At 72.4% G+C, this 113,508-nt stretch carries 105 protein-coding genes and 1 riboswitch (2 of these 106 cut by a window edge); of the genes, 28 read left to right on the top strand and 77 right to left on the bottom strand.

Annotated elements, in window-relative coordinates; all coding sequences use genetic code 11:
* The 7 genes from trpC to ACIBQ6_RS18555 form a co-directional block, all read right to left on the bottom strand.
* On the bottom strand, positions 1 to 426 hold the 5' portion of the coding sequence (gene trpC, locus ACIBQ6_RS18585) for an indole-3-glycerol phosphate synthase TrpC (protein WP_125630391.1). The gene continues 414 nt to the left of window position 1, outside the view; 426 of the gene's 840 nt are visible here — the first part of the coding sequence; the start codon lies at positions 424 to 426; its stop codon lies off the left edge, out of view.
* Between the two features lie 119 nt (positions 427 to 545).
* The gene (locus tag ACIBQ6_RS18580; RefSeq protein WP_358293872.1) at positions 546 to 977 is read right to left on the bottom strand and encodes a DUF2752 domain-containing protein; all 432 of its coding nucleotides are present in this window, start codon (positions 975 to 977) and stop codon (positions 546 to 548) included.
* Positions 978 to 997: 20 nt separating this feature from the next.
* Entirely contained in the window at positions 998 to 1,570 is a 573-nt protein-coding gene (locus tag ACIBQ6_RS18575; RefSeq protein ID WP_357968152.1) for a CD225/dispanin family protein, read from the bottom strand.
* Between the two features lie 144 nt (positions 1,571 to 1,714).
* Entirely contained in the window at positions 1,715 to 2,431 is a 717-nt protein-coding gene (locus ACIBQ6_RS18570; protein WP_358293874.1) for a DUF4190 domain-containing protein, read from the bottom strand.
* 107 nt (positions 2,432 to 2,538) lie between these two features.
* Complete coding sequence (locus ACIBQ6_RS18565; RefSeq protein ID WP_397213158.1) at positions 2,539 to 3,189, bottom strand: TIGR02234 family membrane protein; 651 nt, start codon at positions 3,187 to 3,189, stop codon at positions 2,539 to 2,541.
* Between the two features lie 11 nt (positions 3,190 to 3,200).
* The gene (gene hisI, locus ACIBQ6_RS18560; RefSeq protein WP_397213156.1) at positions 3,201 to 3,536 is read right to left on the bottom strand and encodes a phosphoribosyl-AMP cyclohydrolase; all 336 of its coding nucleotides are present in this window, start codon (positions 3,534 to 3,536) and stop codon (positions 3,201 to 3,203) included.
* An 8-nt stretch (positions 3,537 to 3,544) separates the two neighbouring features.
* Positions 3,545 to 3,928 carry an STAS domain-containing protein gene (locus ACIBQ6_RS18555; protein WP_352358357.1) on the bottom strand — a complete coding sequence of 128 codons (384 nt, stop codon included), beginning with the start codon at positions 3,926 to 3,928 and terminating at the stop codon, positions 3,545 to 3,547.
* Positions 3,929 to 4,061: 133 nt separating this feature from the next.
* Here ACIBQ6_RS18555 and ACIBQ6_RS18550 point away from each other — a divergent pair, with 133 nt between their 5' ends.
* Positions 4,062 to 4,898, top strand: coding sequence for an MEDS domain-containing protein (locus tag ACIBQ6_RS18550; protein WP_397213154.1), 837 nt, complete (start codon positions 4,062 to 4,064; stop codon positions 4,896 to 4,898).
* The gene (locus ACIBQ6_RS18545) at positions 4,891 to 5,280 is read left to right on the top strand and encodes an ATP-binding protein (protein ID WP_352358361.1); all 390 of its coding nucleotides are present in this window, start codon (positions 4,891 to 4,893) and stop codon (positions 5,278 to 5,280) included. The genes ACIBQ6_RS18550 and ACIBQ6_RS18545 overlap by 8 nt, the downstream gene beginning before the upstream one ends.
* A gap of 10 nt (positions 5,281 to 5,290) precedes the next feature.
* Here the strand turns inward: ACIBQ6_RS18545 and ACIBQ6_RS18540 are convergent, their stop codons facing one another.
* Together ACIBQ6_RS18540 and ACIBQ6_RS18535 are read right to left on the bottom strand one after the other, a co-directional pair.
* The gene (locus ACIBQ6_RS18540) at positions 5,291 to 7,069 is read right to left on the bottom strand and encodes an ABC transporter ATP-binding protein (protein ID WP_397213152.1); all 1,779 of its coding nucleotides are present in this window, start codon (positions 7,067 to 7,069) and stop codon (positions 5,291 to 5,293) included.
* On the bottom strand, positions 7,066 to 8,868 hold the full coding sequence (locus tag ACIBQ6_RS18535) for an ABC transporter ATP-binding protein (protein ID WP_358294294.1): 1,803 nt from the start codon (positions 8,866 to 8,868) through the stop codon (positions 7,066 to 7,068). The genes ACIBQ6_RS18540 and ACIBQ6_RS18535 overlap by 4 nt, the downstream gene beginning before the upstream one ends.
* A 117-nt stretch (positions 8,869 to 8,985) precedes the next feature.
* Between ACIBQ6_RS18535 and ACIBQ6_RS18530 the strand changes: the two genes are divergently transcribed.
* From ACIBQ6_RS18530 to ACIBQ6_RS18520, 3 genes are all read left to right on the top strand, one after another.
* Entirely contained in the window at positions 8,986 to 9,651 is a 666-nt protein-coding gene (locus ACIBQ6_RS18530) for a TIGR03085 family metal-binding protein (protein WP_397213150.1), read from the top strand.
* Between the two features lie 163 nt (positions 9,652 to 9,814).
* Entirely contained in the window at positions 9,815 to 9,976 is a 162-nt protein-coding gene (locus ACIBQ6_RS18525; RefSeq protein ID WP_185844438.1) for a hypothetical protein, read from the top strand.
* Positions 9,977 to 10,038: 62 nt separating this feature from the next.
* Complete coding sequence (locus ACIBQ6_RS18520; RefSeq protein ID WP_358293885.1) at positions 10,039 to 11,400, top strand: glutamine synthetase family protein; 1,362 nt, start codon at positions 10,039 to 10,041, stop codon at positions 11,398 to 11,400.
* Between the two features lie 108 nt (positions 11,401 to 11,508).
* Here the strand turns inward: ACIBQ6_RS18520 and hisF are convergent, their stop codons facing one another.
* The 9 genes from hisF to hisD are packed head-to-tail and all read right to left on the bottom strand — an operon-like array spanning position 11,509 to position 17,510.
* Positions 11,509 to 12,270 carry an imidazole glycerol phosphate synthase subunit HisF gene (hisF, locus tag ACIBQ6_RS18515; RefSeq protein ID WP_352358369.1) on the bottom strand — a complete coding sequence of 254 codons (762 nt, stop codon included), beginning with the start codon at positions 12,268 to 12,270 and terminating at the stop codon, positions 11,509 to 11,511.
* Positions 12,267 to 12,656: a Rid family hydrolase gene (locus ACIBQ6_RS18510; protein ID WP_352326354.1), complete on the bottom strand. Its 390-nt coding sequence runs from the start codon at positions 12,654 to 12,656 to the stop codon at positions 12,267 to 12,269. Before ACIBQ6_RS18510 ends, hisF begins: the two co-directional genes overlap by 4 nt.
* Positions 12,657 to 12,688: 32 nt before the next feature.
* On the bottom strand, positions 12,689 to 13,411 hold the full coding sequence (gene priA / locus ACIBQ6_RS18505) for a bifunctional 1-(5-phosphoribosyl)-5-((5-phosphoribosylamino)methylideneamino)imidazole-4-carboxamide isomerase/phosphoribosylanthranilate isomerase PriA (protein ID WP_352326353.1): 723 nt from the start codon (positions 13,409 to 13,411) through the stop codon (positions 12,689 to 12,691).
* Complete coding sequence (locus ACIBQ6_RS18500; RefSeq protein ID WP_397213148.1) at positions 13,412 to 13,741, bottom strand: hypothetical protein; 330 nt, start codon at positions 13,739 to 13,741, stop codon at positions 13,412 to 13,414. It lies immediately after the preceding gene.
* A complete protein-coding gene (gene hisH, locus ACIBQ6_RS18495; protein ID WP_358293890.1) occupies positions 13,738 to 14,373 on the bottom strand; it encodes an imidazole glycerol phosphate synthase subunit HisH in 636 nt (211 codons plus the stop codon). The genes ACIBQ6_RS18500 and hisH overlap by 4 nt, the downstream gene beginning before the upstream one ends.
* Positions 14,370 to 14,525 (bottom strand): hypothetical protein, encoded by a 156-nt coding sequence (locus ACIBQ6_RS18490; RefSeq protein ID WP_358293892.1) that lies wholly within the window; start codon positions 14,523 to 14,525, stop codon positions 14,370 to 14,372. The genes hisH and ACIBQ6_RS18490 overlap by 4 nt, the downstream gene beginning before the upstream one ends.
* Positions 14,522 to 15,115 carry an imidazoleglycerol-phosphate dehydratase HisB gene (gene hisB, locus ACIBQ6_RS18485; protein ID WP_397213146.1) on the bottom strand — a complete coding sequence of 198 codons (594 nt, stop codon included), beginning with the start codon at positions 15,113 to 15,115 and terminating at the stop codon, positions 14,522 to 14,524. Before hisB ends, ACIBQ6_RS18490 begins: the two co-directional genes overlap by 4 nt.
* Positions 15,112 to 16,197, bottom strand: a complete 1,086-nt coding sequence (locus ACIBQ6_RS18480; RefSeq protein ID WP_397213144.1) for a histidinol-phosphate transaminase — start codon at positions 16,195 to 16,197, stop codon at positions 15,112 to 15,114. The genes hisB and ACIBQ6_RS18480 overlap by 4 nt, the downstream gene beginning before the upstream one ends.
* Entirely contained in the window at positions 16,194 to 17,510 is a 1,317-nt protein-coding gene (hisD, locus tag ACIBQ6_RS18475; protein ID WP_358293896.1) for a histidinol dehydrogenase, read from the bottom strand. The genes ACIBQ6_RS18480 and hisD overlap by 4 nt, the downstream gene beginning before the upstream one ends.
* 389 nt (positions 17,511 to 17,899) lie before the next feature.
* Here hisD and ACIBQ6_RS18470 point away from each other — a divergent pair, with 389 nt between their 5' ends.
* From ACIBQ6_RS18470 to ACIBQ6_RS18460, 3 genes are all read left to right on the top strand, one after another.
* Positions 17,900 to 18,094: a hypothetical protein gene (locus ACIBQ6_RS18470; protein WP_352358385.1), complete on the top strand. Its 195-nt coding sequence runs from the start codon at positions 17,900 to 17,902 to the stop codon at positions 18,092 to 18,094.
* A gap of 48 nt (positions 18,095 to 18,142) precedes the next feature.
* Positions 18,143 to 19,144: a non-homologous end-joining DNA ligase gene (gene ligD, locus ACIBQ6_RS18465; protein WP_352358387.1), complete on the top strand. Its 1,002-nt coding sequence runs from the start codon at positions 18,143 to 18,145 to the stop codon at positions 19,142 to 19,144.
* 91 nt (positions 19,145 to 19,235) lie between these two features.
* Entirely contained in the window at positions 19,236 to 20,915 is a 1,680-nt protein-coding gene (locus ACIBQ6_RS18460) for a trypsin-like peptidase domain-containing protein (protein ID WP_397213141.1), read from the top strand.
* On the opposite strand, the gene ACIBQ6_RS18455 is transcribed toward ACIBQ6_RS18460, so the two are convergent.
* Positions 20,912 to 22,033: an MFS transporter gene (locus ACIBQ6_RS18455; protein WP_397213139.1), complete on the bottom strand. Its 1,122-nt coding sequence runs from the start codon at positions 22,031 to 22,033 to the stop codon at positions 20,912 to 20,914. The genes ACIBQ6_RS18460 and ACIBQ6_RS18455 overlap by 4 nt on opposite strands.
* Before the next feature lie 55 nt (positions 22,034 to 22,088).
* On the opposite strand from ACIBQ6_RS18455, the gene ACIBQ6_RS18450 reads away from it, so the two are divergent.
* Complete coding sequence (locus ACIBQ6_RS18450) at positions 22,089 to 22,826, top strand: helix-turn-helix transcriptional regulator (RefSeq protein ID WP_357968106.1); 738 nt, start codon at positions 22,089 to 22,091, stop codon at positions 22,824 to 22,826.
* A 62-nt stretch (positions 22,827 to 22,888) separates the two neighbouring features.
* The gene (ybaK, locus tag ACIBQ6_RS18445) at positions 22,889 to 23,344 is read left to right on the top strand and encodes a Cys-tRNA(Pro) deacylase (protein WP_358294295.1); all 456 of its coding nucleotides are present in this window, start codon (positions 22,889 to 22,891) and stop codon (positions 23,342 to 23,344) included.
* Between the two features lie 16 nt (positions 23,345 to 23,360).
* Here ybaK and ACIBQ6_RS18440 read toward each other — a convergent pair whose 3' ends face one another.
* Entirely contained in the window at positions 23,361 to 25,586 is a 2,226-nt protein-coding gene (locus ACIBQ6_RS18440; protein ID WP_397213137.1) for a transglycosylase domain-containing protein, read from the bottom strand.
* 52 nt (positions 25,587 to 25,638) lie between these two features.
* Positions 25,639 to 26,949, bottom strand: a complete 1,311-nt coding sequence (gene murA, locus ACIBQ6_RS18435; protein WP_397213135.1) for a UDP-N-acetylglucosamine 1-carboxyvinyltransferase — start codon at positions 26,947 to 26,949, stop codon at positions 25,639 to 25,641.
* A 63-nt stretch (positions 26,950 to 27,012) separates the two neighbouring features.
* Here murA and ACIBQ6_RS18430 point away from each other — a divergent pair, with 63 nt between their 5' ends.
* Complete coding sequence (locus ACIBQ6_RS18430; protein ID WP_397213133.1) at positions 27,013 to 27,525, top strand: hypothetical protein; 513 nt, start codon at positions 27,013 to 27,015, stop codon at positions 27,523 to 27,525.
* On the opposite strand, the gene ACIBQ6_RS18425 is transcribed toward ACIBQ6_RS18430, so the two are convergent.
* On the bottom strand, positions 27,522 to 28,892 hold the full coding sequence (locus ACIBQ6_RS18425) for an amidase (RefSeq protein WP_397213131.1): 1,371 nt from the start codon (positions 28,890 to 28,892) through the stop codon (positions 27,522 to 27,524). The genes ACIBQ6_RS18430 and ACIBQ6_RS18425 overlap by 4 nt on opposite strands.
* A 140-nt stretch (positions 28,893 to 29,032) precedes the next feature.
* On the bottom strand, positions 29,033 to 32,560 hold the full coding sequence (gene dnaE / locus ACIBQ6_RS18420; protein ID WP_397213129.1) for a DNA polymerase III subunit alpha: 3,528 nt from the start codon (positions 32,558 to 32,560) through the stop codon (positions 29,033 to 29,035).
* Between the two features lie 169 nt (positions 32,561 to 32,729).
* Between dnaE and ACIBQ6_RS18415 the strand changes: the two genes are divergently transcribed.
* Both ACIBQ6_RS18415 and ACIBQ6_RS18410 read left to right on the top strand, forming a co-directional pair.
* Complete coding sequence (locus tag ACIBQ6_RS18415) at positions 32,730 to 34,094, top strand: amino acid permease (protein ID WP_397213127.1); 1,365 nt, start codon at positions 32,730 to 32,732, stop codon at positions 34,092 to 34,094.
* Between the two features lie 153 nt (positions 34,095 to 34,247).
* Positions 34,248 to 35,342 (top strand): SGNH/GDSL hydrolase family protein, encoded by a 1,095-nt coding sequence (locus ACIBQ6_RS18410; protein WP_397213125.1) that lies wholly within the window; start codon positions 34,248 to 34,250, stop codon positions 35,340 to 35,342.
* Positions 35,343 to 35,378: 36 nt separating this feature from the next.
* Here ACIBQ6_RS18410 and ACIBQ6_RS18405 read toward each other — a convergent pair whose 3' ends face one another.
* Positions 35,379 to 36,296: a chorismate mutase gene (locus ACIBQ6_RS18405; protein WP_397213123.1), complete on the bottom strand. Its 918-nt coding sequence runs from the start codon at positions 36,294 to 36,296 to the stop codon at positions 35,379 to 35,381.
* 286 nt (positions 36,297 to 36,582) lie between these two features.
* Between ACIBQ6_RS18405 and ACIBQ6_RS18400 the strand changes: the two genes are divergently transcribed.
* From ACIBQ6_RS18400 to ACIBQ6_RS18375, 6 genes are read left to right on the top strand one after another with little or no spacing between them, the layout of a single operon-like run.
* Positions 36,583 to 38,430 (top strand): serine/threonine-protein kinase, encoded by a 1,848-nt coding sequence (locus tag ACIBQ6_RS18400; protein WP_397213121.1) that lies wholly within the window; start codon positions 36,583 to 36,585, stop codon positions 38,428 to 38,430.
* A gap of 10 nt (positions 38,431 to 38,440) precedes the next feature.
* Positions 38,441 to 40,249, top strand: coding sequence for a protein kinase (locus ACIBQ6_RS18395; RefSeq protein WP_397213119.1), 1,809 nt, complete (start codon positions 38,441 to 38,443; stop codon positions 40,247 to 40,249).
* On the top strand, positions 40,246 to 41,109 hold the full coding sequence (locus ACIBQ6_RS18390) for an AraC family ligand binding domain-containing protein (RefSeq protein WP_397213117.1): 864 nt from the start codon (positions 40,246 to 40,248) through the stop codon (positions 41,107 to 41,109). Before ACIBQ6_RS18395 ends, ACIBQ6_RS18390 begins: the two co-directional genes overlap by 4 nt.
* A 10-nt stretch (positions 41,110 to 41,119) precedes the next feature.
* A complete protein-coding gene (locus ACIBQ6_RS18385) occupies positions 41,120 to 41,782 on the top strand; it encodes an AzlC family ABC transporter permease (protein WP_397213115.1) in 663 nt (220 codons plus the stop codon).
* Positions 41,779 to 42,090 (top strand): AzlD domain-containing protein, encoded by a 312-nt coding sequence (locus tag ACIBQ6_RS18380; protein ID WP_358293921.1) that lies wholly within the window; start codon positions 41,779 to 41,781, stop codon positions 42,088 to 42,090. The genes ACIBQ6_RS18385 and ACIBQ6_RS18380 overlap by 4 nt, the downstream gene beginning before the upstream one ends.
* 9 nt (positions 42,091 to 42,099) lie before the next feature.
* Complete coding sequence (locus tag ACIBQ6_RS18375) at positions 42,100 to 43,404, top strand: protein kinase (RefSeq protein ID WP_397213113.1); 1,305 nt, start codon at positions 42,100 to 42,102, stop codon at positions 43,402 to 43,404.
* Positions 43,405 to 43,412: 8 nt separating this feature from the next.
* Here ACIBQ6_RS18375 and ACIBQ6_RS18370 read toward each other — a convergent pair whose 3' ends face one another.
* From ACIBQ6_RS18370 to ACIBQ6_RS18360, 3 genes are read right to left on the bottom strand one after another with little or no spacing between them, the layout of a single operon-like run.
* The gene (locus ACIBQ6_RS18370) at positions 43,413 to 44,342 is read right to left on the bottom strand and encodes an RluA family pseudouridine synthase (RefSeq protein ID WP_358293923.1); all 930 of its coding nucleotides are present in this window, start codon (positions 44,340 to 44,342) and stop codon (positions 43,413 to 43,415) included.
* A complete protein-coding gene (lspA, locus tag ACIBQ6_RS18365; RefSeq protein WP_358293924.1) occupies positions 44,335 to 44,967 on the bottom strand; it encodes a signal peptidase II in 633 nt (210 codons plus the stop codon). The genes ACIBQ6_RS18370 and lspA overlap by 8 nt, the downstream gene beginning before the upstream one ends.
* Positions 44,931 to 45,320, bottom strand: coding sequence for a TraR/DksA C4-type zinc finger protein (locus ACIBQ6_RS18360; RefSeq protein ID WP_357705396.1), 390 nt, complete (start codon positions 45,318 to 45,320; stop codon positions 44,931 to 44,933). The genes lspA and ACIBQ6_RS18360 overlap by 37 nt, the downstream gene beginning before the upstream one ends.
* A gap of 451 nt (positions 45,321 to 45,771) precedes the next feature.
* Here ACIBQ6_RS18360 and ileS point away from each other — a divergent pair, with 451 nt between their 5' ends.
* The 3 genes from ileS to ACIBQ6_RS18345 all read left to right on the top strand — a co-directional run bounded on the left by ileS (position 45,772) and on the right by ACIBQ6_RS18345 (position 49,974).
* Positions 45,772 to 48,912, top strand: a complete 3,141-nt coding sequence (ileS, locus tag ACIBQ6_RS18355; protein ID WP_397213111.1) for an isoleucine--tRNA ligase — start codon at positions 45,772 to 45,774, stop codon at positions 48,910 to 48,912.
* Between the two features lie 138 nt (positions 48,913 to 49,050).
* Entirely contained in the window at positions 49,051 to 49,518 is a 468-nt protein-coding gene (locus ACIBQ6_RS18350; protein ID WP_397213109.1) for a hypothetical protein, read from the top strand.
* A 63-nt stretch (positions 49,519 to 49,581) separates the two neighbouring features.
* Positions 49,582 to 49,974, top strand: a complete 393-nt coding sequence (locus ACIBQ6_RS18345; protein WP_397213107.1) for a hypothetical protein — start codon at positions 49,582 to 49,584, stop codon at positions 49,972 to 49,974.
* A gap of 95 nt (positions 49,975 to 50,069) precedes the next feature.
* Here ACIBQ6_RS18345 and ACIBQ6_RS18340 read toward each other — a convergent pair whose 3' ends face one another.
* The 18 genes from ACIBQ6_RS18340 to mraZ all read right to left on the bottom strand — a co-directional run bounded on the left by ACIBQ6_RS18340 (position 50,070) and on the right by mraZ (position 71,330).
* Positions 50,070 to 51,896, bottom strand: a complete 1,827-nt coding sequence (locus ACIBQ6_RS18340) for a hypothetical protein (protein WP_397213105.1) — start codon at positions 51,894 to 51,896, stop codon at positions 50,070 to 50,072.
* Between the two features lie 41 nt (positions 51,897 to 51,937).
* Positions 51,938 to 52,813, bottom strand: coding sequence for a DivIVA domain-containing protein (locus ACIBQ6_RS18335; RefSeq protein WP_352325076.1), 876 nt, complete (start codon positions 52,811 to 52,813; stop codon positions 51,938 to 51,940).
* 108 nt (positions 52,814 to 52,921) lie between these two features.
* Entirely contained in the window at positions 52,922 to 53,215 is a 294-nt protein-coding gene (locus tag ACIBQ6_RS18330; RefSeq protein WP_125630468.1) for a YggT family protein, read from the bottom strand.
* Positions 53,216 to 53,295: 80 nt separating this feature from the next.
* On the bottom strand, positions 53,296 to 53,796 hold the full coding sequence (locus ACIBQ6_RS18325; RefSeq protein ID WP_357968056.1) for a cell division protein SepF: 501 nt from the start codon (positions 53,794 to 53,796) through the stop codon (positions 53,296 to 53,298).
* 138 nt (positions 53,797 to 53,934) lie between these two features.
* Positions 53,935 to 54,627, bottom strand: a complete 693-nt coding sequence (locus tag ACIBQ6_RS18320; RefSeq protein ID WP_397213103.1) for a YggS family pyridoxal phosphate-dependent enzyme — start codon at positions 54,625 to 54,627, stop codon at positions 53,935 to 53,937.
* Between the two features lie 151 nt (positions 54,628 to 54,778).
* A complete protein-coding gene (ftsZ, locus tag ACIBQ6_RS18315; protein ID WP_397213101.1) occupies positions 54,779 to 56,284 on the bottom strand; it encodes a cell division protein FtsZ in 1,506 nt (501 codons plus the stop codon).
* Between the two features lie 335 nt (positions 56,285 to 56,619).
* Positions 56,620 to 57,282: an FtsQ-type POTRA domain-containing protein gene (locus ACIBQ6_RS18310; protein WP_358293935.1), complete on the bottom strand. Its 663-nt coding sequence runs from the start codon at positions 57,280 to 57,282 to the stop codon at positions 56,620 to 56,622.
* 73 nt (positions 57,283 to 57,355) lie between these two features.
* Positions 57,356 to 58,753 carry a UDP-N-acetylmuramate--L-alanine ligase gene (murC, locus tag ACIBQ6_RS18305; protein ID WP_358293937.1) on the bottom strand — a complete coding sequence of 466 codons (1,398 nt, stop codon included), beginning with the start codon at positions 58,751 to 58,753 and terminating at the stop codon, positions 57,356 to 57,358.
* A complete protein-coding gene (murG, locus tag ACIBQ6_RS18300) occupies positions 58,750 to 59,826 on the bottom strand; it encodes an undecaprenyldiphospho-muramoylpentapeptide beta-N-acetylglucosaminyltransferase (protein WP_352358438.1) in 1,077 nt (358 codons plus the stop codon). Before murG ends, murC begins: the two co-directional genes overlap by 4 nt.
* Before the next feature lie 12 nt (positions 59,827 to 59,838).
* Positions 59,839 to 61,149, bottom strand: coding sequence for a putative lipid II flippase FtsW (gene ftsW, locus ACIBQ6_RS18295; RefSeq protein ID WP_358293940.1), 1,311 nt, complete (start codon positions 61,147 to 61,149; stop codon positions 59,839 to 59,841).
* Positions 61,139 to 62,509, bottom strand: coding sequence for a UDP-N-acetylmuramoyl-L-alanine--D-glutamate ligase (murD, locus tag ACIBQ6_RS18290; protein ID WP_358293942.1), 1,371 nt, complete (start codon positions 62,507 to 62,509; stop codon positions 61,139 to 61,141). The genes ftsW and murD overlap by 11 nt, the downstream gene beginning before the upstream one ends.
* Positions 62,506 to 63,564 carry a phospho-N-acetylmuramoyl-pentapeptide-transferase gene (gene mraY, locus ACIBQ6_RS18285; RefSeq protein WP_352325068.1) on the bottom strand — a complete coding sequence of 353 codons (1,059 nt, stop codon included), beginning with the start codon at positions 63,562 to 63,564 and terminating at the stop codon, positions 62,506 to 62,508. Before mraY ends, murD begins: the two co-directional genes overlap by 4 nt.
* Positions 63,561 to 64,991 (bottom strand): UDP-N-acetylmuramoyl-tripeptide--D-alanyl-D-alanine ligase, encoded by a 1,431-nt coding sequence (murF, locus tag ACIBQ6_RS18280; RefSeq protein WP_397213098.1) that lies wholly within the window; start codon positions 64,989 to 64,991, stop codon positions 63,561 to 63,563. Before murF ends, mraY begins: the two co-directional genes overlap by 4 nt.
* Positions 64,988 to 66,520, bottom strand: coding sequence for a UDP-N-acetylmuramoyl-L-alanyl-D-glutamate--2,6-diaminopimelate ligase (locus ACIBQ6_RS18275; protein ID WP_397213096.1), 1,533 nt, complete (start codon positions 66,518 to 66,520; stop codon positions 64,988 to 64,990). Before ACIBQ6_RS18275 ends, murF begins: the two co-directional genes overlap by 4 nt.
* A 40-nt stretch (positions 66,521 to 66,560) precedes the next feature.
* The gene (locus tag ACIBQ6_RS18270; protein ID WP_397213094.1) at positions 66,561 to 69,236 is read right to left on the bottom strand and encodes a penicillin-binding transpeptidase domain-containing protein; all 2,676 of its coding nucleotides are present in this window, start codon (positions 69,234 to 69,236) and stop codon (positions 66,561 to 66,563) included.
* Positions 69,233 to 69,724 carry a hypothetical protein gene (locus ACIBQ6_RS18265; protein ID WP_397213092.1) on the bottom strand — a complete coding sequence of 164 codons (492 nt, stop codon included), beginning with the start codon at positions 69,722 to 69,724 and terminating at the stop codon, positions 69,233 to 69,235. The genes ACIBQ6_RS18270 and ACIBQ6_RS18265 overlap by 4 nt, the downstream gene beginning before the upstream one ends.
* Entirely contained in the window at positions 69,714 to 70,679 is a 966-nt protein-coding gene (gene rsmH, locus ACIBQ6_RS18260; RefSeq protein ID WP_358293947.1) for a 16S rRNA (cytosine(1402)-N(4))-methyltransferase RsmH, read from the bottom strand. Before rsmH ends, ACIBQ6_RS18265 begins: the two co-directional genes overlap by 11 nt.
* Positions 70,680 to 70,898: 219 nt before the next feature.
* Positions 70,899 to 71,330, bottom strand: coding sequence for a division/cell wall cluster transcriptional repressor MraZ (mraZ, locus tag ACIBQ6_RS18255; RefSeq protein ID WP_352326976.1), 432 nt, complete (start codon positions 71,328 to 71,330; stop codon positions 70,899 to 70,901).
* Positions 71,331 to 71,796: 466 nt separating this feature from the next.
* On the opposite strand from mraZ, the gene ACIBQ6_RS18250 reads away from it, so the two are divergent.
* Genes ACIBQ6_RS18250 through ACIBQ6_RS18240 form a run of 3 tightly spaced genes read left to right on the top strand, consistent with a single transcriptional unit; the run spans position 71,797 to position 76,456 of the window.
* A complete protein-coding gene (locus ACIBQ6_RS18250; RefSeq protein WP_352326975.1) occupies positions 71,797 to 72,774 on the top strand; it encodes a MoxR family ATPase in 978 nt (325 codons plus the stop codon).
* Positions 72,771 to 74,033: a DUF58 domain-containing protein gene (locus tag ACIBQ6_RS18245; protein WP_358293949.1), complete on the top strand. Its 1,263-nt coding sequence runs from the start codon at positions 72,771 to 72,773 to the stop codon at positions 74,031 to 74,033. The genes ACIBQ6_RS18250 and ACIBQ6_RS18245 overlap by 4 nt, the downstream gene beginning before the upstream one ends.
* Complete coding sequence (locus tag ACIBQ6_RS18240) at positions 74,030 to 76,456, top strand: DUF3488 and transglutaminase-like domain-containing protein (RefSeq protein ID WP_358293950.1); 2,427 nt, start codon at positions 74,030 to 74,032, stop codon at positions 76,454 to 76,456. Before ACIBQ6_RS18245 ends, ACIBQ6_RS18240 begins: the two co-directional genes overlap by 4 nt.
* Before the next feature lie 103 nt (positions 76,457 to 76,559).
* Here the strand turns inward: ACIBQ6_RS18240 and ACIBQ6_RS18235 are convergent, their stop codons facing one another.
* The 8 genes from ACIBQ6_RS18235 to ACIBQ6_RS18200 all read right to left on the bottom strand — a co-directional run bounded on the left by ACIBQ6_RS18235 (position 76,560) and on the right by ACIBQ6_RS18200 (position 83,623).
* Positions 76,560 to 76,955, bottom strand: coding sequence for a DUF3040 domain-containing protein (locus ACIBQ6_RS18235; RefSeq protein ID WP_358293952.1), 396 nt, complete (start codon positions 76,953 to 76,955; stop codon positions 76,560 to 76,562).
* 240 nt (positions 76,956 to 77,195) lie between these two features.
* Positions 77,196 to 78,437: a DNA polymerase IV gene (gene dinB, locus ACIBQ6_RS18230; protein ID WP_358293953.1), complete on the bottom strand. Its 1,242-nt coding sequence runs from the start codon at positions 78,435 to 78,437 to the stop codon at positions 77,196 to 77,198.
* Between the two features lie 32 nt (positions 78,438 to 78,469).
* Complete coding sequence (locus tag ACIBQ6_RS18225) at positions 78,470 to 79,225, bottom strand: methyltransferase domain-containing protein (protein ID WP_397213088.1); 756 nt, start codon at positions 79,223 to 79,225, stop codon at positions 78,470 to 78,472.
* A gap of 94 nt (positions 79,226 to 79,319) precedes the next feature.
* The gene (locus tag ACIBQ6_RS18220; protein WP_358293956.1) at positions 79,320 to 79,658 is read right to left on the bottom strand and encodes an MmcQ/YjbR family DNA-binding protein; all 339 of its coding nucleotides are present in this window, start codon (positions 79,656 to 79,658) and stop codon (positions 79,320 to 79,322) included.
* Between the two features lie 214 nt (positions 79,659 to 79,872).
* Positions 79,873 to 80,283, bottom strand: a complete 411-nt coding sequence (gene nusB, locus ACIBQ6_RS18215; protein WP_358293958.1) for a transcription antitermination factor NusB — start codon at positions 80,281 to 80,283, stop codon at positions 79,873 to 79,875.
* Position 80,284: 1 nt separating this feature from the next.
* Positions 80,285 to 80,845: an elongation factor P gene (gene efp, locus ACIBQ6_RS18210; RefSeq protein WP_352326968.1), complete on the bottom strand. Its 561-nt coding sequence runs from the start codon at positions 80,843 to 80,845 to the stop codon at positions 80,285 to 80,287.
* Between the two features lie 25 nt (positions 80,846 to 80,870).
* Positions 80,871 to 81,944: a M24 family metallopeptidase gene (locus ACIBQ6_RS18205; protein ID WP_397213086.1), complete on the bottom strand. Its 1,074-nt coding sequence runs from the start codon at positions 81,942 to 81,944 to the stop codon at positions 80,871 to 80,873.
* A gap of 83 nt (positions 81,945 to 82,027) precedes the next feature.
* Positions 82,028 to 83,623 carry a protein kinase gene (locus ACIBQ6_RS18200; RefSeq protein WP_397213084.1) on the bottom strand — a complete coding sequence of 532 codons (1,596 nt, stop codon included), beginning with the start codon at positions 83,621 to 83,623 and terminating at the stop codon, positions 82,028 to 82,030.
* 158 nt (positions 83,624 to 83,781) lie between these two features.
* On the opposite strand from ACIBQ6_RS18200, the gene ACIBQ6_RS18195 reads away from it, so the two are divergent.
* Positions 83,782 to 84,381 (top strand): DUF2975 domain-containing protein, encoded by a 600-nt coding sequence (locus ACIBQ6_RS18195; RefSeq protein ID WP_397213082.1) that lies wholly within the window; start codon positions 83,782 to 83,784, stop codon positions 84,379 to 84,381.
* The gene (locus ACIBQ6_RS18190; protein WP_352331315.1) at positions 84,381 to 84,590 is read left to right on the top strand and encodes a helix-turn-helix transcriptional regulator; all 210 of its coding nucleotides are present in this window, start codon (positions 84,381 to 84,383) and stop codon (positions 84,588 to 84,590) included. Before ACIBQ6_RS18195 ends, ACIBQ6_RS18190 begins: the two co-directional genes overlap by 1 nt.
* Before the next feature lie 43 nt (positions 84,591 to 84,633).
* Here the strand turns inward: ACIBQ6_RS18190 and ACIBQ6_RS18185 are convergent, their stop codons facing one another.
* Entirely contained in the window at positions 84,634 to 85,935 is a 1,302-nt protein-coding gene (locus ACIBQ6_RS18185) for a dicarboxylate/amino acid:cation symporter (RefSeq protein ID WP_352353158.1), read from the bottom strand.
* 252 nt (positions 85,936 to 86,187) lie between these two features.
* The gene (locus tag ACIBQ6_RS18180) at positions 86,188 to 87,228 is read right to left on the bottom strand and encodes an LLM class F420-dependent oxidoreductase (protein ID WP_358293966.1); all 1,041 of its coding nucleotides are present in this window, start codon (positions 87,226 to 87,228) and stop codon (positions 86,188 to 86,190) included.
* Positions 87,229 to 87,321: 93 nt separating this feature from the next.
* On the opposite strand from ACIBQ6_RS18180, the gene ACIBQ6_RS18175 reads away from it, so the two are divergent.
* The gene (locus tag ACIBQ6_RS18175; RefSeq protein ID WP_358293968.1) at positions 87,322 to 88,209 is read left to right on the top strand and encodes an endonuclease/exonuclease/phosphatase family protein; all 888 of its coding nucleotides are present in this window, start codon (positions 87,322 to 87,324) and stop codon (positions 88,207 to 88,209) included.
* A 29-nt stretch (positions 88,210 to 88,238) separates the two neighbouring features.
* Here ACIBQ6_RS18175 and ACIBQ6_RS18170 read toward each other — a convergent pair whose 3' ends face one another.
* The 22 genes from ACIBQ6_RS18170 to ACIBQ6_RS18065 all read right to left on the bottom strand — a co-directional run.
* On the bottom strand, positions 88,239 to 88,790 hold the full coding sequence (locus ACIBQ6_RS18170; RefSeq protein WP_352353663.1) for a nucleotidyltransferase family protein: 552 nt from the start codon (positions 88,788 to 88,790) through the stop codon (positions 88,239 to 88,241).
* Complete coding sequence (locus ACIBQ6_RS18165; protein WP_358293969.1) at positions 88,790 to 89,881, bottom strand: XdhC/CoxI family protein; 1,092 nt, start codon at positions 89,879 to 89,881, stop codon at positions 88,790 to 88,792. Before ACIBQ6_RS18165 ends, ACIBQ6_RS18170 begins: the two co-directional genes overlap by 1 nt.
* Positions 89,874 to 90,947: a VWA domain-containing protein gene (locus tag ACIBQ6_RS18160; protein ID WP_358293971.1), complete on the bottom strand. Its 1,074-nt coding sequence runs from the start codon at positions 90,945 to 90,947 to the stop codon at positions 89,874 to 89,876. The genes ACIBQ6_RS18165 and ACIBQ6_RS18160 overlap by 8 nt, the downstream gene beginning before the upstream one ends.
* Positions 90,940 to 91,806: a MoxR family ATPase gene (locus ACIBQ6_RS18155; protein WP_358293973.1), complete on the bottom strand. Its 867-nt coding sequence runs from the start codon at positions 91,804 to 91,806 to the stop codon at positions 90,940 to 90,942. Before ACIBQ6_RS18155 ends, ACIBQ6_RS18160 begins: the two co-directional genes overlap by 8 nt.
* Positions 91,807 to 91,907: 101 nt before the next feature.
* The gene (locus tag ACIBQ6_RS18150; protein ID WP_397213078.1) at positions 91,908 to 92,366 is read right to left on the bottom strand and encodes a PH domain-containing protein; all 459 of its coding nucleotides are present in this window, start codon (positions 92,364 to 92,366) and stop codon (positions 91,908 to 91,910) included.
* Between the two features lie 19 nt (positions 92,367 to 92,385).
* A complete protein-coding gene (ribH, locus tag ACIBQ6_RS18145; protein WP_397213076.1) occupies positions 92,386 to 92,853 on the bottom strand; it encodes a 6,7-dimethyl-8-ribityllumazine synthase in 468 nt (155 codons plus the stop codon).
* Positions 92,850 to 94,091 (bottom strand): bifunctional 3,4-dihydroxy-2-butanone-4-phosphate synthase/GTP cyclohydrolase II, encoded by a 1,242-nt coding sequence (locus tag ACIBQ6_RS18140; protein WP_397213074.1) that lies wholly within the window; start codon positions 94,089 to 94,091, stop codon positions 92,850 to 92,852. The genes ribH and ACIBQ6_RS18140 overlap by 4 nt, the downstream gene beginning before the upstream one ends.
* Complete coding sequence (locus ACIBQ6_RS18135; RefSeq protein WP_358293978.1) at positions 94,088 to 94,735, bottom strand: nicotinamide mononucleotide transporter family protein; 648 nt, start codon at positions 94,733 to 94,735, stop codon at positions 94,088 to 94,090. The genes ACIBQ6_RS18140 and ACIBQ6_RS18135 overlap by 4 nt, the downstream gene beginning before the upstream one ends.
* The gene (locus ACIBQ6_RS18130; protein ID WP_358293980.1) at positions 94,732 to 95,334 is read right to left on the bottom strand and encodes a riboflavin synthase; all 603 of its coding nucleotides are present in this window, start codon (positions 95,332 to 95,334) and stop codon (positions 94,732 to 94,734) included. The genes ACIBQ6_RS18135 and ACIBQ6_RS18130 overlap by 4 nt, the downstream gene beginning before the upstream one ends.
* Positions 95,334 to 96,506: a bifunctional diaminohydroxyphosphoribosylaminopyrimidine deaminase/5-amino-6-(5-phosphoribosylamino)uracil reductase RibD gene (gene ribD, locus ACIBQ6_RS18125; RefSeq protein ID WP_397213072.1), complete on the bottom strand. Its 1,173-nt coding sequence runs from the start codon at positions 96,504 to 96,506 to the stop codon at positions 95,334 to 95,336. The genes ACIBQ6_RS18130 and ribD overlap by 1 nt, the downstream gene beginning before the upstream one ends.
* Positions 96,507 to 96,611: 105 nt before the next feature.
* Positions 96,612 to 96,742: riboswitch (FMN riboswitch) on the bottom strand.
* A gap of 77 nt (positions 96,743 to 96,819) precedes the next feature.
* Complete coding sequence (locus ACIBQ6_RS18120; protein WP_358293983.1) at positions 96,820 to 97,632, bottom strand: oxygenase MpaB family protein; 813 nt, start codon at positions 97,630 to 97,632, stop codon at positions 96,820 to 96,822.
* Positions 97,633 to 97,720: 88 nt separating this feature from the next.
* A complete protein-coding gene (locus ACIBQ6_RS18115; protein ID WP_358293984.1) occupies positions 97,721 to 99,430 on the bottom strand; it encodes an ABC transporter family substrate-binding protein in 1,710 nt (569 codons plus the stop codon).
* On the bottom strand, positions 99,427 to 101,496 hold the full coding sequence (locus tag ACIBQ6_RS18110) for an ABC transporter ATP-binding protein (RefSeq protein ID WP_358293985.1): 2,070 nt from the start codon (positions 101,494 to 101,496) through the stop codon (positions 99,427 to 99,429). The genes ACIBQ6_RS18115 and ACIBQ6_RS18110 overlap by 4 nt, the downstream gene beginning before the upstream one ends.
* Positions 101,493 to 102,332 carry an ABC transporter permease gene (locus ACIBQ6_RS18105; protein WP_358293987.1) on the bottom strand — a complete coding sequence of 280 codons (840 nt, stop codon included), beginning with the start codon at positions 102,330 to 102,332 and terminating at the stop codon, positions 101,493 to 101,495. Before ACIBQ6_RS18105 ends, ACIBQ6_RS18110 begins: the two co-directional genes overlap by 4 nt.
* The gene (locus ACIBQ6_RS18100) at positions 102,333 to 103,310 is read right to left on the bottom strand and encodes an ABC transporter permease (RefSeq protein ID WP_358293989.1); all 978 of its coding nucleotides are present in this window, start codon (positions 103,308 to 103,310) and stop codon (positions 102,333 to 102,335) included.
* 1,092 nt (positions 103,311 to 104,402) lie between these two features.
* The gene (gene rpe / locus ACIBQ6_RS18095; protein WP_352353174.1) at positions 104,403 to 105,056 is read right to left on the bottom strand and encodes a ribulose-phosphate 3-epimerase; all 654 of its coding nucleotides are present in this window, start codon (positions 105,054 to 105,056) and stop codon (positions 104,403 to 104,405) included.
* A 265-nt stretch (positions 105,057 to 105,321) separates the two neighbouring features.
* Positions 105,322 to 106,878, bottom strand: coding sequence for an RsmB/NOP family class I SAM-dependent RNA methyltransferase (locus tag ACIBQ6_RS18090; RefSeq protein ID WP_397213070.1), 1,557 nt, complete (start codon positions 106,876 to 106,878; stop codon positions 105,322 to 105,324).
* Positions 106,865 to 107,794, bottom strand: coding sequence for a methionyl-tRNA formyltransferase (gene fmt, locus ACIBQ6_RS18085; protein WP_397213068.1), 930 nt, complete (start codon positions 107,792 to 107,794; stop codon positions 106,865 to 106,867). The genes ACIBQ6_RS18090 and fmt overlap by 14 nt, the downstream gene beginning before the upstream one ends.
* Positions 107,795 to 107,796: 2 nt before the next feature.
* On the bottom strand, positions 107,797 to 108,345 hold the full coding sequence (def, locus tag ACIBQ6_RS18080) for a peptide deformylase (protein WP_358293995.1): 549 nt from the start codon (positions 108,343 to 108,345) through the stop codon (positions 107,797 to 107,799).
* Positions 108,346 to 108,383: 38 nt separating this feature from the next.
* Complete coding sequence (locus tag ACIBQ6_RS18075; RefSeq protein WP_358293997.1) at positions 108,384 to 109,730, bottom strand: hypothetical protein; 1,347 nt, start codon at positions 109,728 to 109,730, stop codon at positions 108,384 to 108,386.
* A 37-nt stretch (positions 109,731 to 109,767) separates the two neighbouring features.
* Positions 109,768 to 111,237: a hypothetical protein gene (locus tag ACIBQ6_RS18070; RefSeq protein WP_397213066.1), complete on the bottom strand. Its 1,470-nt coding sequence runs from the start codon at positions 111,235 to 111,237 to the stop codon at positions 109,768 to 109,770.
* Between the two features lie 49 nt (positions 111,238 to 111,286).
* On the bottom strand, positions 111,287 to 113,508 hold the 3' portion of the coding sequence (locus tag ACIBQ6_RS18065; protein WP_397213064.1) for a primosomal protein N'. 325 nt of this gene lie beyond the right edge of the window; only the last 2,222 of its 2,547 coding nucleotides appear in the window; its start codon lies off the right edge, out of view; its stop codon occupies positions 111,287 to 111,289.

Below are 113,508 nucleotides of genomic sequence, written 5' to 3'. Positions count from 1 at the left end.
CAGGTCGGCGCCGTGGGCCCGGGCCTCCCAGAGCTGGTAGGAGGTGAGGATGAAATCTTTACGCAGGATGGGGATGTCGACGCGGGCGCGGACGGCCGCCAGGTCCTCCAGGCTGCCGCCGAACTTGCGCCGCTCGGTCAGCACGCTGATCACGTGGGCGCCGCCGGCCTCGTAGTCGGCCGCGAGCGCGGCGGGGTCGGCGATGGCGGCGAGCGCGCCCTTGGACGGGCTCGACCGCTTGACCTCGGCGATCACCGAGATCCTGTCACCCCCGAGGGCGGCCATCGCGTCTCTGGGCCCCTGGGCCCGCTCGGCTCGCCGCTTGAGCTCGTCGATCGACACGGCCTGCTGACGTGCGGCGAGATCGGCGCGCACCCCTTCGAGGATGTCGTCGAGGACACTTGGTCCTTCCGTCCGCTCACTCACGCGCTTGGGGTCCCTCCGGTTGACAGTGGGGGTGGCAGAGAGTTCGCCTCGCGTCCGCTCTCGGCCTTGTCCTGCGATGGTATCGGCCCCACCGGGGTCACCTCGCCACAGGGCCCGTACTACGGCGCGAGGAACGCCCCGAAGGGGAGGTTTCGGACGACCCAGTAGACCATCACGACCCCGAGGAAGGCCCACAGCCACGCCGGATGGGCCAAAGTGGTGCGCCGCGGCCTGCCCTGCCACGCCCGTACGACCCACCGGCCCCACCAGAACAGCAGGAACGGGATCATGGCGACGGCCAGCGGATTGAGCCCGAGGGCGGCCAGCGGGTCGAGGTGGGCCAGCGCGTGGATCGTGCGCAGCGTGCCGCAGCCCGGGCAGTAGAGGCCGGTGACCCACAGGAACGGGCAGGTCGGGTAGTGGCCGGGCTGGTTGGGGTCGACCACGCCGACCACGCCGACCACGGCCCCCGCCGCGGCCGCAACACCGAGCGGCGCGAGCAGGCCCTTCAGCCGCCCCGTCCCCCGCCGCCCGGTTGTTGCGATGTCCATGCCGTCAGTATCCCAGTCCGTCAGTACGAGCCGTAGCTGCTCGTCGAGGCGGCGAGCAGCACGAACACCACCACGTAGAAGATGATGAGCAGGACGATGGCGATGGCGCCGAAGATCAGGCTGCGCTTCCACCAGGTCTTGGCCTCCTCGGCCGCCTGCATGGCGCCCTGGATGTCGCCGACCTGCCACTTGGAGTTGACCTGCGACGACTTCACGATCGCCACGATGCCGAGGGGCAGGCAGCAGAACAGGGTGGTGAGGATCGCCGGGACCAGCTGGTTGTCCGGCGGGGTGCCGCCGCCACCGGGGCCGTAACCGCCACCGGGGTAGCCACCGGGCGGCTGCCCGTAACCGCCGCCAGGGGGCTGGCCGTAGCCGCCACCGCTCGGGGGCTGCTGGCCGTAGCCGCCACCGGGTGGCTGCTCACCATAGCCGCCGCCACTCGGGGGCTGCTGGCCGTAGCCGCCGCCGTAACCGCCGCCGCTGGGCGGCTGCTGGCCGTAGCCGCCACCACCGCTCGGCGGCTGCTGCCCGTAACCGCCGCCGGGCGGCTGGGCGCCGTAACCGCCGTCGCCCTGGTTTCCGTAACTCATGCTCGTGACTCCTCATGTCGTCAGCGTGAAGCGAGTTGCGCGCGGCAGCCTAGCGATAAAGCATTCCCTACGTGGACTAACGCCCACGTTGCGGACAATTCGTAATCACACCGCAAGCGGGGCGTCACGCTGCGCCCCGCCCGTTCACGAGTAGTCGCTGACGGAGGCCGCCGAGCCGATGCCGATCAGGGTCAGCCAGAACCCGCCGAAGAAGATCCAGAACAGCACGAACAGCACGACCATGATGTAGGAGGTCACCAGGCCGCCCATCGCCATGCCCTGCCCCTCCTCCCCCGTGCGCTTGATGCGGTTGAGCGCGATGTGGCCGAGGACGACGCCGACGATGCTGGTCGCGCCGCAGGTGACCAGGCCGACGATGCCCAGGATGAGCGAGGCCACCGCCATGCCGTTGGTGGAGCGGGGCTGCTGCGGGGCGCCGTACTGGCCGTAGCCGGGCTGGCCGTAGCCCTGCTGCCCGTAATTCTGCTGGCCGTAATTCTGCTGGCCGTAGCCCGGCTGGGCGTAGCCGCCGCTCGGGGGCTGCGGCTGCTGGCCGTACCCCAAAGGCTCCTGGGGGTAGCTCGGCGGCTGCTGGTTGTAGCCGTAACCGCCGCCGCTGGGCGGCTGCTGGTTGTAGCCGCCGCCGCTCTGCGGCTGCTGGCCGTAACCGCCGCCGCTCTGCGGCTGCTGGCCGTAACCCCCGCCGTGCTGGGGCTGCTGGCCGTAGCCGCCGCTCTGGGGCTGCTGGCCGTAGGCCGGGCCTTGGCCGTAGCCGCCGCCGGTGGGCGGCTGCTGGCCGTAACCTCCGCCGGGGGGCTGCGCGCCGTGGCCCCCGCTGCCGCCCTGGTCCCCGTAGCTCATGAGCTGGCTCCTCTTGTCTCTTGGCGAGTTGCAACGGCAGCTTATTGAGAAAACGTTTGCCAAGCAGACAGAGGTTCAGAACCGTGGAGATTTCGTAACTACCGACCTCAGCGGGGTTCCGGGGACTCCGTCGGGTCGTCGCCGCGGTCGAGCGCGTCCCACAACTCGCGGTCCTCGTGGCCCCTGCGGGCCGTGGCCGCGACCGCGCCCGGCCTGTCGCCCGCCCGCTCGTCCGTCGCGTCGGCGGCCCTGTCGTATCGCGACGACATGCCCGCCCACCTGCCGCCGCGCACCGCCGCCAGCACGCCGCCGGCCAGGAGCAGCAACGCGCCGAGCCCGGCCACGACCGGCCAGCCCGGCACCGGCTCCCAGGGCAGGCCGGCCACCGCGCGGACCGCGTTGTGCTCGCGCAGCCAGCCGGTCACGGTGGCCGAGGCCAGCCCCGCCCACGTGCCCGCCGCCGCGCCCGCGCCGCAGAGCGCGACCAGCGCGCCGACGACCCGGCGCCCGGCGCCCTTGGTCGCCAGCACGGCCACCACGCCCGCCAGCCCCGCCAGCGCCAGCGGCGAGAGCACGGGGCTCAGGTCGCCGCCGGTCGGCGCGACCGCGTCGGCGGCCTGCGCGCCGAGCACCCGCACCCAGACCTGACCGGCCGCCAGCAGCACCAGGCAGCTGCCCAGGACGGTCGGCGCCAGCCACGCCCACAACTCGCGCCGCCCGTTCCCGGAGCCCTTGCCGGAGACCTCACCAGACGTCATGCCGGGAGCCGCTAACCGAGCAGACCGGCGTCGAAGCAGGTGCGGTCGCCGGTGTGGCACGCGGCGCCGACCTGGTCGACCTTGAGCAGGATGGTGTCGCCGTCGCAGTCGAGGGCCACGCTCTTGACGTGCTGGACGTGCCCGGAGGTGTCGCCCTTGACCCACAGCCGGTCGCGGCTGCGCGACCAGTAGGTGGCCCGGCCGGTGGTGAGCGTGAGGTGCAGCGCCTCGTCGTTCATCCAGGCCATCATCAGCACTTCGCCGGTGTCGTGCTGCTGGGCGATGGCGGGCACGAGGCCGTCCGCGTTGCGCTTCAGCCGTACGGCGATCTCGGGGTCGAGGGACATGGTGCCATTCAACCAGCCCTCCCCCGTGCTCCCGCCTCCGGCTGGGCCAGCGCCTGCGACAAGGTGTCATGGATGGGGAACAGGGCCGCCAGGTTCGTCCTGCGCAGCCGCCGCAGCACCTGGCCGTCGGAGGCCACCAGCGCCATCGTGCCGTCCCTGTCGCGCAACGCGGCGAGCTGGCGCACCAGGACCCCGAGCCCCGTGGTGTCGATGAAGGTCAGCCCGGTCAGGTCGACCACCAGCCGCGTGCCGTCGGCCGCCATCGCCTCGTCGAGACACCTCCTGACCCGGGCGACGTTGTCCACGTCGACCTCGCCCGCGAGGGCGACCACCACGATGTCCCCGTGCCTGCTGTGCGTCGTCTCCAGTACGTCCACGCCCATGCCTTTCATGACCCTTCCTGGGCGGCCCCGCCGAAAACGTACACCGGCGGGAACGGGTGACGGTGTGTTTTGCCGAGAACGCGCTACGTGATCGCGGGCATCACGGTAATTTCTAGGCGACGCGTGCTAGGGAGGACACATCGTGGTGCACGTCGCGGGCTCGGTCCTCGACCCGGATCTGGGGGACCACGTCTGCCTGCCGTTCGAGGGCGAGCGGGAGCGCATGACGACGACCAGGCAGTTCACACTCAACGGGCTGCGCCGCCGGACCAAGGTGGTGATCATCACCCATGCGGAGACCCCTGAGCGCACCCGGGGCTGGCTGGCGCCGCTCGTCCCGGGGCTCGACGACGCCGAGGCGGCCGGGCAGGTGGAGATCCTGTCCTGCGCCGACACGCACTTCACCGACGGCCGCCTCGACCCCGACCGCCTGCTGCACGCCCTGGCCGACGCCCACCACCGGGCGCGCAGGCACGGCCAGCACGGCGTCTACGCGCTGATCGACGCCTCCTGGGGAGCGCGCGACGCGCAGGCCCAGGCGGCGTTCGAGGCCACCGCCAACGAGCTGTTCGGCGAGCGCTGGCTGGCCGCGGTGTGCCAGTACGACCGCGAGCTGTTCCCCCTCGACGCCATCGAGCGGGCCACCGCGGTGCACCCCATCGCGCCCGAGCAGGCCCTGCTGCGCTTCGCCAGCACCTCCTCGCCGCCGGGGCTGCGGGTGTGGGGCGACGTAGACCTGACCAACAGGTCGGCGTTCGGCTCGGTGTTGTCGCCGCTGCAGAAGGAGCCGGGGCAGGTCGTGATCGACGCCTCCCACCTCGACTTCATCGACGCCGGCTCGGCCCGGCTGCTGACCGTCACGGCCGCGGCCAGGCCGTACGGCTCGACCGTGGTCGTCTGCGCCGAACGGGTGGCCCGGGTGCTCCGGCTGGTCAGGGCCGACACGCACGTCGTCGTCCGCCGGGTGGGCGATGGGTAGGCAGGTGCTGCGCGCGACCTTCGCGCGCGGGCGCATCACGTTCCTGCGCAGGGCCGTGGCCGAGCAGGCCGCCTACGAGGGGCTGAGCGGCCGGCGGCTGGAGGACTTCGTGCTGGCGGTCAACGAGATCACCACCAACGCGGTCCTGCACGGCGGCGGCCAGGGACGGCTGCGGTTGTGGTCGGGCGAGGGACGGCTGTGGTGCGAGGTCACCGACCAGGGCCCCGGACTGCCGCCCGGCTGGATGGGCGAGGCGCGCCCGCCCGCGGGGCTGGAGTTCCGCGGGCGGGGGCTGTGGCTGACCCGGATGTTGTGCGACCACATCACGATCGTGTCCGGCCCCGCGGGCACGAGCGTGACGTTCGCCGCCGCCCTCGACTAGGAACGCGCGATCAGGAGTGCGCCGCCGAGACCCAGGAGGCGTGCAGATCGGCGTAGACGCCGGGCTGGGTGACCAGCTCGGCGTGCGGGCCGCGCTGCACCAGGCGGCCGGCGTCGAACACCAGCACCTCGTCGGCGTTCTCCGCCGTCGAGAGCCGGTGGGCGATCGAGACGGCCGTGCGGCCCCTGGTGACGCCCTCCAGCGCGCGGGCCAGGCGCACCTCGGTGGCCGGGTCGACGGCCGAGGTGGCCTCGTCCAGCAGCAGCAGGTCGGGGTCGGCGAGGTAGGCGCGGGCCAGGGCGACGAGCTGGCGCTCGCCCGCCGACAGCGACTCCCCGCGCTGGCCGACGGGCGTGTCCAGGCCCGCGGGCAGGCCCTCGACCCAGTCGGCCAGGCCCAGCTCGGTCATCGCGAGCTGGATCTCCTCGCGGGTGGCCGACGGCCTGCCGTACCGGACGTTGTCCTCCAGGGTGCCGTCGAACAGGAAGCCGTCCTGGGGGACCATGACGATGCGTTCGCGCAGGGAGGAGAAGCGCACGTCGCGCAGGTCGTGGCCGTCCACCGTGACGCGGCCGCCGACCGGGTCCATGAGCCGGGTCAGCAGCTTGGCGAACGTGGTCTTGCCCGACCCGGTCTCGCCGACGACGGCGACGCGCGAGCGCGGCGGGATCTCCAGCGAGACCTCGCGCAGCACGGGCGGGCCGCCCGGGTAGGAGAAGTGCACGTTCTCGAAGGCCACCGAGATCGGGCCCCTGGGCAGCCGCACGCCCTTCTCGCCGGGGTCGGCGACGTCCGGCGGGGTGTCCAGGACGCCCAGGATGCGGCGGTAGCCGGCCACCGCGTTCTGGGCCTCGTTCAGCACCTCGGTGGCGGTCTGCAGCGGCGAGACGAACAGCGTGACCAGGAAGAGGAAGGCCACCAGCTTGCCCGCGGTGATGTCGCCGGACACGCCGAGCCGGACGCCGAGGAGCACGATCCCGGCGATGGCCAGCGCGGCGACGATCTCGGTCAGCGGGAAGACGAAGCCGACGATGGTCTGCGCCTTGATCTGCGCGGTCCTGTTGGCGTCCACGGCCTTGTCGATGCGGTCCGCGGTACGCCGCTCGGAGGCGTAGGCCCTGATGACGGCGGCGCCGACGACGGACTCGCTGACCGCGGCGAGCATGTCGCCGGTCCGCTCGCGCACGGTCGTGTACGCCCGCGACAACAGCCGCTGGAACCGCGGCAGCGCGATCATCAGCGGCACGAAGCACACCCACACCAGCAGCGTGAGCTGCCAGGAGTAGACCAGCATGAGCACGCTGGCCACGAAGAGCTGGCCGAACGCCACGATGATCATCAGCCCGCCCCACTGCATGAACGTGCTGATCTGGTCGATGTCGTTGGTGACCCGCGAGACCAGCGCGCCGCGCCGCTCGCTGTTCTGGGTGAGCACCGACAGGTCGTGCACGTGCCGGAACCCGCGCACGCGCAGGCTGGCCAGCGAGGACTCGGTGGCCTTGTACAGGCGCACGTTCATGATGTAGCCGGCCAGCGCGGTCAGCAGCACGGCCGCGGCGCACACCAGGACGGCCCGGGTGATGTACGGCAGGTCCGGCGTGCCGCTCTTGATGCCGGTGTCGATCGTCTGCTGCACCGCGATCGGCACGATGATCTTGCCGATGGTCGCCACGACGGCCAGCCCGAGCGTGCCGGCCAGCCCCTTGCGGAACTCGGGGGTGAGCGACAGGCCGTGCCAGATGGTGGCCAGCGCCGACCGCTCGACGTTGCCCTGGAGCGCCTCGCTCATGCGCTGACCTCTTCCTCTTCCTCTTCGGCGTCCGGGGCCGGCGACAGGTCGATGGCGGCCCGTTCGGCCTCCTCGCGCTCGTAGGCGGTCACCAGGTTGCGGTATCCGGGGCAGCGCACGAGCAGCTCCTCGTGGGTCCCGCGGTCCTCGACCCGGCCGTGGTCGAGGTAGACCACCTCGTCGGCCAGGGCGATGGTGGCCATCCGGTAGGCGACGACCACGACGGTCGTGGCCTCCGCGGTGTCCCGCAGGCCGTGCAGGATCTTGGCCTCGACCTGGGGGTCCACGCTGGAGGTGGCGTCGTCGAGGATGAGCAGGCGCGGGCGGCGGACCACCGCGCGGGCCAGCGCGATGCGCTGGCGCTGGCCGCCGGACAGCGACGCGCCGCGCTCGCCGACGCGGGTGTCGAGCCCGTCGCCCAGGCGGCCGACGAAGCCGTCGGCCTGGGCCAGGCGCAGCGCCGCCCACACGTCCTCGTCGCCGGCGTCCAGGCCGAGCGCGACGTTGCCGCGTACGGTGTCGTCGAACAGGAACGTCTGCTGCGGCACCAGCGCGGCCGAGCCGGCGATGGCGCCGTAGGGCAGGTCACGCACGTCGACGCCGTCGAGCAGCACCTGCCCGGAGCCGGGGTCGACGAGCCGGACCAGCAGCTGGACCAGCGTCGACTTGCCCGACCCGGTCGGCCCCACCAGGGCCACGGTACGGCCGGGCGGCACGTCGAAGGTGACGTCGTGCAGCACCTCGGCCTGGTCGTAGGCGTAGGACACGCCGGCCACCTTCAGCTCGGCGGGCCCGGACGAGGCCACGGGCGCGTCGCCGTAGTCCATGGAGCCCTCGGCGTCGAGCACGGCCTGCACCCGCTGCCAGCCGACGACGCTGCGCGGCAGCTCGGCCAGCACCCAGCCCAGCGCCCTGATCGGGAAGGCCAGCAGCGTGAACAGGTAGGCGACCTGCACCAGGTCGCCGGAGTCGATCGAGCCGGTGGACAGGCGCAGCGCGCCGACCCCCAGCACGGCGAGCACGCCGATCGTGGGCAGCGCCTCCAGCATGGGGTCGAACAGCCCGCGCACCCGGCCGACGGCGATGTTGGCGTCGCGCAGCTCGTGGGCGCGGCGGCGGAACCGGTCGGTCTCCAGCTCCTCGCGGCCGAGGGTCTTGATGACCAGCGCGCCGTCGAAGCTCTCGTGCGCGATCTCGCTCACCTCGGCGCGCAGCTGCTGGGCGCGGGTGGCCAGGGGGCTGAGCCGGCGCTGGTAGACCAGGTTCAGCACGGCGATGGCCGGGAAGATCAGGAAGCCCACCAGCGCGAGCACGAGGTCGGTGAACAGCATGGCGACGGCCGCGGTGAACAGCATGACCAGCACGCCGACGGCCATCGGCAGCGGCGCGAGCGGCGCCCAGGCGGCCTCGGCGTCGGCGCTGGCGTTGGACAGCAGTTGCCCGGTCGGGTGCCGGTGGTGCCAGGACAGCGGCAGCCGCAGGTACTGCTTGGTCACGTCCCTGCGTGACCTGGCCTGCATGCGGTACTGCACGACGCCGGCCAGGATGCGCCGCCCCGCCACGCCGATCGCCTTGAGCAGCGCGGTGCCGATGATCAGCAGCGCGCCGGTCCACATGGCGCCGGCGGAGGTCCGGCCCTGGTCGAAGGCGGGCAGCACCACGTTCTGCGTCGCCCAGCCCAGTGCCCAGGCCGAGGCGACGGTCATGCCGCCGTAGACCGCGCTGGCCAGCGCGGCCATCGCGAACACGGCTCTCTCCGTGCGAATGGCCACCCCAAGGACCCGCAGTCCTTGACGCATGACGGCCGAGGTGACCTTGCTCGCCACTCGGTATTTTTCCCTTCAAACGTCGATATTTCTATCTATGTCCCTATCACGGCCGATCGTCTCCTTATTCCCACAGGTAGGCTTGACCGGGTGACTCACGCTCGTGGCGAACGCACCGCGCTCTGCGACCTGTTCGACCGGCTCGGCCCCGACGCGCCCACCTTGTGCGAGGGGTGGACCACCTACGACCTGGCCGCCCACCTCGTGCTGCGCGAGCGCCGGCCGGACGCCATGGGCGGCATCGGGATCAGCGCGCTGGCGGGCTACACCGCCTCGGTCCAGAACGGCCTGAAGGCCAGGCACCCCTACCCCGAGCTGGTGGGCATCGCGCGCCGGCCGGGCGGCGTCTACGGGCTGCTGCCCTTCCTGGACAAGGCGGTCAACACGCTGGAGTTCTTCGTCCACCACGAGGACGTGCGCCGCGCGCAGCCCGGATGGGAGCCGCGCGAGCTGCCGGCCGACCTCGACGAGCTCATCTGGAAGCGGGTGTCGGCGGGCGCCCGGATCATGCTGCGCCGCTCGCCGGTGCGCCTGGTGCTGCGCCGCGCGGGAGGCGGGGCGGTCGGCGGGGCGGTCGGCGGGGCGGTCGGCGGGGTGGCGCTCGGCGGGGCTCGGGAGGGCGCCAAGGTTCAGGTCACCGGCACGGCCCAGGAGCTGCTGCTGTTCTGCTTCGGCCGGCAGGAGCACGCCAGGGTGGAGCTGACCGGCGACGACGCGGCGGTGAGCCGGGCAACCGAAGCCCGGCTCGGATTCTGACCGAAACCCTCGGCCCAGAAACCCCTCGTCTTAAACCTCCAGCCCGTACGATGGCACAGGAAAGAAGCCCCCCGGTTAGGATCTTGGACATCTTCACAGAAGATGACCGTGATCGCCCAGATCCGGGTATATACGGCTGGGAATGGACTGCAGGAGGCCCCCCATGCAGGTCAAGAAGGTGGCTACGTACGTTCTGGTGGCGTTCGTGGTCTTCTACCTGTTCACCCGGCCGGCCCAGGCGGCGGCCGCGGTCAACGGCGTGTTTGACGGAATTGTCCAAGGAGCCAACCAATTGGCGGTCTTCTTTACGAATGTTCTGACCTGATGTTCGCGTTCTGTCCGCGCTAGGTGCTTCCACGCGCTGACAGATCGTGTTACGCAGGCAGGATGAGAGATCGCCCCAGCGGCAACAAGATCAATCAGCTCGATCCGCAGGCCCGGCGCGTCCTCGAACGGGCAGAGCTTGAAGGCATCGAGCTGATCCGTTTCCTGTACGCCGACCACGGTGGCGTGGTCCGTGGCAAGGCGGCGTCCCGGTCCCGGTTGGCCGAACGGCTCAACTCGGGCATCGGGCACACGGTGGCCATGATGGCGATGAACATGCTCGACCAGCTTCAGGAGGTCGAGCACCTGGGTCCGGTGGGCGAGGTTCGCATTGTCCCCGACCCGGCCACGTTCGTCCCGTTGCCCCATGCACCGGGCGCCGCCGCGATGCTGTCGGACCTGCGGCGGCCCGACGGCTCACCGTGGGAAGCCTGCGCCCGCACGTTCCTCAAGGACGCCGTGGCGGAACTGGCCGGCGACGGCTACCGGATCGAGGCGGCCTTCGAGCCCGAGTTCACGCTCGGCCGCCGCCTGCCCGACCCCAATGGCGGCCCCGACCGGCTGGTGCCGCTCGACGACTCTCTCTGCTATGCCGGCACGGGCTTCGACACCGCGCACGACTACACGATCAGGCTCATGCGCGCGCTGGAGACCCAGGGCCTGCGCGTCGAGCACTACCACCCCGAGCTCGGCCCCGGCCAGCAGGAGCTGTCGGTGCACCACGCGCCCCCGCTGCGCGCCGCCGACAACCACGTGCTCTACCGGGAGACCGTGCGCGGCGTGGCGATGCGCATGTCGATGTGGGCCTCGCTGGCCCCCAAGCCCCTGGCCGACCAGGCCGGCAACGGCGCCCACCTGCACCTGTCGCTGTGGCGCGACACCCACAACCTGATCGCCGAGGACGGCGCGGAACGCGCGCACTTCATCGGCGGCCTGATCGCCCACCTGCCCGGCCTGACCGCCCTGACCTGCGGCAGCGTCAACAGCTTCCGCCGGCTCTCACCCCGCATGTGGTCCAGCGCGTACGCGGTGTACGGCCCCGACAACCGGGAGGCGGCCGTGCGCGTGTGCTCGCCGCTGGGCGAGAGCGGCGAGCCGAACCTGGAGCTGAAGCCGTCGGACTCCTCGGCCAACCCGTACCTGTCGCTCGGCGCGGTCATCCACGCGGGGCTCGACGGCATCCGCCGCAAGCTCGACCCGGGCGAGGCCGTGGACATCGATCCCGACACCGTGCCCGACCGCTATCCCCGCCTGCCCGGCTCCCTGGAGGAGGCGCTCGACGCGCTGGAGGCCGACGAGGTGCTCATGGAGGCGCTCGGGCCGTTGCGGCGCAGCGCATACCTGGCGGTCAAACGTTCGGAGGCGGCCGCGTTCGCCGCCAAGGACGCCTCCTACGAGCTCTTCCACCACCTGCGGGTGTTCTGACCGCCCACCGGCCCCGCGCCGCCGGCCCCGCGCGGGCGGGGCCGGCAGGCGGCCTCAACGGACCAGGTGGCCTCAGCGGACCAGGTGGCCTCAGCGGACCGGGTGGCCTCAGCGGACCGGGTGGCCCGCCATCCGCAGTGTCTCCTTGACGTCGCCGATCTTCAGCGTGCCGAAATGGAACACGCTGGCGGCCAGCACGGCGTCGGCACCAGCCTCGATCGCCGGCGGGAAGTCCTCCAGCCGGCCGGCCCCGCCGCTGGCGATCACCGGCACCCGCACCGCCGCGCGCACCGCGTGCAGCAGCTCCAGGTCGTAGCCGTCGAGGGTGCCGTCGCCGTCCATGGAGTTGAGCAGGATCTCGCCGACGCCCAGCTCCTCACCGCGCGCCGACCACTCCACCGCGTCGATGCCGGTGCCGCGCCGGCCGCCGTGGGTGGTCACCTCGAACCCGCTGGGCATGCCCGGCGCCCGGCGGGCGTCGACCGACAGCACCACGCACTGCGCGCCGAACCGCCGCGACGCCTCGGTCAGCAGCTCGGGCCTGGCGATGGCCGCGGTGTTCAGGGACACCTTGTCGGCCCCGGCCCGCAGCAGCCGGTTGACGTCGTCGACCGCGCGCACGCCGCCGCCCACGGTGAGCGGGATGAACACCTGCTCGGCGGTCCTGCGCACCACGTCGAGCATGGTCTCCCGCTCGCCCGACGAGGCGGTGATGTCGAGGAAGGTCAGCTCGTCGGCGCCCTCCTCGTCGTAGCGCCTGGCCAGCTCGACCGGATCTCCCGCGTCGCGCATGTTCTCGAAGTTGACGCCCTTGACGACCCGCCCGGCGTCGACGTCGAGACAGGGGATCACTCTTACCGCTACGGTCATGCTCGCAGTGCCTCGATTTCGATCTCGACCAGCATTCGAGGGTCGACCAGCCCGGCGACCCTCACTCCTGTGCAGGCGGGCCGCACGTGCCCGAAGACTTCGTAGATGGCCCGGCCGACGAGGTCGAAGTGGCGCTGCTCCACCACGTAGTAGCGGACCATGACGACGTCCTCGCGGGTCAGGCCGCCGACCTCGACGGCGTCCAGCGCGATGTCGATGGCGGTCAGGCTCTGCCGGTAGGCGTCGCCGACGTGGCGTACCTCGCCGTCGATCGTGGCCGTGCACCCGGAGACGATCACGCGCTCGCCCACGACCACGGCGCGGGCGTACCCGTACTTCTCCTCCCAGATGCCGCCCGAGAACACCCTCGGACCGGTGCTTTCCATGCTGACGCTCATTCCGCCCCCTCCCGGCGAAGCTAAACGCGTACCGCGGCCAGCGCGTCCTCGAGAGTGAACGCGTGAGCGTACAGGGCCCTGCCCACGATGGCTCCCTCCACTCCGTCCGGGACGAGAGAAGCCAGTGCCACCAGGTCGTCAAGACTGGACACGCCGCCACTGGCGATCACGGGCTTGTCGGTGTGTGCGCAGATCCGCCGGTAGAGGTCGAGGTTGGGCCCCTGCAGCATGCCGTCCTTGGTCACGTCGGTGACGACGTAGCGGGGGCAGCCGTCGGCCTCCAGGCGGTCGAGCACCTCCCACAGGTCGCCGCCCTCCTTCGTCCAGCCGCGGGCGGCCAGCGTGGTGCCGCGCACGTCGAGGCCCACCGCGATCCGGTCGCCGTGCTCGGCGATGATCTTCCGGCACCAGTCGGGGTTCTCCAGGGCGGCGGTGCCGATGTTGACCCGGCGGCAGCCGGTGGCCAGGGCGGCGGCCAGCGACTCGTCGTCGCGGATGCCACCGGACAGCTCCACCTTGACGTCGAGCTTGCCGATCACCTCGCTGATCAGCTCCTTGTTGGAGCCCCTGCCGAACGCGGCGTCGAGGTCGACCAGATGGATCCACTCGGCGCCCGCCTCCTGCCAGGCCAGCGCCGCGGCGAGCGGCTCGCCGAAGCCGGTCTCGGTCCCGGCCTCACCCTGGACGAGGCGTACGGCCTGGCCATCGGCGACGTCCACGGCGGGAAGCAATACGAGCGACATTCAGGTCCTCCGGTCGAAAGCGAGGGTCACGACAACAGGTGCGAGCAGCAGGGAGAAGACGAACACGGCGAGGCTCACCGCGGGCGAGCCCCAGACCAGCCACACGATCGCCTGCACGATCAGGAAGCCGAGCGCCACCGCGACGTTCTGGGCGCGATGGCGGCGGGCGATCAGGCCGCCCTGCCGGGCGAACCGGACCGGGCGCGGGACCAGGCGGGCGATCAGGGCGCGGCGCCGGGCGCGGCGCGCCTGCCGCTCCTCGTTGAGCCGGATCGCGCGCGCCCGCTCGGCCTCCCGCTCGGCCCGCCGGCGCGCCCGCTCCTTGCTCATACCGTCTCTAGCCAGTTCCTCAGCAGGGCGGCTCCGGCGTCGCCGGACTTCTCCGGGTGGAACTGGGTGGCCATGAGCGGGCCGTTCTCGGCGGCGGCCACGAACGGCACGCCGTGCTCGGCCCACGTCACCACGGGCGCGGCGAAACCGGGGTCGGCCGGCTGCAGCTCCCACTCGCGCACGCCGTAGGAGTGCACGAAGTAGAAGCGGGTGTCGGCGTCGAGCCCGGCGAACAGCACGCTCTCAGCGGGCGCCTTGACCGTGTTCCACCCCATGTGCGGCAGCACGGGCGCCTCCAGCCGCTCGACCGTGCCGGGCCACTCGCCGCAGCCCTCGGTCTCGACGCCGTGCTCGACGCCCCGCGCGAACAGGATCTGCATGCCGACGCAGATGCCCAGCACCGGACGCCCGCCGGCCAGGCGGCGGCCGATGACCCGGTCGCCGTGCACGCCCTTGAGCCCGGCCATGCAGGCCGCGAACGCGCCGACGCCCGGCACGACCAGCCCGTCGGCGTTGAGCGCCGTGTCGAAGTCGGCGGTCACGGTGACGTCCGCGCCCACCCTGGCCAGGGCCCGCTCGGCCGAGCGCAGGTTGCCCGAGCCGTAGTCGAGCACCACGATGTTCTTGCTCACCACCACAACACCCCCGCCGTGATCGCCATCGCCGCGCCGAGCGCGCAGACCGCGGCGCCCACCTTGAGACCCTGCTTGGCCAGCGAGAACACGCCGCCGCCGAGGAACAGCCCGAGGAACACCATGACGCCCGCGATGAGGTTGTCGGTCACAGCACACCCTTGGTGCTCGGCACGCCCGATGCGCGCGGGTCGAGCTCGGACGCCTCGCGCATCGCCCTGGCCAGCGCCTTGAACTGGGCCTCGACGATGTGATGGGCGTTGCGCCCGTACGGCACGTGCACGTGCAGGCAGATGGCCGCCTGGGCCACCAGCGACTCCAGGATGTGCCGGGTCATCGTCGTGTCGTAGTCGGGGCCGACCATCGGGGCCATGCCCGCGGGCTCGGTGTGCACCAGGTACGGCCGCCCGGACAGGTCGACCGTGACCTGGGCCAGCGACTCGTCCAGCGGGCACGACGCGCTGCCGAACCGCCGGATGCCGGACTTGTCGCCCAGCGCCTGGCGGAAGGCCGCGCCCAGCGCCAGCGCGGTGTCCTCGATCGTGTGGTGGGAGTCGATGTGCAGGTCGCCCTCGGTCTTGACGGTCAGGTCGAACAGACCGTGCTTGCCGAGCTGGGCCAGCATGTGGTCGAAGAAGCCCACCCCGGTCGAGACGTCGACCAGGCCGGTGCCGTCGAGGCCCACCTCGACCAGGACCGAGGTCTCCTTCGTTGCCCGCTCCACGCGCCCTACGCGACTCACAGAACCTCCTCCATCGCGGCGCGGAAGGCCGCCATCTCCTCGCCGGTGCCGATCGACACACGCAGCCATTCTGGCGGGCCCACCTCGCGGATGAGCACACCGCGCGCCAGCAGCCCCTCCCACACCTCGCGCCGGTCGGGGAACCGCCCGAACAGCACGAAGTTGGCGTCGGAGTCGGCCACCGACAGCCCCTTGCCGCGCAGCCAGGCGACCGTGGCGTCGCGCTCGGCGCGCAGCGCGTCGACCGTGCCGAGCAGCTCGGCGCGGTGGCTCAGAGCGACCCGCGCGGCCGTCTGGGTGAGCGTGGACAGGTGGTACGGCAGCCGCACCAGCAGCAGCGCCTGCACCACGGCCGGGTGCGCGGCCAGGTAGCCGAGGCGGGTGCCGGCCATGGCGAACGCCTTGGACATCGTGCGGGTGACGATCAGCCTCGGGTGGCGCGGCAGCAGCGTGAGCGCCGACGGAGTGCCCTGGCGGGCGAACTCGGCGTAGGCCTCGTCGATCACCACCACGCCCGGCGCGGCGGCCAGCACGGCCTCGATCGTCGACAGCGGCTGCGCGGTGCCGGTCGGGTTGTTGGGCGAGGCCAGGAAGACGATGTCGGGCCGGTGCTCCTCGATCGCCGCGACGGCCTTGCCGGGGTCGAGGGAGAAGTCGTCCTCGCGGGCGGCGCTGATCCACTCGGTGCTGGTGCCGGTGGTGAGGATCGGGTGCATCGAGTACGACGGCTCGAACCCGATGGCGGTGCGCCCGTGGCCGCCGAAGGCCTGCAGGATCTGCTGGAGCACCTCGTTGGAGCCGTTGGCCGCCCACACCTGCTCGGGGCTCAGCCCGTGGCCCAGGTAGGCGGCCAGGTCGGCGCGCAGCCCGGTGGCGTCGCGGTCGGGGTAGCGGTTGAGCTCCCCCGCGTTCGCGGCGACGGCCTGCGCCAGGTCGGCGACCAGCGCGGGCGAGGGCGGATAGGGGTTCTCGTTGGTGTTGAGCCGGACCGGCACGTCGATCTGCGGCGCGCCGTAGGGCGAGCGGCCCTTCAGGTCGTCGCGGATCGGCAGGTCGTCGAGGGTCACATCGGCGGGGTTCACTCTGACTCCGTGGGGACTCGCCAGTCGAAGCGGGCGCGGATCGCGGCGCCGTGCGCCGGCAGGTCTTCGGCGTCGGCCAGCACCGACACGTGGGCCGCCGCGCCGGCCAGCGCGTCGCGGGTGTAGTCGACGACGTGGATGCCGCGCAGGAACGACTGCACCGACAGGCCGCTGGAGTGGCAGGCGCAGCCGCCGGTGGGCAGCACGTGGTTGGACCCGGCGAGGTAGTCGCCGAGCGAGACCGGCGCGTAGGGGCCGACGAAGATCGCCCCGGCGTTGCGGATCCGGGCCGCGACCTCGGCCGCGCCGGCGGTGTGGATCTCCAGGTGCTCGGCCGCGTACGCGTCGACGACCTTGATGCCGTCGTCGATCGAGGAGACCAGCACGATGCCCGACTGCCGGCCGCTCAGCGCCTCGGTGATGCGCTCGGAGTGGCGGGTGGCCGAGACCTGGCCCGGCAGCTCCTTCTCGACCGCCTCGGCCAGCTCAAGGCTGGTGGTGACCAGGACGGCGGCGGCGATCGTGTCGTGCTCGGCCTGGCTGATCAGGTCGGCGGCGACGTGCACCGGGTCGGCGGTCTCGTCGGCCAGGATGGCGATCTCGGTGGGGCCGGCCTCGGAGTCGATGCCGATGCGGCCCTTGAGCAGGCGCTTGGCGGCGGCGACCCAGATGTTGCCGGGGCCGGTCACCATGGTCGCGGGCGGGCACTCCTCGGTGCCGTAGGCGAACATGGCCACGGCCTGCGCCCCGCCCACGGAGTAGACCTCGTCGACGCCGAGCAGCGCGCACGCGGCCAGGATGGTGGGGTGGGGCAGCCCGCCGAACTCCTTCTGGGCCGGGCTGGTGACGGCCAGCGAGGCGACGCCCGCCTCCTGGGCCGGGACGACGTTCATGACCACGCTGGAGGGATAGACGGCACGCCCGCCGGGCACGTAGAGGCCCACCCGGTCGACCGGCACCCAGCGCTCGGTCACCGTGCCGCCGGGCACGACCTGCGTGGTGACGTCGGAGCGGCGCTGATCGCGGTGGACCAGCCGGGCCCGCCTGATCGACTCCTCCAGCGCGGCCCTGACCCGGGGGTCGAGCTCGTCGAGCGCCCGCCGGACGACGTCGACGGGGACGCGGGCGGAGGCGATCTCGACACCGTCGAACCTGGCGGTCAGCTCCCGTACGGCTGCCGCCCCGCGATGGCGCACGTCGTCGCAGATGGGCCGCACCTTCTCCAGGGCGGCCTCGACGTCGAGCTCGGCGCGGGGCAGCACGTCGCGCAGGTCCGCAGGAAGGGAACCGCGCATGTCAATACGGGAAATCACCCTGACAGTCTACGGAGTCCGGACCCCGGATCCGCTTCTGTCCAGAATGCGGGACGCAGGCCGGACGCGTTACGGGGGGGGGGGGGGGGGGGGGGGCCCCGCCCCCCCCCCCCCCCCCCCCCCCCCCCCCCCCCCCCGCCGGAGCCCCGGACCGGGCCAAGCCGGGGCCGAGTGGCCGTGGCCGCCACGGGGGCGCGGTCACGGCCGGGGGGAATGGCCTGGCCCCCTTCTGCCCGGCGCGGCAGGCGTCTAACACCCTGCGGCAAAGAAAACTCTCGGTGAGTTAAAAATAATCTTGCGGCTGTTTGCCCCGCTCGGCGCGGCGTAGGCGGTTCGTAACGCCTTTCGCATTACATGTCCATTATGTCCGCTCGCCTACTCTGGGCGGCATGGGACAGTGGCGAGCCCCCGGCGGCATCCTGGTGGAGGCGATCATCCTCGATGATCGTCCACTGCTGCGCGTCTCCCATCGCGTCAACGGCCGGACGTACCTGCGCGGCTACTGCAAGACGGTGTCCGAACTGGACGAACACGGTGTAGACCTCGGCGAACTGGTGGAAGACACCCCGCTTGACCATTTGTAGACCCCGGCCCGCCACTGTCGATCAACCCCCCGGGGTACGGCACGATCCATGGTGGGGCTGCCGGCCTACGCGCCGATGATGGCCCAGCTGGGCACCCTGACCTCCGTCCAGGGCGAGGGCTGGGCCGTGGAGATGAAATGGGACGGCGTACGCGCCCTCGCCTACGTCGAGGGCGGCTCGGTCCGCCTGATGTCCCGTAACAACAAGGACATCACCCCCGCCTACCCCGAGCTGCAGCTCATGGCCGGCTCCACCGGCCGGCACGCGGCCGTGATCGACGGCGAGATCGTCGCCTTCGACGAGACCGGACGCCCCAGCTTCGCCGCCCTCCAGCCCCGCATGCACCAGCGCAACCCCGCCACCGTCGCCGAGCTCACCCGGGCGGTGCCGGTGACGTTCATGGCCTTCGACATCCTGCACCTCGACGCCGACAGCGTGATCGGCCGCCCCTACCGCGAGCGCCGCGAGCTCCTGGAGGACACCCTGCGGCCCGGCTTCCGCTGGGAGGTGCCCGTGTGGTTCGCCGACCACGCCGACCGCGCCTTCGACTCCTCCCGCCAGCTCGGGCTCGAAGGGATCGTCTGCAAGCGACTCGGCTCCCCCTACCGGCCCGGCCGGCGCAGCGGCGAATGGACCAAGGTCAAGAACGTCAGCGCCGCCGAGGTCGTCATCGGCGGCTGGCACCCCGGCGGCGGACGACGATCCGGCATGATCGGCTCGCTGCTGCTCGGCGCCTACGACCCGCGCGGCCGCCTGCTCTACGTCGGGCACGTCGGCACCGGCTTCACCCAGCAGATGCTGCGCGACCTCCAGGACCTCCTCACGCCCCTGGAACGCCCCGGCCCGCCCTTCGACGAGCCCGTCCCGCGCGAGCACGCCCGCCACGCCCACTGGGTCGAGCCCCGCGTCGTCGGCGAGGTCCAGTACGCCGAGGTCACCGGCGACGGCCGGCTGCGCCACCCCTCCTGGCGCGGCCTGCGCCCCGACCGCGAACCCGGCGAGGCGAGCACCGCCGAGTTCCTCGCCCCGGGGGACGCCGCGGCGGGCTGACCGGGCGCGACACGTCCCGCTTGGGCACGGTAAGTGATGAAGTCATGACTTACAGTGATCGGAATCGCTTCGGACCGCCCAAGGGGACATCGTGTCGAAGACTCTGGTCACCACGCTGGCCGCGCTCGCCGGCGTCTCACTCGCCACCGCACTCACCACCGCGCCCGCCACGGCCCTCGTCACCGCGCCCACCACCGCCGAACCGCCCCCGCTCAAGGCCCCCACCGCCCAGCGCCCCGCACAGAGCCCCGCACAGAGCCCCGCACAGAGCCCCGCACAGAGGCCCGCACAGAGGCCCGCACAGCGCCCCGCCCAGCGCCCTGTGCAGAGCCGGGATCGCAGTCCGGGCGCCGCGTCGTCGCCGCTCATGCGCCCGGGACGCGCCGCCCGCTACTGGACGCCCGGCAAACAGGCCAAGGCCAAGGCCGTCGCCCTCCCGCCCAGCACGACCGGCCACGACACGGCCGCCCAGGGCACCGCCGCCCAGAGCGCCGCCGACCACAGCGCCGCCCAGAACAGCGCGGCCCAGAACAGCGCCGCCCAGAACAGCGCGGCCGAGCGGCGCAGCGTGCCCGGCGCCAAACGGCTCACCCCCGGCGGCGACGCCAACGGCTACGCCCCCGTGCGCCGGCCGTACACCGCCGACGGCAACAGCCGCGCCACCGGACGCCTGTTCTTCGTCAACGCCACCGGCCGCGACGACTCCTGCAGCGCCTCCGTCGTCCGCTCGGCCAGCAGGCTGCTGGTCATCACCGCCGCCCACTGCGTCTACAGCAGCCCCGACGGCTCCGCGTCCGGCACCTGGCACACCAACTTCGCCTTCGTCCCCGCCTACGACGGCCGCGCCGCCACCGCCGCGCAGCGCGAGCCGTACGGCAGATGGGGCGGACGGCGCGCCTGGAAGCCCGACGCCTACACCGGACGCACCGGCGGCGACTGGAACTCCGTCTACGACGTCGCGCTCGTCGAGGTCGGCGGCCGGAACCGCACCCTGCAGGACACCGTCGGCGCCTTCACCCCCCTGCGCAACGAGGGCGGCCGCTTCACCATCGCCACCTCCGGCTACCCCGGCGTGCTCGGCCGCCGGCCCTACGACGGCCGCGACCAGCTCTGGTGCCTCGGCCGCACCCAGCAGGCCCGCGGCGAGAACACCACCGGCGACATGCTCGCCGCCCGGCTGGCCGGCGCCGGCGACCCGGCCGGACGGATGGAGACCTACAACTGCCACCTGGCCAAGGGCCACAGCGGCGGGCCATGGGTCGTCCGCGGCAGCGACGACCTGGTCGGCGTGCTGTCGGCGGGCAAGGAGGACGGCGAGCCCGACGGCAACTCCGTCGCCACCGCGCTCAACGCGGAGGGCTACGGCGCGATCGTCCGCCAGGCCGACCCCAAAGGCGTCTACGACTCCCTCTCCCTCGACGCCGCCGGCCCCGGCGCGCCCGTCCGCCGCGGCGGCACCGCCACCGTCACCGCGACCGTCACCATGCGCGGGCTCATGGCCGCCGCCCAGGTGCCCGTCACCCTCACGCTCCCGGCCGGCGCCACCCTGACCTCCGTCGACGGCGCCACCTGCCGCCACGGCGACCACCGGGCCGAATGCGTGATCGACGTCATCCACCCCGGCCGGCCGGTCCGCATCTCCGCCAAGCTCTCCGTCGGCCGCGACGCGGACGCCGCCCTGCCGGTCACCATGCACGTCACCTCCACCCGTCTCGACCCCGCCCAGCGCGACAACTCCGCCGTCCTGCGCCTGCGCACCGCCACCGGCTAGGCAGCGGCCGGCGCCGGCTCCCGCAGCGTCCGCGCCAGCAGCCAGGCCAGCACCGGGAAGACGATCAGGCAGGCCAGCGCCGTCCTGAGCGAGGCGGCCTCGGCCACCGCGCCCACCAGCGGGCTGGTCAGGCCGCCCACGCTCACCGCCAGCCCCAGCGTGACGCCGCTCGCCGTGCCCACCCGGTTCGGCAGGAGATCCTGGCCCAGGGTCACGTGCAGGGAGAACGGGACGTACAGGGCGACCGACGACGCCGCGACGAAGACGTAGACCAGCGGGCCCGGCGCCAGCACCACCCCGGCCACCGCGAGCACCGCCGCCGCGTACGCCGCCCGCATCGCCGGCACCCTCCCCCACCGGGCCGCCAGCCGGCCGCCCAGCACCGTGCCCGCTGCCCCACCCGCGAACAGCACGAACAACGCCACCGCGCCCGCCGCGCCGCCGCCCACGTACAGGGCCACGAACGCGCTCAGACCGACGTACACCACCGACCGGAAGACGATCACCGACGTCAGCCGGGCGAACCCCGGCCAGTCGTCACGCCCCGCCGCCCGCACCGCCGGACGCGCCCCGCCCCGGCCGCCCGCCAGGACCCGCACCGCCGGGAGCGTCAGCACCGCCCCCAGCACCGCCGGCACAGCCAGCAGCGGCGAGGCCCCCAGCCCCCACGCCGACAACAGCGGCGTCACCAGCACCGGCGCCGAGGCGAACCCCAGCGTCCCGCCCAAGGAGAACCAGCTCATCCGCACATGACCGCCCTCGCTGGCGATCCTGGCCAGCCGCGCCGACTCCGGATGGTAGGCCGCCACCCCCAGCCCCGACACCGCCGCCGCCAGCCACGTCACCGCGTACGACCCCGTCACCCCGGCGCACGCCACGCCCGCCCCCGCCACCACCATGGCCGACGGGATCAGCCACGGCATCCGCCACCGGTCCGTCAGCAGCCCGAAGACCGGCTGCACGACCGACGACGACAACGTGGCCGCCAGCACGATCCCCGACACCGCCACGTAGCCGTACCCCCGCCCGGACACCAGGAACGGCACCAACGCGGGCACCGCGCCCTGGTAGAAGTCCACGCACGCATGCCCCGCCGCCAGCGACCGGATCCTGTTCACGCCACCGATGATGTCCCCGGCCCGACCTGGCCTGCTTCCGATAAAATGCCAATCTATGCCGAATATCCGCCACACCCCCGTGGCGCCCACCGGCCGCCGCCCCTTGGCCCCCGGCACGGGCATCGACGCCCACCGGCACGACACCCACCAGATCGCCTACGCCTGCGCCGGCATGCTCTCCGTCACCACCGACGCCGGCACCTGGGTCGCCCCCGCCAACCGCGCCATCTGGGTGCCCGCCGGCACCGTGCACGAACACCGTGCCCACGGCAGCACCGACCTGCGCCTGGTCGGGCTCACCGGCAATCCGCTCGGCCTCGACCGGCCCGCCGTGCTCGCCGTCGGCCCGCTGCTGCGCGAGCTCGTCATGGCCTACACCGACGACGACGCCCCCGTGGGCGAGGAACGCGAACGACTGCTCGCCGTCCTGCTCGACCGGCTCAGACGCGCCCCCGAACAGCCCTTCCACGTGCCCGCCGCGCGCGACCCGCGCCTGGCCGCCGTCTGCGCCGCCCTGCACGACGACCCCGCCGACGGGCGCACCCTGGCCACCCTCGCCGCCCTGGCGGGCACCAGCGAGCGCACGCTCGCCCGGCTGTGCCGCCGCGAGCTCGGCATGAGCTTCCCCCAGTGGCGCACCCAGCTCCGCCTGCACCAGGCGCTGCTGCTGCTGGCCGACGGCCTGCCGGTGACCGTGGTCGCCCATCGCTGCGGCTGGGCCTCGGCCAGCGCGTTCATCGACGTCTTCCGGCGGGCGCTCGGGTACACGCCGGGCCGCGCCTTTACAATGTAGATTCGCTACACTTGTCAGACGTGAGCAAAACGAAAGGCAAGGGCGGCGGCACCCCGGCCACCATGGCGCTGACCAAGGCCAAGGCCGACTTCACGCTCCACCCCTACGACCACGACCCGAGCGCCCAGGCCTACGGCGAGGAGGCCGCCGACGCGCTCGGCGTTCCCTACGACCGCATCTTCAAGACGCTCGTCGCCGAGACCGAGAGCGGCCTCGCGGTGGCGGTCGTGCCGGTGTCGGGCAAGCTCGACCTCAAGGCCCTGGCCTCGGCGCTGGGCGGCAAGCGGGCCGCCATGGCCGAGGCGGCCAAGGTCGAGCGGGTGACCGGCTACGTGGTGGGCGGCATCAGCCCGCTCGGCCAGCGCAAGCAGCTTCCCACCGTGGTCGACTCCTCGGCGCTCGACCACGAGACGATCTACTTCTCGGCCGGCCGGCGCGGGCTCCAGATCGAGACCGCCCCCGACAACCTGATCACCCTCACCCGCGCGGTCACCGCCCCCATCGGCAAGGCGGGCTGAGCCTCCCGCCGGGCGGCTACCGGGAGCGGTGGCGCGGGCGGCGGAACGACGGGTCGGGCGGGCCCTGCCCGAGCAGCCACTCGAACAGCCGCCGGTGATGCCGGAAGAACGCGCGCTCGCCCTGCCGCCGGTTCTTCTTCTTGTCCTCCTCCTGCGCCTCGGCCTCCTTCAGGCCGGGCGTGAACCCGCCGCCGAACCGGCCCATGTCCGGGCCGGGGAAGCCTCTCGGCTCGGTGTGGTCCAGGGCCTGCTGCATCGACTCGACCCAGATCGGGCCGGGCAGCGACGCCCCCTGCACGGCGCCGTAGTACTGGTCGCCGATCTGCACGCCCTGCAGCGGGTAGCGGTAGGAGCCCCGGATGTCGCCGAGGCTCACCGCCGCCGCCAGGTCCGGCGTGTACCCGGCGAACCAGGCCGAGGTGTAGCCGTTGTTGGTGCCGGTCTTGCCGGCGGCCGGGCGGCCGATGCTCTGCCCTTGCATGGTGCCCTTGTCGAACACCCCGGACAGCACGTGGTTGACGGCGTCGGCGACCGGCCGTTCCATGACCTGCTCGCAGGACGGCGGCACGTGCGCGCGCCGGCCGCTCCGGTCGGTGATCTCCACGATCGCCAGCGGCCGGCAGTGCAAGCCGCGCGCCGCGAACGTGGCGAAGGCCCCCGCGACCGTCACCGGGTCCATCTCGTTGACGCCCAGCGTGAACGTCGGCACCTCGCGCAGCGGCCGGCCGTCGGCCCGCACCGCCCCGAGGGCCCTGGCCGTCTTGACCACGTTGCAGAGCCCGACCTTGCGCTCCAGCATCATGTAGAAGATGTTCACCGACTTCCAGGTGCCGGTCTCGATGCTGTGCGGGCCGCCCGAGCCCTCGCCGCTGGCGTTGAGTATGCGCGTGCCGGGGTCGTTGACCGGCCGGCCGGCGCAGTTGCGGTAGCCCTGCGCGGGCACCAGCTCCCCCGGCGTCTGGAAGCCGTCGCCGAACCGCCAGCCCTGCTGCAACGCCGTGGCCAGGGTGAAGACCTTGAACGTCGAGCCCGCCTGGAAGCCCTGGCCGCCGCCGTGCGCCACGTCGGTGGGCAGGTTGAAGGTGGTCCGCGGGCCGTTCTTCTTGTTGCCGCGGTTGCGGCCGAACTCCTTGCTGGCCGCCATCGCCCTGATCCGGCCGGTGCCGGGCTCGACCATGGCCTCCGCGGCGACCTCGGTGTCCTCCGGCGAGACGTGCCGCCGGATCGCGCGCTCGGCCGCGCGCTGCGCGACCGGGTCCAGGCCGGTCCTGATCACCAGGCCGCCCCTCGCCATCCTGGCCCGCCGCTCGGCCGGGGTGTTGCCGAACGCCGGGTTCGACAACATCTCGTTCTGGACGTACAGGCAGTAGTAGGGGTACGCGCTCTGCCCGCAGCCGCCCGGCTCGGGCTTCAGCCGCAGGGCCAGCGGCGTGCTCTTGGCGGCGCTCGCCTGGGCCTGCGTGATCAGCTTGAGCCCGGCCATCCGGTCCAGCACGAGGTCGCGCCGCTCCTTCAGCCGCGCCTGGTGCGAGCGGCCGAGCGAGGGGTCGGTCGAGTACGGCATCCGCACCGCCCCCGCCAGCGTGGCCGCCTGGGTCAGCGTCAGCTTGGAGGCGGTGGTGGAGAAGAAGCGCCGGGCCGCCGCCTCCACGCCGTGGGCGCCGGCACCGAAGTAGGCGATGTTGAGGTAGCGCTCAAGGATCTCGTCCTTGCGGTACTTGTGTTCCAGGGCCATCGCGTACCGCAGTTCGGTGATCTTGCGGGCCAGGTTGGGGGCGCGCGCCTTGTCCCGTTCCGCATCGGTGCGAGCGCTCTCGACCAGGATGTTCTTGACGAGCTGCTGCGTCAGCGACGAGCCGCCCTGCCGGATGCCGCCCGCCTGCGTGTTGGTGAGCAGTGCCCGCAACGTGCCCCGGACGTCGAGTCCGCCGTGCTCGTAGAAGCGGGCGTCCTCGATGGCCACGATGGCCTTGCGCATCAGCGGCGCCACGGCCCCGAGCGGCACGGCCGTCCTGTTGGCCTCGTAGAACTGGGCGAACTGCCTGCCGTCCTTGTCCAGCAGCCTGGTCACCTGCGCCAGGGGCTCCTCGCGGGGCGCGGGCGGCAGGTCGACGAAGGTGTCGGCGACGTTCTTGGCGGCCAGGCCGCCGCCGCTCACCACGGGAACGGCCAGTGCCGCCGCCAGCACCCCGCCGAGCGCCCCCGCCATGGCGAGGCCACCGATGGATCTGAGTACGGTCACGCAGATGATCTGCAACCAGCAGATCATCGGCAAACGCCCACTTCCCCGGTCTTTACCGTTCTCTTCGGATGTTCAGACCAAGCGAGGCGAACTGCTCGTACGGCCGGTGGTAGCCCCGCTCGATGTGGTGCACGCCGCGCAGCGTGGACGTCCCGTCGGCCACCGCCGCGGCCAGCACGGCCGAGAACCCGGCCCTGATGTCGGGCAGCGTCACGTCGGCGCCCCTGAGCTTGGAGACGCCGCGCACCACGGCCGAGTGCCGGGCGTTGGTGTCGTGGTAACGGCAGGCCGGCCCGCCCAGGCACTGGTCGAACACCTCGATCTCGCAGCCCATCCGCTGCAGCGCGGGCACGTAGACCAGGCGGTTCTCGAAGACCGTCTCGTGCAGCACCGACATGCCCTGGCTCTGCGTGAACAGCACCATGAGCGGCGTCTGCCAGTCGGTCATGAAGCCGGGGTGGGTGTCGGTCTGCACGGCCGCCGAGCGCAGCCCCTCGGGCGGGGCGGTGGCGCACAGGTACTCGTCGTTGATGTCGAACCGGGCGCCCATCCTGGCCAGCGTGGTGATCGCGGTGACCAGGCGGTCCTGGGGGCAGCCGTGCACGCGCACCTCTCCCCCGGTGATCAGCCCGGCCGCCAGGTAGGAGAACGCCTCGATGCGGTCGCCGGTCAGCCAGGTGGAGGCGCCGCGCAGGTGGTCGACGCCCTCGATGACGATCCGGCGGTCGGGCGACAGCTCGATCCGGGCGCCCATGCGCTGCAGGAACAGCGCCAGCTCCACCACCTCGGGCTCCATGGCGGCGTTCTTCAGCACGGTCTTGCCCTCGGCCAGCACCGCCGACATGAGGATCGTCTCCGTCGCCCCCACGCTGGGGTACGGCAGTTCGAGCCGGGCCCCGTTGAGCCGCTTGGCCTTGGCCGAGATGCCGGCCTCGCCCACCTCCACCTCGGCCCCCATCGAGCGCAACGCCTCCACGTGGAAGTTCACCGGCCGCCGCCCGATCGGGTCGCCGCCGACCAGCGGCACGAACGCCTCCCCCGCCAGGTGCAGCAACGGCCCGAGCATGAGGATGGGGATGCGGTTGAGCCCGGTGAACGCGTCCGGCACCCGCGGCCTGATCTCCGCCCCGCGCTCGATGCGGATCTCGGAACCGGCGATCTCGACGTGGATGCCGAGCGCCTCCAGCATCGCCGCGGTGATGCCCACCTCGCCCACGTCGGGGGCGTTGTGGATGCTGCTCTCGCCGTTGCCCAGCATGGCGGCGACCATGTGCTTGGACACACCGTTCTTGGAGCCCCGTACGACGACGTCCCCGCGGAGGGGGCCGGAGGGCTCGATCAGCCAGACCTCTTCTGCAATCACGAAGCGAGCCTAACCGGGAGATACCATCGAGCTGGTTCGGATGCAGTTGTGAGGGGGAATGGCGTGACGAGGGAAGTACGCGCTTTTGCGGTAACTGTCCTCATACTCGCCACTCTCGGGGTCGCCGCCGGGCTCAGCTGGTCCGCGATCTCGCCGCGGGCTCCCTACCAGGTGACCGAGCACGGCCTGGTGCTGGCCGACCTCACCACGCAGGCGCTGATCGCGGCCGACGGCTGGTTCGCGGTGATCACGGGCGCGCTGGGGCTGCTCTGCGGCGGTCTGGCGTGGTTCGCCGGGCGGCGCTGGATGCTGGCGGTGCTGCTCGGGCTGTGCGCGGGCGGGGTGGCGGGCAGCTTCCTCACCTTGTGGGCCGGGTCCACGTTCACGATCGGCGCGGTGGTGGTGGAGGCCGCGGCCGCGCCCGGGGTGCGGATCGTCCCCGGGGCGCTGAAGCTGACCGCCGAGGGGGTGCTGGTGGCCTGGCCGCTGCTCGCGGTCGGCCTGTTCGGGCTGCTGGAGGGCATGCACGGCTACCGCGAGTCGCCGTTGCGGCACCCGTACGGCATCGAGCCCTAGACCGGCGGGCGGCGCAGGCCGTGGCCGGTGGCCCGCTCGAACGCGCGGGCCACGCGCAACACCCTGGCGTCGGCGAACGGCCGCCCGACGATCTGCACCCCGACCGGCAGCCCCTCCGGCGTGAACCCGGCCGGCACCGAGGCCGCCGGCGCGTGCAGCACGCTGATCCAGTACGCCGAACGCATCCAGGCCAGGTAGTCGGGCAGCGGCTCGCCGTTGATCTCGCTCACGTGCGGCTGCTCCACCGGGAACGGCGGCACCTGGCTGACCGGCGCGAGCAGCACGTCGTAGTCGTCGAAGAAGCCGGCCATGCGCTGGTAGAGGCCGCTGCGCAGCCGTTCGGCGCGGGCCAGGTCGGCGCCGGTGACCGTGCGTCCCCGCTCGACGTTCCAGCTCGTGTTGGGGCCGAGGCCGGTCAGGTCGCCGAAGGACAGGGCGTAGTACCAGGCGCGGTAGATCCGGAAGGCGTCCTCGGCGTCGGACAGGTCGAGCGCGACCTGCTCGACGTGCGCCCCCAGCTCCTCGAACACGGCCGGCGCCGTCGCGGTCACCGCGGCCGTGCGCGGGTCGACCGGCAGCCCGCCCAGGTCGGGGCTCCACGCCACCCGCAGCCCGCGCACCCCCTGCTCGGGCTCGGGCGCGAACTCCTCCTTGATCGCGAACGGCGACCGGGCGTCGAACCCGGCGACGGCCCTGAGCATCAGCGTGAGGTCGTCGACCGTGCGCGCCATCGGCCCCGGCACCGCCAGCGTGTACCAGGCGGCCGTGTCGGAGGGGTCGGGGACGCGGCCCGGCGTCGGGCGCAGGCCCACGACGTTGCAGAACGAGGCGGGGTTGCGCAGCGAGCCGCCCATGTCGGAGCCGTCGGCCAGCGGGACCATGCCGGTGGCCAGGGCCGCCGCGGCCCCGCCGCTGCTGCCGCCGGCCGACCTGGCCAGGTCGTAGGGGTTCCTGGTGGCGCCGAACACCTCGTTGACGGTGTGCGAGCCGGTGCCGAACTCGGGCGTGTTGGTCTTGCCGATCGTGATCGCCCCGGCGGCGCGCAGGCGGCGCACGATCAGGTCGTCCTTGTCGGGGACGTTCCGCGCGAACAGCGGCGAACCGTACGTGGTCCGGATGCCCGCGGTGTCCACCAGGTCCTTGTGGGCCACCGGGACGCCGTGCAGCGGCCCCTCGGGCTCGGCCGCGTCGGCCGCCCTGGCCGCCTCCAGCGCCCGCTCGGCCACCAGCGTCACTATGGCGTTGACCTGGGGGTTGACCTGCTCGATGCGGTCGAGGTGGGCCTGGAGCAGCTCCACGGCGCTCACCTGCCCGGCCCTGATCAGGCGGGCCATCTCGGTCGCGGTCAGGTAGTGCAGTTCGCTCACCCTGCGATCCTGCCCCACCCGCGCGCCGGGACACGACGGCGACCTTTGCCCACCTCCCCCGCCCGCCTTGGCACCCGCCCACAAGCCGGTCCGGCGAGCCCCGGCGCCGAGGCAGGCCGAGCCGATGCGCCCCGGCGCGGTCAGGCGCCGAGGCAGGCGGGGCCGAGGAGTTGCTTGAGGTCGCCCATCAGCGCCGGTGACGGCGACACCCGCAGGCGGTCGTCGACCCGCATGACGGTCGTCTTCGGCCCGTTGTGCACCTGGAGGTGCACCTCCGAGGTGCCCGGATGCGTGGTGAGGATCTCCTTCAGCCGCCCGACCACCGGCGGCGTGCACCGGGTCAGCGGCAGGCTCACCAGCAGCGGCCCGCCCGCCTCCTGGGTGAGGTCGGGCGCGGTCACCTCCATGGCGATGACCTTCGCGACATCCTCCCGCTTGTCGATGCGCCCCTTGACGAAGACGATCGCGTCCTCGGCCAGGATCGTCGAGCACAGCTGGTACGCCGACGGGAAGATCATCACCTCGATCGCGCCTTCGAGGTCCTCGAGCTGGGTGAGCACCCACGTGTCACCCTTCTTGGTGACCTTGCGCTGCACCCCGCTCAGGATGCCGCCCAGCGTCACGACCTGCCCGTCGGCCCGGCTCTCGTCCTGGACGGCGGCGATCGAGCAGTCGGCCCCCGCGGCCAGGATGTGCTCCACGCCGAACAGCGGGTGGTCGGAGACGTAGAGGCCGAGCATCTCCCGCTCGAACTGCAGCAGCGTGTTCTTGTCCCACTCCCCGGGCGGGATCTGCACGTCGAAGGTCTGGTCCTCGCCGCCGTCGATCGCGCCGAACAGGGAGTCCTGGCCGATGGCCTCGTTCTTCTTGATGTCGATGATCGCGTCGACGGCCTGCTCGTGCACCATGACCAGGCCCTTGCGCACGTGGCCGAGCGAGTCGAAGGCCCCGGCCTTGACCAGCGACTCGATCACGCGCTTGTTGCACACGATCGCGGGCACCTTGCGCAGGAAGTCCTTGAAGTCGGCGAAGCGGCCCTTGGACTTGCGCGCCGAGATGATGCCGTCCACGACGTTGCCGCCGACGTTGCGCACCGCCGAAAGGCCGAAGCGGATGTCGGTGCCGCGCGGGGTGAAGTCGAAGTCGGAGTCGTTGACGTCGGGCGGGAACACCTTGATGCCCATGCGGCGGCACTCGTTGAGGTAGAGGGCCGACTTGTCCTTGTCGTCCTTGACGCTCGACAGCAGCGCCGCCATGTACGCGGCCGGGTGGTTGGCCTTGAGGTAGGCCGTCCAGTAGGAGACCAGGCCGTAGGCCGCCGAGTGGGCCTTGTTGAAGGCGTAGTCGGAGAAGGGCAGCAGGATGTCCCAGAGCGTCTTGACGGCGTCGGCCGAGTAGCCGTTGTCCTTCATGCCGCTCTCGAAGGACTCGAACTGCTTGTCCAGCTCGGCCTTCTTCTTCTTGCCCATCGCCCGGCGCAGCAGGTCGGCTTTGCCGAGCGAGAACCCGGCGACCTTCTGCGCGATGGCCATGACCTGCTCCTGATAGACGATCAGGCCGTAGGTCGTGTCGAGGATCTCGGCCAGCGACTCCTTGAACTCGGGATGGATCGGGGTGATCTCCTGCTGGCCGTTCTTGCGCAGGGCGTAGTTGGTGTGGGAGTTGGCGCCCATCGGGCCGGGACGGTAGAGGGCGCCGACGGCCGAGATGTCCTCGAAGTTGTCGGGCTTCATCAGCCGCAGCAGCGAGCGCATGCCGCCGCCGTCGAGCTGGAACACGCCCAGTGTGTCGCCCCGGCCCAGCAGCTCGTACGTCTTCCGGTCGTCGAGCGGCAGCTTCAGCAGGTCGATCTGCTCGCCGGTGGTGGACTCGATCATCTTCAGGCAGTCGTCGATGATCGTGAGGTTGCGCAGGCCCAGGAAGTCCATCTTCAGCAGGCCGAGCGTCTCGCAGGTCGGGTAGTCGAACTGCGTGATGATCGCGCCGTCGGAGTCGCGGCGCATGATCGGGATGTGGTCGGTGATCACCTCGCGGGACATGATCACGCCGGCGGCGTGCACGCCCGTCTGCCTGATCAGGCCCTCCAGGCCCTTGCCGAGGTCCATCGTCGCCTTGACGTCGACGTCTTCCTCGTAGAGCCGGCGCAGCTCGCCGGCCTCGTTGTAGCGCGGGTGGTCCTTGTCGAAGATGCCCGACAGCGGGATGTCCTTGCCCATCACGGCCGGCGGGAACGCCTTGGACACCTTGTCGCCCAGGGCGTAGGGATAGCCCAGGACGCGACCGGCGTCCTTGATGGCGGCCTTCGCCTTGATGGTGCCGAACGTGGCGATCATGGCGACCTTGTCGGCGCCCCACTTCTCGGTCACGTAGCGGATCACGTCGCCGCGCCTGCGCTCGTCGAAGTCGATGTCGACGTCGGGCATGGAGACGCGGTCGGGGTTGAGGAAGCGCTCGAAGATCAGGCCGTGCGGGAGCGGGTCGAGGTCGGTGATGCCCATCGCGTACGCCACCAGCGAGCCGGCCGCCGAGCCACGGCCCGGGCCGACCGGGATGCCGTTCTGCTTGGCCCACATGATGAAGTCGGCGACCACGAGGAAGTAGCTCGGGAAGCCCATCTGCTCGATGATGCCGATCTCGTACTCGGCCTGCCGCTTGTGCTCGTCGTCGTAGCCCTCGGGCCAGCGGCGGTCCATGCCCTCCCAGACGGTCTTGCGGAAGAACTCGCTCTCCGTCAGGCCGTCGGGGATGGGGTAGGTGGGCATGAGGTTCTTGAACTCGAAGAACCCGGTCGGATCGACCTTCTCGGCCACCAGGAGCGTGTTGCGGCAGCCCTCGGCCCACAGGTCGGAGGAGTCGACGGCGCGCATCTCGTCGGCGGTCTTGATGTAGTAGCCGGAGCCGTCGAAGCGGAAGCGGTCGGGGTCGGACAGCTGCTTGCCGGTCTGGATGCACAGGAGGGCGTCGTGGGAGGCGGCGTCGGACTCGTAGGTGTAGTGGGAGTCGTTGGTCACCAGCGGCGGGATGGCGAGCTCTTTGCTGATGCGGGTCAGGCCGTCGCGGACCCGGCGCTCGATGTCGAGGCCGTGGTCCATGATCTCCAGGAAGAAATTGTCCTTGCCGAAGATTTCCTGATATTTCGCGGCGGCCTTGAGCGCCTCGTCGTACTGGCCGAGCCGCAGCCTCGTCTGCACCTCGCCCGACGGGCAGCCGGTGGTGGCCATCAGGCCGTCGGCGTGCTCGGCCAGGATCTCGGCGTCCATGCGGGCCCACTTGCGCACGAAGCCCTCGGTGTAGGCGCGCGAGCTGAGCTTCATCAGGTTGTGCAGGCCGGTCTTGTTGCGCGCCCAGATCGTCATGTGGGTGTAGTAGCCACCCGCCGAGACGTCGTCCTTCTTCTGGTGCGGCTCGCCCCACAGCACGGGCTTCTTGTTGTGCCGCAGCTCCGGCGCGACGTAGGCCTCGATGCCGATGATCGGCTTGATGCCGGCGCCCCTGGCCTGCCTGTAGAAGTCGTACGCGCCGTGCATGTTGCCGTGGTCGGTGATCGCGATGGCGGGCATGCCCAGGTCGCCGACCTGTTTGAACATCTGCTTGAGCCGGGCGGCCCCGTCGAGCATGGAGTATTCGGTGTGCACATGCAGATGGACGAACGAGTCGCTGGACGACATGGAGCGGCGCCTCCCCGGGTCTGGATGCGATGGTGCGCTCCGACTCTAGTGGCCCGGACCGACATCCCGGAGCCGCCTCGCGCGCCCCGCGGGACCGGCGCGCCGGAAGCGTCGCGGCCACCGGCCTCGATATCGTCTCCCTCACGCAAAGTAATGAAGGAGACACCGGGTGCGCACGCAGTCCGACGAGGGGTACAGCCACGCGCTGGGCAACCGCCAGATCCAGATGATCGCGATCGGCGGCGCGATCGGGGTCGGCCTCTTCCTCGGCGCGGGCGGCCGCCTGGCCGCCACCGGGCCCGCGCTCGTGCTCTCCTACGCCACCGCCGGGCTGGCCGCCTTCTTCGTCATGCGGGCGCTCGGCGAGCTGGTGCTCTACCGCCCGGCCTCGGGCTCCTTCGTCGAGTACGCGGGTGAGTTCATCGGCCCGTGGGCGGCCTTCGCCAGCGGCTGGATGTACTGGGTCAACTGGGCCTTCACCGGCATCGCCGAACTGACCGCCATCGCCGCGTACGTCCACTACTGGGCCGGCGGCTTCCCCCAGTGGCTGACCGCGCTGCTCGCGCTGGGGTTCGTGCTGGCGGTCAACCTGCTGTCGGTCCGCCTGTTCGGCGAGCTGGAGTTCTGGTTCGCGATGCTGAAGGTGCTGGCCATCGTGATCTTCCTGGTGGTCGCGCTGGTGCTGGTGGTCTTCGCCGTCGGCGACGCCGGGCCGCGCAACCTGGTCGCGCACGGCGGCTTCTTCCCCACCGGCTTCCCGCTGGTGCTGATGAGCCTGCAGTCGGTGGTGTTCGCCTACGCCTCGATCGAGCTGGTCGGCATCACCGCCGGCGAGACCGCCCGGCCGCACGAGGTCATGCCTCGGGCGATCAACGGCGTGATCTGGCGCATCGCGATCTTCTACGTGGGTTCGGTGCTGCTGCTGGCGATGGTCCTGCCGTGGACGTCCTACAGCGCCGGCACCTCGCCGTTCGTCACGTTCTTCGCCGGGCTCGGGGTGCCCTGGGCGGCCGACGCCATGAACCTCGTGGTGATCACGGCCGCGCTCTCGTCCTGCAACTCGGGCCTGTACGCCACCGGGCGCATCCTGCGGTCGATGGCCACCAAGCGGGAGGCCCCCGCCTTCGCCGCCGCGCTCAGCTCCCGGCACGTGCCGATCGGCGGGATCGTGTTCACCGCGGCCATGTTCCTCGGCGGCGTGGCGCTGTTCTACTACCTGCCCGAGCGCGCCTTCAACATCGCCACGGCGGTCGCCTCGCTGGGGGTGATCACCACGTGGGGGGTGCTCGTCTACTGCCAGACCCGGCTGCGCGCCACCGGGCACCGGTCGGCGTTCCCGATGCCGGGCTCGCCGTACACCAACTGGCTGACGCTCGGGTTCCTGGCGCTGGTGATCCTGCTGATGCCGTTCGCCGACCGCGATCAGCGGGTGGCCTTCTTCCTCATCCCGGCCCTGGTCGCGGGCATCGCGCTCGGCTGGCTGGTGGTACGCCGCCGCCGCCGGACGCGGGAGGCCGCGCAGGAGGCGGGTTAGTCTCGTCCGGGCAGGAGTCGCCGCTCGGGGGAGGCCACACTGGACAAGCTGGACGACACACTCGATCCCGCGCTCGGCCGGGCGGCGACCGCCGTCCCCGCCACCGAGCCCATCGCCGGGCCCGCCACTGCGCCCGTCACCGGGCCGTCCGGCGTGCCCGCCGTCGAGCCATTGGCGCCGGTCGAGGTCGGGGCGGAGCGGCGGGGGCGGGGGCGGGGGCGGCAGGTGTGGCGGGTCGCGGCGGCGGCAGCGGCGGTGGGTGCCGCGCTCGCGCTGATCGGCGTGCCGTTGGGGGTCTATCCGAAGCTCGCCTGCGCCGTGCTCTCCCCCGGCTGCGGGCCGCTCCAGGAGCCGCGCGGCGACCTGCCGCGGCTGACCCGGGTGACGCCCGTCCAGGCCGCGCTCAGTGGCACGTACGTCGCGCTCGGCGACTCCTACTCCTCCGGCGAAGGCGTCTACGAGCAGGACGCCGGCCCGGTCAACGACGGCGCCGACCGCTGCCACCGCGCCCGCGGCTCCTACGTCCCGCTGGTGGCGAAGGCGCACCCGTTCACCGGCGGCAGCGCCTTCTACGCCTGCAGCGGCGCCACCACCCGCCAGCTCCTGTCCGGCCAGTACGGCCAGCAGCCCCAGATCACCCGGGTCGGCCCGTCGGCCAGCCTGGTGACCCTGAGCATCGGCGGCAACGACGCCGGGTTCACCGACGTCCTGACCGGGTGCATCGTCAAGCTGCCCTGGTCGTCGGCCTGCGTCGACCAGGACGCCACGGTCGCCCGGCGCATCGCCGAGCTGCGGCCCAGCCTGACCAGGGTGCTCGGCGAGCTGCGCGCCCGCGCGCCGGGGGCCCGGGTCATCGTCCTCGGCTATCCCAGGCCGTTCCCCGCCTCGCCCGTCCGCACGGTCGACAACCTGAGCGTGGCCGACCAGCGGTGGCTCAACACCGTCACGCGCAAGCTCAACGACACGGTGGGCGCCGTCACGGCCGAGCACGACCGCGGCCTGGCCGGCCTCGGCGCCCCCGGCAGCGTCGAGTACGTCGACGCCTACGAGGCGTTCACGGGCCACGAGGCCGGCACGCCGCAGCCGTACCTCAACAGCCTGGCCGTGGACATGGACCCGCTGACCGTCAACGCCCGCAGCTTCCACCCCACCGGCGACGGCTACCGCCGCTTCGCCGAGCTGATCAACCAGCAGATCGCCACCGGCCCCGGCCGCCCGTTGCACAACTACCGCCTCACCACCCCCTGAGCCGCGAGCCTCCCGCCCCCCGGCTCGGTGGTGGGCTCAGCGGCGGGCGCGTTCCTCGGCCAGGTGGAGGCCCGCCTCGATGACGGCGTTCATCACCGCCGCCAGCCGCTCCTCCCCCAGCTGGGGCGCCCGCGTCGCCATCCGCGCCACCAGCGCCCGCTCCCGCGCCAGATCGCGCCCCGCGAACCCGCCCACCGGCTTGAGCCGCTGAACGACGCCCGCCAGGGCGGCGCGCCGCTCCAGGAGGGTGGCCAGCGCCGCGTCGACCCGGTCGATCGCCTCCCGGCACTCGGCCAGCGTCGCCGGCGACTCGGGCCGCAACAACGCGCCGACCAGCGTCACGGCCTCCTCGGCCGCCCGCACGTCCGCAGCCTCGTCCGCCGGTCCGGACGCGCCCGAGCCACCGGAGCCGCCGGGGCCGCCCGAGCCGCCGGGACCGGCGGGACCGGCGACCACGAGGCCGTCCGCGCCCGCCGCCACGGCCGCCGCCGCCAGCCCCGGGTCGCGCGAGACGTCGGCGAGCACCGGACGCCCCGACGCGGCCCGCGCCGCCCGCAGCACCCCGAGGTCGAGCCGACCCCCCTCGCACAGGACCACCTGGTCGTTCCCCTCGGCCGCGCAGTAGCCGGCCAGGCCCACCCATTCCTCCACCGACGCCGACGGCCGCCGCTCGACCACCACCGGCAGCCCGAGCCCGGCCGCGGCCCGCACCAGCGGGATGTCGCGCGTCCACGTGGCCCCCACCACCACGGCGTCGGCCAGCGCCGCGATCGCCGGCAGGTCGGCCGCCGAGTACGGCTCCACCAGCGTGGCCCGCTCCCCCAGCGCCTCACGCGCGTCGACCTGCCCCCGATGCGGGCGCAGGCTCACCCGCCCGCCGATCACCACGGCCGGGCCGTGACCCACGCGCAGCCCGCCGATCGTCACCATGTGCCGCTCCAAGGTCGATGTCATCTCGACTCCCCACTCGGGCCGGCCCAGCGAAGCCGGCAGGAAAACCAAAAAGGCAGAGACGGGGCGTCTCTGCCTTGTGCCGACTCCAGGTGGTCGCTAGCTGACGACCGGCCCTCCCGGAGCCGGCTCGGTAAAGGTGTAGCGACAAGTCATGTCTGAAACCTTACACCCGCCTCCACCTGCTGGACGTTCCTTCTCATATGGCGGACTGACCTTCCGGCGAGTCGCCGATGATCCCTCGCTATGGGAGTATTTCTTGGCCGAGAGGGAGGGTTTGAGGCCGTTGATGTCGGATCGCAAGCAGGACGGACGCCGCATCGCCGGCCGGTACGAGCTGCTGGAGCCCATCGGCAAGGGCGGCATGGGCATCGTCTGGCGCGCCCACGACGAGCTCCTCGACCGCACCGTCGCCATCAAGGAAGTCCGCTACGCCGCTGCCCTGGGCGACGAGGTGCAGCTGCTCAACCGGCGCACGATGCGCGAGGCGCGGGCCGCGGCCAGGTTCGAGCACCCCAACGTCATCGTCGTCCACGACGTGATCGAGGAGGACGGCCGGCCCTGGATCGTCATGCAGCTGGTCCAGTCGCGCTCCCTGGGGGCGGTGATCAAGCAGGAGGGGCCGCTGCCGCCCGAGCGGGTGGCCGAGATCGGCGTCGCCGTGCTCGACGCGCTGCACCGGGCGCACGAGGCCGGGGTGCTCCACCGCGACGTCAAGCCCGAGAACGTGCTGCTGGCCGACGACGGCAGGGTCGTGCTGACCGACTTCGGCATCGCCACGCTGGAGACCGAGACGCAGCTCACCGTGACGGGCCTGGCGGGCACCCCCGCGTTCATCGCGCCCGAGCGGCTCAAGGGGCTGCCCGCGCGCCGTGAGTCCGACCTGTGGTCGCTGGGCGCGACGCTCTACACGGCCGTGGAGGGCCGCTCGCCGCACGAGCGCGGCATGGCGCTGGCCACGATGCACGCCGTCCTGACCGACGAGCCCGACCCCGCGCCGCACGCCGGGCCGCTGGCCGGGGTGATCAGCGGGCTGCTGGTCAAGGAGCCGGTGCAGCGCCTGACGTACGAGGAGGCCGCGCGGATGCTGCGCGAGGCCGCCACCGCGTCGAGCCCGGCGGAGACCAGGCGCTTCCCCAGCCGGAAGCTGCGCGCCGCCGTCCCCGCCCCGGACCCCGTCGAGGACGAGGACGACACCCCGACCGACCCCGACCTGCCCGTCCCCCCGCCCAGGCCCGCGCCCCGGACCACGCCCCGGACCACGCCCAGGCCCGCGCCCAGGCCCGCGCCCACGCCGAGGAGCAGGGCCGCCGGCACGCCGCCGCCCGTCGGGACCGGCGCGCGGATCCCGCCCTCGACCAGGGACTCCGCGCTCCCCGGCGAGCCCACCGGCGACCCCACGGTGAGCAGCCGCCAGCAGGGCCGCAAGTTCGGGCCGATCGCGCTGGCCGCCGCGGCGGTCGTGCTGGTCGCCGGGGTCGGCGGCTATCTCGGCCTGAGGTCGGCCCCCGAGGACCACTCGTCCAGGCCGCCGCAGGCCAGGCAGTCGGCCAAGGCCCACACCTCGTCCTCCGCGCCCACCGCGTCCACGTCGGGCACCGAGTCGAAGCCGCCGGCCACGAGCACGCCCTCGTCCTCGCCGTCCTCCTCGCCCTCGGCCACGCCGGACAAGACCGAGGACGCCGACCCGCTGCCCAGCGGCTGGAAGATGTACAAGGACAAGGAGCTCGGCTTCTCCATCGGGCTGCCCAAGGGCTGGGACGTCTGGGACCGCGGCGGCCGGCAGGTCAAGTTCAAGGGCCCCGGCGCGGCCTCCAACGCCTACCTGATGATCGAGGAGGCGGCCAAGCCCGGCAAGGACCCGTACAAGGACTGGAAGAAGCAGGAGCCGTCGCTCAAGCACAACTTCGGCGGCTACAAGAAGATCGGCATCAAGAAGGTCGACTACATGAAGGCCGCCGCCGACTGGGACTTCACCTGGAACACCAACACGGGCAAGACCCGGGTGCGCGACCGCGGCTTCATCACCGAGAACGGGAAGGCGTACGCCATCTACTGGCACACCCTCAACAGCCACTGGAAGAAGGACTACCACTTCTTCGAGGGCTTCAGCGCGACCTTCAAACCCGCCAAGTAGGCTTCCCTGCGTGGAAAGGCAGGTCAGCAACCGGTATCGCCTCATCGAGCCCCTCGGGGAGGGCGGCATGGGGGTGGTCTGGCGTGCCTACGACGAGCTGCTCGACCGTACGGTGGCGATCAAGGAGGTCCGCTACACGGGCGTGGGCGACGCCAAGCGGGCCGACCTCAACCGCAGGACCATCAGGGAGGCCAGGGCGGCCGGCCGCCTCGACCACCCGTCGGTGATCGTCATCCACGACGTCGTCGAGGAGGACGGCCGGCCGTGGATCGTCATGCAGCTCGTCCGGTCCCGTTCGCTGGCCGAGGTGATCGGCGAGCGCGGGCCGCTGCCGGCGGCGCTGGTGGCGATGGTCGGCGGCCGGGTGCTCGACGCGCTGCGGGCCGCCCACGCCACCGGGGTGCTCCATCGTGACGTGAAGCCCGAGAACGTGCTGCTGGCCGACGACGGCAGGGTCGTGCTGACCGACTTCGGCATCGCCGCGCTGGAGGCCGAGTCGGGGCTGACGGCGACCGGCGGGCTGGTGGGCACCCCGGCGTACATGCCGCCGGAGCGGCTCAACGGCGAGGCCGCCCGTCCGGAGTCCGACCTGTGGTCGCTCGGTGCCACCCTGTACGCGGCGGTGGAGGGGCGGCCGCCGTTCAAACGCGACTCGTGGGCGGCCACCGTGGCGGCCGTGCTGCGCGACGAGCCCGAGCCGCCCGTGCGGGCGGGGGCGTTGCAGCCGGTCATCATGGGGCTGCTGCGGCGCGACCCGGCGGCCAGGATGCCGGCCGGCGAGGCCGCGCGCCTGCTCCACCAGGTGGCCACCGGGCAACCGTTGCTGGCCGACCAGACCCCCATGTGGTCGGCCCCCTTCCCGGCCCCTGGGCCCGCCGCCCCCGGTCCGTCCCCCCAAGGCCCCTACCCCCAGAACCCGGCCCCGCACGCCACGCCCAGCGGCCCGCATCCCACCCCGAGCGGCCCCCACCCCACGCCCAGCAGCCCGCACCACAGCCCGAGCGGCCCCCATGCCACCCCCAGCGGCCCTTACGCCGCGCCGCAGGGATCGCCGCCCGTCACCGGCGACGCGCGGCCGCCGCACCGGACGGTCCCGGGAGACCCGCGGCGGCGCGGCCGGACGATGTGGATCGCGGTGCCCGCCACGGTGGCCGTCCTGGCGCTCCTGGGCGGCGGCGGCGTGCTGCTCTACGACCAGCTGTCCGGGTCCGCCACGCCCACCCCCACGGCCGGTGCCCAGCCGCCCGCCACCGGCGACCCCACCCCTGACCCCTCGACGCCGCCGTCGAAGTCCCCGACGCCCGAGCCGAGCCCCCGGCCGACCAAGAAACCCACCGGCGAGCCGACCCCCACGGCCCCGGCGGTGCCCGCCGGCTGGCGCCCCCTCACCAGCGCCGCCGGCCACTTTTCCATGGCCGTCCCCAAGACCTGGACGGCCGCCAAGAACCCGACCAGGGACAGCATCCGCCTGTCCGGCCCCGGCACCCCCGGCGCGATGATCGTGGAGTGGACCGTCCCCGACATCCCGTGGAAGGACCCGCAACAGCACTGGCTCGGCCTGGAGAAGGAGATCAAGGCCAAGGGCGAGTTCGACCACTACACCCGGATCGGCATCACCCCCACCGAATACCTCGGCCTGCGCGCCTCCGACTGGGAGTTCACCCAGCTGCGCAAGGGGCAGCTCATCCACGTGATCAACCGCGGCTTCCACACCGCGGCCGGCCGCCCGTACGCCCTGTACTGGGAGACCCTCGACTCCCGCTGGGCCGCCGACCGGCACTGGTTCGACACCTTCGTCAAGACCTTCCGCCCGGAATGACGCCGGAGCACGACGGCGCGCGGGAACGGGCCCGCTTCTGGCGGCATCCGGCGGTTCCCGGGACCGACCTGCTCAAGGCCCGCTACGTCACCCACCGCTTCTCCCGGCACGTCCACGACGGGTACGCCATCGGGCTGATCGTGGCGGGCGTGGAGGAGTTCGACTACCGCGGCACCCTGCACCGGGCGGGCGCGGGCGAGCTGGTGCTGGTCAACCCGGACTCGGTGCACACCGGTCAGGCGGGCACGCCGGGCGGGTGGGCGTACCGGATGCTGTATCCGTCGGTCGAGGCGCTGGCCGGGATCGCGGCCGAGCTCGACGCGCCCCTGGCCACCCCGTACTTCCCCCACCAGGTGGTGCGCGACCCGGAGATGGCGGCACTGCTCGGGCGGGCGCACCAGGCGGCCGAGCGCGGTGACGCGCTGGCCGCCTCCACGCTGTCGCGCACGCTGTTCGCCAAGCTGCTGAGCAGGCACGCCGCGCCCAGACCGGATGCGAGCCCGCCGGGCGCGGGCCGGCAGGCGGTGCGCGAGGCGATGGCCCTGCTGCACGAGAGCCTGCTCGACCCGCCGACGCTGGAGGCGCTGGCGGCGGCGGTGGGGGTGCGGCCGTTCCCGCTGCTGCGCGCGTTCAAGGCCGTGACGGGCCTGCCGCCGCACGCCTACCTCACCTCGCTGCGCGTGCGGCAGGCCCGCCGGCTGCTCCTTGAGGGGGTACGCCCGGCGCAGGTCGCGGCGGACGTCGGCTTCACCGACCAGGCCCACCTGAACCGGCACTTCAAGCGCGTCGTGGGCGTTCCGCCCGCCGCCTACCAAAGAGCCGCAGGAACGTACAAGACCGGATATTTGCCCAGTTCATAAGCTGTTTCCCATGGAACAGACAACTCGCCGTTCCGCCGCGGTGCGTGACGGCCTCGGTGTGGGTCTGGCCGTGGGGTTGTCCGGTCTCGCGTTCGGCGCGGCGGCGATCACCGCCGGGCTCAGCGTGCCCCAGGCGTGCGTGCTGAGCCTGCTGGCCTTCACCGGCGCCTCGCAGTTCGCGCTGGCCGGGGCGATCGGCGCGGGCGGCGACCTGACAGCCGCGGCCGCGGGCGCGCTGCTGCTCGGCGGCCGCAACACCCTCTACGGCCTGCGCCTGGCCGACCTGCTGAACGTCCGCGGCCCGCGCCGGCTGCTGGCCGCCCACGGCGTGATCGACGAGACCACCGCCGTCACACTGGCCCAGCCGGACGAGCCGTCGGCGCGCACCGGCTTCCTCACCACCTTCGCCAGCCTGTACGTCGCCTGGAACCTCACCACCCTGGCCGGCGCGGTCGGCACGTCCTTCCTGGGCGACCCGCGGGTGCTCGGGCTCGACGCCGTGGGCCCGGCCACGTTCCTGGCCATCCTGTGGCCGCGGCTGGCCGCCAGCGGGCGGCTGCGGGTGCTGGCGGTGGCCGGGGCGGCGGTCGCGCTGGCGACCAGCCCGTTCTTCCCGCCGGGCGTGCCGGTGCTGCTGTCGGCGGTCGCGGTGCTGGTGGTGATGGTGCGATGACGGTCTGGTGGGCGATCGTCGCGGTCTGCCTCGGCTGCTACGCGCTCAAGCTGGCCGGGCTGGCCGCGCCGCGCCGGGTGCTGGACCATCCGGCGGTGCGCAGGTTCGCCGAACTGGTGCCCGTGGCGTTGCTGTCGGCCCTGATCGCGGTGCAGATGTTCACCGAGCAGGGCCGGCCCGCGTTCGACCCGGCGCGGACGGCGGGGCTGGTGGCGGCCGTGGTCGCCCTGGTGCTGCGGGCGCCGTTCCTGGTGATCCTGGCGGCGGCGGCCGTCGTCACCGCGCTTGCCCGGATGTTTCTTGGGTAGTCGCCGTGCATGTCCGATTCTGCGGGGATGGTCGGTGGCCGCTACCGGCTGCTCAGGACGATCGGCCAGGGCGGTATGGGAACCGTGTGGCAGGCGCACGACGAGGTGCTCGGCCGTGACGTGGCCGTCAAGGAGGTGCTGCCACCACCGGATCTGAGCGGCCCTGAGCGCGAGGTGTTCGCCGTGCGCACGTTCCGCGAGGCGCGGGCGGCCGGCCGGGTGGCGCATCCGGGGGTGGCGGCCGTCTACGACGTGCTGGAGGAGGGCGGGCATCCGTGGATCGTCATGCAGCTCGTGCACTCCCGCACCCTGGGCGAGACCATCCGCGCCGACGGCCCGCTGCCGCCGACGAAGGTCGCCGCCATCGGGCTGCAACTGCTGGAGGCGCTGCGCGCCGCGCACGCGGCGGGCGTGCTCCATCGTGACGTCAAGCCCGACAACGTGCTGCTGACCGAGGACGGCCGGGCGGTGCTCACCGACTTCGGCATCGCCACCACCGAGGACGAGGCCCCCGTCACCAGGACCGGCATCCTCATCGGCACCCCCGCCTTCATGGCCCCCGAACGGGCGGCCGGCGGCCAGGCCAGGCCCGCCTCCGACCTGTGGTCGCTGGGCGTGACGCTGTACATGGCGGTCGAGGGCCACTCCCCCTTCCACCGGGACAACGCCCTGGCCACGCTCGGCGCGGTCATGCACGCCGAGCCGGAACCGCTGGCCCGCGCGGGCGTGCTCGCCCCCGTGCTGCTCGGGCTGCTGCGCAAGAACCCCGCGCAGCGCATGTCGCTGGAGGAGGCCGAGCAGCGGCTGAGACTGGTCCTGACCGGGGGGCCGCTGGAGCAGACCGGCCCCGTGCCGGTGCCCCCGATGGCCGTACGCCGCCCGCGCGGGATGCCGATCCTGGCCATCGCGGCGGGCGCGCTGCTGGTGGGCCTGGTCACCGGCGGCGCGGCCTGGTGGACGAAGCAGTCGGACCAGCCGGTGCAGGGCCGCGCCCCGACGATTCCGGCGGTCGTCACCCCGCCCGGCAGCGACGCCCCGACGGACCCGCCGAAGACCACCGTCACCGACTCCGAGCCGCCCCCCGCGACCTCGCATCCCTCGCAGTCCGCGCGTCCCTCGCAGTCCGCCGCGCCCCGGCGCAGCGCTCCCTCGCCCACCAGCGGCGAACGCACCAGCACCCCCGCGAAGTCCCCGGCGAAGAAGCCGACGCCGACCAAGTCGGCGGCCCCGCGGGACGAGCAGGACAAGAAGAAGGACGACGCCCCCTCAAGGACCCCCGGCCAGATCGACCCGTCGCAGGACGGCGAGGAGTAGCGGCCGGCTCAGGTGTCGGCGGCGACGGCGTCGAGCGCCTTCTGCAGGTCCTCGGGGTAGTCGGTGCTGAAGGACATCCACTCGCCGGTGGCCGGGTGCTCGAAGCCGAGGGAGACCGCGTGCAGCCACTGCCGGGTGACGCCCAGCCGGGCCGCGAGCGTGGGGTCGGCGCCGTAGAGCATGTCGCCGACGCAGGGGTGGCGCAGGGCCGACATGTGCACGCGGATCTGGTGCGTACGCCCGGTCTCCAGCTTGATGTCCAGCAGCGAGGCCGCCCGGAACGCCTCGATCGTGTCGTAGTGAGTGACCGACGGCTTGCCGCCCGCGACCACGGCGAACTTGCCCTCGCCCGAGGGGTGGCGGTCGATGGGCGCGTCGACGGTGCCCCTGAACGGGTCGGGGTGGCCCTGCACCAGCGCGTGGTAGCGCTTGTCGACCGTGCGCTCCTTGAAGGCCCGCTTCAGCATCGAGTACGCGTGCTCGCTCTTGGCCACGACCATCGCGCCCGTGGTGTTGGCGTCGAGGCGGTGGACGATGCCCTGCCGCTCGGCCGCGCCGCTGGTGGCGATCGTGTGCCCGGCGCCGAGCAGGCCGCCGATCACTGTGGGGCCGGTCCAGCCGACGGTGGGATGGGCGGCCACCCCGATCGGCTTGTTGACCACGATGATGTCGTCGTCCTCGTAGACGATCGTCATGCCGGGCACCGGCTCGGCCACCGGCATCGGCGTGCTGACCGGGGGCGGCAGCGTCACCTCCAGCCAGGCGCCGGCGTGCACGCGGTCGGACTTGGCCGGCTGCCCGCCGTCGACCTGCACCTCGCCGGCGGCGATCAGCTCGGCCGCGCGGGTGCGCGAGAAGCCGAACAGCCGCGAGATCGCCGCGTCGACCCGCTCGCCCTCCAGCCCGTCGGGGACGGGCAGGCTCCGCCGCTCAGCCATCCTTGGGCTCCTTCCCGGTCTCCGCGGTGGTCCCCGCGGTGGTCTCCTCGGTGGTCTCGGTCTCCCTGGTGCCGTCGATCTGCACGTTGCGCCAGGCCAGCAGCACCGCCAGGATGCCGCCGCAGACGATCGCCGAGTCGGCGACGTTGAACACCGGGAAGTAGTCGATCACCGGGAAGTGCCCGGGCAGCACCTCGATGAAGTCCACGACGTGCCCCTGGAGCTGCGTGGACCGGCCGAACCCCGACGGGTAGCGCAGCAGCCTGTCGGTCAGGTTGCCGAGCGCCCCGCCGAGGAGCAGCCCGAGAGTGATCGCCCACGGCAGGCTGTGGAGCTTGCGCGCGGTGCGCACGATCGCCACCACCACGCCCGCCGCGATGAACGTGAACACGAACGTCATCCCCGTGCCGATGCTGAACGCCGCACCCGAGTTGAAGATCACCCGGAACTGCAGGACGTCCTGGAGGACGACGAGCGGCGCCTTGCCTTCGAGCGTTCGCAGCACGATCGTCTTGCTGATCAGGTCAGCCGCGTAGACGACGACCGCCAGCGAGGTGAGGATCGCGAGGAGACGTCCGCGTGGCCTGCCTAGCGGCGTTCCTCCTTCTGCTTGCAGGCCACGCACAGCGTCGCCCTCGGGAACGCCTGAAGACGTTCCTTGCCGATCGGCTTGTGGCACGATTCGCACACTCCATAGGTCCCTGCGTCGATCCTGGCGATCGCACGTTCGTTCTGCGCGACCAGATCGCGCGCATTCAGGGTAAGGGCGATCTCGCGTTCGCGCTCGTACGTCTTGGCGCCGGCGTCCGCCTGGTCGTCGCCCGCGCCCTGGGTGACGTCACCAGAGGCTATCTCCGACTCGTGGCGGAGGATGTCGGCCTCGAGCTCGTCGATCTCGGTCCGCAGCCTGCCGCGTACCTCGGCCAGCTCCTCTTCCGACCACATCGACGGTGTAGCGGTCTGCGTGACTGCCGCCATGGCTGCCTCCATGCTGATCAAGGCCGTGAATGGTGCGGGCAGCTTAGGATCCTCATAACGGAACGGCAAACGACCCGCCGGATGGTTTACCTCACCCGTACTATCCCGCCTCGCCCGTTCAACTCCTCCCCGGGGACGTCCATTCCCACAAATTTCCTCCTTGCGTACCAACGCCCCCGGCTGCGGGAGGAAACCTGGAAGTCTTCGGCTCCACTCTGCGTTATGGTTTGAGACTGCAAGGCGTTGATGGGGCCCCACCGCGAGCGATGCTGTGAGGGATATCACCCCGGAGCCGCCGGAAGAACGGCTCGGCAGAGCTCACTAGACCCGGCAGCAAGCGAATGAAGAGGGCCTCCCCGGAGGCCAAGAAGGGTGGTACCGCGGAGCCGCGAGGCTTCGTCCCTTCGCGCACGCCACAACCGGCCGACGACGCGTGGAGGTCCCGCCCGACATGTCTTCCCCATCATTCCGCTCTCTTCCCGCGCAGGTCGACCTGCCCGCGCTCGAGCGCGAGGTCCTCGACCGCTGGCGGGACGGGAAGATCTTCGAGCGGTCCGTCGAGCAGAACGCCGGCAACCCCGCCTGGGTGTTCTACGAGGGCCCGCCCACCGCCAACGGCCTGCCCGGCGTGCACCACGTCGAGGCCCGGGTGTTCAAGGACCTGTTCCCGCGCTACAAGTCGATGCGCGGCTTCAGCGTCCCGCGCAAGGCCGGCTGGGACTGCCACGGCCTGCCCGTCGAGGTCGGCATCGAGCGCGAGCTGGGCCTGACCGGCAAGAAGGACATCGAGGACTACGGCATCGCCGAGTTCAACGCCAAGTGCCGCGAGTCGGTGCTGCGGCACGTCGACGCGTTCGAGCAGATGACCGAGCGCATGGGTTACTGGATCGACCTGTCCCAGGCGTACCGGACGATGGACCCGTCCTACATCGAGTCGGTCTGGTGGTCGCTGAAGGTCGTCTTCGACAAGGGGCTGCTGTTCCGCGACTTCCGCATCACGCCGTACTGCCCGCGCTGCGGCACCGGCCTGTCCGACCACGAACTGGGCCAGCCGGGCGGCTACGAGAACGTCTCCAGCCCGTCGGTCTACGTGCGCATGCCCGTGACGTCCGGGCCGCTGGCCGAGCTGGGCGCGGCGCTGCTGATCTGGACCACCACCCCCTGGACGCTGGTGTCCAACACGGCCGTCGCCGTGCACCCCGACGTCACCTACGTCGCGGCCAGGACCGCCGACGGCGAGGTGCTGGTGGTGGCCGAGCCGCTGCTGTCGGTCCTCGGCGAGGACGTCACCGAGGTGGCCCGCTGCACCGGCCGCGAGCTGGAGCGCACCCGCTACAGCCGCCCCTTCGACCTGGTCGACATCCCCGGCGCCCACTACGTCGTGCTCGGCGACTACGTCACCGTCGAGGACGGCACCGGCCTGGTCCACCAGGCCCCCGCCTTCGGCGCCGACGACATGGCCGTCATCAAGCGGTACGACATGCCGATCGTCAACCCGATCGGCCCCGACGGCCGGTTCCTCGACGACGTGCCCATGGTCGGCGGCCGCTTCTTCAAGGACGCCGACGAGGAGCTCACCGAGGACCTGCGCCGGCGCGGCCTGCTGTACCGGGGCACCCACTTCGAGCACGCCTACCCCCACTGCTGGCGCTGCCACACCGCGCTGCTGTACTACGCGCTCCCGTCCTGGTACATCCGCACCACCGCGGTCAAGGACCAGATGTTGTCGGAGAACGCCAACACCAACTGGTTCCCCGAGACCATCAAGTGGGGCCGGTTCGGCGAGTGGCTGCGCAACAACGTCGACTGGTCGCTGTCGCGCTCGCGCTACTGGGGCACGCCGCTGCCGCTGTGGGTGTGCTCGGCCGACGAGAGCCACGTCACCTGCGTCGGCTCGCTGGCCGAGCTGAGCACGCTGGCCGGCCAGGACGTCTCCGCGCTCGACCCGCACCGCCCGTACGTCGACGACGTGACCTTCGACTGCCCCTCCTGCGGCGAGCTCGCCACCCGCGTGCCCGACGTCATCGACGCCTGGTACGACTCGGGCTCGATGCCGTTCGCGCAGTGGGGCGAGCACGGCAAGCCGGAGGGCGTCTACCCCGCGCAGTTCATCTGCGAGGCCACCGACCAGACCCGCGGCTGGTTCTACTCGCTGATGGCGGTCGGCACGCTGGTCTTCGGCCAGTCCTCCTACGAGAACGTGCTCTGCCTCGGCCTCATCCTGGCCGAGGACGGCCGCAAGATGAGCAAGCACCTGGGCAACATCCTGGAGCCGATCCCGCTGATGGACCAGCACGGCGCCGACGCGCTGCGCTGGTTCATGGCCTGCTCCGGATCGCCGTGGGCGGCCCGCCGGGTGGGGCACAACGCGCTGGAGGAGATCGTCCGCAAGGTCCTGCTGACCCTGTGGAACACCTCCTCCTTCTTCACCCTGTACGCCAACGCCGAGTCCTGGAGCCCGTCCGAGCCCGCTCCGCCGGCCGCCGAGCGTCCGCTGCTGGACCGCTGGGTGCTGGCCGAGCTGCACCGGACGGTCGCCGAGGTCACCGCGTCCCTCGACGAGTACGACACCCAGCGCGCCGGCCGCCGCCTGGCCGACTTCCTCGACGACCTGTCCAACTGGTACGTCCGCCGCTCGCGCCGCCGCTTCTGGCAGGGTTCGCGCGAGGCGTTCGCCACCCTGTACGAGTGCCTGGAGACGGTCACCCGGCTGATGGCGCCGATCACGCCGTTCGTCACCGACTACCTCTGGGACGTGCTGCGCGCGCCCGGCGCGCCCTCCTCGGTCCACCTGACCAGCTGGCCGCAGGTGCGCCAGGACCTGCTCGATCCGGCGCTGTCGGACCAGATGGCCCTGGTCCGCCGGCTGGTCGAGCTGGGCCGTTCGGCCCGCGCCTCCTCCGGCGTGAAGACGCGGCAGCCGCTGCGCCGGGCGCTGGTGGGCGCGCACGGCTGGCCGTCGCTGCCCGCCGAGCTGCGGGGGCTGGTGGCGGACGAGCTGAACGTCCAGGCCCTTGAGGACATGTCCGGATTCGACGCCGATCTCGTGTCGTACACGGTGAAGCCGAACTTCCGGGCGCTCGGGAAGCGGTTCGGGTCGCGTACCAAGCTGGTGGCCGCCGCGGTGACCGCCGCCGACGCCACCCGCGTGGCCCGTACGCTGCGTGGCGGCACCCCCGTCATGATCGAGGCGGACGAACTGGGCGAGATCATGCTCGGCCCCGACGAGGTGATCGTCACCGAGCAGCCGCGCGCGGGCTGGGCCGTGGAGACCGGCGCCATCGGCACCGGCACCGGCGAGACCGTCGCCCTCGACCTGGAGCTCTCCGACGAGCTGCGCCGCGCCGGCCTGCTGCGCGAGGTGATCCGGCTGGTCCAGGAGGCCCGCAAGTCCTCCGGCCTGTCGATCACCGACCGCATCGACCTGTGGTGGACGGCCTCCTCGCCCGACCTGGCCGCCGCGCTGCGCTCCGGCGGCGGCACGGTCGCCGACGAGGTCCTGGCCGCGTCCCTCACCGAGGGCGCCCAGGACGACCTCCCGGCCCACCACGACGAGGACCTGGGCCTGACGTTCCACCTCCGCCGCGCCTGACCCGGGCCGCGATCCGTCCACGCGGGGGCGCCACCGATCACCTCGGTGGCGCCCCCGCGCGCGTTCGCCTCCTCTCGCATTCCGAAGGGATCCAGTTCTGTGCCGACTCCGATCCGCCGCGCTTGCGCTCGGGTGTTCGTGGACGCGTCCACCGTCGACCTGACCGGCGAGGGTCTCGTGACGGAGTTCGCGTGGGACATGACCGCGACGGGCCTGGTCCAGGCCGATCCCGACGGCGACGGCGCGCGCGTCGTGTGCGGCCAGGAGGTCGGCGACATCGTCGTCACCGCCGAACTGTGGGACGCCGCCCCGCCGTTGACCACCGACGGCTGGCAGGACGTCGCCGAGGTGTCCGTCGCCTGGCGATCGGCGTTCATGGACTTCGCGACGACGGGCGACGGCGAGAACCCCGCCGCACAGCTGGAACTGCCCGGCCCCGGCGACTACCGGCTGCGCGTCCACGGACGCAACCGCGACGACGGCGACCCCCGGGACGACGACGCCCCCATCGAGGAGTACCTGATCCAGGTGTGGCCCGCCCCGCGGGCCGGGCCCGTCACGGCCAAGTCCACCAGCAGGACGGCGGCCGCGTGGAGAGCCCGGTGAGCTCTGCCTGGTCGCGGGGGCGTTCGGGGTTTCCCGGCGTACCTCGTCCGGAGAAGTGCGGACATGACGCGAATCGACACGCCGTGGGGCCCTTGGGAGGCCGCGCCCCTGGAGGAGCTCGTCGCGCCGCTGCGCCGTGACCGGCTCGCCGTCCGGCGGCTCCTGACCGGCTGGGACGTGCACGCCGCGATCAGACCCGGCGCACCCTGGCGCTTCCAGCTCATGCTCGACGAGTCTGCCGAGGACGAGTGGATCTACCGCCGCGACCCGCGGATCCGCCGTCCCCTGACAGCCCTGACAATCATGCGGGCCGACTTCCGGCACCTCGTCCCGGAGGTGCGGCTCCTCCACAAGTCCACGGCTCCCCGCCCCACCCCCGGTTCCTTCGCCTGCGCCACAGCCCCACCCCTGACGCCCGCCTTGGCGGACGCCGGACAAGCGCGGAAGGCCCGCTGATGTGAACGGCCTTTGAGCCCGCCCCATGGAGATGGGCGTCCTTGAGCCCCGAAGGCCCGCCGGTCAAGGCGCGGCGGGTCTGGGGCGGGTGGGGGTTACTTGGCCGTCTCGCGGTCGTGCTGGCACACCGGGCAGCTGGTCAGACCGGCGTCCTCGGCCTCGGGGATCGTCATGGTCTCCACGCCCGTCTCCCCCGCGCCCCTGATCAGCGGGCAGGTGGCGCTGTGGTAGCGACGGGTGCCGGTGATGACCTTGACCGTCCTTGGACGCCCGGCCGGACCGGACGTGCCGCCGGCCTCGCCCTTCGAGCCCTCACCCGTCTTGCCGGGCTTGGCGCCGGGCGTCTCGCCCTTCGCCGCGCTCTGCTTCGCCGGGCTCTCCTTGCCGGTCGTGCCGGGCTCGGTGTCCTTGCTCCCGGTCTTCGGCGCCGGGGCGGCCGCTCCCGCCGGACGGGCGGAAGGGGCCGGCGCAGCCCCAGAAGGCCGCTCGGACGCCCCGGAAGCCCCACCAGAGGGTTCCGGCTGGACCGGCAGCCCGGAGGCGGTCACACGAGGCTGCGGCGCCGTGTCCGGGTCGGACGCGTCGTCACCGTCATCGGCGGGCTGTTCGGCAGGCCGTGCGGGCCGGGCGGCGGGCCCGTCGGCGGGCCGTGCGGGCCGGTCAGTGGGCCCGTCGGCGGGCCGGGCGGCGGGCGACGGCCGGGCGGCCGAGGACGGCTTGCCCGGCGCGCTCTCGACCGGCTTGCCCAGCGCGCTCTCGACCGACTTGCCGGAACCAGCCGCGTCATCGCCCGTCTGGCCCGAAGCCGCCGCACCCGCACCCGCACCGGCCTTGGCCGCAGCCGCGCCCTTGGACGACCTGGCCGGAGCCTCACCCTCAGCCGACGGGCTCTCGGACGAGCCCTCGGGCGAACCCTCGGCCGAACTCTTGGCCGAACTCTTGGACGCCCCCGAAGCCGGCGCCCCCTTGGAGGCGGCGGCAGGGCGCGAAGGGGCGGCCGACGGGCCCTTGGCGTCGTCCGGCGAAGAGGGACGCGCGGGCCGCTCACGCTCAGACGGCGGCCGGAAGTAGGAAGTCTGGATCTCCCCCTGCTCGTCGTCCGGACCGACCTCGGAGTCAGGCGCGGCGGCGGGCGAGGAGGGGGACGTGGCCGGGTCGCTCGCCTGCGCGGCGGCGGCCGGACGGCCGAACCACCCGGTGGCGCCCTCCTCGCGGGGGGCGGCGGGCTCCGGGGTGGGGGTGGAAGCCTTCGTGTCGGGCTTCGGCGGTACGACCGGCGGGCGCAGGTCCCGGGTCTCCGCGGAGGTCTCGGCCCGGCTCTCCGCCACGGCGGAGGGGGTGGCACCGGGGCCGGGGGCGACGACGGGCTCGGGGTCGGCGGCAGGCGGCAACTGCCGTCCGCCGAGCGCGGCGTCCGGAAGGCACGTCGTGCAGGGCGTGAAGCCCTCCTCGCGTGCCTCCTCGTAGGTGAGCTCCTCGTGATCCCGTCCGGCCAGCTGGCGGCAGCCCGGCACGTGGTATCTCTTGCGGCCCGGGATCACCAGCACGATCGCGTCCGGCGAGATGCCGCTCGCCGCGGGGCGGCGAGGCGCGGAGGCCGGAACGGCGGTCCGCTGAAGCGTCTGCGGGTGCGGATGCGGGTGGGGCTGTGGCCGCGGGTGCGGCTGGGGCCCGGCAGGACCGGTCTGGTTGTACGGCAGGCCTGGCGGCGGGAGCGGGGCCGGAGGGGTGGCCGGCGCAGCGGCCCGCCCACCACCGGGAAACAGCTCGTGACGCCGCAGCAACGCCCCGATCACCAGGAACAGCGCGGACAGCACGCTGACCACGATGGACCACATGATCAGGAACGGCTTAGCCAGTACGAAGCCCGCGATCAGCAACACGACCGCCGCGAGCACCAAACCAGCACTGATAAGGATCACAGGGGGCTCTTTCGAGTGACAGGTCCTAGTGACCCGTTACTTTACCGGCGGTCGTTGTGCGGACCGTCGCCGCCGGGGAAGGCGCCCTGCGGAGCCTCGCCGCCGAACGGGTTGGGGCCACCGGGAAGAGGCTGCTGGCCACCCTGGGGAACCGCGTGCGACATGGCGGGGGCCTGACCCTGCGGACCGGACATGACCGGGAACCCGCCGCTGCCCTCCGCGGAGACGTTGAGCTCGGCGAGCTGGTTCTCCAGGTAGAGCTTGAGGCGGCTGCGGTACTCGCGCTCGAAGCTGCGCAGCTCCTCGACCTTGCGCTCGAGCTCGTCGCGGGTCTGCACCAGCGAGCCCATCGCCTGGCGGTGGCGCTCCTGAGCGTCGCGCTCAAGCGTCTCGGCGCGGGCGCGGGCGTCGCCGATGACCTGCTCGGCCTGGCGGCGGGCCTTGGTGAGGATCTCGTCGGCCTCGCGGCGGGCGCGGGTCACCGTCTCGTCCGCCTCCCGGCGGGCGTCGGCGATCGCCTGGTCGGCGGTCTGCTGGGCGAGGGCCAGCACGCGGGCCGCGGTGTCCATGTTGTCCTCGGCGGGAGGCATGCTCATGGCCACGGGCTGCGGCTCGGGGGCTCGCATCGGCTGCGGCTCGGGGGCCCGCATGGGCTCCGGCTGCGGCGGCGCCATCATCTCCGGCTTCGGCTGCTCCTGGACGGGCGCGGAGGCCATGGGCATGCCCATGCCGCCCGGCACCTTCCCACGCAGGCACTCGGCCAGTTTGGCGCGTAGCTCCTCGTTCTCTTGGATCAGGCGGTCGAGCTCAGCCTCCACCTCGTCGAGGAAGGCATCGACCTCCTCCTCGTCGTAGCCCGGCCGCAGCCGGGTGGTACTGAACTGCTTGTTCCGCACATCAGCGGGCGTCAGCGGCATTTTTTGGTCTCCTTGGCGCGCTTGGAGTCTGTCCGGAGGGACGGTGAACCCGAATCACTTCAGCGCGGACACGAGTTGGATCACGACCGGCCACCCCACCAGCCCGCCTCACCGGCCGCCCAGTGACCCAGCGATCTGGATCAAGATCAGAACGACGATGAACAGGACAGTGAAGCTTAGGTCAAAGGCCACCGTACCCAACCGGAGCGGGGGAATGAAACGGCGGAGGAACTTGAGAGGTGGGTCTGTCGCGGTGTACGTGGCCTCCGCCAGCACCAGCACGACCCCGGAAGGCCGCCACTGCCGGGCGAACGCCTGCACCGTCTCAAAGATCATCCTGCCGATGAGCAATACCAAATACAGAGACAGGACTACGACCAAGATCCCACTCACGATCTCCACGGCCCGGCCGCGCCTCCACTTCTGGTGTGCCCTCCCGGCCGCGCGTGGACCCGGTTGGGTGCGATGGACATACAGAGACTCTAACTCTGGTTGAAGAACCCGCGTTCCGCGATTCGGGCCTTGTCCTCGGCGGTCACCTCGACATTGGCAGGGGACAACAGGAACACCTTGTTGGTAACACGTTCAATGCTTCCATGTAGGCCGAAGACCAGACCTGCCGCGAAATCCACGAGCCGCTTCGCGTCGCTGTCAACCATTTCGGTCAGATTCATGATGACCGGGGTGCCGTCGCGGAAGTGCTCTCCGATGGTTCGGGCCTCGTTGTAGGTCCGGGGATGGAGGGTCGTGATGCGCGCCAGGTCGGTCGTGCGGCGCTCCAGGATCGTCGTGGCGGGCCTGGGCGCGGGGACCGCGGAGTCGGCCTCCTCGTCGCGGTCCTGGACGGCCACGGGCCGTTCCTCGCCGGTCCGCTGGACATCGTCGTCGTAGGCGTACTCGTCGGTGTAGGTCTCGTACCTCTCGTAGCGGTCGTCCTCCACGAGACCGAGGTAGACCGCCATCTTGCGCATCGCGCCGGCCATCGCTACGTCGTCCTCCTGCTCATGGTCGCACTGGCTCGGACCCGTCGCCGGGGCCGAGGCGGCAGCCGTACCCCCTTGGAGCTCACCGCGGATCGACCTCTACTTGATCATGGGCCTGAAGACCCACTTGAGGGGACATTACCTGACGAAGGGCCTGCGACGACCGAGCAACGCCGTACCGATCCGCACGTGTGTCGCACCGTACGCGACCGCCTCGTCGAGGTCCTGGCTCATGCCCGCGGAGACCATCGTGGCCCGCGAATGCTGCTCCTGGACGCGGGTCGCGACCTCGCGCAGCACGGCGAAGGCGCGGGCGGGCTCCACCCCCAGCGGGGCGACCGCCATGACGCCGCCCAGCCACACTCCGTCGGCCAGCGCCACCTCGTCGGCCAGCGCGAGCACGTCGGCGGGCCGGGCGCCGCCCCTGGAGGGGTCGTCGTCGAGCGCCACCTGGATCAGGCAGCCGACCTTGCGGCCCTGCCGCACGGCCTCCTTGCTGATCGCCTCCAGCAGCCGGAGGCGGTCGAGCGAGTGGATCACGTCGGCGTACCCGACGACGGACCGCACCTTGTTGGTCTGCAGCTGGCCGACGAAGTGCCAGGTCAGCGGCAGGCCGGCCAGCTCGTGCGCCTTGGGCGCGGCCTCCTGGTCGCGGTTCTCGCCGACGTCGCGCACACCCAGCTCGCACAGGATGCGCACGTCGTCGGCCGGTCTGGTCTTGGTGACCGCGATCAGGGTGACCTCGCCGCGGTCGCGGCCCACCGCGTGGCAGGCCGCGCCGATGCGGTCCTCGATCTCGGTGAGACCGGCCGCGATCTCGTCCCTCCGCACGTCTGTCTCCCTCTCCCTGCCTCCATCGCCCCGCAGTTCGGCCTGTACGCCGTACGCCACGATGGCCCCCTTTCCGTGCCGCGGGTCGGATCCCGGCACACACGACGGCGCCGCTCCCGTACGCCTGCGGGGAGCGGCGGTGGGTGGTGAGCTACTTGAGGAAGTCGGGGACGTCGAGCTCCTCCTCCTGCTCCTCGAAGATCACCCGAGGACGTTTGGGAGGCTCCGACATGCGGGAGGTGATGGGCGTGGGCGGGTTGGCCGGTTCTGGCGTGGGCCTCGGGATGGAGACCGGGGCCTGCGGCTCGTCGTCGCCGAGGGCGGCGACGGGCTCGGCGGGCTGGACCGACTCCACCGGCCGTACCGGCTCGGGACGCGGCTCCGGCCGGGGCTCAGGGCGCGGCTCCGGCCTGAACTCGCGCGACTCCGGGCGAGGCTCGGGGCGCGACTCGGGCCTGAACTCCTGCCTGGGCTCGGGCCTGAACTCCTGGCGCGGCTCCGGCCTGAACTCCTGGCGGGGCTCCGACCGGAGCTCGGCACGCGGCTCAGGACGCGGCTCGGGCCTCGGCTCAGGGCGCGGCGCGGGCGGCTCGGACTTCACGCTGGGCGAAGCCGGCACACCGGGCCGCAGGGCCGAGGACGACACCGGCGCAGCGGGCTGCGCGGCGGGCCGGGCGGCGGGCCTGGGCAGCGGCTTCTCGACCGGCGGCGGCACGTCGTCGAAGCCCGCCGCGATCACGGTGACCCGCACCTCGTCGCCGAGGGCGTCGTCGATGACCGTGCCGAAGATGATGTTGGCGTCGGGCGCGGCGGCCATCGAGACGAGCTGGGCCGCCTCGTTGATCTCGAACAGGCCGAGGTCGGAGCCGCCCGCGATCGACAGCAGCACGCCGTGGGCGCCGTCGATGCTCGCCTCCAGCAGCGGGCTGGAGACCGCCATCTCGGCGGCGGCGACCGACCGGTCGTCGCCGCGCGCGTGGCCGATGCCCATGAGCGCCGAGCCCGCGCCCGACATGACCGACTTGACGTCGGCGAAGTCGAGGTTGATCAGGCCGGGCGTGGTGATCAGGTCGGTGATGCCCTGGACACCGGACAGCAGCACCTGGTCGGCCGCCTTGAACGCGTCGAGCACGCTCACCTGGCGGTCGGAGATCGACAGCAGCCGGTCGTTGGGGATCACGATGAGGGTGTCGACCTCGTCGCGCAGTGTCTCTATGCCGGCCTCGGCCTGCGAGGCGCGACGCCGCCCCTCGAAGCTGAAGGGCCGGGTCACCACGCCGATCGTCAGCGCGCCGAGCGACCGGGCGATGTTGGCCACGACCGGCGCGCCGCCGGTGCCCGTGCCACCGCCCTCGCCGGCCGTGACGAAGACCATGTCGGCCCCCTTGAGGACCTCCTCGATCTCCTCACGGTGGTCTTCGGCCGCCTTGCGCCCCACGTCGGGGTTGGCTCCGGCGCCCAGTCCGCGCGTGAGCTCGCGGCCCACGTCGAGTTTCACATCGGCGTCACTCATCAGCAGCGCCTGGGCGTCGGTGTTTATGGCGATGAACTCGACGCCCTTGAGTCCCTCCTCGATCATCCGGTTGACGGCGTTCACTCCGCCGCCGCCAATGCCGACGACCTTGATGACCGCGAGGTAGTTCTGCGGTGCTGCCACGACGAGGGGCCTTTCCGCTCGTTGACTTGCCATTTCGGTGCGGATCGTCTCCGCTTTTTCTCAGTTTTCGTAACTCTCAACCTCAGGTTGAGATTTAGATTTATGTCAACCTGAGGATTGATACGGACAGTAGGAGGCCCCTACCAGGCGGGTCAACTAACCGCGCCGCAAGCACGTCCGGCGTGTCGCGGGCTGTCCGATTCGCTCCGGAGTCGCGCCTGGTCGGGGCCTTCCTCTGCCGAAGCTCCGATCTACAGGCTCTCACGCCGCGACCCCCACCTCGCACAGGCACGCGATGCCCTTGCCACGGAGTTGCCAGACCCTGACACTCGTGATCACTTCAAGGTGACGACGTCGGGAGAGCTGACGTCGTACAGGGTGGCCTTGCGGCTCAGGAGCGAGACCAGGATGCGGCCTTTCTCCTGCGGCCTGTCGGCCCCGCCCCACAGGACGGTACGGCCGTCGGACAGCTCCAGCGTCACGCCCTCGGCCGAGGCGGCGCGCACCTGCCGGACCTTGCCCGCCACCACCGGCGGCAACGCCTGGACGACCTGGAGCGCCGCCATGGTGGCCGGGTCGCCCGCGGCCGGCCGGTCGACCTTGAGCAACGGCAGCATGAACGGCGACGTGTCCTTGACCTCGATCACCACGCCCTGCTTGTCGACCACCGCGAACCGGCCGCCCGCGGGGATCACCGCGACCGGCTCGCGCTCGACCACCTCGATCCTGAGCGTGCCCGGCCACACCCGGTCGACCTTCGCCGTCGCGAGCTGCCGGATGCCGAGCACGCGCGCCTGGACGTCGGCCAGGTCGACCGTGGCCAGCGGATGCAGGTCGGGGACGGCGGCCTGCTGCTCGATGTGCTCGCTGGTCACTGTGAGATTTCCCACGATCTCGATCGACCGCACGCCCAGCACCGGCGAGAAGAACACCAGCCAGGCGGCCGAGCCGACCACCCCCGCCGTCAACAGCACCAGGAACGCGTTACGCGCCTTCATCGCCCTCCTCGCACGCCGGCTTCGAACGTACGCCGCCGGGCCGTCCGGCGCCCGCCCGCCACGCCCGTACGGCTCAGGACAGGCGCGCCACGAGCTGCGGCCCGAGCTCCGTCACGTCGCCCGCCCCCATCGTGAGCACGATGTCACCCGGCCGCGCCCGCCCGGCCACCAGGTCCGGCACCGCCGCCCGGTCGGGGGCGTAGGCCACCCGCTCGGCGGGCAGCGGCACGCGCCCGGCCACCATCGCGCCGGACACGCCCGGCTCGGGATCCTCCCGCGCGCCGTAGACGTCGAGGACGATGACCTCGTCGGCCAGCCCGAGGGCGGCGCCGAACTCGTCGGCGAAGAACCGGGTGCGCGAGTACAGGTGGGGCTGGAAGATCGCGATGACCCGGCCGGTGCCCGAGTAGGAGGCCACGACGTCGCGCGCGGCCCGCAGGTCGGCGGCCAGCTCGGTCGGGTGGTGGGCGTAGCTGTCGAACACCGCGACGCCGCCCGCCTCGCCCTTGGCCTCGAAGCGCCGCTTGGCCCCCGTGAAGGCCGCCAGGCCGTCTCTGATGTCCTCGAACGCCAGCCCCAGCTCGTCGGCCACGGCGATGGCGGCGGTGGCGTTGAGCGCGTTGTGCGCCCCGGGGACGGCCAGCCGCACGTCTCCCCTGCCCTCGATGGAGAACACCGTGCCGAACCCGTCGGGACGCACGCCGGTCACCCGGTAGTCCTCGCCCCGTTCGCCGTAGGTCCTGACCCGCAGCCCGCGCTCGCGCGCCCGCCCGACCAGCTCGGCGGCGCCCGGGTCGTCGGCGCAGACGATGAGCAGCGAGCCCACCCGGTCGGCGAAGCGGGCGAAGCTGTCGTGCACCGCGCGCGGGTCGCCGTAGTTGTCGAGGTGGTCGGCCTCGACGTTGGTCACCACGGCGATGTCGGGGGCCAGCATGAGGAAGGAGCCGTCGCTCTCGTCGGCCTCGGCCACGAACACCCGGCCCGCGCCCTCGTCGGCGCCCAGCCCGGTGGTGACGAGCTGGCCGCCCACGCAGTAGGACGGCTCGGCGCCGCACTTCTGCAGCGCCACGGTGAGCATGGAGGTGGTGGTGGTCTTGCCGTGGGTGCCGGCGATGGCCACGCCGGTGCGGCCGGCCATCACCGAGGCCAGCGCGGCGGCCCGCGGGATGATCCGCAGGCCCTGCTTGAGCGCCTCGCCCAGCTCGGGGTTGGAGTCGCGGATGGCGGTGGAGACGACCACGGTGTCGACGTCCCTGATGTGCGAGGCGGCGTGCCCGATGTGCACGGTCGCGCCCAGTTCGCGCAGCTCGGTCACCAGCTCGGAGCTGCGCGCGTCGCTTCCGGTGACGCGGACGCCGCGCTTGAGCAGGATGCGGGCGATGCCCGACATGCCCGCGCCGCCGATGCCGATGAAGTGCACGCGGCCGAGGTCTTCGACGGCTACGGGATCGACCAGCTTGACGAGACTCATCGGGCTATCTCCAACACTTTCCTGGCAAGCATGATATCGGCGTCCTTGCGCCCCAGCCGGGAGGCGGCCTCCGACATGACGGCGACCCGTTCGGGGTCGTGGAGCATGGGCAGCACGTTCTGGATGATCCAATCGGGTGACAGGTCGGAGTCGTCGACCATCAGGCCGCCGCCGCCGCGCACGACGCGCTCGGCGTTGACGGTCTGCTCGCCGTTGCCGTGCGGCAGCGGCACGTACGCGGCCGGCAGCCCCACGGCCGTCAGCTCGGCGCAGGTCAGGGCCCCGCTGCGGCACAGCGCGACGTCGGCGGCGGCGTAGGCGAGGTCCATGCGGTCGACGTAGGGCAGCAGCACGTACTGGGGGTCGCCGGGCGGCGGCTCGTGCTCGACGGTGTTGTTCAGCCCGAGCACGTGGAGCACCTGGATGCCGGCCCGGCGCAGCACCGGCGCGGCGGCCAGCGCGGCCTGGTTGAGCGACCTGGCGCCCTGCGAGCCGCCGAACACCAGCAGCGTGGGCCGGTCGTTCTCCAGCCCGAACCAGGAGCGCGCCTTGTCGCCGGTGGACAGCCGGTCGAGCGTGACGATCTCGCGGCGCAGCGGGGTGCCGATGAACTCGGCCTTGGGCAGCGCGGCGTCGGGGAAGCCGGTGAAGACGTGGTCGGTCAGCCGGGCGCCCAGCCGGTTGGCCAGGCCGGGACGGGGATTGGCCTCGTGGACGACGATCGGCAGCCCCTTGCGCTTGGCCGCCAGGTAGGCGGGCGTGGCGACGTAGCCGCCGAACCCGACCAGGATGTCGGCGCCGACCCGGTCGAGGACGCCCGACACGGCGTTGATCGCCCCGGCCAGCCGGCCCGGCACGGTCAGCAGGCTCGGGGTGATCGCCCTGGGCAGCGGCACGGCCGGCACCAGTTCGAGATCGTAGCCCCTGGCGGGCACGAGCCGCGTCTCCAGGCCGCGCTCGGTGCCCACGCAGGTGATGCCGACGCTCCGGTCAAGATGGCGCAGCGCGTCCGCAAGGGCGAGCGCGGGCTCGATGTGCCCGGCCGTCCCCCCACCGGCGAGGACCACCCTCATCTCGGTCACTCCCTAACGTCTCACTCGGCCTCTGGACGTACCCCCCAGGCCAAGCCAGCTTAGGCCCCGTGCGGCGGGTCCGGGGCCACGCGCGGCCAAGGCTTCGCGCGCGCCGGGCTCGCGTTTGGCGAACGACAGCAGGATGCCCAGCGCGGCGAGCGTGGGGAGCAGGGACGACCCGCCGTAGGAGACCAGCGGCAGCGGGATGCCGGTGATGGGCAGGACGCCGAGCACCGCGCCCATGTTGACGGCCGCCTGCCCGACGATCCAGGCCACCATGGCGGCCGCCGCCAGGCGGACGAAGCCGTCGTTGACCCGGACCGCGACCCGCAGCCCGGCGTAGCCGAGCAGGCCGAACAGCGCCACCACCATCAGCGTGCCCATCAGCCCGAGCTCCTCGCCGAGGATGGCGAAGATGAAGTCGCTCTCGCCGTGGGGCAGCCAGCTCCACTTCTGGCGGCTGCTGCCCAGGCCGAGCCCGAACCAGCCGCCCGAGCCCATCGCGATCTGCCCCTGCACGGCCTGGTAGCCGGCGCCCTGGGCGTCGGCCCACGGGTCGAGGAAGGCCCCGATGCGCTTCATCCGGTACGGCTCCACCTTGATCATGATGACCGCGGCCAGCACCGCCAGCGCCAGGATGCCGCCGAACAGCTTGATCGGCGCCCCCACCACCCACAGCAGCGCCAGGAAGATCATGAAGAGCACGAGGGTGGTGCCGAGGTCGCGGCCGAGCAGGACCATGACGACCAGGATCGCGGTGCCGGGCATGAGCGGGATCAGCATCTGCCGCCACTCGATCCGGCCCTGCCTGGCCCGTCTGGCCAGCAGGTCGGCCCCCCACAGCACGAGCGCCAGCTTGGCCGGCTCGGACGGCTGGAGGGTGAACGGGCCGAGGTAGATCCACCGCTGCGCGCCCAGCTCGGACTCGCCGATGAACAGCACCATGACCAGCGCCAGCACCGCCAGCGCCATGAGCGGGTAGCCCGCCCAGCGGAAGAACTTCGGCGGCAGGCGCGAGCAGGCGTACATCACGGGCACGCCGACGCCGGCCGACAACGACTGCTTGATGAACCACGAGAACGGGTTGCCGGTCTTCTGCTGGGCCTCGATCGCGGAGGCCGACAACACCATCATGAGCCCGAGCGCGAGCAGCAGCGCGCTGCACATGATGATCAGGTAGTAGGTCGTCAGCGGCTTGTCGAGCAGTTCCTTCAGCACGGCGCGCTGCTCGCGGACCCAGCTCGCCGGGCCCTCCTGGGCCTTGGACCGGGCGGGCTCGCCGGCGGCCGGACGGGCGCCGGCGGTGCCGGTGCTACTGCTCACGCCGCCGCCTCAGCTCGTGGACGGCACGGGCGAAGGCCTCCCCTCGTGCCGGATAGCCGGGGAACATGTCGAGCGAGGCGCCCGCTGGGGAGAGCAGCACGGTGTCCCCGGGGGAGGCCAGCCGCGCGGCTTCGGTGACGACGGTGTCCATCACACCAGTGTCTTGGCCCGGGATGTCCACGACGGGGACATTCGGCGCGTGTCGCGCGAGTGCTTCGGCGATCGCCGCGCGGTCGGCGCCCAGCAGCACCGCGCCGCGCAGCCGGGGCGCGGCCCGCCGGACCAGGTCGTCGACGTCGGCGCCCTTGAGCTGACCGCCCGCCACCCACACGATCGACGGGTAGGCGCTCAGCGCGGCCGCGGCGGCGTGCGGGTTGGTGGCCTTGGAGTCGTCGACGTAGTCGACGTCGCCGACCCGGTCGACGTGGGACAGGCGGTGGGGGTCGGGCTTGAAGGCGCGCAGGCCCAGCCGTACGGCCTCGGACGGCACGCCGAGCGAGCGGGCCAGGGCGGCGGCGGCCAGGGCGTTGGCCACGTTGTGGGGGGCCAGGGGCCGGATGTCGGCGAACGTGGCCAGCTCTTCCGCCGCCTCGACCGGGTCCGCCACGAACGCCCGGTCGACCAGCAGGTCTTCGACCACGCCGATCTGGCCGCTGCGCGGCGCCCGCAGCGTGAAGCCGACGGCGCCCTGGTAGGGCTCGGCCAGGCGGGCGCACTCGGGGTCGTCGGCGTTGTAGATCACGGTGCCGGCGCGTTCGTAGATGCGGCCCTTGGCGGCGGCGTACTCGGCCATGGAGCCGTGCCAGTCGAGGTGGTCGGGGGCGATGTTCAGGATCGCCGCGGCGTGCGGGGCCAGGGTGCTGGACCAGTGGAGCTGGAAGCTGGACAGCTCGACGGCCAGGGCGTCGTACGGCTCGGCGACGGCGTGGACGACCGGGACGCCCACGTTCCCCACGGCCAGGGCGTCGAGCCCGGCGGCCTGGAGGATCGAGGTGAGCATGCGCACGGCCGTGGTCTTGCCGTTGGTGCCGGTCAGCGCGAGCCAGGGGGCGGCGTGCGGCGGGCGCAGCCGCCAGGCCAGCTCCACCTCGCCGACGACCTCGACGCCGGCCGCCAACGCGGCGGCGACCAGCGGGTGGTGCGGGGCCCAGCCGGTGGTGACGAGCCTGGTCGTGCCCTCGGGCAGCACCATCTCGCCGAACCTGGTCTCGACTCCGGCGCGGGCCAGCTCGGCCGCGGCGGCCAGCTGCCGCTCACCCTCCACGGCCTCCACGACCACGACCCGCTCGCCGCGTCCGGCCAGCGCCCCGGCCACCGCGGTGCCGGAGACGCCGAGCCCGGCCACGCACGTCAACGTCATGGCTTGGGCATCCACTCGACGTAGAACAGCCCGAGCCCGAGCGCCGCGCAGAGCCCGGCGATCAGCCAGAACCGCACCACGATCGTGGTCTCGGCCCAGCCCTTCAGCTCGAAGTGGTGCTGCAGCGGCGCCATCCTGAACACCCGTTTCCCGGTCATCTTGAAGAACCCGACCTGGATGATGACGGACGCCGTGATGATCACGCACAGCCCGGCCAGGATGATCAGCAGGAGCTGCGTGCGGGTGGCGATGGCCAGGCCGGCCAGCACGCCGCCCAGGGCCAGCGAGCCGGTGTCGCCCATGAAGATCTTCGCCGGCGGGGCGTTCCACCACAGGAACCCGACCAGCGCCCCCAGCACGGCCGCGGCCACCACCGACAGGTCGAGCGGGTCGCGCACCCAGTAGCAGTTGGGCCCGAGCTGGTCGATGCAGTTGTTGCGGAGCTGCCAGTTGCCGATCAGCACGTACGCGCCGAGCACGACGCCGGTCGCGCCGCTGGCCAGGCCGTCGAGGCCGTCGGTGAGGTTCACGGCGTTGGAGAAGCCGACGATCATGAACAGCACCCAGATGGTGAAGCCGACGATGCCGATCGAGGGGCCGATGTCGCGCAGGAACGACAGCCGGGTCTCGGCGGGGGTGATGCCGTAGACGTTGGGCTGGCGGGTGATCAGCACGGCGAACACGGCGCCGACGACGAGCTGGCCGAGGGCCTTGGCGCCGCTGCGCAGGCCCAGGCTGCGCTGCTTGTAGATCTTGATGAAGTCGTCGAGGAAGCCGACCGCGCCGAGGCCGGTCATCAGGAACAGCACGAGCATGCCCGACACCGTCGGCGGCGACAGCGTGGCCAGGTGGGAGCCGCCGTAGGCCAGCAGCGCGGCCAGCACGAACACGATGCCGCCCATGGTGGGGGTGCCGCGCTTGCCCAGGTGGGCCTGCACTCCCTCCTCGCGGATCTCCTGGCCGTAGCCGCGCCGCGAGAACAGCCTGATCGCCAAGGGGGTCCCCAGCATCGACAGGACGAGGCCCACCGCGCCGGCGATGACGATGTTGATCACTGAGCGGCACCTCCGAGAAGGAGCTCCGCCGTGCGTTCCAGGCCCATCGCGCGGGGGCCCTTGACGAGCACCGCGTCGCCGGGGCGCAGCAGGCCGGCCAGTGCGGCCGCCGCTGCCTCGGCATCTGGGACATGTACGATCCGGGTCATCTGGGGAGCATATGGCCCTCCGCCACCTGGCGGTCCCGCGGCGGCCGAGGCCGCCTCGTTCGCGCCCTCCAGCACCGGGCCGGCGTCGGGACCGACGACGACCAGGCCCGTCAGGCCCGAACCGCCCGCCAGCCGCCCCAGTTCGGCGTTGAGCGCCGCGCTCTCCTCGCCCAGCTCGCGCAGCGCCGCGATGACCGCGAACCGCCGCCGCTCCTGCCCCATCACGCCGAACATGTCGAACGCGGCCCGCATCGAGTCGGGGTTGGCGTTGTAGGCGTCGTTGACCACCGTGACGCCGTCGGGCCGGTCGGTGACCTCCATGCGCCAGCGGCTGCGCGGCGTGGCCTCCGACAGCTCCTCGGCGATCGTGGCGACCGGCAGGCCGAGCTCGTAGGCCGCGGCGGCGGCGGCCAGGGCGTTCTCCACGGCGTGGGCGCCGTAGAGCTGGAGCGTGACCGGCGCGGCCCCGGACGGCGTGCGCAACGTGAACGAGGCCCGCCCGCGCCCGTCGACCGTCTCCTGCTCGGCCCTGATGGCCGCGCCCTCGCCGCGCCCGAAGTACGTGACGCGCGCGTCGGTGCGCGAGGCCATCTGCGACACCAGCGGGTCGTCGGCGTTGAGCACCGCCACCCCGGTGCGCGGCAGCGCCTCCACCAGCTCGCCCTTGGCCTTGGCGATGGCCTCCTTGCCGCCGAACACGCCGAGGTGCGCGGTGCCGACGTTGAGCACGACGCCGATCGCCGGCGGGGCGATGCGGGTGAGGTCCTTGATGTGGCCGATGTTGCGGGCGGCCAGTTCGAGCACCATGAACCGGGTGTCGACGTCGGCGCGCAGCACGGTCAGCGGGTGGCCCAGCTCGTTGTTGAAGCTGCCGACGGGCGCGATGGTCGGGCCCATCCGGCCGGCCAGCCTGGCCAGCAGGTCTTTGGTGCTGGTCTTGCCCGCCGAGCCGGTCACGCCGATCACGGTGGCCTGCGGCAGCGCGGCGGCCTGCGCGGCGGCCAGCTCCGCCAGCGCGACCGCGGCGTCGGGGACGATCACCGCCGGCGCGTCGACCGGCCTGGAGGCCAGGACGGCGACCGCTCCGGCCCGGATCGCCTGCGCGGCGTAGTCGTGGCCGTCGACCCGCTCGCCGGCGAGGGCGACGAACAGCGATCCCGGCTCCACCGCGCGTGAGTCGATCACTACGGGCCCGCGCACGACGGCGCGGGGGTCTGCCATGCCCGACAGGGCGCCCGAGGTTATCTCGGCGATCCTGGCCAGCGGCAACGGGATCATCGGTGCTTCCTGCTTTCCTTGCGTGCGTCGATCGCTTCGGCGACCACTTCGCGGTCGTCGAACGGGATCACTTCGCCAGAGACGTACTGGCCCTGCTCGTGACCCTTGCCCGCGACGACGATCACGTCGCCGCGGCCGGCCCGGCCGACGGCCAGGTCGATCGCGGCCGCGCGGTCGGGCTCAATGATCACATGGGCGCGGTCGCGGGGCGGAACGCCGAGCGCTCCCTCCATCATCGCGGCCAGGATGGCGAGCGGATCCTCCGAGCGCGGGTTGTCGTTGGTGAAAATCGCCACATCGGCCAGCCGGGCGGCGATCTCGCCCATGATCGGGCGTTTGCCGGTGTCGCGGTCGCCGCCGCAGCCCAGCACGATCGTCAGCGTGCCCGCGGTCACCTCACGCAGCGAGCGCAGCACCGACTCCACGGCGCCCGGCTTGTGGGAGTAGTCCACGAGCGCCTGGAACTCCTCCTCGGCGGGGGTGATGCGCTGCATGCGACCGGGCACCCCGGTGAGGCTGCCCACGCCGTGCACGGCGGTCTGGAGCGGCACCCCCGACTCCACCAGGCAGACGATCGCGCCGAGCGCGTTGGCGACGTTGAAGGGGCCGGGCAGCGAGATCTGCGCGTCGGCCTCGACCCCGCCGGGACCGGCCACCCGGAACGCGCTGCCGTCGGCGCCGAGCCGGACCTCCAGCGCCCGCCACTCCGCCTCCGGGTCGCCGAGCGCCGAGAACGTGGTCATCGGCACCTTGGCCCGGTGCAGCAGCTCCCGGCCGTGCGGGTCGTCGATGTTGGTCACGCCGACGCGGCTCAGCTCGGGCTGGAACAGCCTGGCCTTGGTGGCGAAGTAGTCCTCGAAGTCCTTGTGGAAGTCGAGGTGGTCCTGGGAGAGGTTGGTGAACAGCGCGACGTCGTAGAAGATGCCGTCGACCCGGCCGAGCGCCAGCGCGTGGCTGGAGACCTCCATGGTGGCCGCGGTGACCCCCTGCTCGCGCATCAGCGCGAACAGGGCGTGCAGCTGCGGGGCCTCCGGCGTGGTCAGCGTGGGCTCGAAGCGGAGGTCTCCGGCGGCGATCTCGACGCCGCCGACCAGGCCCGTCGTGTGGCCGGCCGCCCGCAGGCCGGCCTCCACCATGAAGGTGGTGGTGGACTTGCCGCTCGTGCCGGTCACCCCGATGACCTGGACGTCGTGGGCCGGCTGGCCGTAGACCCAGGAGGAGACCTGCCCGAGCAGCACGCGCGGATCGGGCACGATCAGCACCGGCAGGCCGGTGGCCACGGCGGCCTCCCGCCCGGCCGGGTCGGTGAGGACGGCCACGGCTCCGCGCGCCATCGCCTCTGCGGCGAAGGTCGCGCCGTGCACGCGGTTGCCCGGCAGCGCCACGTAGAGATCGCCGCGCTGCACGGCGCGGGAATCGATGGTGACGCCGGTCAGGGCGGCATGGGGCGACCTCGACGTGCCGGAATCGGCGTCGAGCATGGTCGCGAGCCCGGTCAGCGGACGGGGCGGGCTGGTCTTGGGACGCATAGACGACGGGGGACGCACGGCGAGAGCGTACCTTCCCTGCTCACTGTCCCGCGCGCGTACGCACCGGCGGCGCGTCCGAGCCTGTGGGAGGAATCTTCCTGCTCTTGATGGCGAACGTCATCACATCCTTGAACACGGGGGCCGCGAGCTGGCCGCCGAAATGGCCGTTCTTGGGGTTCTGGAGCACCGAGAGCACCACCAGCCGGGGCGCGTCCGCGGGCGCGAACCCGGCGAAGGAGGCCGTGTATCCGTCGTAGCGGCCCAGCTCGGCGTCGTAGCGGTCGGCGGTGCCGGTCTTGCCCGCCACCCGGTAGCCGGGGATGGCGGCCAGCGCGCCGGTGCCCTCGGCGCTCACCGCGGTCTCCAGCATCGTCGTGATCTCCTTGGCCGTCGTCTCGCTCACCACTCTGGTCTGCCTGCCCGCGGGAGCCGGGACGAACCTGCCGGACGCGTCGGTGGTGCCCGCCACGATCTGCGGATCGACGCGGACGCCGCCGTTGGCGATGGTCTGGTAGACGCTGGCGGTCTGCAGGGCGGTCACCGACACGCCCTGGCCGTAGGCGACCGTGCAGCTCTGGCTGCCCGACCAGTTCTTGTAGTTGGGCAGCAGGCCCGCCTCGGCGTTGGGCACGCCGCCCGCCGGGGTGCTGCCGAACCCGAACGCCCTGAGCATCGCGTACAGGCGCTCGCTGCCGACCTTGCGGGCGGCCATGATCGTGGCGACGTTGCTGGACTGGGCCATGGCCTGCCGGAAGGTCATCGCCTCGGGCTTGTGGGCGTGGGCGTCGCGCAGCACCCGGTCGGCGCACCTGATGTTGTCGGGCACCTGGAACACCGTGTCGGGGGTGACCTCCTTGGCCTCCAGCGCGGCGGCGGCGGTGATCACCTTGTTGGTGCTGCCGGGCTCGAACACGTCCGCGGCGGCCTTGTTGACGTAGGAGGACGCGGGGGCCCTGCGCCAGTTGCCCAGATCGAGCTCGGGCGCGTTGGCCATGGCGATGATCTGGGCGGTCCGCACGTCCATGACGATGACCGCGCCGCTGCTCGCGCCCGACTCGCGCACCTGCTCGGCGACCGCCTTCTGGGCGGCCCACTGGATGTCGCGGTCGATGGTGAGCCGCACGTCCTGGCCGTTGACGGGCGCGGTGCGCTCGCTGCTGGTCATGGGGATGCGCAGGCCGTCGCGGCCGGTCTCGACGCGCTGCTTGCCGTCGCGGCCGGCCAGGATCGTGTTCTTGGCCTGTTCCATGCCGCCCAGGCCGTTGCCCTCGTCGCCGACGAAGCCGATGAGGCTGCCGGCCAGGTCGCCGGCCGGGTAGTCGCGGCGGTAGGTCTTCTTCGTGCTGAGGGCGGGCACGCGGGCCTGGAGCAGGCGGGTGGCCACGACCGGGTCGACGTCTCGGGCCAGGAGCTGGTAGCGGCTGCCGGTCCTGGACAGCTTGGCGGTCATCTCCTCCACGGTCTTGCCGAGCTGCCTGGCCAGGATCGCGGCGACGTTGGCGCGGACGTCCGCGGGGACCTTGGAGGGGTCGATGGACACCTCGCGGGCCTCCGACGTACGGGCCAGCGCGTTGCCGTTGACGTCGGTGATCGTGCCGCGCTTGGCGGGGATCTCCTCGACGTGCTGGCGCTGGCCGACGGCGGCGGCCTCGTAGACCTTGGAGTCGAGGCCCTGCATCTGGATCAGCCGTCCGGCGAAGATCGACAGGATGAACGTCATGCCGATCAGGCCGATGTTGATGCGCCGGCGCGGGCTGCCCAGGCGCAGCACCAGCGGGGGCCGCGGCGGGCGCGGCGGGGTGGGCGGGCGGCGCGGGCCCCTGGGGGGCGGCACGTCCGCGCCGCGGCGGAGCATGCCGCGCTCACGCCCGCGCGCCTGGTCCAGCCCGGAGGCGCGCCCCTGGCCGGACGCCGGACCGCGCCCCTGACCGGCCCCGGGACCGCGGGTCTGACCGGGCCTGCCGCCGCGCCCCTGGTCGGGCCGGGAGCTCCGGCTCTGGCCCGGCCCCGAACCGGGCCGCGCAGGCTCGGACCGCGAGCCGCGCGCCGGGTCGGACCGCGAGCCGCGTCCTTGGTCGGATCGCGAGCCGCGCGCCGGGTCGGGCCGGGAGCCGCGCCCCTGGTCAGATCTTGAGCCGCGGGCCTGGTCGGGGCCGGGGCCGTCGCCGCGACGGCGCGACCCCTCCTGCGGCACGGCACGGCCGCGTGGACGGTCGTCGCCGTCGCGGCTCTGCGGGGTGCGCCCGCGCGGGCGGTCGTCGTCGTCGCGCCCCTGGGAGGCGGCGCGGTTGCGGGACTCGTCGCGGGAGTCGTCGCGCGGACGGCGGCGTGGGCCGTCGCCCGGGTCGCGGCGCGAGCGGGTGCCCTCGTCGTCGTCGCGGGGCCGGGCGCGGTCGCCGTCGTCGCGGCGCTGCCGGCCGCGGGAGCCGCCCGCGGAGTCGCGGCGGGCGCTGCCGCGCGCGTCGTCGTCGGGGTCGTGGGGCCGGCGGCCCCTCAGGTCGTCGTCGAACGGCAGGTCGAACGGATCGGGGGGACGCTTGCGCGGCGAGTCGTCCGGCGCCCCCGGGCGGCCCGCCCCGTCAGAACGGGCGGAGCCCCCTCGCCCTGCCCGCCCCGGACCGCCCGGCGTACGACGAGCGGCGCCGGGCCCTCCAGGAGAGCCGGCGCCGCCAGCGCCGCGGCCGGGACGCTGTCCCCTGCCGCCTGAATCCCTCACCGCCCCGGGACCGCCGGGACACTCGGCTCGCCCTTGTCCCAGGGCCGCAGGTTCTTGTCCAGGTGGTAGCCCTGCGCCTCGGCGCGGTCGGCGATGTTCTGGGGCTGCATCTTGCGCTCGTACTCCAGCCGGAGCGCTTCCTTCTCCTGCTGGGCCACCGCGATCTCCTCACGCAGCTTGGCGTCGGTGATGGCGTCGCGGTTGAGCATGATGTTGAGCAGCAGCAGGCTCACCAGCCCACCGCACATCAACCCGACGACGAGCAGCACGAACGGCGCCCGCTGCCGCTTGGTCGAGGGCCGCCGCGCGGCGGGACGGCGCGCGGGCGCGGCGCTCTCGCCGGGACGCGCGGCCGCCGGCCGCCGGTCGCCGGTTTCAGGACGGGGCCGCGGCTTGGTCTGGTGCGAGACGCCCGGCCTGCGCGTGCCCGGCTTGGGCATGGCGCGGCGGACGGGCGCGACCCGGCCGGTCTCCTGCTCAATCGTCAACGCGGATCCTCTCTGCCGCCCGTAGCCGGGCCGAGGCCGCCCGCGGGTTGCGGGCGAGCTCTTCATCGCTGGGGAGCTCGGCTCCCCTCGTCAGCAGGCGGAACCTCGGCTGGTGTGCCGGTAGCGGGACAGGCAGCCCTGGCGGGCTGGTGTCCTTGGTTCGCGCCGTGAGGGCCTGCTTGGTGAGCCGGTCCTCAAGGGAGTGGTAGGAGAGCACGACGACCCGCCCACCCAGCGCCAGCGCGTCGAGCGCCGCGGGCAGCGCCGCCTCCAGGGCGGACAGCTCCGCGTTGACCTCGATGCGCAGCGCCTGGAAAGTCCTCTTGGCGGGGTTGCCGCCGGTGCGCCTGGTCGCCGCGGGGATCGCGTCGCGCACGATGTCGGCGAGTCTCTTGGTGGAGGTGATGGGCTCCTTGGCGCGTTCCTTGACGATAAGCCCCGCGACCCTCGGCGCGAAACGTTCCTCGCCGTAGTCGCGCAGGATTCGTGCCAGGTCGGCGGCCGGATAGGTGTTGACCACCCGCTCGGCCGTCAGCTCCTGCTCGGTGTCCATGCGCATGTCGAGCGGGGCGTCGTAGGAGTAGGCGAAGCCGCGTTCGGCCTCGTCGAGCTGCGGCGAGGAGACGCCGAGGTCGAACAGCACGCCGTGGACCGTGGGATGCCCGGCCTCGGCGACGATCTGGGCCAGGTCGCCCGAGGAGGCGTGGACCAGGGTGGTGCGGCCGGCGTAGGGGGCGAGCCTGCGGGTGGAGAAGTCGATCGCGAACGGGTCGCGGTCGATCCCGATCAGGCGCAGGGACGGGAAGGCGGCGAGCAGGGCCTCGGAGTGGCCCCCGAGCCCGAGATTGGCGTCGACGACGACCGGCTCCGGCCCCGACAGCGCCGGGCCCAGCAGCTCCAGTACGCGGTCGAGCATCACCGGAACGTGACCGCCCGTGCCTGCGTTGTCGTCCATCTCCAACCCCCCCTCTCGCGTCCTGCTCGCGGATGACGCGTATCGGTCAATCGTCAGTCATTCCTGGGTCCCCACCCGGCGCCGTCCGGCCAGGTCCCCATCCGCACCCTCTTCGTGGACGCCCGCCCTCTGACACCGGGGAAGGTGCATCAGTTGGCAGGCAGTGGTTGCGGGTGGAGACCTCGCCGAACGACATCACCGACGGATCGACCGTGATCACTACAAGATCCCTGGCAGCACCTCCTCCGACAGATCGGCGAACGCCTGCTCCTGCGCGTTGAGATAGGTGTCCCAAGCCTGCGAGTCCCAGATCTCCAACCGGGTGTTGGCCCCGATGACGACGCAGTCACGCTCCAGGCCGGCGTATTGACGCAGGCTCTGCGGGATCGTGACGCGTCCCTGCTTGTCTGGCTTCTCGTCGGACGCGCTTGCGAAGAAGACGCGGCTGTAGTCACGCACCGCCTTGGCGGTGACCGGGGCGGTGCTGAGAGCCTCGGTTATGCGCTGGAACTCCTCTACTGGAAAGACGTAGAGGCATCGCTCCTGGCCTTTGGTGATCACAAGACCCTCCGCCAGCTCCTCACGGTACTTAGCCGGCAGGAACAGCCGTCCCTTGTCGTCAAGACGCGGTTGATGGGTGCCGAGGAACATCGGCGCCACCTCCCGTGCCTCAGCGAAGCGCTCAGCGCTGGTGCACCGGGCCCTCCACTGCGCACCACCATACTCCACTTCTCCCCACCGTCAACTGATTCGAACCGTCTTCATCATCAGTTTCCGTTGCGTTACCGCAGGTCAGAGCGGTGGAGCGGGGGTGGGGGGCGCCGGGGGGCGGGCCAACCCTCATGGGCGTGTCGAGGGTTGGAAAGACCGGCGGTATAGGGGCTTGCGGCGGGCGCGAAGGCGGGGGTGGAGGAAAGTGGGGCCGCCGAGGGGGTCAGTGTCACGGGATTCGCACTGCTATGCGACAAGAACAGGAACATCAGCGGGGTTCCCTGGAATATCCACAAATGTCGCTCAAGAACCCGCAGCGTCGTAGGGTCGTACAGACAATGGAAAAGGAATGGCATGGCTCCCGTAATGGCACCGTGCGGGACAGCCGTCGCACTATGGAGGCCTGGTGGCACTAACCCATGACGTCCCTCCCCAGCTTGACGAGCTGGTCTCCACCGCCCACCGAATTCGGCAGGCCATCGAGTCGGTGATCGAGGGAAAGAGCGACGCCGTCCGTCTCACGCTGACCGTCCTGCTCGCCGAGGGCCACCTTTTGATCGAGGACGTGCCGGGGGTCGGCAAGACGATGCTCGCCAAGGCTCTGGCGCGGTCCATCGACTGCCCGGTGCGCCGCGTGCAGTTCACGCCCGACCTGTTGCCCAGTGACATCACCGGGGTCAGCGCCTACAACCAGCAGACGCGTGAGTTCGAGTTCAAGCCCGGGCCGGTGTTCGCCAACATCGTCGTGGGCGACGAGATCAACCGCGCCTCCCCCAAGACGCAGTCGGCGTTGCTGGAGTGCATGGAGGAGCACCAGGTCACCGTGGACGGCGTGACGTACCCCCTGGACGCCCCCTTCATGGTGATCGCCACCCAGAACCCCATCGAGATGGAGGGCACCTATCCCCTCCCCGAGGCCCAGCGCGACCGGTTCACCGCCCGGGTCGCCATGGGCTACCCGGAGCCGACCGCCGAGCTGGAGATGCTCGACGTGCACGGCAGCACCTCGCCGCTGGACAAGCTGGAGCCGGTCGCCACGACCGCCGAGGTGCGCGCCCTGATCGAGGCCGTGCGCGGCGTGTACGTCTCGCAGCCGGTCAAGAAGTACGCCATCGACCTCGTCGTGGCCACCCGCCACTCCCCCGACCTGCGGCTGGGCGCCTCCCCCCGGTCCACGCTGCAGCTCGTCCGCGCGGCCAGGGCGCACGCGGCGCTGGCCGGACGCGACTACGTCATCCCCGACGACCTGCAGGACCTGGCCGTGCCCGTGCTGGCGCACCGGCTGCTGCCCAGCGTCGAGGCCCAGGGCCAGCGCCGGCTGCCCGAGCAGGTGGTGACCGACCTCGTCAGGCGTGTGCCGGTGCCGGAGACGCGAGCGTCGTGAGGGCCGGACTGCGGGCGCTGACCTCCCGCGGCAGGTCGTTCCTGGCCTCGGGGATCGCGGCGCTGCTGATGGCGCTGATCCTGGGCGAGAACGACCTGTTCAGGATCGGCGTGCTGGTCACGGCGCTGCCGCTGCTGGCCGCGCTGGTGGTGGCACGTACCAGGTACCGGCTGAGCTGCGCGCGGAGGCTGGACCCGCCCAGGGCGGAGGTGGGCGGGGAGGCCACGGTGACGCTGCGCCTGGAGAACGTGACCAGGCTGCCGACCGGGCTGCTGCTGATCGAGGACACCGTGCCGTACGCGCTGGGCGTGCGGCCGCGGTTCGTGCTCGACCGGGTCGAGTCCAAGGGCGTGCGGGAGATCGACTACCGGGTCCGGTCCGACCTGCGCGGCAGGTACACGATCGGGCCGCTGTCGGTGCGCATCGCCGACCCGTTCGGGCTGGTGGAGCTGACCCGGGCGTTCACGATCAGCGACACGCTCGTGGTGACGCCGCAGGTGGTGGCGTTGCCGCACGTACGGCTGTCGGGCGAGTGGACGGGCGGCGGCGACAGCCGCACCAGGAGCGTGGCCGCGGCCGGCGACGACGACGTGGCGCCGCGCGAGTACCGGCAGGGCGACGACCTGCGCCGGGTGCACTGGCGCTCGACCGCCCGGCACGGCGAGCTGATGGTGCGCCGCGAGGAGCAGCAGTGGCAGAGCCGCGGCGCGCTCCTGCTGGACACCCGCAGGCACGCCCACCGCGGCGAGGGCCCGCGCTCCTCCTTCGAGGTGGCGGTCTCGGCCGCGGCCTCGATCGGCGTGCATCTCGCCCACGAGGGTCTGGGCCTGCGGCTGGTGACCGACCAGGGCGCCGAGCACCTGACCGACCAGGGTCTCAGCTACTCGCTGCTGGACACGCTCGCCGTGGTGCGGCACAGCTCGGCCCGCTCGCTGGAGATGGGCGTCTCGGCCCTGCGCCAGGGCGGCGGCGACGGCCTGATCGTGGCCGTGCTCGGCGCGCTCGACCCCGAGGAGGCCAGGGAGCTGGCCAGGCTGCGGCACAGCGGCGTCACCGGTGTCGCGGTCCTGCTCGACGCCGGCACCTGGGAGGGCGCCGGCCGGGGCTCGCACGAGAACTTCGACGCCGTTCAGGGCGTCCTGGCCGGTTACGGCTGGCGGATCGTCCGCCTGCCCGCCGGCACCTCCATCGCCTCGGTCTGGCCGGACGCCGCCAACCGCGGCAGGTACGCGCTCAACCCCACGGGAGGTGCGGCATGAGGCTGACGGCCGCCTCGGGTGTGGCCGCGTTCACCGCGGCGATCCTGCTCTATCCGCTCTTCCAGGGCGGCGCCTGGTTCTGGACGTCGCTCGGCGCGGTGCTGGCCGTGATGGCCGCCGGGGTGATCGGCTCCCGCCTGTCGCTGCCCGCCTGGGCCGCGCCGCTCGCCGGGCTGGCCGCGTTATGGATCTTCCTGACCGTGGTCTTCGCCTCCGGCAAGGCGTGGGCGCTGGTGATCCCGACCAAGGAGTCGGTGTGGGAGCTGGGCCGGCTGCTCGGGGTCGGCTGGGCCGACATCCAGCGCTACGCCGCGCCCGTGCCGTCCACGGACGGCATCACGCTGCTGACCGCGGGCGGCGTGGGCGTCATCGCGATCGCCGTGGACCTGCTCGCCGCGCGGCTGCGGCGGGCGGCGCTGGCCGGGCTGCCGCTGCTGGCGCTGGCCACGGTCCCGGCGACGATCCTGGCCGAGCCGATCAGCTGGCCCGCCTTCATCATCGCCGCGCTCGGCTTCGTCAGCCTGCTGATCGCCGACGGGCGCGAGCGGGTGGGCCACTGGGGACGGGCGGTGCTCGTCCGCCGGACCAGGGCGGCGACCGGGCCGCGTCCGGACACCGGCGGGGCCAGGGCCGACACCAGCGGACTGCGGCTGTCGGGCAAGCGCATCGGGTTCGCCGCCATCGCGCTGGCCGTGCTGCTGCCCGCCGCGCTGCCGGTGATGGAGCCGGTCTCCTTCTTCCAGTTCGGCGTGGGCGGCCGGGGCGGCGGCAAGGGCAACTCGATCAGCATCGCGAGCCCGATCGCCAGCCTGCGGGGGCAGCTCGAACTGCCCGAGCGGCGCGTGGTGCTCACCTACAACAACAACGACGACAAGCCCAGGTACCTGCGGATCTACGCGCTGGACACCTTCGACGGCCAGCAGTTCGGCATGACCGAGCCGAAGGGCTCGCCGGACAACAGGACGGAGAACGGGCCGCTGCCGCCGCCTCCGGGGCTGAGCGCGAGCACGAAGGTCAGCAACGTCGTCACCAGGATCCGGATGAGCGACGAGATCGAGCGGCTGCAGTTCCTGCCGCTGCCGTACCCGCCGCGGCAGATCCGGGTGGACGGCGACTGGCGCGCCGACGTGGGCACGCTGATGGTCTTCTCCATCCCCGACGAGGCGGCCGGCCTGGAGTACGAGGTCGCCACCAGCGAGCCGGCCGCCACGCCGGAGCTGCTGGAGTCGCTGGAGGGCGTCCAGCCGAGCGTGGACCGGCGCTACCTGAAGCTGCCGGACAACCTGCCGCCGGAGATCGTCCGGCTGGCGCGTTCGCTGACGGCGCAGACCAACTCCAACTACGAGGCGGCGGTGAAGCTCCAGCAGTTCTTCACCAAGGACGGCGACTTCCGCTACGACCTGCGCACGCAGGGCCACGGCAACTCCGCGCTGCGGGACTTCCTGCTGCGCGACCGCACGGGCTACTGCGAGCAGTTCGCGGCCTCGATGGCGGTGCTGGCCAGGATCGTCGGCATCCCGTCGCGGGTGGCGATCGGCTACACCGGCGGCACGAAGGCCGGCGACAACTGGACGGTCACGACCGGCGACTCGCACTCCTGGCCCGAGCTGTACTTCGAGGGCGTGGGCTGGCTGCCGTTCGAGCCGACGCCGTCCGGGTCGCTGGGGCAGGGCAGTGCGCGGGTGCCGGACTACACGGTCCCGCCGGCGCCTTCGACGACGCCGTCCACCTCGCCGAGCAGCGGCGCGACCGAGTCCGGCGCCGACGACCCGATCAACCCCTCCACCCGGCGCAACCCGCGCGAGCTCGACCGTGAGGGCCTGATCGCCACGGGCGGCCTGCCGCCGGACGACTCGATGCCGCTGATCGGCAAGATCGGCATCGGCGCGGGCGCGTTGCTGCTGCTCCTGCTGGTCCCGGCGGCGTTGCGGCTGCTCACCAGGAACCGGCGGGTGCGCGCGCTGGGCTGGAAGGTCTCGCAACCGGCCGACGACCTGACGGCCAGGATCGCGACCGCCCACCACCCGTCGATCGCGGCCGTGTGGGCCGAGCTGGACGACGTGCTGTGCGACTACGGCATGACCCGCGGCGCCAGCGAGACCCCGAGGGCGCTGGCCCGGCGGCTGAGCCGGCAGTACGAGTTCGACGCCGAGTCGGCGGCCGCCATGACGGCCATCGCGACGACGGTCGAGCGGGTGCTGTTCGCCAGGGACCCGGGCACGATCGGGCCCATGAGAAAGGACCTGCGCAAGGTGCGGCAGGCCCTGGCGGCGACGGTGTCGCGGGGACGGCGGATGCGGGCGGTGCTGCTGCCGCCCTCGACGCTGCGGCGGCTGCGGGCGCTGGGCGAGCGCCTGCTGGACGGCTTCGACCTGCTGGAGAACATCAGGCTGCGGCGGACGGCGGCCCACAAGGGCGCCTGAGCCGCCTGCCCAGGACCGAGCGTGCGGTCGCTCCCCGGAAGGGGAACGGCCGCACGTTCGCGTAAGGCGGAAGGTTCGGGGCCGGTGAGGAGCGGCGAGGAGGTCAGCGCTCGTCGTGACGACGGCGCCAGCGCTCCTCCATGCGCTCCATGAAGGTGCCCCGGTTGGCGCGCCGGGGCTGCCTGCCCGTGGCGCCGGCGCCTTGGGCCGGCGGCGAGTCGCCGAACCCGTTCATGCGCTTCCAGCTGGACAGACCCCACAGACACGCGGCGAGCATGACCACGAAACCGCCGACGCCGAGCGGGATCTGACTCATGACCACGCCGACCATCATGATCACGACGCCGAGCGCAAAGCCGATGGAGGCTTTGATCAGGCGACGCTTGTAATGGCTGCGCGGGTCACTGATCCTTACGGTGTTGGCCCACTTCGGGTCCTCGGCGTAGAGGGCCTGCTCGATCTGGTCGAGCAAGCGCTGCTCGTGCTCAGAGAGCGGCACGGCGCCTCCCAAGGACAGCCCCAGGACGGGGAAGACGGCAACGGACGACACGGGGTGTCCGAACCTCGCGGTCGGTTATCCCCAGAATACGAGGCTGTAGACGTAGGCGAAAGCAAACGTCCAACGCAGACCAAACCGGAGGTGACGTCATGGCTCCATTGTGGACCATCTCGCACCCCTTCCCCCAAAATCGCGACATCCTTCTCCTACCCGACTGACCGATCGAGTAGGACATGGGCGTCATGTCTCTATTTCATCAAGCTTGCCACGTACCAGCGACGCTGGGAGCACCGCATCGGGGCCAAATCTCCGGATCGCCTTGTCCATCGCCTGTTCGGCCTCGCGCCAGCCGGTCTCGCGCTCGCCCAGACCGAGCTGATGGGTGGCCTCGCCGGCCGGGCGCAGGTTCTCCATCCGGACCCCGACCAGGCGCAGGCGCACCCGCTGGAGACCGGCGGCCTCGAACAGCTCGCAGGCGGTGGCGTAGATCACCTGGGCCACGTCGGTCGGCTCCCGCAGGGTGCGCGACCGGGTGATCGTGGTGAAATCGGCCCGGCGCAGCTTCACACTTACAGTTCTGCCCACGTGTCCGCCCTTACGCATCCGGGCCGCCACGCGCTCGGCCAGGCGCAGCAGCTCGCGCCGGATCACCTCGGGATCGTCGACGTCGGCCGCGAAGGTCTCCTCGTTGCCGATGCTCTTGTCGGGCACGTGCGCGGTCACCGGACGCTCGTCGCGCCCCCAGGCCAGCGTCGCCAGGTGGCCGCCGACGGCCTGCCCGAGCTCGCGCTGGAGCGTGCCCAGCGGCACCCTGGCCAGGTCGCCGACGGTGCGGATGCCGAGCCGGACGAGGGACTGCTCGGTGCGCTCCCCCACGCCCCACAACGCCGCGACCGGCAGCGGGTGGAGGAAGTCGACCACCTGCCCTTCGGGCACCACCAGCAGGCCGTCGGGCTTGCACTGCTTGGAGGCCAGCTTTGCCACGAATTTGCTGGAGGCCACCCCCACCGAGCAGGTGATGCCGTAGCGGTCGAGGACCTGCTCCCTGATCATGGCGGCGATCGCCGCGGGCGGGCCGAGCCGCCGCCGGGCGCCGCCGACGTCGAGGAACGCCTCGTCGGAGGCGATCGGCTCGACCAGCGGGGTGATCGAGTGGAAGATCTCCATGACGCCCCGGGAGACCTCGGAGTACTTGCCGTGGCTGGGCGGGATGATCGTGGCCTGCGGGCACAACCGGCGCGCCCTGCTCATCGGCATCGCCGAGTGCACGCCGGACGCCCTGGCCTCGTAGGTGGCGCTGAGCACGACGCCGCGCCCGGCCGGCGAGCCGACGATCACCGGACGGCCCCGCAGCTCCGGCCGTTCCAGCAGCTCGACGCTGGCGAAGAAGGCGTCCATGTCGACGTGGAGAATCGGGCAGCCGCTGTCATCGACCCCGGTCCGCGGCGCGGGGCCGATGCCTGTGATCTGCTTGCGGGACACGCCTGCGATTCTATCCGAACAGACGTTCCAGACTAGGGGCGGTGGCCGAGGACGTGCACCTGGGTGGCGACGTCCCGCAGCACGGGGTGGACGGCGGCGGCCTGCTCCAGCGCCACGAGCGCGTCGGCCGCGCCGGGCTCGCCGTCGACGAGCCGGCTGGGCACCAGGTCGGCGAAGACCCGCACGCCGTGGACCGCGCCGACGGTGAAGCCCGTGGCGGTCAGCAGCCGCGCCAGGGTCTCGGCGGTGAAACGCCGCGGCGTGGGGTCGCGGTCGCCCCACGTGCCGCGCGGGTCGGCCAGCACGGCCCTGGCCTCGTCGAACTGTCCGGCCAGCGCCCGGTGGATCGCGCTGGCCACGGGGTTGGCGGCCAGCACGCTGACGGCGCCACCCGGGCGCAGCAGCCCGGCGACGGCGGCCAGCGCGCCGGTGGGGTCGTCGACGTACTCCAGGACGCTGTGGCACAGGACCAGGTCGGCGCTGTCGCGGTCGAGCAGGTCGCCGAGGTCGGCGGTGTCGCCCTGCAGGCCGCGCACGCCCACGCCCTTCTCCTTGGCCCGGCGCTCCAGCGCGGCCAGCGAGTCGGGGCTGGGGTCGACGACGGTGACGGTGTGGCCGAGCTCGGCCAGCGGCACGGCGAACCCGCCGGTGCCCCCGCCGGCGTCGACGATGTCGAGCGTGGCCCGGCCGACGGCCTCGGCACGCTCGGCCAGCACCGACCGCAACGCGCCCCACACGACGGCGGTGCGCACCGCCGGGGTCTTCGTGGTGACGCCTTCTGCTCGCAACGTCGGCTCGCCTCTCTCTCCTCCGCGGGCGGCCCTCGCCCTGTGCGGACGGGCCCAGCCTACGCCGTACGCGGCGTCGCCCGCAGGCCGGACCCTAACCGTCGAAGGCCGCCGCGATCCTCTTCGGCGCGCGCAGCCGCCAGGCGTCGGTCAGCAGCTCGGCCAGCTCGCCGGCCGCCACGGCCGCCAGGCGCACCAGCACCACGGCGTGCCCGTCGTAGTGGGGCGTGGCGAAGAACGTGCCGGGGACGGCGGCGATCAGCTCGTGCTTGAGCTCCACGCCGCCCACCGGCACGGCGAGCACGCCGTCCTCCTGCGTGATCCGGGCGAACCACCTGCCGCGCACGTAGAAGGCGGGCGTGCCGTACATGGGTTTCTCGACGGTCTCGGGGAGCGCCAGGGCGAGGGCGCGCACCTCGTCTTCGGTCACCATGGACCGATGCTCACACAGAAAGCCGGACAAGGGCGGACAGGGCCGGAAAAGGGCGCGTCGCGGCTGGTGACGCGCCACTTCCCCGGACCGGCTCACGGCCCCGCGGCCAGGCCCGGGACCGCACCGGAAGGCCGCGCGCCTTCCGCCGCCTCTTCGCGAGCCGTACGGACCGTCTGAGTGGAACGTACTCCCAAACGGCCTTCGCGGCCTTTGTCTAAAGGGTGATGCTTGGCTTGAGTTGCTTGAACCGGGCCAGCAGGCCGTTGATGAACTGCGGCGACTCGTCGGTCGACAGCTCGCCCGCCAGGTGCACCCACTCGCTGATGACCACGCCCTCCGGCACGCCGGGCATCCACAGCAGCTCGTACGTGCCGCCGCGCAGCAGGTTGCGGTCGACGGCGGGCATGCGGTCGAGTGTCCAGCCCTCGGAGTAGGTGGTGATCAGCTCGTCGATGCGGGCATGGTGGCGGGCGACGCCCTCGACGATGGCCGAGGTGTACTCGTTGACCGGCGGCTCCTGCCGCTCGACGCGCTCGGCGAGGATCTTCAGCGGATCCTCCGAGCGCAGCTCGGCCTCGAAGAGGATGTCAAGGGCGCGCCTGCGTGCTTTGCCGCGTGCAGACACCTCAGGCCCGGCCGAGGTATTCGCCGCTGCGGGTGTCGACCTTGACCTTCTCGCCGGTGGTGATGAACAGCGGCACCTTGATCTCGGCGCCGGTCTCCAGCGTGGCGGGCTTGGTGCCGCCGGTGGAGCGGTCGCCCTGCAGGCCGGGCTCGGTGTTGGAGATCAGCAGCTCCACGGCGGCGGGCAGGTCGACGTAGAGCGCCGAGCCCTCGTTGAAGGCGATCGTGGCGAGGGTGTTCTCCAGCATGTAGTTGGCGGCGGTGCCGACGGTGCGGGCGGGCACGTTGACCATGTCGTAGGTCTCGGTGTCCATGAAGACGAAGTCGTCGCCGTCCTTGTAGGAGTACTGCATCTCGCGCTTGTCGACGTTGGCCACGTCGACCTTCACGCCGGCGTTGAAGGTCTTGTCGACGACCTTGCCGGAGAGGACGTTCTTGAGCTTGGTGCGCACGAACGCGCCGCCCTTGCCCGGCTTGACGTGCTGGAACTCGACAACGCTCCAGAGCTCACCGCCCTCGAGCTTCAGCACCATGCCGTTCTTGAGGTCGTTGGTCGTCGCCACTCGTTCTCTCCCGCGTGTGGCCGCTCTAAAGGACGAGCAGCTCCTTGGTGGTCTTGGTGAAAAGTTCCGGCCCGCCCTCACGGGTCACGAGGGTGTCCTCGATGCGAACCCCGCCCCGCTCGGGGAGGTAGATCCCAGGCTCGACGGTGATCGGAACTCGATCCTCTAGTCTACCGGTCCTGGAGGGGCCCAGGAACGGGTCCTCGTGGATCTCCAGGCCGACGCCGTGGCCCAGGCCGTGCCGGAAGTGCTCGCCGTGGCCCGCCGCCTCGATCAGGCCGCGGGCGGCGGCGTCGACGTCCTTGGCCCGGGCTCCCGGGGACAGGGCGTGCCGGCCGGCCCGCTGGGCGCGCCTGACCAGGTCGTAGAGGTCGCGCTGCCAGGCGGCGGGCGCGCCCAGGCAGACCGTCCTGGTCATGTCGGCGTGGTAACCGTGGTAGCGGGCGCCGAAGTCCATCGTGACCAGGTCGCCGCCGCGCAGCTCGCGGTCGGTGGGGGCGTGGTGCGGGATCGCGCCGTTCTCGCCGGCGGCGACGATCGTGTCGAACGCCGGCTTGTCGGCGCCCAGCTCGGTCATGCGGTTGTCGAGGAGACGGGCCAGGGCGCGCTCGGTGAGGCCCGGCGCGACCATCGGGAGCACGTCGGCGAAGGCCTGATCGGTCAGGGCGCAGGCGGTGCGGATGAGCTCCAGCTCCGCCTCGTCCTTGACCGCGCGCAGCTCCTCGACCAGCGGGCCGAGCGGCACCAGGCCCTGGCCCTCGCCGTCGCCTCCGGTCTCTGCCAGGCCCGCCTCCAGGCGGCGGAAGGTCGCCACGGTCATGGCGGCGGCCTCGATGCCCACGCCCGGCGCGGCCAGCCGACCGGCCACGTCGGGCGCCTCGACCGCGGGCACGTCCAGGGCGCGGGTCTTGTCGATGTAGCGGTTGTCGGTCGCCAGCAGCGCCGAGCCGTCCGCCCTGACCAGGACGGCCGCGTTCGAGCTGACCAGCCCGGTGAGGTAGCGGACGTTGACGGGGGAGGTGACGAGGAGCGCGGGGACCTCGTGGGCGGGCAGCGCGGCGGCCAGGCGTGCCCGGCGCGCCGCGTGGTCGATGGTCATCCCGCCAATGTACGCGCGCCCCGGCCCCTGCCCCACCCGGCCAGGAGAGGGGAAACCACGGGCCTCCCGCCCCCCCGTCACGGTCAGGAGACGGCGAAGTCGTCCAGGAAGGAGGCGAGGGGGCCCGACAGGGGGACGTCGCCCTTCACCTGGGCGTTGCGCAGGTCCCGGTAGACGCCGGCGATCTGGCCGCGGGCGGGCTCGAAATGGCCGTCCTGGAGCTTCTTGGCGGCCTTCCTGAGCTTGTCGTGGACCTTCTCGGCGACATGGGGATCGATGTCGCCGATGTCCTCCTGGGCCGTCACCGCCTCGTCGAACTTCACCAGCCAGTGGTCCCAGCCGCCCGCCGGGGTCTGCCCGGAGCCCAGGGTCGCCTTGGGGCCGACGGTCTGGACCAGGCTGGTGGCGGTGTCGCCGGGGGTGAGGTCGGTGGGGCTGGCGCGGGGCGGCTCGGAGGTCGGGCGGGCGGGCGGCGCGACGTCCGGCGTCAGGACGGGCGTGGGGGGCGTGCTCGCGCTCGGCTCGGCCACCGGGGTCTCCTCGCGCGAGCCCGCCCACATCACCATGGCGACGGCCACCACGGCGATGACCGCGACGGCGATCCCCATCTGGATCAGCAGCTTGTTCCCGGTACGCGGCGGCGCCGGGTCCAGCTCGGCGGACTCGTAGACGGCGGTGTCACCGGCCCGCGGGACGCCGTTGAAGTCGTAGACCTCGGTGTCGCCCGGCCGGCCCGCCGGGGCGCCGGCGGGGTTCGCGGCCGCCGGGGCCGCCCCCGGGGCCGCCCCCGGGGCCGCGCCGGGCCGGGCGATGGCGGCCAGGGCCCGGCGGACGGGCTCGCCGCCCGAGGGCCGCCTGGCGGGGTCGGGCGCGAGCATCGCGAGGACGAGCCGGTCCAGCTCGGCCGGGATCTCGGGCCGGATCGCGCTGGGCGGGACGACCCCCTGCCCGACACCCCCGGGGGCCTCGGTTCCCGGGGCCGGAGCTCCGGGGGCCTCGGCGCCGGAGGCGGAGGGTGGGGACGGCGGGGTGGCGCGCATGCCGGTCACCGGCAGGTCGGGGGCGGCGGGCGGGCGGCCGCAGAGGAGCTCGTAGCAGACGGCGCCGAGGGCGTACAGGTCGGCGGCGGCCGTGGCGGGACGGCCGGAGGCCCGCTCAGGGGCCAGGTAGCGGCGCTCGGCCTGGGACGGCTCCTCGTCCGGCAGCCCGAACCCGACGACCTTCAGCACGCCGCTGGCCGCCCGCCGGAAGCTGCCGGAGTCGATCTGCCCGTGGAACACCCCGGCGCGGTGCGCGGCGTCCAGCCCGGCGGCCGCCTGGCCGACCAGGTCGCACACCTCGACGATCGGCATGGGCCCCTCGGCCGCCAGGTCCTCCCCCACGCTGGTCCCGGTGAGGAACTCGGTCACCAGGAAGGGGGCGCCCTCCTGGTCGCCCACGTCGAGGACCATGGCCACATTGGGGTGGATCACCCTGGCCACCGCCTGCGCGTGCTGCTTCAGCGCCTCCCTGGCGGCCTCGCCGGCCGCGCCGGCCTCGCCCGCGCCCAGGATCTTCACGGCCACGACCCAGTCGGCGCGGGTGTCGTAGGCCCGCCACACCTCACCCATCGGACCGCTGCCGATGAGCTCGTCAAGCCGGTACCGGTCGGCGACCATCGAAGGCGTAGCGTCGGACATATCCCCGCCAAAAACTCGAAAAGTGGGCTATTTCCGACCCACCATAGGGCCCTCCAGCCCCTCTCCGCCCCATGATCCACGGTTCGCGCCCCCCGTCACGCCGCGCCCGCCGTCCCTCGACATAACGACTTTCGTTATTTACGATTATCGTTATGCCCATGAAGTGGATCAACCGGCTTGAGGTCCTGTTGAGCATCGGCCTCGTCCTCGGCTGCCTCGGCGCGCTCACCGCCCTGGGGGCCACCGTCCTGATCGCCGTGTTCGGCACGGCCGACGGCATCGGCGTCCCGCTGCACGTCTCCGGCGTGACGCCGCCCGTGACCCCCGTTCCGGGGGTGGAGATCGTCAGCGCCGCGGCCGAGGTGACCCTCCGCCCCGTGGGGCCCTCGCCCGCGGCGGCGCTGCTCTACCTCCTGCTGTGGGCGCCGCCCACGGCGACCGGGCTGCTCGCGCTCTACACCGTGGTCCGCGCGTTGCGCAGGGCGCGGTCGGGCGACCGGGCGCTGTTCTCCGCGGTGACGGCCGGGCACCTGCGGCGGCTGGGCTGGATCCTGATCGCCGGTTCGCTCGTGTCGGCCGGGCTCGGCACGGCGGCGCAGGCCATACTGTCCGGCATGCTGCTGACGACCGGTCCGGCGTTCGTCCCGGCGCCGGGCGTGCCGCTCGCGGGCCTCGTGGCCGGCCTGTGCGCGCTCGGGGTCTCGGAGATCGTCCGCCGCGGCGTGGCCCTGCTCGACGAGGTCGAGGCCACGATCTGATGCCCGCAGGCACCATCCGGGTACGCCTGGACGAACTGCTCGCCCAGCGCGGCATGACGCTCACCGAACTGTCGCACAAGGTCGAGATCACCGTCGTGAACCTGTCGATACTCAAGAACGGCCACGCCAAGGCCATCCGCTTCTCCACGCTGACCCGGCTGTGCGAGGCCCTGGGCTGTCAGCCCGGCGATCTGCTCACCTACGACTGAGGGCGGGTGGCCGTACGGCCACCCGCCCTCAGTCGAATTCCGGTCAGGCCGTCGCGGGCTCCGGCGCGCGCGGCGTGCGGGCGGCCGACGCCGGGGCGTCGTCGAGCGGCTGCGGCGGCGCGTTGAAGACCGCCTCGTCCAGACGGCCCTCGGAGCGGGCCACCAGGACCGGGACGACCATCTGGCCGGCCACGTTGGTCGCGGTGCGGATCATGTCGAGGATCGGGTCGATCGCCAGCAGCAGGCCGACGCCTTCGAGCGGCAGGCCCAGCGTGCTCAGCGTGAGCGTCAGCATGACGATCGCGCCGGTCAGACCGGCGGTGGCGGCCGAGCCGACGACCGAGACGAACGCGATCAGCAGGTAGTCCCCCACCCCGAGGTGCACGCCGAACACCTGGGCCACGAAGATCGCGGCGAGCGCCGGGTAGACCGAGGCGCAGCCGTCCATCTTGGTGGTGGCGCCGAAGGGCACCGCGAAGGAGGCGTAGTCACGGTCCACGCCGTTGCGCTCGACGGTGACGCGCTGGGTCAGGGGCAGCGTGCCGACCGAGGAACGGGAGACGAAGGCCAGCTCGATGGCGGGCCAGGCGTTGCGGAAGAACGTGATCGGGTTGACCTTGCCCCACACCGCGAGCAGCGTCGGGTAGACGGCCAGCAGCACGATGAAGCAGCCGACGTACACGCCGACGCTGAACTTGGCCAGCGGGGCCAGCAGGTCCCAGCCGTACGTGGAGACGGCCTTGCCGATGAGGCCGGCGGTGCCGATCGGGGCCAGGCGGATGACCCACCACAGGGCCTTCTGCACCAGTTCGAGCACCGAACGGCTGAGGTTGAGGAACGGCTCGGCCTTCTCGCCCACCGCCAGGGCCGCCGCGCCGAGGACGACACCCAGGAAGACGATCTGGAGGACGTTCACCTCGGTGAAGGCCGTGACGATGTTGGTGGGCAGGATGCCGGTGACGAAGTCGAGCCAGGTGCCGGCGCCCTCGGTGTCGATGGCCTTGGCCGCGCCGGTGTCCAGGGTGACGCCCTGGCCCGGGTTGATGATCAGGCCGAGCGCGATCGCGAAGGCCACCGAGACGAACGCGGTGATCAGGAACCACAGCAGGGTCTTGGAGGCCAGACGGGCGGCGCCGTTGACGTTGCGCAGGTTGGCCACGCTGACCAGCACGGCGGTGAACACCAGCGGCGGCACGGCGAGCTTGAGGAGCTGGACGAAGATCTTGCCGACCTGGGTCAGCGTCTCGGCCAGCCAGGCCACGTCCCAGATCTTGGCGACGAACCCCAGGGCGACGCCGACGGCCAGGCCGAGCAGCAGCTGAAGGGAGAAGGTGAATCTCTTCACGGGAGGAAGGCTCCGGAAGTCAGGCATGCCACGGCGAAGGGGGGCATGCGGGTGAGGAAGGGGGGAGTCTGGGGGACGCGCCGATCAGCGACAGAGGGATCCGTGCAGACGGCACAGATCCACGTGCAGACGCTCGACGAGCCGCACGATGACCACAGAGAACCTCACGAGGACGTACAACACCATGCGAAACGGGGCATATTCCCGCTCGGCATTGTGACGTGCGTCACACCCCTTCCGGAGCCCGTCCGATCAGCCGGCCAGCTCCTTGACCTTCTCCAGCAGGCGGACGCGCTCCTCGTGGGTACGGCCGAGCGGCGCGACGTTGAGCGTCGTCACCCCCGACTCCTTCAGCGCCGCGATCCGGTCGCGGACGAAGCCCTCGCTGCCGATCAGCGACATGTTCTCCAGCAGCTCGGCGGGCACCAGCGCGGCGGCCTCGTCCTTCTTGCCCTCCAGGTAGAGGTCCTGGATCTGCTCGGCCTCCTTCTCGTAGCCGTAGCGCCGGGCCAGGTCGTTGTAGAAGTTCTTGCCCTTGGCGCCCATGCCGCCGATGTACAGGGCGGCCATCGCCCGGCCGAACTCGCGCAGCCCGGTCACGTCGTCGCCGACGGCCAGCGCCGCCTGGGCGATCACGTCGAGCTCGCCCAGCTCGGGGTCGCGCTTCGCCCGGCCGGCGGCCAGCGAGGGGCCCCACACGTCGGCGGCCTTCTCCGGGTAGTAGAAGATCGGCTCCCAGCCCTCGGCCAGCTCGGCGGTCATCTCCACGTTCTTGGGGCCGATGGCGGCGACCACGATCGGGATGCGCGGGCGCACCGGGTGGTTGATGATCTTCAGCGGCTTGCCCAGGCCGGTGCCCTCCCCGGCGGGCAGCGGCACCTGGTAGTTGCGGCCCGCGTGCTCCAGCCGCTCGCGCCGCCACACCTTGCGGCAGATCTCGATGACCTCCCGGGTACGCCCGATCGGCGCGGTGTACGGCACCCCGTGGAAGCCCTCGATGACCTGCGGCCCCGACGTGCCGATGCCCAGCGTGAAGCGCCCGTCGGAGACGAAGTCCATGCCCGCGGCGGTCATGGCCAGCAACGTCGGCGTGCGGGAGTAGATCGGCAGGATGCCCGAGGCGATCTGCACCCGCTCGGTCTTGGCCGCGATGTACCCCATCTGGCTGACGGCGTCGAAGCTGTACGCCTCGGCCACGAAGACGATGTCGAGGCCCGCCTTCTCGTAGTCGGCCAGCTCGGCGACCGTCTCCTTGAAACCGCCCGAGTAGTTGAGTGCCATACCGATGCGCATGCCGGGCTCCCGATGAACCGAATGATGTTCCGTTGCGACGTCAACAGGTTAGCGTGTCGGCGTGTCGCGCGGCGAAGCACTAGCCTGGTTCGGGTGCTGAGCCGGGTCGTCGTCGTCGCCTCCGCAGTGGTCGCCTTGGCCCTGGCGGGTCATTCGCTGATCCCGTCGCTCGGCGGCTTCACGCCGGTCCTGGAGAGCCTGCTCCCCTGGATGGGGGTGGCGGTGCCGTTGCTGCTGCTCCTCGCGCTGCTGGCGCGCTCCAGGGCGGCCGCGCTCGCGGCGCTGGCGCCCGGCCTGGTGTGGGCGGCGATGTTCGGCTCCACACTGCTGGCCGCGCCGCCCGGCGGCCCCAGCGACCTGGCCGTCGGCACGGTCAACGTCGGCGTGCGCAACAGCGCCTCCGGCGAGGCGGTCAAGGCCATCGCCGAGGGGCTCGACCTGCTGGCCGCCCAGGAGCTGACCCCCGGCGGGCCCGCGGCCAAGCAGCTCAACAAGATGTTCCGCTACCACTACCCGGTCAGCACGGTCGGCCTGTGGAGCCGCTACCCGATCAGCGAGACCAGCCCGCTCGACGTCGGCATGGGCTGGCCGCGGGCGCTGCGCGCGGTGGTGAGCACGCCCAAGGGCAAGGTCACCGTCTACGTCATGCACCTGGCCTCGGCCAGGCCCGGCCACACCGCCTCCCGCGACGCCTCCCTGGCGCACGCCCGCCGGCTCGTCGACGGCGACCCCAGCAAGCGCGTCCTGCTGCTCGGCGACCTCAACACCGCCACCACCGACCGCGGCATGCGCGGCCTGACCCCGCCGCTGACCGACGCCCAGAGCGTGGCCGGCGACGGGTTCGGGTTCACCTGGCCGGCCGAGTTCCCGATCACCCGGCCCGACCACATCCTGTTCAGGGGCATGACGGCGACCAAGGCGGGGGTCGCCCCGGCGACCGGCAGCGACCACCGCGCGGCGATCGCCTCCCTGCGCTTCTAGCGGCCCTCCAGCAGCTCCAAAACGCGTTTCTAGCGGCCCTCCAGCAGCTCCAGGTCCTGCGGCGTGTCGATGTCGGCGGGGTCGCCGTGCTCGTCGCAGGCGACCTCGGTGACCAGCCCGGGATGCGCCTTCATGAACGCCCGCGCCCCCACGTCGCCCACCGCCAGCTCCGCCACCCCGGCGAAGTGCTCGCGCGCGATCAGCACCGGGTTCGCCCGCCGTCCGCCGTACGTGGCCACCGCCAGCCCGGCCCCCGACGCGGCCAGCGCCCGCACCGCGCCCGCCCGGACGAGCGGCTGGTCCACCAGCGCGACGACCACGGCCGTCGCCTCCGGCGGCAGCGCGGCCAGCCCGGCCCGCAGCGAGGAGCCCATGCCGGTGCGCCAGTCCGGGTTGCGCACGCTGACCGCCCCGCGCACCTGCACGGTCGCCGCGCCCAGCACGACCACCACCGGACGGCAGCCGCCCTCCGCCAGCAGCCGAACCCCGCGGTCGACCAGCCGTTCGCCGCCGAACTCCACGAGCGCCTTGGGCGTGCCCAGCCGGGCGCCCTCCCCCGCGGCGAGCAGCAGCCCGGCGATCACGCCGGCTCCCCGTGGATGCGCCCGCCCGTCTGCGACAGCGGCCGGCCCGAGCCGCCCCACCGGAGCTGGATCAGCTCGGCGGCGATCGACACGGCCGTCTCCTCCGGCGTGCGGGCGCCCAGATCGAGGCCGATGGGCGATCTCAGCCGGGCCAGCTCGGCCTCGGTGAGTCCCGACTCGCGCAGGCGGGCCAGCCGGTCCTCGTGCGTGCGGCGCGAGCCCATGGCCCCGATGTAGCCCGCCTCGGTCCGCAGCGCCACCTCCAGCAGCGGCACGTCGAACTTGGGGTCGTGGGTCAGCACGCAGATCACCGTGCGCTCGTCCACCCGCACCGAGGCCAGGTAGTCGTGCGGCCACTTGACCACCACCTCGTCGGCCTCGGGGAAGCGCTTGGCGGTGGCGAAGACCGGCCGGGCGTCGCAGACGGTGACGTGGTAGCCGAGGAACTTGCCCACCTTGGCGACGGCCGCGGCGAAGTCGATCGCGCCGAAGACCAGCATGCGCGGCGGCGGCGCGAACGACTGGACGAACACCGACAGGTCGTCCAGCCGCCGCTCGCCGTGGCCGCCGTAGTGCCGGATGCCGGTCAGGCCCTGGGCGAGCATGCCGCGGGCGTCGTCGTCCACGGCCTCGTCGAGGCGGTCGAGGCCCAGGGTGCCCGACGAGCGGCCGGGCCAGACGATCCGGCGGGCGCCGATCGGGCCGGGGCCGGCGACGATGGTGGCGACCGCGACCGGCTGGTGCGCCTCGACCGAGGCGAAGATCTCGCCCAGCTCCGGGAAGGTCTCGATGGAGACCGGCTCGACCAGGATGTCGATGATGCCGCCGCAGGTCAGCCCGACGGCGAAGGCGTCGTCGTCGCTGACGCCGTACCGCTGCAGGACGGGCGCGTCGGCCTCGGAGGCCAGCTCGAAGACCGCCCCCTCGACGCACCCGCCCGAGACGCTGCCCACCACCTCGTCGCCGCGCACCGCCATCGCCGCGCCCGGCGGGCGTGGCGCGCTGCTGAACGTGCTCACCACGGTCGCCAGCCCGAACCTGAGCCCCGACCTCCACCACCGCATGATCTCCGGGAGCACGTCACGCATGGGCGAGCCTTTCGCTGAGTTCCTCGTAGGCGGCCAGGCTGTGCCCGGCCACCAGATCGTCCAGATGCGGCAGGGCGGCCCGCATGCCTCCGGTCAGCGGCTGGTAATCCTCATGTCCCTTGTGCGGATTGACCCAGATGAGCCGGTACGCCTGCCGGGCCAGCCTGGCGAGCTGGGCGCCCAGGAGCGCGGGGTCGCCGCGTTCCCAGCCGTCGGAGGCGATGACCACGATCGCCCCCCGGGCGCTGTGCCGGGTCAGGTACTCCTTGAACTCCTCTCCGAGCCGGGTCCCGCCGCTCCAGTCGGGGATGGCCGCGGACGCCGCGTTCAGCGCCGTGCCGGGGTCGCGGTGGCGCAGCTCGGCGGTGACCTCGGTGAGCCGGGTGCCGACCGAGTAGACCCTCGTGGCCCGCGGCTCGCTCCTGACCAGCGCGTGGGCGAAGCGCAGCAGGGTCTCGGCGTAGGGGGCCATCGACCCGCTGACGTCCACGAACAGCACCACCTGGCGGGGCCTGGTCGTGTGCCGGCGGCGGCGGAGCCGGGCCACCTCGCCGTTGCGCAGCGCCTCGCGCACGGTGCGGCGCTGGTCCAGCCTGCCGCGGTGGGCCCGCTCGAAACGGCGGGAGCGGCGCGCGGCCCGGCCGCGGCCGAGCAGGGCCAGCATGCGGTGCACCTCGGCGCGTTCGGCCTCGGTGAGCCGGGCGACGTCCCGGTGCCGCAGCACCTCGGCGCGGCTGGCCGTGGCCGGGGCGGCGGCGTCCTCGCCCGCGCCCGCCTCCTCGCCGTCGCCGGCCGCCAGGTGCCGGGTGACGCTGGTCGTCCCGGCACGGGCCGCCGCCGCCCGCCGCCCGCCGAAGTAGGCGGCGAAGCAGCGGTCGTAGCGGGGCAGGTCGTCGGGCGTGGCGCACAGGGTGAGCCGGCCGGCCCAGTAGAACGCCTCCCGGTCCCCGGCGTCGAGGTGGCCGAGGGCCTGCAGCAGGCTCCGCGTCCGCTCGTGGTCGGCGTCCACGCCCGCCGCGCGCAACGTCCTGACGAAGCCCGTCACGGTCCGGACCAGCTCATCCACCGGACAGCAGCCCGTCGCCCAGGACGGCGGCGACGTCCTCGCGGTACTTCAGCGCGGCGCCCAGGGTGGCCGCGGCCAGGTCGGGGTCGAGCTCCCTGGCCCCGAGCGTCAGCAGCGCCTCGGTCCAGTCGAGGGTCTCGGCCACGCCCGGCGGCTTGACCAGGTCGGCCCGGCGCAGCCGCTCGGCTGCCCGCGCCACCTGCAGGGCCAGCTCCTCGGTGCAGCCGGGCAGGCGGCGCAGCAGGATCGCGACCTCGCGGTCGAAGCTCGGGTGCTCCAGCCAGTGGTAGAGGCAGCGCCGCTTGAGCGCGTCGTGCACCTCGCGGGTGCGGTTGGAGGTCACCACGACGACCGGCGGCGTCGCGGCCCTGATCGTGCCCAGCTCGGGGATGGAGACGGTGAAGTCGGAGAGCACTTCGAGCAGGAACGCCTCGAACTCGTCGTCGGCCCGGTCGATCTCGTCCACCAGCAGCACGCTCGGCTGGGTCTCCACGGCCTTCAGCAGGGGGCGGGCGATCAGGAAGCGGCGATCGTAGATCTCCCCCTCCAGCCGGGCGGCGTCGGTGATCCCGGCGGCCTCGGCGGCCTTGAGGTGGAGGAGCTGGCGGGCGAAGTCCCAGTCGTACAGGGCCTGGGACGCGTCGAGGCCCTCGTAGCACTGCAGCCGGATCAGCGGGGCCTTGAGCAGCGTCGCGAGGGTCTTGGCCAGCTCGGTCTTGCCGACGCCCGCCTCCCCCTCCAGGAACAGCGGCCGACCCATCCGCAGCGCCAGGAAGGCGGCCGTGGCCAGCCCCCGGTCGGCCAGGTAGTCGTGCCGGTCGAGCAGCTCGATGAGCTTGTCCGGCGACTCGATGTCCATTGCCCTGATTGTCCGCCGCAGCACGCCTTCAGGCTACGTCGCGACCCCGGCCCTGCGATATCGGCTCGCCCTCATCGTCGCGTTTCAGTCGCCATCGCGTTTCAGTCGCCGGACTCGGACGCCTCGCCGCGTTCGCGGATCAGCGCGGCCAGCTCGGCCGTGGCCCGGCGGGCGCGGGCCTTCTCCGAGCCCTGGATGCCCATGGCGCCGATCGTCCGGCCGTCGGAGAAGTCGATCTTCGGCCACGGGTCGCCCACCAGCAGGGTGACGTCGATGACCTCGGGCCAGGTGTAGCGGTGGATGCGCAGGGCGTTGACGACGGTCAGGCCCTGCTCGTCGGCCTCCACCCGGACCCGGCCCAGCAGGTGGAGCACGTACGCCACCGCCAGGCCGAAGCCCACGATCGCCACCCGGTCGGGCAGCTTGAACGGGTCGGCGATGAAGATCGCCATGAGGACCGCCCCCGCCACCACCACCAGGGCGAAGGCGTAGGGCACGATCCGGCCCCGGCTGGGACGCCAGGTCACGGGCAGGGGCGGCGGGGTCACGGGCTCGGGCACGAGGGAAACCTACCGCAGGTCAGTGGAGGTCCCTCAGGAGGAGGGCGGTCTCCAGGGCGGCCAGGGCCGACTCGTAACCCTTGTCCTCCTTGCTGCCGGGCAGCCCGGAGCGGTCGAGCGCCTGGTCCATCGTCTCGCAGGTGAGGACGCCGTTGCCGACGGGCGTCTCCTCGTCGAGCGAGACGCGGGTCAGACCGCTGGTGACCGAGTCGCAGACGTAGTCGAAATGGGCGGTCTCGCCCTTGATGACCGCGCCGAGTGCGACCACCGCGTCACAACGCCGGGCCAGGGCCTGGGCCACGACGGGGATCTCCAGCGAGCCGGGCACGCGGACCACGGTCGCGGTGGCGCCGCTGTCGTCGCACGCCTGCACGGCCCGCGCCACGAGCTGGTCGGTGATCTTGGCGTGCCAGCTCGCCGCCACCACGCCCACGACCAGGCCCGCCGCGTCCACCACGGCCGCTCCGGGACGGCCTTCTCCACTCATGACGCCTCCGAGATCTCGTGCGGGACGCTGGAGGAGATGTCGTGGCCGAGCCGGTCGCGCTTGGCCTCCAGGTACCGCTCGTTGTGCGGGTTCAGGGCCACGGGCATGGGCTCGCGGCCGAGCACCTTGATGCCGTAGCCGTCCATGCCCTTGAGCTTGGCCGGGTTGTTGGTGAGCAGCCGCACCGAGCGCACGCCGAGGTCGGCCAGGATCTGCCCGGCGTTGGAGAACTCGCGGGCGTCCACCGGCAGCCCCAGCTCGACGTTGGCGTCGACGGTGTCGCTGCCGTTGTCCTGGAGGCTGTAGGCCCGGAGCTTGGCCAGCAGGCCGATGCCCCGGCCCTCGTGGCCGCGCAGGTAGACGACGACGCCGCGGCCCTCCTGCGCGATGGCGCCCATGGCGTGGTCGAGCTGCACGCCGCAGTCGCAGCGCAGCGAGCCGAACACGTCCCCGGTCAGGCACTCGGAATGGGCCCTGACCAGGATGTTCTCGCCGCCGCCGAGGTCTCCGTAGACGAGCGCGACGTGCTCGCCGCCGTCGAGGGCGCTGGAGTAGCCGTAGGCCCGCCACATGCCGTACGCGTTGGGCAGCCGGGTCTCGGCGACCCTGGTGACCATGCTCTCGGCGCGGCGGCGGTGGTCGACGAGCTGCTCGATGGAGACCAGCGCCAGGTCGTGCTCGTCGGCGAAGCGGCGCAGCTGGGGCAGCCGGGCCATGGTGCCGTCGTCGTTGACCACCTCGGCCAGCGCCCCGGCGGCCGACAGCCCGGCGAGCCTGGCCAGGTCGACGGCCGCCTCGGTGTGGCCGCGCCGGGCCAGCACGCCGCCCTCGCGGTAGCGCAGCGGGAAGATGTGGCCGGGCCGGACCAGCTCGTTGGGCTCGGTGGCCGAGTCGGCGAGGGTGCGGATGGTCCTGGCGCGGTCGGCGGCGGAGATGCCGGTGGTGACGCCGTCACGGGCGTCGACGGTGATCGTGTACGCCGTGCGCATGCGCTCGCGGTTCTGGGACACCATGAGCGGCAGCCCGAGCCGGTCGAGCTCCTTGCCGTCCATGGCCACGCAGATCATGCCGCTGGTGTGCCGGATCAGGAACGTGCACAGCTCCGGCGTGGCCTTCTGGGCGGCGAAGATCAGGTCGCCCTCGTTCTCGCGGTTCTCGTCGTCCACGACCACGACGGGACGGCCGTTGCGGATGTCCTCGATGGCCCGCTCGATCGGGTCGAGCTTGAACTCGTTCATGCCGCTGCCACCACTTCCGGACGGGCGGCGGCGCGGTACTCGCGCAGCCACTTGGCGAAGCCCGTGAGGACCATGACGAAGAACACGCCGTAGACGGCGCCGGAGACGTAGAGGCCGGAGTTGAACGCGACCGGCACGCCCACCAGGTCGACCAGCACCCAGATGATCCAGAAGTCGACCAGCGCCCGGCCCTGCGCCCAGGTGGCGACCGCGCCGCCGACGAAGATGTAGGCGTCGGAGGCCACGACGGACACCGGCGCGCCCGGGTACCACGACAGGTCGAACGTCTTGAACAGGACGGTCACCACCGCGGTGCCCACGGCGAGCGCCGCCAGCATCCGCCACCGCTCGCCGCCCGTGGCGGGCCGGACGGACAGGGCGTGCTCCTGGGTGCCCTGCCGCCACTTCCACCACCCGTAGACGGCCAGCACGGCGAACAGGGCCTGCTTGAGCGCGTTGCCGGTGACGTGCGCGCTGATCGAGGCGAGGAACAGCAGCACCGAGCCGGTGAACTGGACCGGCCAGGTCCACATGGACTTGCGCATCGCGAACGCCACGGTGGCGAGGGCGAACACGTTGCCCACCAGGTCGGTCCACTTCACCGGCAGACCGAAGATGTCAATCGATGCGTCCACCCAGCTCATCGGGTGCCCACCAGCCTCTCCACATACTTGGCGATCACGTCGACCTCAAGGTTCACCACGTCGCCCACCTGGCGGTCGCCCATGGTGGTCAGCTTCAGCGTGGTCGGGATGAGGCTCACGCCGAAGCTGTCGTCGTCAACCGTCGTGACGGTCAGGCTGATTCCGTCGATGGCGATCGAGCCCTTCTCGGCCACGTACCGGCTGAGCGGGCCGGGCAGGGAGAAGCGCAGGTCGTCCCAGTTCTCGCCGGGGGCGCGGGACAGCAGGCGGGCGGTGCCGTCGACGTGGCCCTGGACGATGTGGCCGCCGAGGCGCTGGTCGGCGCGTACGGACCGTTCGAGGTTGACCGCCGAGCCCGCGGTGAGGCCGCCGAGCGAGCTGCGGTCCAGCGACTCCCTGATGACGTCGACGGTGAACACGTCGTCCTTGACCTCGACGACCGTCAGGCAGACGCCGTTGACGGCGATCGAGTCCCCGTGGGCGGCGTCGGAGGTGACGAGCGGGCCGCGTACGGACAGCCGGGCGCCACCGCCGGCCTGCCCGCCCGCCGGCTCGATGGCGACGACTTCGCCCTTCTCCTCGATGATTCCGGTGAACATCACTTCTCCCTGCCTTGATGCGGAGCGGGCCGCGCGGTCAGCCGCAGATCCGGCCCGATGGGGGAAAACTCGTCGAAGGTGAGGCGGTGGGCGCCGCTGATCGTGGCGACGCCCGCCGGGCCGAGCGCGGCCCTGCCCTCGCCGAGGAGGGCGGGGGCGAGGTAGGCGTACACGCGGTCGATGAGGCCCTGCCGCAGGAACGCGCCGGCGAGGGTGGGGCCGCCTTCCAGGAACACGGCGACCACCTCGCGGGCGGCCAGCTCGCGCAGGAGGGCGTGCAGGTCGAGGCCGCCGTCCGCGTGCCGGGGCAGGCGCAGCAGGCCGGCCTTGAGCCCCGTCACGGCGTCGTCGGCGACGGCGACCAGCGTGGGGGCCTCGTCGTCGAGGACGCGGGCCGCGGGCGGCGTCCTGCCCTCGGTGTCCACGACGACCCGCAGCGGCGGGCGGGCGCCCAGGGGCCGGCCGGCCAGCGGCGGGCTGCCGGCCAGCAGCGCCCCCGCGTCGCCCTCCCCCGCCTGCGCCCCGGCGTTCTCCGGGAGGCGGACGGTGAGGTGGGGGTCGTCGGCCAGCACGGTGCCGATCCCGGCCACGATCGCGTCGGAGGCGGCGCGCAGCCGGTGCACGTCGGCCCGCGCCCGCGGCGAGGTGATCCACTGGCTGGTGCCGTCGGCGGCGGCCGACCTGCCGTCGAGGGTCGCGGCGAACTTCCAGGTCACGTGCGGCCTGCCGAGCCGGGCGTAGGTGAGCCATTCCTCGTTGACCCGCTCGGCCGCCTCGGCCAGCACGCCCTGCGTCACGCTCACCCCGGCCGCGCGCAGCCGCGCCGCGCCGCCGGCGGCCTTCGGGTTGGGGTCGGCGACGGCGACGACCACGCGGGCCACGCCCGCGGCCAGCAGCGCCCGGCTGCACGGCCCGGTGCGGCCGGTGTGGTCGCAGGGCTCCAGCGTCACGTACGCCGTGCCGCCCCGCGCCTGCTCGCCCGCCTGCGCCAGCGCCACGACCTCGGCGTGCGGGCCGCCCGCGTAGGCGTGGAAGCCCTCGCCGACGACCTGCCCGGCGGCCGACAGCACGACGCAGCCGACGACGGGGTTGGGGCTGGTGCCGCCGTGTCCGCGCGCGGCCAGCTCGACGGCGCGCGCCATGTGCGCGGCGTCGGCGGCTGAGATGTCCACCCGGGTCTCCTACTCGCCAGTAGCTTCAAGCCACGGCGGGCCCCGGGGGGTTTTCGGGTGCCGGCACGGCACCACGTCAGGAGCCCGGCTGGGACGCCGGACACCTCGCGCGCTTCCTCCCATCCGGACTTTAACCGTCGGTCCTGGAATTTCACCAGGTCAACCGGCCGATGGCATCGGCCGGGTCGCGGACTGTAACCGCCGGTTCGGACTTTCACCGACCCCGGAGCACGCTAGCTCTCTTCTTGTACCAGTTTGCCATGCCGATTACGGAAAGCGCGACCGCCCCCGTCCTATTTGAACAAGCGCTCGCTCAGGCAGCCATCAGCTTGCGCGCCCGGCGGGCCGAGGGCGCGTAGCGGACCTGCTCGGGAACCAGTCCGATGCCGGTGTGCAGGGCGCGCAGCGTGGCCGAGGCCCACAGGTCGCCGACGGGCGTGGCGGGCAGGCCGTACAGGCGGCGGGCCCAGCGCGGCAGCGTGGCCAGGGCCAGCACGGTCAGCGCGGGCACGGCGGGCCGCAGCGCGGACAGCGCGCCGGGCAGCGGCGTGTGCAGCGACAGCCGCAGCGGATGGGCCGCCTCCGGCACCAGCCGCAGCCCCGGACGCCGGCCGTCGATGTAGGCGCGCAGCTCGGCCACCGAGCCCGGCACGTCGTCCCCGTCCAGGCCCACGACCTCGGCGGCGCGCCGCCACTCGGCGACGAACCGGTCGGCGTCGGCGTCGGACAGCCGCACGCCGGCGCGGCGGGCCACCGTCAGGTAGGAGTCGACCTCGCCGACGTGCACCCAGCGCAGCGCTTCGGGGTCGTCGAGGTGATAGGTCTCGCCGGTGTCGGGGTCGCGGGCGGTCAGCGTGGCGTGGATCTTGCGCACCCGGCGGCCGGCCCGTTCCACCTCCGCGCGCGTGCCGTACGTGCGCACCCGGACGAACTCGCTGGTCCGCAGGAAGCGCGACCACGCCTCGGCCGGGTCGAGCAGCGCCGAGTTCTGCAGCACGCCGCGCATCGCCCTGGGGTGCAGCCCCTGCATCAGCAGCGCGCGGAAGCCGCCGACGAGCTGGATCGGCTCCCCCATCACCCGCCAGGTCACCGACTCGGGGCCGAAGATCCCATAGTCGTCGTCCATAAGTGAAGAGTTACCCAGCGAGGCGACAAACCATGCCAAAAGCCCCCGGCCGGGAACCGGCCGGGGGCTTTCGTCGAGGCTACGGAGATCAGCCGGTGAAGCCGATCGCCGTGTAGTCGGCGGCCTGGTAGCCGAAGGCGCCGTAGTTGGCCAGCGTCTTCTTGGTGGCCTGAATGTCAGGACGCTGGTACAGCGGGATGGTGTGCACCTGGTCCCAGATCAGCTTGTCGGCCGCGTTGGCCAGCTCGTAGGCCTTGGTCGGGTCCATCTCGCTGACCGCGGCGTCGATCGCGGCGTCCAGCGCCGGGTCGCTGCCCTTGGGGAAGTTCGACTCGGAGCCGGTCTTGTAGATCTGCGGCAGGCCGCCGAGCGGCAGCGGCGTGCCGATCCAGGAGAACGGCACCAGGTCGAAGTCGCCCTTGATGATGTAGTCGGTGAAGAACTTGTCATCGGGGACCGGGCGGATCGTCAGCTTGATCCCGGCCTCCTTGAGCATGGCCTGGGTGAGCTCGCCCTCGGTCTTGGCGTACGGCAGGCCCGCCGGGACGACGAAGTTCAGCGAGAACTCCTTGCCGTCCTTCTTGCGGACGTCGCCCTCCTGCTTCCAGCCGGCCGCGTCGAGCAGTTCCTTGGCCTTGGGCAGGTTGTACTTGCCCAGCTCGCCGGAGTTGTCGGCGTACGCCTTGTGGTTGTTCATGAAGACGTGGTTGCCCAGCGTCTGCAGCGGCCAGTCCATGTCCTTGAGGTCGGACTGCGTGATCACGTCACGGTTGATCGCGTACGCGACGGCCTGGCGGACCGACTTGTCCTTCAGGAACTCGCTCTGGTTGTTGACGGTGATGTGCCGCCAGTTCGGGCTGAGCGCCTTGCGGACGTCGACGTTCGGGACCTCCTTGGCCCGCTTGAGGTCCGCCGGGCTGCCCGGCGGGATCTCCACCGCGTCGAGCTCACCGTTGGCGAAGGCGTTGACCTGCGCGGCGGGCGTCTCGATGGTACGGAAGATGACCTTGTCGAGCTTGGCCTTGCGGCCCCACCACTTGTCGTCGCGCACCACGGTCAGGGTCTTGGTGCCCTCGTTGATGCTCTCGACCTTGAAGGGCCCGGCGGTGACCGGGATCTTCTGCAGGTAGTCCTTCTCGTACTTCTCCGGGGTCTCCATGTGGGAGGCCGGGTACAGGTGCGGCGAGCGCGAGAACTGCCCCATCCACTCGGGGTAGTTCTTGCCGTACGTCACGACGGCGACCTTGTCGCTGTCACCCTTGGTGACCGACTCGATGCGGTCCCAGCCGTCGGTGGAGGCCGGCTTGAACTTCTTGTCCTTGCCGCTGTTGGCCTTCCACGCCGCCTCGAGGTCCTTCCAGGTGATCGGCGTGCCGTCCGACCACTGGGCCTTCTCGTTCAGCGTGTAGGTGACGACCTGCTTGCCCGACGACAGGTCCATCTTGACGTCGGTGAGGTAGTCGGGGTTCGCCTTGAAGTTGGCCTCGGAGTCGGCGATCATCAGCTGCGGCATCAGCGAGTCCAGCATGTCCGCCGTGTCGCGCTGGTTGCCGTCGATGTGGTTGCCGTTCCACTGGCTCGGCCACTGGCCGACCGAGAGGGTGAGCGTGCCGCCGTCCTTGACCTGCTCGTACGGGACGGGGTTGATCGCGATGCCAGGGGTCTGCGACATCTGCTGCTGAGCCTGCTGCGACTGCTCGGCGCTCGGCTTCTTGGCCTCGCCGCCACCACCGCCACAAGCCGCCGCGGCCATGGCGAGGACGGCGATTCCCGCCGCCGCCCGGTAACGAACCTTCACTTTTCCTCCTGATCGTCCGAGGCCGTGATGACCTCGACTTCCTCCGCGTAGTGGCAGGCGGCGCCGTGGTCCACGGCGGTCGCGAGCCGGGCAACCGAGGGCTCTTCGTCCACGCAGCGCCGGCGTTCGGCCTCGGTGAGGAGGGCGAACTTGGGGCAGCGCGTGCGGAACCGGCAACCCGATGGCGGGTCGGCCGGGCTGGGCAGGTCGCCTTCGAGCAGGATCCGCTTGCGCGTGCGCTCCATCTCGGGGTCGGGCAGCGGGATCGCTGACAGCAGCGCCTGCGTGTAGGGGTGCGCGGGGCGGTCGTAGACCTCCTCGACCGTGCCGATCTCGGCGATCCTGCCGAGGTACATGACCGCGACGCGGTCGGCCAGATGCCGGACCACGGCCAGGTCGTGCGCCACGAACAGGTACGACAGCCCCAGGGTGTTCTTCAGCTCGTCCAGCAGGTTGATCACGCCGGCCTGGATGGACACGTCCAATGCCGAGACCGGCTCGTCCAGGACGAGCAGCTTGGGCTCCAGGGCCAGGGCGCGGGCGATGCCGATGCGCTGGCGCTGGCCGCCGGAGAAGCTCTGCGGGTAGCGCTCGGCGTACTCGGGCGCCAGCCCCACCAGTTCGAGCAGCTCGGCGACCCGCTGCTTGACGTTCTTGCGCCCGTGGGCGCGCAGCGGCTCGGCGATGATGTCGCCGACCGGCATGCGCGGGTCGAGCGCCGCCATCGGGTCCTGGAAGACGATCTGCAGGTCGCCCCTGAGCGCCTTGCGCCCGGACGGGCCGAGCTTGGCGCTGTCCTGGCCGAGCACGACGATCCGGCCGCTCTGCGGCGGGGCGAGCTGCATGATCTGCTGCAGGGTCGTGGTCTTGCCGCAGCCCGACTCGCCGACCAGGGCCAGCGTCTCGCCCTCGGCGATGTCGAAGCTGATGCCGTCCACGGCGTGCACGGTGCCGACGCGGCGCTTGAACACCGCGCCCTTCATCAGCGGGTAGTGCCGGATGAGGTTGTCCAGCTCCAGCACGGTCGCGCGCTGCTCGCGCGGCACGCGGACCACCTCGCTGACCGGGATGACCGGGACCGGGAACACGTCCGTGCCGGTCAGGCCCTTGTACTCGATCTCGCGGGAGCGGATGCAGGCGACGTGCCTGCCGCCGCCGACGTCGGTGAGCGGGGGCTCCTCGTCGTCGCACGAGTCGATCTTCATCGGGCAGCGCGGCGCGAACGGGCAGCCCGGCGGCAGCGCCGCCGGGGAGGGCGGGTTGCCCTCGATCGGCACCAGCGGCCCCTCCTCGCCGTCGATCCTGGGGATCGAGGCGAGCAGTCCCATCGTGTACGGCATCCGCGGCCGGTAGTAGATGTCGTCGACGTTGCCCTGCTCGACCGGCTTGCCGGCGTACATGACCAGCACCCGGTCGGCCATGCCCGCGACGACGCCCAGGTCGTGCGTGATCATGACGATGCCGGCGCCCGTCTCGCGCTGGGCGGTCTTGAGCACCTCCAGCACCTGGGCCTGGATGGTCACGTCGAGCGCGGTGGTCGGCTCGTCGCAGATCAGCAGGTCGGGGTCGTTGGCGATGGCCATCGCGATCATCGCGCGCTGGCGCATGCCGCCGGAGAACTCGTGCGGGAACGCCTTGGCCCGCACGTCCGGGTGCGGGATGCCGACCAGGTCGAGCAGTTCGACGGCGCGCTTGGCGGCCTTGTCCTTGCCCAGCTTCTGGTGGACGCGCAGCGCCTCGGAGATCTGGTCGCCGATCGTGTAGACGGGCGTGAAGGCCGACAGCGGATCCTGGAAGATCATGCTCATCGACTTGCCGCGGACCTTGACCAGGTCGTCTTCCTTCATCCCGATCAGCTCCTGGCCGTGGAGCTTGACCGAGCCGCTGATCTGGGCGGCGCGCGGCAGCAGGCCCATGATCGCCAGGGACGTGACGGACTTGCCCGAACCGGACTCGCCCACGATGCCCAGGACCTCGCCGCGGGCGACCTCGTAGCTGACGCCGCGCACGGCCTCGATGCCGCCGGGGAACGTCACGGTGAGGTCTTGAACCTCCAGGATGCTCATGAGTTGCTCCCCGGGTCGAGTGCGTCGCGCAGGCCGTCTCCGATGAGGTTGATGCTCAGGACCAGCAGCACCAGGAGCCCGGCGGGGAAGGCGAACAGCCAGGGATAGCCGGTGGCGTTGCGGGAGCCCTCGGCGATCAGCGTGCCGAGCGAGACGTCGGGCGGCTGGATGCCGAAGCCGAAGAAGGACAGCGCGGCCTCGCCGATGACCGCGCCGCTCACGTTGAGGGTGGCGTCGATGATCAGCAAGGAGGACAGGTTCGGCACGATGTGCCGGAAAATGATCTTCCAGCGGGGGATGCCCATGTAGACGGCCGCCTGCACGTACTCGCGCTCACGGAGCGAGAGCGTCATGCTGCGCACCACCCTGGAGGTGATCATCCAGGCGAACGCCGCCAGCAGGACCACGAACCAGAGCCAGGAGGCGCCGCGCAGGCGCGGCGAGGCGATCGCGATGATCAGGAAGCTGGGCAGGACGAGGAGCAGGTCCACGCCCCACATCAGGACGCGGTCCACCCAGCCGCCGAAGTACCCGGCGAAGGCGCCGACGATGGCGGCCAGGCCGGTCGAGATGAGCGCCACGAGGAGGCCGATGATGATCGACTTCTGCATGCCGCGCAGGGTGACGGCGTACATGTCCTGGCCGATCGTGGTGGTGCCCCACCAGTGGTCGGACGACGGCGCCGACAGGAAGGCGAGGAAGTCCTTGTCCGTCCAGTCGTAGGCGCCGAACAGGGGGCCGATGTAGGCCAGCGCCACCAGCAGCACGAGGGCGATGAAGCCGTAGCGGGCCTGCCGGTTGCGCAGCATCCGCCCGAGAACAACCTTGGAACGCACTTAGCTCACCCGCACTCGAGGGTCGAGGGCCGCCACCAGCAGGTCCGACAGGAAGCCGGCGAACAGGACGCAGACGGAGGCGAACATGCTGACCGCGGCCACCGAGTTCACGTCGTTCTGGTTGATCGAGTCGACCAGCCAGGCGCCCATGCCGTTCCAGGCGAAGATCTTCTCGGTGAAGGTGGCGCCGGTGAGCATCGTGCCGAAGGCGAAGGCGAAGTACGTGGCCGCGGGGATCAGCGCGGTGCGCAACGCGTGCTTGATCAGGGCGGTCCTGCGCCGCAGGCCCTTGGCCATCGCGGTGCGGACGAAGTCCTGGCCGAGCACGTCCAGCATCATGTTGCGCTGGATGCGGCTGTAGAAGGCGATCGAGCCCAGGCTGAGCGAGATGGTCGGCAGGATCAGGTGGTTCAGCCGGTTGGTGAACTGGTCCCAGCCGGACAGCTTGGGGTTGTACTCGCCGGTGAACTCGATCAGCGTGAAGCCGAGCCCGCGGTTGAGGTTGTAGGCGCTGATCGCCAGCAGCGTGGCCAGCACGAACACCGGAATCGCCATGATCACGAACGAGCCGACGCCGATCACCCGGTCGGTCACCCGGTATTGCTTGATCGCCGACAGGGCGCCGAGCGCCACTCCGAAGACGAACCCGAGGATCGTGCCCACCAGCAGCAGCCGGAGGCTGACGAAGATCCGCCGGCCCATCTCGTCGTTGACCGAACCGCCGTTCCAGGTCTTGCCGAAGTCCCCCGTGACGACGCCCTTGGCCCAGGTCGCGTAGCGCTCCAGGACGGGCGTCTTGTCGTTGAGGTTGTAGCTGTCGAGGGTGGCGTCGATGACTTCCTCGGCGACGGGAGGCTGGCGGCCTTCATACGCGCCGCGGGGGTTCATGGTCGTCGCGGCGAGCATGTAAGCCAAGCTGGCCGCGATCGCGACCAAGATCAGATTGATCGCCAACCTGCGGAGCAGGTACTTGCCCATTACCCTCCGTTCGCACTGAACGAGGGCCCGGAAACCCCGGTAGGAGAAGACCCCCGCAATGGAAAAAGACCGTCTTACGCCGCGAAAAGTCATGACGCGGAACGGCGATCAAAACGCAGGATATCTAGCCAAACATCACAGTCAGCAATAGTTCGACATAACGGTAGGGTCACTAAGCGCGGTGGCGGCTCGTCGTCGATCATCGCCCCACAGGGGGGTTGACCTGGGGAAACGCGCCCTATCAAGATCGGTAACGCGCGCTATCGGATCGGCGTGTGTCACAGAATCCTGACAAAAAATAACCCAATCCCGAAGTGACGCACGTCATACTGATCAATAGGCTGGGGATTGATATTTCGCGATGTCGCGGCTTTTGATCTCAGGCGGGTGGCCGAGGTGGGTCGGTCCGAGGGCACGCTGCCGCCCGCCCCGAAGGCGTCCCCGGGACGATCCCCCCACGCTCACGCTCCGCTCACCACTGCGGCTTCCGTCCCCCTCCGCACAAGACCGGCCCCGCCCCCCGCCCTCAGCGGCCCCCGTACCTCCAGCAGGCCCGCACCTCGGATGGACTCGCCCCGAGCGGACCTACACTCGGCCGCGCACCACGGTGTGAGCCAAGTGAGCCTGCACTCCCTTGGCCCCGCCCCCGAGCGGACCTGCACCCCGAACGGGTCTGCACCCCTGGTGAGCCTGCACCCCAGTGGGCATGCAACTCCTCTGGCCCGCAGCTTCAGTGAGCGCGTGCCCCAGAGGGCGCGCGCCCCTCAGCGGGCCCGCACCCCAGTGGACCGAGGCGCGGCGGCAGGACTGTGGTGCGCGCCTCGCGGAGAGGCCGCGGGAGTGCCTGGCGGGCCTCGCGGGGTTCCGCCCAGTGCGGCGCACGCCTCGTGGTGAGGCGACGGAGCCGCCCATCCCTGCCACCGACCACACCTTGCGGAGGAGCGGAGGAGCCACGGGGGCGCGCGGGGCACGCCCGTGGCGGGAAGGGGCAGCGGTAGACGGGGAAGGGTCAGCGGGTGGCGGGAACGGTCGGCGAGTGCCCGGGAACGTCAGGCGAGTGCCGGGGAACCTTGGGCGAGTGCCGAGGGAGGGTCAGCGAGTGGCGGCGGCGCGGAGGGCGTCGATCGCGGCCACCGGGTCGGCGGCCCCGTAGACGGCGCTGCCGGCCACGAACACGTCGGCGCCCGCCTCCGCGCAGCGCTCGATCGTCTCGGCCGTCACACCCCCGTCGACCTGCAGCCAGACCGACCCGCCGTGCCGCTCGATCATCGCCCGCGCCGCCCGCACCTTCGGCAGCACCATGTCGAGGAACTTCTGCCCCCCGAACCCGGGCTCGACCGTCATCAGCAGCAGCATGTCGATCTCGCCGAACAGCCCCTCGAACGGCTCCACCGCCGTGGCCGGGTTGAGCGCGAGCCCCGCCCTGGCGCCGAGCGACCGGATCTCGCGCAACGTCCGCACCGGCGCCTTGGACGCCTCCGCGTGGATGGTCACGCTGCCCGCTCCGGCCTCGGCGTACTGGGGGGCCCAGCGGTCGGGGTCGGCGATCATGAGGTGGCAGTCGAGGGGCGTCTGGGTGGCTTTGCGCAGGGACTCCACCACGGGCAGCCCGAGGGTGAGATTGGGCACGAAGTGGTAGTCCATGACATCCACGTGCAGCCAGTCGGCGTTCGGCACGGCGGCGGCCTCGTCGGCCAGCCGCGCGAAGTCGGCGGCGAGGATGCTGGGCGAGATCTGTACGGCCATGATGCGCCAGTCTATTGAACCGCCCGATCCCCCTCGACGCCCCCTCCCACCACGCCAACCCCGCCACCACACGGGCGAGGGGCGGGAGAGGAGCGGACGGGCGCCCACCGCGTGGGCGCCCGACACGCGGGAGTCCAGCACGCGGCGGTCCGGGACGCGCGTCCAGCACGCAGACACCCAGCACGCAGACACCCAGCACGCAGACCCCCAGCACGCAGACACCCAGCACGCAGACGCCGAGCTCGCGGGCGAGGGGCGAGCGGGGTCAGGGGCGTTTGCGGAGGAGGGCCAGGAACATGGCGTCGGTGCCATGGCGGTGGGGCCAGAACTGCGCGTACGGGCCGTCGCCGAGCCCGTCGACCTCCGGCAGGTAGTCGCGCGCGTCGAGCTGCTCCACGTCACCCCTGCGGCCCATGACGTCGCCGACCACGACGCGCGTCTCGGCCAGGTGCGGCGAGCAGGTCACGTACGCCACCACCCCACCCGGGCGCACGGCGTCGAGGGCCGTGCCGAGCAGCCGCCGCTGCAACGCGCCCAGCTCGGCGATGCTGGCCGGGTCGCGCCGCCACCGGGCCTCCGGACGCCGCCGCAGCGCGCCCAGCCCCGTGCAGGGGGCGTCGAGCATGACCCGGTCGAACACCCCGGGCCGCCAGGCGGGTTCGGTGCCGTCGGCGGTGACGACCGAGGCGGTCCTGGTGGTCTGCCAGACCAGCCGCGCCCGGTGGTACTGCACGTCGGCGGCCAGCACCCGCGCCCCACCGGGGAACGCCACAGGGCCGCCGCCCGCCGCACCGCCGTTACGCACCGCGCCGCCGCCGCCCGCCGCACCGCCGCCGCCCGCCGCGTCGCCCTCGCCCGGACGGCGCTCGCCGTCGCCCGGACGGCGCTCGCCGTCGAGGCCCGCGAGGTCGCCGTACGTGGCGACGGCGTCGAGCAGGCCCGCCTTGCCGCCCGGCCCGGCGCACATGTCGAGCCAGAGCTCGTCCTCGCCGTCGAGCGGCACGCGGGTCAGGGCGAGCGCCACGAGCTGGCTGGCTTCGTCCTGGACGGCCGCGCGGGTCTCGGCCACGGCCTCGATCTGCCCGGGGTCGCCCTCGCGCAGGTAGGCCGCGTACGGCGAGTAACGGCCGGGCGCGGCCCCGGACTCGGCCAGCTCGGCCACCGAGCTGCGCCCCGGCCGGGCGACCAGCGTCACCAGCGGCCGGACGTTGTCGGCGTCGAGCAGGTCGGCCAGCTCCCCGCCGCCGCCCAGCGCGTCGCGGAAGGCCGAGACGATCCACCGGGGATGCCCGTAGGCGACGGCCAGATGGCCGACCGGGTCCTGGTCGGAGTCGGGCGCGACGATGGGGATCCAGTCCTCCAGCTCGCGCGAGCCGATCTTGCGCAGCACCGCGTTGACGAACTTGGCCGCGCCCTGGCCGATGCGCAGGCGTACGAGATCGACGGTGGTGCCGACGGCGGCGTGCGGCGGGACGCGCATGCGCAGGAGCTGGTGGGCCCCCAGCCGCAGGGCGTCGCGCACGGCCGGGTCGGGCGCCCGGTCGCTGCACATCTCGATGATCGCGTCGTAGGTGCCGAGGCCGCGCAGCGTGCCGTAGGCCAGCTCGGTGGCCAGCGCCGCGTCGCGCCCGCGGATGTCGCGCTCGCGCAGCAGCCGCGGCAGGAGCAGGTTGGCGTAGGCGTCGCGCTCGTCGACGGCCCGCAGGAGGTCGAAGGCGGCGTTGCGGGCGTGGTCGCGGGCGGGGCGGCGCGGGCGGTTCGCTCCGCGGGGCCTGGTGCCCGTGGAGCCGGCCGGCGACCGGCGGGGTTCACGCGAAGGCATCGTCACTCGCAAGCCGGACGCCGCGCGCCCACTCGACCGCCCCCATCGCCCGCTTGCCCTGCGGCTGCACCTCGCCCAGCTCGACCGGGTCGGTGGCGGTGCCGACGAGCACGTGGCTCTTCGTGGCCAGGATCCGGCCGGGCGCGAGCCGGTCGGCCTGGACGGCGACCTTGGCCGGCCCGAGCTTCACCCGCTGGCCCCTGAACTCGCTCCACGCCCCCGGGCCGGGGGTGCAGGCGCGGATCAGGCGGTCGACCCGCATGGCGGGCTTGGACCAGTCGACCCGCGCGTCGGCGACGTTGATCTTGGGTGCGATCGTCACGCCGTCGAGCGGCTGGGGACGGGCCTCCAGCGCGCCGTCCTCGACGCCGTCGAGCGTGGCGGCCAGCAGGCCGGCGCCGGAGACCGACAGGCGTTCGAGAAGGGAGCCGCTGGTGTCGTGGGTCAGGATCTCCTCGGTGACGACGCCGTAGACCGGGCCCGCGTCGAGCTCCTTGACGATCTGGAACGTCGTGGCGCCGGTGATCTCGTCGCCGTGCAGCACCGCGTGCTGGACGGGCGCCGCCCCGCGCCAGGCCGGCAGGACCGAGAAGTGCAGGTTGATCCAGCCGTGGCGGGGCACGTCGAGGGCCGACTGCGGCAACAGCGTGCCGTAGGCCACCACCGGGCAGCAGTCGGGCTCCAGCGCGCGCAGCGTGTCGAGGAAGGCGGGGTCGCCGACCTTGGCCGGGCGCAGCACCTCGATGCCGGCCTCCTCCGCGAGCTCGGCCACCGGCGAGGGGTGGACCTTGCGCCCCCGCCCTGACTGGGCGTCGGGACGGGTGATGACGGCCACGACCTCGTGCCGCGGCGAGTCGATCAGCATGCGCAGCGACGGCAGCGCCGTCTCGGGTGTGCCCGCGAAGACCAGCCGCATCGTCAGAGCGCCCTTCCGCCGGTGGCGTGCGGCGACATCTTGATCACGGGGGCGGACAGGCCGCTCCACTCGGCCTCGCGGATCGCCTTCATGGCCAGCTTGCGCTGTTTGGGGTCCATGCGGTCGATGAACAGGATGCCGTCGAGGTGGTCGGTCTCGTGCTGGAAGCAGCGGGCCATCAGGTCGGTGCCCTCCAGCGTGACCGGCTCGCCGTGCATGTCGAAGCCCTTGGCCACGGCGCGGACGGCGCGCGGCGTCGGGTAGGACAGGCCGGGGAAGGACAGGCAGCCCTCCTCGCCCTCCTCGTCGAGGTCGGCCGACAGGTCGAGGTCGGGGTTGATGAGGTGGCCGAGCTGGTCGTCGACGTAGTAGGTGAACACCCGCAGTCCGACGCCGATCTGCGGGGCCGCCAGGCCCGCGCCCGGGGCGTCCATCATCGTGTCGGTGAGGTCCTTGACCAGCTTGCGGAGCTCCTTGTCGAAGTCGACGACCGGGGCCGCCGGGGTGCGCAGCACCGGATCTCCGAACAGCCGGATCGACTGGATCGCCAAGGGGCTCACTCCTGTTCTCGAACGTGGATCAGCCCAGTTTACCGGCGGTGGGCCGGCGGCCGGTCGTGGCGCAGGGAGCGGGCCTTCATCGCGGCCTTGCGCGCCGCCTTGGCCACCGCCCGGTCGTCGTGGGAGCCGGCGAGCATGTCGAGCACGGCCAGCGTGTCGGGGTGGCCGACCGCGGGCATCTCGCCGACGAGCTTGATCAGGTCCTCGCCCGGCTCGGGCATGTCGAGGCGGCCCGCGGCCGGACCGGACAGGTGCATGAGCGCGGCGAGGTTGTCGACCGCGATCCAGGTGTGGTCCTCGGGGCTGAGCGGCGGGGCCTCCAGGTCGCGGATGTGCAGCCAGGAGGCGGCGTAGCGGCGCGTGAGCGGGTGGTCGAGCGCCTGCCGCACGGGCTGCTCGGCCTCGGGGCCCAGCTCCTCCAGGATCGCGCCGACCGCGCCGCGCTGCCCGGCGGTGCCGGAGGCGGCGATCTCGATCAGCTCGCGGGCGGCCGCCTCGGGGGGCCGCCGCTCCAGCCAGCCCGCCACGGCGCTCTGCGTGGCGGTGCCCTTCACCAGCGCCTCGACCAGCTCGGCGGCCGACAGGTCGGCGAAGACCTGCACCTCGGCGGCGGTGGGCGCGTCGTGGCCCTCGCGCAGCAGGTCGCGCCGGACGGCCCAGACCCCGAGCGGGGTGAGCGCCGTGCGCCCGGCCTCGGTCTGCTCCACCAGCCCGCAGTACGCCAGCAGCGAGACCGCCTCCAGCAGCTCGGCCGGCAGCGCGGCGGCCAGTCTGCGCATCTCGACCGGGCCGGGCGCGCAGGCGACCTCGTGCGACTGCAGGATGCCCCTGGCCAGGTTGCCCACGGCCACGCCGGAGCGCACCGAGTAGATCGTGGCCAGCATCTCGGCCAGGTGGTCGTCGACCACGGAGGAGCCGGTCAGGCCCTCGTCGGCGCGGTCGAGGACGTCCATCACCACGCCGTCCCAGAACTCCAGCGTGGCCTCGACCGTGAGCTGCATCGACAGCGGGCCGCGGGAGGCCCGGCCGCCGAGGATGCGCAGCAGGCCGGTGTTGACCGCGACGATCCAGATGAGCCGCAGCCGCGACTCCTGGAGCCCCAGCTCTTCCGCGGCGGCCCTGGCGTCGGACTCGCTCAGCATGCCGTCGGCGCCCACCTCGCGGCTGCCCGTCCAGGCGGTCAGGCGGATGGCGTCGGCGACGAGCGGCACCGCGGGCACCGCGCGGGCCAGCTCGGCGTCGCTCGCCAGCAGGACGGGCGGGAAGGTCAGCGCCTCGTGCTCCACGGAGGTCTCCTCAGGTGGCCGTGGAGGCACGGCGGCCTGCTCATCGATCAGCTTGCGCAGCTCGGCGAGGTCGAAGACATTGTTTGCCACCCAGGAAACTTACTGCACAGCAGTCACAAGGACGTACTCAACGGATGGCCCGGGAGCGCGCCTTGAACGCCGCCTTGCGCGCCGCCTTGGCCACCGTGTCGTCGGGGATGGAGCGTCCGAGCAGCTCCAGAACCTCGACGACGTCGGGGTGGTCGACCCGCCACATCTCCTCGATCAGATGGGCCGGCGGACCGGACGCCGCCATGTTCTCGGCGAAGATCTCCGGATCCTCCCGCGCGGCGGGCATCGCCAGGGCGAGCATGTCGACGCTGACCCAGAGCAGTTCGTCCTGGGTGAGCGGCGGCGCGCCGAGACCACGTGCGGCCAGCCAGTGTATGACGTGCGGGCGCAACTCCTGGTCGTCGAGGTGGTCGCGCACCTGCGGCTCGGCCTCGGCGCCCAGCCGGTCGACGATGGTGATCGCGATGCCGCGGGCCACGGCGGGCGCGCCGGAGGCGGCGGTCAGCAGCTCGGCCGCGGCCTCGCCCGGCGCGCGGCCGGACAGCCAGCGGGAGATGTCCTGCTCGGCCAGCTCGGCGGGCAGCCCTTCGAGCAGCCCCTCGATGAGGCCGCGCGCGTCGGCCTCGCCCAGGTCGGGGGCGATCGGGGCGTCGAGGCCGAGCGAGAGGTAGTGCTCGCGCAGCCCCCAGACCGCCAGCGGCGTCAGCTCGGCCGCCGCGCCGTCGAGGCGGACCATGCCCCACCCGGCCAGCCGGTCGAGCGCCCCGGCCACGTCGATGCCGCCCTCGCCCGAGACCTCCTCCAGGTAGTCGGCGACGACCTGGAGCGGCACCGGCGCCTGGAGGCGGTAGAGCATGTCGAACAGGTCGTAGAGGCCCTCGTCGAGCTCGGCGTGGCCGGTGATCTCGCCGCCGGTGTCGTCCTCCAGCAGCCGGGCCACGGTCGCTGCCCAGGCGTCCAGCGGCTCGCCGTCGCCCGGTGGGGGGCCGCCGGCCAGCTCCGGAACGGTCCGCAGCGCCTCGGTCAGCTCCTCCTCCGAGGCCAGCCGGACGGCGGGCAGCGGGGTGCAGCCCGGACAGTCGCACGGCGCCTCGCCCAGGTCGGGCAGCTCCCCGGACGGGATCGGCACCGCCTGTTCGAGCGATTCGGGCCCGATCGAGCTGAACAGGCTCTTGGCCATGCCGAAGTTGGCCGGGTCGGCCAGCGCCTCGGGCATGCGGGGGCCGATGTCGTCGAGCCGGGCGCGCATGCCGGCCACGGTGGCCGGGCTGGCGTGACCGGCCTCGCCGAGGTAGTCCACCAGCGTGCGGGCGGCCGCCACGGTCTCGGGCGCGCTCTCGGGCGGCGCGATGACCTTGCGCGGGTAGATGGACAGCAGCAGCTCGTCGAAGGTCTCCGGCGTGAAGTCGCGCAGTTCGTTGACGTTGAGATAGTCGCTGGCGTAGTCGCAGAGCAGGCGGACCTCGTCCGCGTCCACTTCGACTTCCCGCGCGCGCCCCCATGCGCGCAGGTCGTCGATGGCCTGGTTCACCCATTCGATCGACACAGGGGCACGCTAACGGCTGACCAACAGATGAGCGAATCGGGGAAACGGTCTAAATCAGGTCGAGTGGGTCGACACTCACCCTCACGACATCTGGTGTCTTACGCGCCGCACGCACCCCACTGGCCCCCTTGAGCGCGGCCGACAACGCCGCCCCGCCGCCGCGCCGTACCCGGATCATGGCCCGTTCCAGGCCCGACTCGTCGACCGGGACCGGGCCCAGCACCTGGGCGTCCGGCGGGAGACGCACCTCGTCGAGCATCTGCCGGACGGCGCTCGCCGAACCCGTCAGCGTCGCCATCCGCACGGCGGGCGGGAACCCGAGCTCGGCCCGGTCGCCCAGTTCGCGCTCGGCGTGCGTGATCGGATCCCACCGCAGCAGCGCCTGCACGGACGGCAGCCCGGCGTCCCCGAGCACCACCAGCTCGGCGGAGGGCCGCAGCAGCGCGGCGGCGTTCATCCACCGGCGCAGCGTCTCCTCCCCCGCCCGCAGGTCGGCCCGGCCGAGCAGCGCCCATCCGTCGAGCAGCACCGCCGCCGCGTAGCCGCCCTCGGCCACCGGCTCGGCGCCGGGCGTGGCGACCACGAGGGCGCGCGCGGCGGGCACGCCGGCCAGCACGCCGTCGCGGCCGGACGTGCGCACCTGCACCGACGGAAAGGCCCGCCCCAGCTCTTCGGCGGTGCGCCGGGCCCCCGTGACGACCGCCCGCAACCGGGGGCTGCCGCAGGACGGGCACCGCCAGTCGGCGTCCACCCGGCCGCACCAGCGGCAGTAGGGGGCGGCGTGCCCGGCTCTGAGCGCGAGCGGCCCGTGGCACAGCGACTCGCCGCTCCCGTGACCTTCCGGCGTCCCGCCCGTCGCGTCCGTGGCGGTGCTCAGAGCTCCGGCGTCCGGCTCCGCCTCGCCGAGAGCCGCCGTCTGCCGGCCGCCGGGGACCGGCGCGGCCAGGTGCGGGGCGATCCTGGTGGGCGGCAGGACGCAGCGCGCCGGGGCGCGGCAGTGGCGGCAGGCCAGCGCCGGCAGGTAACCGCGCCTGGGCACCTGGACCAGCACCGGCCCGCTCTCCAGCCCCTGGCGCAGCGCCCGCCAGGCCAGGCTGGGCAGCCTCGCCTGCCGGGCCGCCTGGTCCTTGGCCAGCTCGGCGTCCTCACCGGCGGGACGCACCCGCGGGGCCAGGCTCCTGATCGTCGTGCGGGCGGCCACGATCGGCCTCGCCCAGCGCGCGGCGACGAGCTGGGTGGCCTCGGCCGTACGCGCGTAGCCGCCGATCAGCATGGCCGCGCCCGTACGGTGGGCGCGCAGGCCGAGGACCTCCCTGGCGTGGGGGTAGGGGGCCAGGCGTTCGGCGTGCAGGTCGTCGCCGTCGTCCCAGATGGCCACCAGGCCGAGCTCCGCGACAGGGGCGAACATGGCGGCCCGGGTGCCCACGACGGCGCGCACCTGGCCTCTGAGGACCTTCAGCCATCGCCTGTACCGCTCGGCGGGCCCGAGGTCGGCCGTGAGCGCCACATGCCTGCCGGGGCCGAGCAGCCGCTCGAACTCGGCGTCCGCCAGCGCGACGTCCTTGCCGTCGGGCACCACGAGGACCGCTCCCCGCCCGCCGTCGAGGGTGGCGAGCACCGCCTCGGCCATGGCTCCGGCCCATCCCGTGGCGCCGGGCAGCGCGGACCACACGGCGCGGGGGGCGCGGCCGTGGCGCAGGGCGTCCAGGAAGGAGGGGCCGGTCGGGTAGGCGTCCCAGGCGCTCTTGCGGCCCTCTGCCGGCCGTTCGGGGGCGTCCGTCCCGTTCATGTGCTCCGGACGGGCCGCCGTCCGTCCGCGCGCGGGGGCCTTCGCAGGGCGGGGCTCGACCCGGCGCGGGGTGCCGTCCTGCTCGGCCCGCCCGTCCATCGGGGCCGCCGGTTCCAGGCTCCGTCCCGAGAAGGACGAGCCCTCCACGTCTCGCGCTTGCCTGATCGCGGCAGGCGCACCCGAGGCGACCTGTGCGACCGCGACGGCGGCAGATTCGCCCCCGGCGGCCCGGACGATGTCGGCAACCCCGCTCCCGGCGGCTCGGGCCACGGCCGGGGAAGCGCTCTGCGCCGCCTCGCCGGTGGGGACGGCCGGCGGGGCCAGATCGGCGGCGGACGAGTCGGCGGGAGGCGGGTCTGCTGGAGGCGGAACCTCCGCCTCGGCCTTGGCGTGGCGCGGTGGAATGGCCAGGCGCAGCACGTCGGTGAGGGTGCCCGCGTAACGGTCGGCCACCGCGCGGGCCAGACCGGCGATCTCCGGCG

The sequence above is a fragment of the Nonomuraea sp. NPDC049655 genome (assembly GCF_044465465.1).
Lineage (GTDB): Bacteria > Actinomycetota > Actinomycetes > Streptosporangiales > Streptosporangiaceae > Nonomuraea.
Note: the sequence above shows the minus strand (reverse complement) of the source record. Positions and strands in the feature narration are given on the sequence as shown.

Coding starts and splice junctions, on each gene's coding strand:
- dnaE (WP_397213129.1), bottom strand. CDS start 32,560: ATGTCGTCCAGCGACTCGTTCGTCCATCTGCATGTGCACACCGAATAC.
- ACIBQ6_RS18370 (WP_358293923.1), bottom strand. CDS start 44,342: ATGGCTGAGCGGCGGAGCCTGCCCGTCCCCGACGGGCTGGAGGGCGAG.
- ACIBQ6_RS18510 (WP_352326354.1), bottom strand. CDS start 12,656: ATGGAAAGCACCGGTCCGAGGGTGTTCTCGGGCGGCATCTGGGAGGAG.
- murD (WP_358293942.1), bottom strand. CDS start 62,509: ATGACGTTGACGTGCGTGGCCGGGCTCGGCGTCTCCGGCACCGCGGTG.
- ACIBQ6_RS18140 (WP_397213074.1), bottom strand. CDS start 94,091: ATGAACGAGTTCAAGCTCGACCCGATCGAGCGGGCCATCGAGGACATC.
- ligD (WP_352358387.1), top strand. CDS start 18,143: ATGGTGGGGCTGCCGGCCTACGCGCCGATGATGGCCCAGCTGGGCACC.
- ACIBQ6_RS18180 (WP_358293966.1), bottom strand. CDS start 87,228: ATGCGCATCGGTATGGCACTCAACTACTCGGGCGGTTTCAAGGAGACG.
- ACIBQ6_RS18360 (WP_357705396.1), bottom strand. CDS start 45,320: ATGGCGGCAGTCACGCAGACCGCTACACCGTCGATGTGGTCGGAAGAG.
- ileS (WP_397213111.1), top strand. CDS start 45,772: ATGTCTTCCCCATCATTCCGCTCTCTTCCCGCGCAGGTCGACCTGCCC.
- fmt (WP_397213068.1), bottom strand. CDS start 107,794: ATGCGGCTGGTCTTCGCGGGCACACCCGAGACGGCGCTGCCGTCGCTG.
- hisI (WP_397213156.1), bottom strand. CDS start 3,536: ATGTCCCTCGACCCCGAGATCGCCGTACGGCTGAAGCGCAACGCGGAC.
- ACIBQ6_RS18575 (WP_357968152.1), bottom strand. CDS start 1,570: ATGAGTTACGGAAACCAGGGCGACGGCGGTTACGGCGCCCAGCCGCCC.
- ACIBQ6_RS18100 (WP_358293989.1), bottom strand. CDS start 103,310: ATGGGCAAGTACCTGCTCCGCAGGTTGGCGATCAATCTGATCTTGGTC.
- ACIBQ6_RS18520 (WP_358293885.1), top strand. CDS start 10,039: ATGAGAGATCGCCCCAGCGGCAACAAGATCAATCAGCTCGATCCGCAG.
- mraZ (WP_352326976.1), bottom strand. CDS start 71,330: ATGTTCCTCGGCACCCATCAACCGCGTCTTGACGACAAGGGACGGCTG.
- ybaK (WP_358294295.1), top strand. CDS start 22,889: ATGGCGCTGACCAAGGCCAAGGCCGACTTCACGCTCCACCCCTACGAC.
- ACIBQ6_RS18380 (WP_358293921.1), top strand. CDS start 41,779: ATGACGGTCTGGTGGGCGATCGTCGCGGTCTGCCTCGGCTGCTACGCG.
- ACIBQ6_RS18220 (WP_358293956.1), bottom strand. CDS start 79,658: ATGGTGACCGAAGACGAGGTGCGCGCCCTCGCCCTGGCGCTCCCCGAG.
- ACIBQ6_RS18345 (WP_397213107.1), top strand. CDS start 49,582: ATGACGCGAATCGACACGCCGTGGGGCCCTTGGGAGGCCGCGCCCCTG.
- ACIBQ6_RS18375 (WP_397213113.1), top strand. CDS start 42,100: ATGTCCGATTCTGCGGGGATGGTCGGTGGCCGCTACCGGCTGCTCAGG.
- ACIBQ6_RS18405 (WP_397213123.1), bottom strand. CDS start 36,296: ATGACATCGACCTTGGAGCGGCACATGGTGACGATCGGCGGGCTGCGC.
- ribH (WP_397213076.1), bottom strand. CDS start 92,853: ATGAGTGGAGAAGGCCGTCCCGGAGCGGCCGTGGTGGACGCGGCGGGC.
- ACIBQ6_RS18120 (WP_358293983.1), bottom strand. CDS start 97,632: ATGGACGACGACTATGGGATCTTCGGCCCCGAGTCGGTGACCTGGCGG.
- ACIBQ6_RS18580 (WP_358293872.1), bottom strand. CDS start 977: ATGGACATCGCAACAACCGGGCGGCGGGGGACGGGGCGGCTGAAGGGC.
- murF (WP_397213098.1), bottom strand. CDS start 64,991: ATGATCCCGTTGCCGCTGGCCAGGATCGCCGAGATAACCTCGGGCGCC.
- ACIBQ6_RS18400 (WP_397213121.1), top strand. CDS start 36,583: ATGTCGGATCGCAAGCAGGACGGACGCCGCATCGCCGGCCGGTACGAG.
- ACIBQ6_RS18110 (WP_358293985.1), bottom strand. CDS start 101,496: ATGAGCATCCTGGAGGTTCAAGACCTCACCGTGACGTTCCCCGGCGGC.
- ACIBQ6_RS18535 (WP_358294294.1), bottom strand. CDS start 8,868: ATGCGTCAAGGACTGCGGGTCCTTGGGGTGGCCATTCGCACGGAGAGA.
- ACIBQ6_RS18540 (WP_397213152.1), bottom strand. CDS start 7,069: ATGAGCGAGGCGCTCCAGGGCAACGTCGAGCGGTCGGCGCTGGCCACC.
- hisF (WP_352358369.1), bottom strand. CDS start 12,270: ATGACCGTAGCGGTAAGAGTGATCCCCTGTCTCGACGTCGACGCCGGG.
- ACIBQ6_RS18310 (WP_358293935.1), bottom strand. CDS start 57,282: ATGAAGGCGCGTAACGCGTTCCTGGTGCTGTTGACGGCGGGGGTGGTC.
- rpe (WP_352353174.1), bottom strand. CDS start 105,056: ATGGCCGTACAGATCTCGCCCAGCATCCTCGCCGCCGACTTCGCGCGG.
- ACIBQ6_RS18500 (WP_397213148.1), bottom strand. CDS start 13,741: ATGAGCAAGGAGCGGGCGCGCCGGCGGGCCGAGCGGGAGGCCGAGCGG.
- ACIBQ6_RS18090 (WP_397213070.1), bottom strand. CDS start 106,878: ATGCCTTCGCGTGAACCCCGCCGGTCGCCGGCCGGCTCCACGGGCACC.
- priA (WP_352326353.1), bottom strand. CDS start 13,411: ATGTCGCTCGTATTGCTTCCCGCCGTGGACGTCGCCGATGGCCAGGCC.
- ACIBQ6_RS18450 (WP_357968106.1), top strand. CDS start 22,089: ATGCCGAATATCCGCCACACCCCCGTGGCGCCCACCGGCCGCCGCCCC.
- ACIBQ6_RS18525 (WP_185844438.1), top strand. CDS start 9,815: ATGCAGGTCAAGAAGGTGGCTACGTACGTTCTGGTGGCGTTCGTGGTC.
- murC (WP_358293937.1), bottom strand. CDS start 58,753: ATGAGTCTCGTCAAGCTGGTCGATCCCGTAGCCGTCGAAGACCTCGGC.
- ACIBQ6_RS18555 (WP_352358357.1), bottom strand. CDS start 3,928: ATGAAAGGCATGGGCGTGGACGTACTGGAGACGACGCACAGCAGGCAC.
- ACIBQ6_RS18165 (WP_358293969.1), bottom strand. CDS start 89,881: ATGCGTGACGTGCTCCCGGAGATCATGCGGTGGTGGAGGTCGGGGCTC.
- ACIBQ6_RS18205 (WP_397213086.1), bottom strand. CDS start 81,944: ATGACCATCGACCACGCGGCGCGCCGGGCACGCCTGGCCGCCGCGCTG.
- ACIBQ6_RS18275 (WP_397213096.1), bottom strand. CDS start 66,520: ATGCGTCCCAAGACCAGCCCGCCCCGTCCGCTGACCGGGCTCGCGACC.
- ACIBQ6_RS18565 (WP_397213158.1), bottom strand. CDS start 3,189: ATGACGTCTGGTGAGGTCTCCGGCAAGGGCTCCGGGAACGGGCGGCGC.
- ACIBQ6_RS18240 (WP_358293950.1), top strand. CDS start 74,030: ATGAGGCTGACGGCCGCCTCGGGTGTGGCCGCGTTCACCGCGGCGATC.
- rsmH (WP_358293947.1), bottom strand. CDS start 70,679: ATGGACGACAACGCAGGCACGGGCGGTCACGTTCCGGTGATGCTCGAC.
- ACIBQ6_RS18155 (WP_358293973.1), bottom strand. CDS start 91,806: ATGGACATCGAGTCGCCGGACAAGCTCATCGAGCTGCTCGACCGGCAC.
- ACIBQ6_RS18335 (WP_352325076.1), bottom strand. CDS start 52,813: ATGCCGCTGACGCCCGCTGATGTGCGGAACAAGCAGTTCAGTACCACC.
- ACIBQ6_RS18200 (WP_397213084.1), bottom strand. CDS start 83,623: ATGTCCGACGCTACGCCTTCGATGGTCGCCGACCGGTACCGGCTTGAC.
- ACIBQ6_RS18470 (WP_352358385.1), top strand. CDS start 17,900: ATGGGACAGTGGCGAGCCCCCGGCGGCATCCTGGTGGAGGCGATCATC.
- ACIBQ6_RS18195 (WP_397213082.1), top strand. CDS start 83,782: ATGAAGTGGATCAACCGGCTTGAGGTCCTGTTGAGCATCGGCCTCGTC.
- ACIBQ6_RS18130 (WP_358293980.1), bottom strand. CDS start 95,334: ATGTTCACCGGAATCATCGAGGAGAAGGGCGAAGTCGTCGCCATCGAG.
- ACIBQ6_RS18135 (WP_358293978.1), bottom strand. CDS start 94,735: ATGAGCTGGGTGGACGCATCGATTGACATCTTCGGTCTGCCGGTGAAG.
- ACIBQ6_RS18385 (WP_397213115.1), top strand. CDS start 41,120: ATGGAACAGACAACTCGCCGTTCCGCCGCGGTGCGTGACGGCCTCGGT.
- ACIBQ6_RS18390 (WP_397213117.1), top strand. CDS start 40,246: ATGACGCCGGAGCACGACGGCGCGCGGGAACGGGCCCGCTTCTGGCGG.
- ACIBQ6_RS18545 (WP_352358361.1), top strand. CDS start 4,891: ATGGGTAGGCAGGTGCTGCGCGCGACCTTCGCGCGCGGGCGCATCACG.
- ACIBQ6_RS18325 (WP_357968056.1), bottom strand. CDS start 53,796: ATGGCCGGCGCGATGCGCAAGATGGCGGTCTACCTCGGTCTCGTGGAG.
- murG (WP_352358438.1), bottom strand. CDS start 59,826: ATGAGGGTGGTCCTCGCCGGTGGGGGGACGGCCGGGCACATCGAGCCC.
- ACIBQ6_RS18570 (WP_358293874.1), bottom strand. CDS start 2,431: ATGAGCTACGGGGACCAGGGCGGCAGCGGGGGCCACGGCGCGCAGCCC.
- ACIBQ6_RS18190 (WP_352331315.1), top strand. CDS start 84,381: ATGCCCGCAGGCACCATCCGGGTACGCCTGGACGAACTGCTCGCCCAG.